This window comes from Pantoea sp. FN0305, from assembly GCF_050113845.1.
In the GTDB taxonomy this organism is placed as follows: Bacteria; Pseudomonadota; Gammaproteobacteria; order Enterobacterales; family Enterobacteriaceae; genus Mixta; species Mixta alhagi.
In genome coordinates, this window is the sequence record NZ_JBNJSN010000004.1 from 112,328 (window position 1) to 227,670 (window position 115,343).

At 50.1% G+C, this 115,343-nt stretch carries 83 protein-coding genes, 1 tRNA gene and 7 pseudogenes (2 of these 91 running past the window's edge); 65 read left to right on the forward strand and 26 right to left on the reverse strand.

Features of this window, described 5'->3' with window-relative positions; genetic code table 11:
* A protein-coding gene (locus ACQE3Y_RS09660; RefSeq protein WP_085071945.1) for a hypothetical protein crosses the window boundary here: on the forward strand, positions 1-128 show its 3' portion. It extends 52 nt beyond the left edge of the window; the window shows 128 of its 180 coding nt (coding positions 53-180); its start codon lies off the left edge, out of view; the stop codon is at positions 126-128.
* A 69-nt stretch (positions 129-197) separates the two neighbouring features.
* Here ACQE3Y_RS09660 and ACQE3Y_RS09665 read toward each other — a convergent pair whose 3' ends face one another.
* Complete coding sequence (locus ACQE3Y_RS09665; RefSeq protein WP_426981513.1) at positions 198-554, reverse strand: DUF4186 domain-containing protein; 357 nt, start codon at positions 552-554, stop codon at positions 198-200.
* A gap of 192 nt (positions 555-746) precedes the next feature.
* Between ACQE3Y_RS09665 and ACQE3Y_RS09670 the strand changes: the two genes are divergently transcribed.
* Positions 747-1,130, forward strand: coding sequence for a hypothetical protein (locus ACQE3Y_RS09670; RefSeq protein ID WP_426972852.1), 384 nt, complete (start codon positions 747-749; stop codon positions 1,128-1,130).
* Here the strand turns inward: ACQE3Y_RS09670 and ldcA are convergent.
* A complete protein-coding gene (gene ldcA / locus ACQE3Y_RS09675) occupies positions 1,127-2,083 on the reverse strand; it encodes a muramoyltetrapeptide carboxypeptidase (RefSeq protein ID WP_426972850.1) in 957 nt (318 codons plus the stop codon). The genes ACQE3Y_RS09670 and ldcA overlap by 4 nt on opposite strands.
* A gap of 188 nt (positions 2,084-2,271) precedes the next feature.
* On the opposite strand from ldcA, the gene emtA reads away from it, so the two are divergent.
* Positions 2,272-2,886, forward strand: coding sequence for a membrane-bound lytic murein transglycosylase EmtA (gene emtA / locus ACQE3Y_RS09680; protein ID WP_250652714.1), 615 nt, complete (start codon positions 2,272-2,274; stop codon positions 2,884-2,886).
* Here the strand turns inward: emtA and ACQE3Y_RS09685 are convergent.
* On the reverse strand, positions 2,871-4,019 hold the full coding sequence (locus tag ACQE3Y_RS09685) for a mechanosensitive ion channel family protein (protein WP_426972849.1): 1,149 nt from the start codon (positions 4,017-4,019) through the stop codon (positions 2,871-2,873). The genes emtA and ACQE3Y_RS09685 overlap by 16 nt on opposite strands.
* Before the next feature lie 98 nt (positions 4,020-4,117).
* Entirely contained in the window at positions 4,118-4,852 is a 735-nt protein-coding gene (locus ACQE3Y_RS09690) for a flagellar brake protein (RefSeq protein ID WP_426972847.1), read from the reverse strand.
* A gap of 221 nt (positions 4,853-5,073) precedes the next feature.
* Between ACQE3Y_RS09690 and ACQE3Y_RS09695 the strand changes: the two genes are divergently transcribed.
* Both ACQE3Y_RS09695 and ACQE3Y_RS09700 read left to right on the forward strand, forming a co-directional pair.
* The gene (locus ACQE3Y_RS09695; protein WP_250652492.1) at positions 5,074-5,271 is read left to right on the forward strand and encodes a glycine zipper domain-containing protein; all 198 of its coding nucleotides are present in this window, start codon (positions 5,074-5,076) and stop codon (positions 5,269-5,271) included.
* Positions 5,272-5,284: 13 nt separating this feature from the next.
* Complete coding sequence (locus ACQE3Y_RS09700) at positions 5,285-5,533, forward strand: GlsB/YeaQ/YmgE family stress response membrane protein (protein ID WP_085071937.1); 249 nt, start codon at positions 5,285-5,287, stop codon at positions 5,531-5,533.
* A 149-nt stretch (positions 5,534-5,682) separates the two neighbouring features.
* Here ACQE3Y_RS09700 and ACQE3Y_RS09705 read toward each other — a convergent pair whose 3' ends face one another.
* Complete coding sequence (locus ACQE3Y_RS09705; RefSeq protein WP_426981514.1) at positions 5,683-7,791, reverse strand: TonB-dependent siderophore receptor; 2,109 nt, start codon at positions 7,789-7,791, stop codon at positions 5,683-5,685.
* Between the two features lie 218 nt (positions 7,792-8,009).
* Complete coding sequence (treA, locus tag ACQE3Y_RS09710; RefSeq protein ID WP_426972844.1) at positions 8,010-9,677, reverse strand: alpha,alpha-trehalase TreA; 1,668 nt, start codon at positions 9,675-9,677, stop codon at positions 8,010-8,012.
* A 276-nt stretch (positions 9,678-9,953) separates the two neighbouring features.
* Here treA and ACQE3Y_RS09715 point away from each other — a divergent pair.
* From ACQE3Y_RS09715 to ACQE3Y_RS09725, 3 genes and pseudogenes are all read left to right on the forward strand, one after another.
* Positions 9,954-10,573 (forward strand): annotated as a pseudogene (locus ACQE3Y_RS09715) (LysE family translocator).
* Between the two features lie 63 nt (positions 10,574-10,636).
* A pseudogene (locus ACQE3Y_RS09720) lies at positions 10,637-10,726 on the forward strand (hypothetical protein); the annotation flags it as partial.
* Positions 10,727-10,949: 223 nt separating this feature from the next.
* On the forward strand, positions 10,950-12,233 hold the full coding sequence (locus ACQE3Y_RS09725; protein ID WP_426972842.1) for a globin domain-containing protein: 1,284 nt from the start codon (positions 10,950-10,952) through the stop codon (positions 12,231-12,233).
* A gap of 611 nt (positions 12,234-12,844) precedes the next feature.
* Here ACQE3Y_RS09725 and ACQE3Y_RS09730 read toward each other — a convergent pair.
* Positions 12,845-12,932, reverse strand: a tRNA-Ser gene (locus ACQE3Y_RS09730).
* Between the two features lie 232 nt (positions 12,933-13,164).
* Between ACQE3Y_RS09730 and ACQE3Y_RS09735 the strand changes: the two genes are divergently transcribed.
* The 10 genes and pseudogenes from ACQE3Y_RS09735 (at position 13,165) to ACQE3Y_RS09780 (ending at position 21,994) form a co-directional block, all read left to right on the forward strand.
* Positions 13,165-14,634 carry a peptide MFS transporter gene (locus ACQE3Y_RS09735; RefSeq protein WP_426981515.1) on the forward strand — a complete coding sequence of 490 codons (1,470 nt, stop codon included), beginning with the start codon at positions 13,165-13,167 and terminating at the stop codon, positions 14,632-14,634.
* Positions 14,635-14,740: 106 nt separating this feature from the next.
* On the forward strand, positions 14,741-15,682 hold the full coding sequence (ghrA, locus tag ACQE3Y_RS09740; RefSeq protein WP_426981516.1) for a glyoxylate/hydroxypyruvate reductase GhrA: 942 nt from the start codon (positions 14,741-14,743) through the stop codon (positions 15,680-15,682).
* A gap of 59 nt (positions 15,683-15,741) precedes the next feature.
* Positions 15,742-16,146 (forward strand): annotated as a pseudogene (locus tag ACQE3Y_RS09745) (PHP domain-containing protein); the annotation flags it as partial.
* A gap of 47 nt (positions 16,147-16,193) precedes the next feature.
* Positions 16,194-17,963: a recombinase family protein gene (locus ACQE3Y_RS09750; protein WP_426981517.1), complete on the forward strand. Its 1,770-nt coding sequence runs from the start codon at positions 16,194-16,196 to the stop codon at positions 17,961-17,963.
* Between the two features lie 502 nt (positions 17,964-18,465).
* Entirely contained in the window at positions 18,466-18,612 is a 147-nt protein-coding gene (locus ACQE3Y_RS09755) for a hypothetical protein (protein WP_370734473.1), read from the forward strand.
* A gap of 83 nt (positions 18,613-18,695) precedes the next feature.
* Positions 18,696-19,220: a hypothetical protein gene (locus tag ACQE3Y_RS09760; protein ID WP_426981518.1), complete on the forward strand. Its 525-nt coding sequence runs from the start codon at positions 18,696-18,698 to the stop codon at positions 19,218-19,220.
* 60 nt (positions 19,221-19,280) lie between these two features.
* Positions 19,281-20,669, forward strand: a complete 1,389-nt coding sequence (locus tag ACQE3Y_RS09765; protein WP_426981519.1) for a hypothetical protein — start codon at positions 19,281-19,283, stop codon at positions 20,667-20,669.
* A gap of 488 nt (positions 20,670-21,157) precedes the next feature.
* Positions 21,158-21,439, forward strand: coding sequence for a hypothetical protein (locus tag ACQE3Y_RS09770; protein ID WP_426981520.1), 282 nt, complete (start codon positions 21,158-21,160; stop codon positions 21,437-21,439).
* Entirely contained in the window at positions 21,436-21,672 is a 237-nt protein-coding gene (locus tag ACQE3Y_RS09775) for a hypothetical protein (RefSeq protein ID WP_426981521.1), read from the forward strand. The genes ACQE3Y_RS09770 and ACQE3Y_RS09775 overlap by 4 nt, the downstream gene beginning before the upstream one ends.
* 37 nt (positions 21,673-21,709) lie before the next feature.
* Positions 21,710-21,994 (forward strand): hypothetical protein, encoded by a 285-nt coding sequence (locus tag ACQE3Y_RS09780; RefSeq protein ID WP_426981522.1) that lies wholly within the window; start codon positions 21,710-21,712, stop codon positions 21,992-21,994.
* A gap of 54 nt (positions 21,995-22,048) precedes the next feature.
* Here ACQE3Y_RS09780 and ACQE3Y_RS09785 read toward each other — a convergent pair whose 3' ends face one another.
* From ACQE3Y_RS09785 to ACQE3Y_RS09800, 4 genes are all read right to left on the reverse strand, one after another.
* Positions 22,049-22,324, reverse strand: a complete 276-nt coding sequence (locus tag ACQE3Y_RS09785) for a hypothetical protein (RefSeq protein WP_426981523.1) — start codon at positions 22,322-22,324, stop codon at positions 22,049-22,051.
* 543 nt (positions 22,325-22,867) lie between these two features.
* Positions 22,868-23,416, reverse strand: coding sequence for a hypothetical protein (locus ACQE3Y_RS09790; protein WP_426981524.1), 549 nt, complete (start codon positions 23,414-23,416; stop codon positions 22,868-22,870).
* Between the two features lie 9 nt (positions 23,417-23,425).
* Positions 23,426-23,989 carry a hypothetical protein gene (locus ACQE3Y_RS09795; RefSeq protein WP_426981525.1) on the reverse strand — a complete coding sequence of 188 codons (564 nt, stop codon included), beginning with the start codon at positions 23,987-23,989 and terminating at the stop codon, positions 23,426-23,428.
* Positions 23,990-24,052: 63 nt separating this feature from the next.
* Entirely contained in the window at positions 24,053-24,391 is a 339-nt protein-coding gene (locus ACQE3Y_RS09800) for a hypothetical protein (protein WP_426981526.1), read from the reverse strand.
* A gap of 222 nt (positions 24,392-24,613) precedes the next feature.
* On the opposite strand from ACQE3Y_RS09800, the gene ACQE3Y_RS09805 reads away from it, so the two are divergent.
* Positions 24,614-25,291: an EAL domain-containing protein gene (locus ACQE3Y_RS09805; protein ID WP_426981527.1), complete on the forward strand. Its 678-nt coding sequence runs from the start codon at positions 24,614-24,616 to the stop codon at positions 25,289-25,291.
* A gap of 38 nt (positions 25,292-25,329) precedes the next feature.
* Here ACQE3Y_RS09805 and ACQE3Y_RS09810 read toward each other — a convergent pair whose 3' ends face one another.
* Positions 25,330-26,448 (reverse strand): DUF3800 domain-containing protein, encoded by a 1,119-nt coding sequence (locus ACQE3Y_RS09810; protein WP_426981528.1) that lies wholly within the window; start codon positions 26,446-26,448, stop codon positions 25,330-25,332.
* Between the two features lie 81 nt (positions 26,449-26,529).
* On the opposite strand from ACQE3Y_RS09810, the gene ACQE3Y_RS09815 reads away from it, so the two are divergent.
* From ACQE3Y_RS09815 to ACQE3Y_RS09900, 18 genes are all read left to right on the forward strand, one after another.
* Positions 26,530-27,183 carry a hypothetical protein gene (locus ACQE3Y_RS09815; protein WP_426981529.1) on the forward strand — a complete coding sequence of 218 codons (654 nt, stop codon included), beginning with the start codon at positions 26,530-26,532 and terminating at the stop codon, positions 27,181-27,183.
* Positions 27,095-29,008 (forward strand): terminase gpA endonuclease subunit, encoded by a 1,914-nt coding sequence (locus ACQE3Y_RS09820; RefSeq protein WP_426981530.1) that lies wholly within the window; start codon positions 27,095-27,097, stop codon positions 29,006-29,008. Before ACQE3Y_RS09815 ends, ACQE3Y_RS09820 begins: the two co-directional genes overlap by 89 nt.
* A 14-nt stretch (positions 29,009-29,022) precedes the next feature.
* A complete protein-coding gene (locus ACQE3Y_RS09825) occupies positions 29,023-29,511 on the forward strand; it encodes a hypothetical protein (protein ID WP_426981531.1) in 489 nt (162 codons plus the stop codon).
* Positions 29,511-31,022, forward strand: coding sequence for a phage portal protein (locus ACQE3Y_RS09830; RefSeq protein ID WP_426981532.1), 1,512 nt, complete (start codon positions 29,511-29,513; stop codon positions 31,020-31,022). The genes ACQE3Y_RS09825 and ACQE3Y_RS09830 overlap by 1 nt, the downstream gene beginning before the upstream one ends.
* Positions 30,976-32,862 (forward strand): phage major capsid protein, encoded by a 1,887-nt coding sequence (locus ACQE3Y_RS09835; RefSeq protein ID WP_426981533.1) that lies wholly within the window; start codon positions 30,976-30,978, stop codon positions 32,860-32,862. The genes ACQE3Y_RS09830 and ACQE3Y_RS09835 overlap by 47 nt, the downstream gene beginning before the upstream one ends.
* 11 nt (positions 32,863-32,873) lie before the next feature.
* Entirely contained in the window at positions 32,874-33,173 is a 300-nt protein-coding gene (locus tag ACQE3Y_RS09840; protein WP_419962703.1) for a hypothetical protein, read from the forward strand.
* 1 nt (position 33,174) lies between these two features.
* Complete coding sequence (locus tag ACQE3Y_RS09845) at positions 33,175-33,612, forward strand: hypothetical protein (RefSeq protein WP_426981534.1); 438 nt, start codon at positions 33,175-33,177, stop codon at positions 33,610-33,612.
* A 5-nt stretch (positions 33,613-33,617) separates the two neighbouring features.
* Complete coding sequence (locus ACQE3Y_RS09850) at positions 33,618-35,306, forward strand: hypothetical protein (protein ID WP_426981535.1); 1,689 nt, start codon at positions 33,618-33,620, stop codon at positions 35,304-35,306.
* Positions 35,306-38,131, forward strand: a complete 2,826-nt coding sequence (locus ACQE3Y_RS09855; protein ID WP_426981536.1) for a hypothetical protein — start codon at positions 35,306-35,308, stop codon at positions 38,129-38,131. The genes ACQE3Y_RS09850 and ACQE3Y_RS09855 overlap by 1 nt, the downstream gene beginning before the upstream one ends.
* A 53-nt stretch (positions 38,132-38,184) precedes the next feature.
* A complete protein-coding gene (locus ACQE3Y_RS09860) occupies positions 38,185-38,658 on the forward strand; it encodes a hypothetical protein (protein ID WP_426981537.1) in 474 nt (157 codons plus the stop codon).
* A gap of 46 nt (positions 38,659-38,704) precedes the next feature.
* Complete coding sequence (locus tag ACQE3Y_RS09865; RefSeq protein WP_426981538.1) at positions 38,705-38,995, forward strand: hypothetical protein; 291 nt, start codon at positions 38,705-38,707, stop codon at positions 38,993-38,995.
* A gap of 56 nt (positions 38,996-39,051) precedes the next feature.
* Entirely contained in the window at positions 39,052-39,360 is a 309-nt protein-coding gene (locus ACQE3Y_RS09870; protein WP_426981539.1) for a hypothetical protein, read from the forward strand.
* Positions 39,350-41,533, forward strand: a complete 2,184-nt coding sequence (locus ACQE3Y_RS09875; RefSeq protein WP_426981540.1) for a hypothetical protein — start codon at positions 39,350-39,352, stop codon at positions 41,531-41,533. Before ACQE3Y_RS09870 ends, ACQE3Y_RS09875 begins: the two co-directional genes overlap by 11 nt.
* 189 nt (positions 41,534-41,722) lie before the next feature.
* On the forward strand, positions 41,723-42,277 hold the full coding sequence (locus ACQE3Y_RS09880; RefSeq protein WP_426981541.1) for a hypothetical protein: 555 nt from the start codon (positions 41,723-41,725) through the stop codon (positions 42,275-42,277).
* 2 nt (positions 42,278-42,279) lie between these two features.
* Entirely contained in the window at positions 42,280-42,918 is a 639-nt protein-coding gene (locus ACQE3Y_RS09885; RefSeq protein ID WP_426981542.1) for a DUF2163 domain-containing protein, read from the forward strand.
* Positions 42,919-42,920: 2 nt separating this feature from the next.
* Positions 42,921-43,316: a DUF6950 family protein gene (locus ACQE3Y_RS09890; protein ID WP_426981543.1), complete on the forward strand. Its 396-nt coding sequence runs from the start codon at positions 42,921-42,923 to the stop codon at positions 43,314-43,316.
* A 6-nt stretch (positions 43,317-43,322) separates the two neighbouring features.
* Positions 43,323-46,850, forward strand: coding sequence for a phage tail tip fiber protein (locus ACQE3Y_RS09895; RefSeq protein WP_426981544.1), 3,528 nt, complete (start codon positions 43,323-43,325; stop codon positions 46,848-46,850).
* A 51-nt stretch (positions 46,851-46,901) separates the two neighbouring features.
* The gene (locus tag ACQE3Y_RS09900) at positions 46,902-47,174 is read left to right on the forward strand and encodes a hypothetical protein (RefSeq protein ID WP_426981545.1); all 273 of its coding nucleotides are present in this window, start codon (positions 46,902-46,904) and stop codon (positions 47,172-47,174) included.
* 24 nt (positions 47,175-47,198) lie between these two features.
* Here ACQE3Y_RS09900 and ACQE3Y_RS09905 read toward each other — a convergent pair whose 3' ends face one another.
* Positions 47,199-47,645 carry a glycoside hydrolase family protein gene (locus ACQE3Y_RS09905; RefSeq protein ID WP_426981546.1) on the reverse strand — a complete coding sequence of 149 codons (447 nt, stop codon included), beginning with the start codon at positions 47,643-47,645 and terminating at the stop codon, positions 47,199-47,201.
* Positions 47,646-47,685: 40 nt separating this feature from the next.
* On the opposite strand from ACQE3Y_RS09905, the gene ACQE3Y_RS09910 reads away from it, so the two are divergent.
* From ACQE3Y_RS09910 to ACQE3Y_RS09930, 5 genes are read left to right on the forward strand one after another with little or no spacing between them, the layout of a single operon-like run.
* Positions 47,686-48,117, forward strand: a complete 432-nt coding sequence (locus ACQE3Y_RS09910) for a hypothetical protein (RefSeq protein ID WP_426981547.1) — start codon at positions 47,686-47,688, stop codon at positions 48,115-48,117.
* On the forward strand, positions 48,117-48,725 hold the full coding sequence (locus ACQE3Y_RS09915; RefSeq protein ID WP_426981548.1) for a hypothetical protein: 609 nt from the start codon (positions 48,117-48,119) through the stop codon (positions 48,723-48,725). The genes ACQE3Y_RS09910 and ACQE3Y_RS09915 overlap by 1 nt, the downstream gene beginning before the upstream one ends.
* A 1-nt stretch (position 48,726) precedes the next feature.
* Positions 48,727-49,056 (forward strand): hypothetical protein, encoded by a 330-nt coding sequence (locus ACQE3Y_RS09920; protein WP_370733830.1) that lies wholly within the window; start codon positions 48,727-48,729, stop codon positions 49,054-49,056.
* Positions 49,053-49,343, forward strand: coding sequence for a hypothetical protein (locus ACQE3Y_RS09925; protein WP_426981549.1), 291 nt, complete (start codon positions 49,053-49,055; stop codon positions 49,341-49,343). The genes ACQE3Y_RS09920 and ACQE3Y_RS09925 overlap by 4 nt, the downstream gene beginning before the upstream one ends.
* Before the next feature lie 17 nt (positions 49,344-49,360).
* Positions 49,361-50,152: an HNH endonuclease gene (locus ACQE3Y_RS09930; RefSeq protein ID WP_426981550.1), complete on the forward strand. Its 792-nt coding sequence runs from the start codon at positions 49,361-49,363 to the stop codon at positions 50,150-50,152.
* A gap of 82 nt (positions 50,153-50,234) precedes the next feature.
* On the opposite strand, the gene ACQE3Y_RS09935 is transcribed toward ACQE3Y_RS09930, so the two are convergent.
* Positions 50,235-50,672 carry a hypothetical protein gene (locus ACQE3Y_RS09935; RefSeq protein WP_426981551.1) on the reverse strand — a complete coding sequence of 146 codons (438 nt, stop codon included), beginning with the start codon at positions 50,670-50,672 and terminating at the stop codon, positions 50,235-50,237.
* Positions 50,673-51,108: 436 nt separating this feature from the next.
* On the opposite strand from ACQE3Y_RS09935, the pseudogene ACQE3Y_RS09940 reads away from it, so the two are divergent.
* Together ACQE3Y_RS09940 and ACQE3Y_RS09945 are read left to right on the forward strand one after the other, a co-directional pair.
* Positions 51,109-51,450 (forward strand): annotated as a pseudogene (locus tag ACQE3Y_RS09940) (phosphatase); the annotation flags it as partial.
* A gap of 35 nt (positions 51,451-51,485) precedes the next feature.
* A complete protein-coding gene (locus ACQE3Y_RS09945) occupies positions 51,486-52,067 on the forward strand; it encodes a TorD/DmsD family molecular chaperone (protein WP_426981552.1) in 582 nt (193 codons plus the stop codon).
* An 82-nt stretch (positions 52,068-52,149) separates the two neighbouring features.
* On the opposite strand, the gene ACQE3Y_RS09950 is transcribed toward ACQE3Y_RS09945, so the two are convergent.
* Together ACQE3Y_RS09950 and ACQE3Y_RS09955 are read right to left on the reverse strand one after the other, a co-directional pair.
* Entirely contained in the window at positions 52,150-53,526 is a 1,377-nt protein-coding gene (locus tag ACQE3Y_RS09950; RefSeq protein ID WP_426981553.1) for a CoA transferase, read from the reverse strand.
* Positions 53,527-53,586: 60 nt separating this feature from the next.
* Positions 53,587-54,486 carry a DMT family transporter gene (locus ACQE3Y_RS09955; protein ID WP_426981554.1) on the reverse strand — a complete coding sequence of 300 codons (900 nt, stop codon included), beginning with the start codon at positions 54,484-54,486 and terminating at the stop codon, positions 53,587-53,589.
* A gap of 336 nt (positions 54,487-54,822) precedes the next feature.
* Between ACQE3Y_RS09955 and ACQE3Y_RS09960 the strand changes: the two genes are divergently transcribed.
* The 5 genes from ACQE3Y_RS09960 to ACQE3Y_RS09980 all read left to right on the forward strand — a co-directional run bounded on the left by ACQE3Y_RS09960 (position 54,823) and on the right by ACQE3Y_RS09980 (position 58,741).
* Positions 54,823-55,017 (forward strand): hypothetical protein, encoded by a 195-nt coding sequence (locus tag ACQE3Y_RS09960; RefSeq protein ID WP_426972833.1) that lies wholly within the window; start codon positions 54,823-54,825, stop codon positions 55,015-55,017.
* 120 nt (positions 55,018-55,137) lie between these two features.
* The gene (gene exaC, locus ACQE3Y_RS09965) at positions 55,138-56,658 is read left to right on the forward strand and encodes an acetaldehyde dehydrogenase ExaC (RefSeq protein WP_426981555.1); all 1,521 of its coding nucleotides are present in this window, start codon (positions 55,138-55,140) and stop codon (positions 56,656-56,658) included.
* Positions 56,659-56,778: 120 nt separating this feature from the next.
* Positions 56,779-57,339, forward strand: coding sequence for a nucleotidyltransferase family protein (locus ACQE3Y_RS09970; protein ID WP_426981556.1), 561 nt, complete (start codon positions 56,779-56,781; stop codon positions 57,337-57,339).
* Positions 57,339-58,307, forward strand: coding sequence for an XdhC family protein (locus ACQE3Y_RS09975; RefSeq protein ID WP_426981557.1), 969 nt, complete (start codon positions 57,339-57,341; stop codon positions 58,305-58,307). The genes ACQE3Y_RS09970 and ACQE3Y_RS09975 overlap by 1 nt, the downstream gene beginning before the upstream one ends.
* Positions 58,308-58,540: 233 nt before the next feature.
* Positions 58,541-58,741: a hypothetical protein gene (locus tag ACQE3Y_RS09980; protein WP_426972827.1), complete on the forward strand. Its 201-nt coding sequence runs from the start codon at positions 58,541-58,543 to the stop codon at positions 58,739-58,741.
* Positions 58,742-58,816: 75 nt separating this feature from the next.
* On the opposite strand, the gene ACQE3Y_RS09985 is transcribed toward ACQE3Y_RS09980, so the two are convergent.
* The 3 genes and pseudogenes from ACQE3Y_RS09985 to ACQE3Y_RS09995 form a co-directional block, all read right to left on the reverse strand.
* A complete protein-coding gene (locus ACQE3Y_RS09985) occupies positions 58,817-60,373 on the reverse strand; it encodes a methyl-accepting chemotaxis protein (protein WP_426981558.1) in 1,557 nt (518 codons plus the stop codon).
* Positions 60,374-60,752: 379 nt separating this feature from the next.
* Positions 60,753-60,950 (reverse strand): hypothetical protein, encoded by a 198-nt coding sequence (locus tag ACQE3Y_RS09990; RefSeq protein ID WP_426981559.1) that lies wholly within the window; start codon positions 60,948-60,950, stop codon positions 60,753-60,755.
* Positions 60,928-61,131 (reverse strand): annotated as a pseudogene (locus ACQE3Y_RS09995) (glyceraldehyde 3-phosphate dehydrogenase NAD-binding domain-containing protein); the annotation flags it as partial. The gene ACQE3Y_RS09990 and the pseudogene ACQE3Y_RS09995, both read right to left, overlap by 23 nt.
* Before the next feature lie 181 nt (positions 61,132-61,312).
* On the opposite strand from ACQE3Y_RS09995, the gene ACQE3Y_RS10000 reads away from it, so the two are divergent.
* Positions 61,313-62,434, forward strand: a complete 1,122-nt coding sequence (locus ACQE3Y_RS10000) for an aminotransferase class V-fold PLP-dependent enzyme (protein ID WP_426981560.1) — start codon at positions 61,313-61,315, stop codon at positions 62,432-62,434.
* 26 nt (positions 62,435-62,460) lie between these two features.
* On the opposite strand, the gene ACQE3Y_RS10005 is transcribed toward ACQE3Y_RS10000, so the two are convergent.
* Positions 62,461-63,129: a YecA family protein gene (locus ACQE3Y_RS10005; protein WP_250652514.1), complete on the reverse strand. Its 669-nt coding sequence runs from the start codon at positions 63,127-63,129 to the stop codon at positions 62,461-62,463.
* Between the two features lie 366 nt (positions 63,130-63,495).
* Between ACQE3Y_RS10005 and ACQE3Y_RS10010 the strand changes: the two genes are divergently transcribed.
* The 3 genes from ACQE3Y_RS10010 to ACQE3Y_RS10020 all read left to right on the forward strand — a co-directional run bounded on the left by ACQE3Y_RS10010 (position 63,496) and on the right by ACQE3Y_RS10020 (position 66,204).
* Positions 63,496-63,822 carry a four-helix bundle copper-binding protein gene (locus ACQE3Y_RS10010; protein ID WP_426981561.1) on the forward strand — a complete coding sequence of 109 codons (327 nt, stop codon included), beginning with the start codon at positions 63,496-63,498 and terminating at the stop codon, positions 63,820-63,822.
* A gap of 497 nt (positions 63,823-64,319) precedes the next feature.
* Positions 64,320-65,555: a cation:proton antiporter gene (locus ACQE3Y_RS10015; protein ID WP_426972822.1), complete on the forward strand. Its 1,236-nt coding sequence runs from the start codon at positions 64,320-64,322 to the stop codon at positions 65,553-65,555.
* A gap of 121 nt (positions 65,556-65,676) precedes the next feature.
* Entirely contained in the window at positions 65,677-66,204 is a 528-nt protein-coding gene (locus ACQE3Y_RS10020; protein WP_426972820.1) for a DUF421 domain-containing protein, read from the forward strand.
* A 112-nt stretch (positions 66,205-66,316) separates the two neighbouring features.
* On the opposite strand, the gene ACQE3Y_RS10025 is transcribed toward ACQE3Y_RS10020, so the two are convergent.
* Both ACQE3Y_RS10025 and ACQE3Y_RS10030 read right to left on the reverse strand, forming a co-directional pair.
* The gene (locus ACQE3Y_RS10025) at positions 66,317-66,562 is read right to left on the reverse strand and encodes a DUF2543 family protein (RefSeq protein WP_426981562.1); all 246 of its coding nucleotides are present in this window, start codon (positions 66,560-66,562) and stop codon (positions 66,317-66,319) included.
* Between the two features lie 258 nt (positions 66,563-66,820).
* Complete coding sequence (locus ACQE3Y_RS10030) at positions 66,821-67,303, reverse strand: cold-shock protein (protein ID WP_426972819.1); 483 nt, start codon at positions 67,301-67,303, stop codon at positions 66,821-66,823.
* Positions 67,304-68,274: 971 nt separating this feature from the next.
* On the opposite strand from ACQE3Y_RS10030, the pseudogene ACQE3Y_RS10035 reads away from it, so the two are divergent.
* Both ACQE3Y_RS10035 and yajD read left to right on the forward strand, forming a co-directional pair.
* A pseudogene (locus ACQE3Y_RS10035) lies at positions 68,275-68,712 on the forward strand (IS3 family transposase); the annotation flags it as partial.
* 242 nt (positions 68,713-68,954) lie between these two features.
* A pseudogene (gene yajD, locus ACQE3Y_RS10040) lies at positions 68,955-69,329 on the forward strand (HNH nuclease YajD).
* A gap of 126 nt (positions 69,330-69,455) precedes the next feature.
* Here yajD and ACQE3Y_RS10045 read toward each other — a convergent pair.
* From ACQE3Y_RS10045 to ACQE3Y_RS10060, 4 genes are all read right to left on the reverse strand, one after another.
* A complete protein-coding gene (locus ACQE3Y_RS10045) occupies positions 69,456-70,169 on the reverse strand; it encodes a 4'-phosphopantetheinyl transferase family protein (RefSeq protein ID WP_426981563.1) in 714 nt (237 codons plus the stop codon).
* Between the two features lie 61 nt (positions 70,170-70,230).
* Positions 70,231-71,166, reverse strand: a complete 936-nt coding sequence (locus ACQE3Y_RS10050; RefSeq protein ID WP_426981564.1) for an efflux RND transporter periplasmic adaptor subunit — start codon at positions 71,164-71,166, stop codon at positions 70,231-70,233.
* Positions 71,167-71,168: 2 nt separating this feature from the next.
* Positions 71,169-71,882 carry an ABC transporter ATP-binding protein gene (locus tag ACQE3Y_RS10055; RefSeq protein WP_426981565.1) on the reverse strand — a complete coding sequence of 238 codons (714 nt, stop codon included), beginning with the start codon at positions 71,880-71,882 and terminating at the stop codon, positions 71,169-71,171.
* An 8-nt stretch (positions 71,883-71,890) separates the two neighbouring features.
* Positions 71,891-73,018 (reverse strand): ABC transporter permease, encoded by a 1,128-nt coding sequence (locus ACQE3Y_RS10060; RefSeq protein ID WP_426981566.1) that lies wholly within the window; start codon positions 73,016-73,018, stop codon positions 71,891-71,893.
* Positions 73,019-73,634: 616 nt separating this feature from the next.
* Here ACQE3Y_RS10060 and ACQE3Y_RS10065 point away from each other — a divergent pair.
* The 10 genes from ACQE3Y_RS10065 to ACQE3Y_RS10110 all read left to right on the forward strand — a co-directional run.
* On the forward strand, positions 73,635-74,609 hold the full coding sequence (locus ACQE3Y_RS10065; RefSeq protein WP_426981567.1) for a DUF6347 domain-containing protein: 975 nt from the start codon (positions 73,635-73,637) through the stop codon (positions 74,607-74,609).
* A 133-nt stretch (positions 74,610-74,742) separates the two neighbouring features.
* Positions 74,743-81,489: an SDR family NAD(P)-dependent oxidoreductase gene (locus ACQE3Y_RS10070; RefSeq protein WP_426981568.1), complete on the forward strand. Its 6,747-nt coding sequence runs from the start codon at positions 74,743-74,745 to the stop codon at positions 81,487-81,489.
* Between the two features lie 79 nt (positions 81,490-81,568).
* Positions 81,569-85,804: a beta-ketoacyl synthase N-terminal-like domain-containing protein gene (locus ACQE3Y_RS10075; RefSeq protein WP_426981569.1), complete on the forward strand. Its 4,236-nt coding sequence runs from the start codon at positions 81,569-81,571 to the stop codon at positions 85,802-85,804.
* Positions 85,801-88,839, forward strand: coding sequence for a PfaD family polyunsaturated fatty acid/polyketide biosynthesis protein (locus ACQE3Y_RS10080; protein WP_426981570.1), 3,039 nt, complete (start codon positions 85,801-85,803; stop codon positions 88,837-88,839). The genes ACQE3Y_RS10075 and ACQE3Y_RS10080 overlap by 4 nt, the downstream gene beginning before the upstream one ends.
* Positions 88,836-89,603 (forward strand): SDR family NAD(P)-dependent oxidoreductase, encoded by a 768-nt coding sequence (locus ACQE3Y_RS10085; RefSeq protein ID WP_426981571.1) that lies wholly within the window; start codon positions 88,836-88,838, stop codon positions 89,601-89,603. The genes ACQE3Y_RS10080 and ACQE3Y_RS10085 overlap by 4 nt, the downstream gene beginning before the upstream one ends.
* Positions 89,604-89,651: 48 nt before the next feature.
* A complete protein-coding gene (locus ACQE3Y_RS10090) occupies positions 89,652-90,884 on the forward strand; it encodes a thioester reductase domain-containing protein (RefSeq protein ID WP_426981572.1) in 1,233 nt (410 codons plus the stop codon).
* A 25-nt stretch (positions 90,885-90,909) separates the two neighbouring features.
* Positions 90,910-91,689 (forward strand): amidohydrolase, encoded by a 780-nt coding sequence (locus tag ACQE3Y_RS10095; RefSeq protein WP_426981573.1) that lies wholly within the window; start codon positions 90,910-90,912, stop codon positions 91,687-91,689.
* 43 nt (positions 91,690-91,732) lie between these two features.
* The gene (locus ACQE3Y_RS10100) at positions 91,733-104,248 is read left to right on the forward strand and encodes an amino acid adenylation domain-containing protein (RefSeq protein ID WP_426981574.1); all 12,516 of its coding nucleotides are present in this window, start codon (positions 91,733-91,735) and stop codon (positions 104,246-104,248) included.
* Positions 104,248-110,775 (forward strand): amino acid adenylation domain-containing protein, encoded by a 6,528-nt coding sequence (locus ACQE3Y_RS10105; RefSeq protein ID WP_426981670.1) that lies wholly within the window; start codon positions 104,248-104,250, stop codon positions 110,773-110,775. Before ACQE3Y_RS10100 ends, ACQE3Y_RS10105 begins: the two co-directional genes overlap by 1 nt.
* Positions 110,775-115,343 carry the 5' portion of a beta-ketoacyl synthase N-terminal-like domain-containing protein gene (locus ACQE3Y_RS10110; RefSeq protein WP_426981575.1) on the forward strand. Its footprint extends 27 nt past the window's final position, so only the first 4,569 of its 4,596 coding nucleotides appear in the window; its start codon is at positions 110,775-110,777; its stop codon lies beyond the right edge, outside the window. Before ACQE3Y_RS10105 ends, ACQE3Y_RS10110 begins: the two co-directional genes overlap by 1 nt.

Sequence of the window (115,343 nt, forward strand, 5' to 3'; positions counted from 1 at the left end):
TGCCGCAGCCGCAGAAGGAGCGGGTAGAGCGCTGTATTGGCAGAATAAAAGAGACGTTGCGCGAGTATGAGGAAGAGGATGCTGGGCTGGCGTTGATGCTGGTGGCAGCGGAAATTGCCGCAGAGTAAAAAAATTGTGGCACAAATTTTGAGCGGATCTGAAAGCTGCACCATGCGGCGTTATTCCCGCCGGTGAATTCAGCGATTCATCTCTTTCACCAGCCAGGCGTGGATCACCGTAACAATATAGCGCTGCTGTTCGGCGCTTAGCGGTTGATGTGCGGCGATTCGATGCCACTTTTCCAGACAGCCACGGCAGCAGGTTGCGGTGGCATGCTGCGCAATAAACACCGGGTGCCCACGCATGGGCGTCTGCTTGCCATCGTTACGCGGCTCGGCAGCGGCAAGACGCTGGGCAATAAAATCCGCCGCATGGCGGTCAATCACCTCGGGGCCTTTTTCCAGGCAATATTGCCGCTCCTTACTGCCCAGCCGAAAGCGACGACGAAAAGTCGACGCGTCCAGGCGTTGAAACAACCGATCAAGTTCAGACATACATCGCTCCTGTTCACCGCATCGATGTTAATGGCATGACCCGCGTTGTCAAATCAACAGCTAACAGGGCGTCTGACAGCATTTTCAGTACCGGCTTGCGCCAGATCATCTCTTCCGTTCGCATTTCTGGCGATGTCAGGCTATGCATATTAAGGCAATATTTTGTGTAATTACGCTGAGGATGCATGCGTTATGAGAAAATTATTACTGGCGGCAGGATTGCTTACGCTGTTTACATCGTCTGCCCGGAGCGAAACTGAATTTCAAATCACCTGTCCGGGCAGGGCGGTGATGACCATCTCACGTGCACAGCACGGCCTGACCACGCTTATGTGGCCGCAGCGCCATTTCCAGGTCGCCTCGGGTCAGGTGCGACATACGCTGGAAAATGGTGCGAAGGTCGCCATTACTCGTTTTCGCAATGGCGATCGGTTGATCATTAATCAGAGCAGCGGCAAGGTCTGGTTTGCCTATCGCAATACCAATAAGCTGCTGCCCTGTAGCCGTAGCGTTAAACGCGAAGTAGAAGCGATCACCCTGGAGCGGTTTGACGATCGCGGTCATATTGATTCTTAACGCTCTGCTTCCGACGCTGCGTGGGCAGATAATACCGGATGACCGCTGATGCGCAGGCTGGCCTGGCCGCTCGCCACGCTCAGCGTGCCCTGCGCGCCCAGCGGCAGCGTTACCGTCGCCTGGTCATGACCAAAATCGAGCCCGTCGACGATCGGCAGACCGCTAAGCTCGCGCATGCGCTGCCACACGGTTGGAAAGCCGAAGCCGTTATCATAGTCGGAAAGTTTACAGCCGGTGAAGCTGCCAATAATAATCGCCCGCTGGCGCGCCAGGATACCGCACTGATGCAGCTGCAGCAGCATGCGCTCGGTGCGAAACGGATGCTCATTTACATCCTCGATCACCAAAATGCCGTCATCAATATCCGGCATCCACGGCGTGCCGATCAGCGTCATGATCATGGCCAGGTTGCCACCCCATAGCGTGCCGCTCAGCGTCGGCAATGTCGGCGTACTGCTTGCCCAGGTCAGGGTAAACACAGGCGACGTTAACGCCTGCCAGAAGTGGTTCCAGCTGAATTCAGACAACTCCGGCGTGCCAAAATTGCCGCACAGCATCGGCCCGCTGAAAGTGATCAACCCAGACTGCGCCAGCAGCGCCAGCTGTAGCGCGGTAAAATCGCTATGACCGCACAACGCGACCGGCTTGCCCTGTAGCTGTTGTCGCAGGCCGGCGTAATCGATCTGGTCCATTAACCGCGTCACGCCATAACCGCCGCGCACCGCCAGAACAATATCAGGCAGCAGGCTGAGCCGGGCCAGCGCGTTGATATCCTGCAGGCGTTCGGCATCGCTGCCAGCGAAGCGCTGAAAACGGCGACCGGTTACCGTCTGATTGGTTACCTGATGTCCCGCCTGTTGCAGTCGCTGGATACCCAGCGCGGCGGCAGGCTGATTATGGCAGTAACCGGACGGCGCGATCAGATGGATAGTACGAGGCGTATGCGGGTTCATTAACGGGACTCCTGTTGTTTATCGTCCTGCAGTCCAACTGCGTGATGATGACGAAAAGCGTGACTAAAGTCATCATTTGTCACACTTTATTCAGCAATTCAGATAAGCGGTAATTTTTAAAAGCGAACCGCTAAGTAAGATGGGCGCAGCAATTAGGCTTCGAGGAACCCTACAGCGTGAAAATCAGGATGCTGGTGCTATCGGCACTATTACTGGCAGGCTGTGCCAGTAAAACCACCAACCATACTGCCCAGGAGCGGCAAACGCCCTTAACCAAAGCCGCGCCAGCACACGTTTCGCAAACCTGGTCGATGTTTACGGAAAACGCCGCCAGCCATTATGGCGTTGACGAGCGCTTAATCAGCGCGATTATCAGCGTTGAATCGGGTGGCAATCCTGATGCGGTAAGCCGCTCGAATGCCGTTGGCCTGATGCAAATCAAAGCCTCGACCGCCGGACGTGAAGTCTATCGTGCACAGGGACGTCATGGACAACCTTCAACGCGCGAGCTGCGCGATCCGGCAAAAAACATTGATATCGGCACCGCCTATATCCGTCTGCTACAGCAGCGGGCATTGGCGGGCATTCGTGACCCGGAAACGCTGCGTTACGCCACGATTGTCTCTTATGCTAATGGCGCAGGTGCACTGTTGCGCACCTTTTCGCGTGACCGCGATCGGGCTATCGCCATGATTAATGAGATGTCGCCGGACGAGTTTCGACGCCATGTGCAGACCAGACATCCGGCTGCACAGGCGCCGCGTTACCTGTGGAAAGTGAATACCGTTTATCGCACCATCTGAGGCTGACGGTCAGCCTGCTGGTTATCCTCATCCTCGTTAGACGCCTTTTCCGCCATGTTGAGTTCCGGCAATGTCCCGCCGGTAAACTGAACGTGGCGGATCGGGAAGGCGAAATGCACATCCAGTTCGGCCAGACGCTCCATCAGCTGCAGGTTTATCTCCTGCTGAATATCCATATATTTGTTGTAGTCGGCATCGGTAACAAAATAGATCACTTCATAAGTCAGCTGGGAAACATCAAATGATAAGAAGTGCGCGCGGTCGAAACGGGTTTGTTCAACGCCCTCAATAATCTCTTTAACGATACCGCCAATTTTACGCGCTTTCTCTGCTGGCGTGTTATAGCTGATGCCAAAGCGAAACTGGATGCGGCGTTCCTGCATACGCTTATAGTTGTGAATGGTTTGCTGTAACAGCACCGCGTTAGCGCAAACGATCTGTTCACCGCTGAGGCTGCGAATGCGGGTCGTCTTCAGGCCGATATGCTCAATGGAGCCGGCAATATCGCCGAAAACAATAAAGTCGCCGATTTCAAACGGCTTATCCAGCCCGATAGCCAGCGAGGCGAAAACATCGCTCAGCACGGTTTGAATCGCCAGCGCGACCGCAATACCGCCTACCCCTAAGCTGGCGACCAGCGCAGTAATGTTGACGCCCATATTTGACAGGATCGCCAGCATCATAATCGCCCAGATAAATATCCGCAGCATAATGCCCAGGATCACCATGGTGACCGGGTTACGCACATGTGTAGGATCGCGCAGCATATTTCTCAGCCACAGGCGGACGCCGCAGTCCAGCCACAGCGCGAACTGCAGCATCAGGGCGATAAACCAGCCGTGAGAAATGTTGCTTTGCCAGGTGGCAGGCAGCTCGATAAATTTAATCGCAATCAGCAGGGAAAAGATAAACAGCAGCAGGCGGCTGGTGGTGCGCAACATCTCAACGGCGATGTTATAAAAGCGCGAGCGGTGATCGTTTTCAAAACGTCCAAGACGGGAGCTGATAAAGCCAATCAGCGAGCGCAGCAACCAGTAAATAATAAATGTGCCGGCAACAACGATAACCGTATTGAACCAGAACGTTTGGTTAAACAGCAGTGACAGATTCCGGTCGGAAAATAGAGTTTCCATCAGGGGAGCTTCTCCTTACGGTTGATTGAGTGGCCTGAAATCAACACTAAGCCTGGCTCAGGCGGATGTCCTTTGCCAGGCGAGAGAAGAAGCACCCTTTAACGAAAGCGCATCGCTTTTTCACGCGCAACGCGTTCAAGAGAGAAAATAATTTGCTGTAGTTGACGCTCCTGCGCGGCGCTCAGCGAGGCAAAACTAAAGCTCAGACGCGGCGTTGAAACCGTCTCATTTTTACTGCTCACGGTAGTGCGGGTGCCCACGTGCAGCAGCTGAGCATCTACCTGAAGCTCGCCATATTCGCCCATATCCAACCGCATGCTGCGCCAGAGATCTCCGCAGACAAGGTTTTCCGGCATGTCGCCTTCCACCAGTACGCCAATGCCGCCCAGGGAAATATCCTGCAAGCGGAAACGCGCCTTGCCGCCTTCAGGCCAGCTGGCATGACAGTAAAAAAGCGGGTCCAGCGGGGCGCTAATCCGAAAATATTCACGACGCTGGATCTGCAACAGTTCAGACGGCAGCGGGGTGCTGAAAGCGGGCAGGCCGCCAAAATGCGTCTCGTGCAATTGCTCCAGACTGAATTCGACTTTTGCCCCTTTCATTTCCGCAGTAATGGTCAGGCTGCGCATCTCCAGCGTGACCTGATTATCATAATCGTTACTGCCGTAATCGATTACCAGCAGCTCTTTATCAACGGACAGGATACGGCTAATAAACTGGCCGCGCGCATGGGAAACCATGATCGGCGTACCGTCACGTTCGATGTCGCGCAATACGCCTAACACCGCCAGCGTGCCACGTTTGTAATACTGCTCATTGTCAGGCTCTTTCACTTACTTTCCCGTCCCGGTCTGTTTCCAGATATTTCTGTAATACGCGTTATCTGCTGTTTATCGGCACTGCAACGTAGAAATTTATAGCAGTCGTTGCTTTTTTGGGTAAAAAAACTGCAAAAAGTTATCTCTGAAATCACATAGTTAGAAACCTGTCCTATACTTGTTGCCAGAAGTGTGATGAACAGGTCAGCCGCTCACCGATCTCAGGAGGACTGGGTATGTTTTCGAAAAAAGAAACGCGCGACAGTCTGGAATATGCGCAGGACCGTACACGCGAAGCAGGCAGTGAACTGTGTCGTGAAATGAACAACGTAACGCATCAGGCGTGTACGTATGTAAGAAGTAACCCCTGGGCAGGCGTCGGTGCCGGTGCCGTAGTGGGTCTCATTGTTGGTATGTTAATTAGCCGTAAATAAGAAGGAGTTACAGATGGGAATTCTGTCATGGATCATTTTTGGTTTAATCGCCGGTATTATCGCTAAATGGGTCATGCCGGGTAAAGATGGTGGTGGTATCATTATTACCATTATTCTGGGCATCATCGGTGCCGTAGTCGGCGGCTGGATCAGTACCTTCTTTGGCTTCGGCCGCGTTGATGGCTTCAATTTCGGCAGCTTTGTGGTCGCGGTGATCGGTGCCATCCTGGTGCTGTTTATTTATCGCAAGGTTCGTCATTAAGCTTTAAATACAAAAAGGAGGCTAACGCCTCCTTTTTTTATGTCTGCGATTCCACGTTTTTCATTGGTGTATGCTGTATCAGCGCAAAGGGCTTTCCAGCCAATTCGCCTGCGCCAGTACCCTTAGCAAGCCGACACAGCGTCGCGCCGTCAGAAATCGTAGCCGACGGTGGCGGTAACAGTCCGCTCCGCACCCCAGTAGCAGTTGCCGGTACCGTAACAGGCGGCAACATATTTACGATCGGTGAGGTTATTGGCAGCCACCTGTACCCATGCGCCTTTCAGCTGATGATTCCATACACCCAGATCCGCTTTTACCGAAGCATCAAACAGGGTAACGGAAGGTATGCGGCGGGTATTCGCATTATCCGCCCACTGTTTACCGATATAGCGTACGCCCGCGCCTGCGCTGATGCCGTAATCGAACTGATAATGGCCCCACAGCGATGCCATCTGGTTAGGCGTAATGTAAGGCGTATGCCCATCATTACCATCTACCGTTTCTTTATAACGGACATGGTTAAGCGTATAGCCTGCAATGGTACTCAGGCGAGGCGTAAGCTGATTACGCGCCTCCAGCTCAAGCCCTTGCGAATGAACTTTACCGGCGGGTTCATAATAGCCCAGGTTAACGTTACGGTTAGCCACATCGTTTTGCGTCAAATCATAGGCAGCAATACTATAAAGATCGCTGGTGCCTGGCGGCTGATACTTTAACCCGGCTTCGTACTGTTCTGATGTGGAGGGCTTCAGCAGTTGGCGCGTGTTCTGACCGCTAAATGCCGTTGGCGTAATCCCCTGGCTCCAGCTGATATAGGGCGAAAGGCCATTATCGAACGCATAGAGTAACGAGCTACGGGCGCTGATATAGTCGTCCTGGCGGCGATCCGTATCGCTGCCATTGGTAACAATACGATCATAACGACCAGACAGGTTCAGATGCCACTTATCCCATACCATTTCATCTTGCAGATAAGCGCCGGTTTGGTAATAGCGATGGATCAGCGTGTTATAATTCCGGTCAAACGCATTCAACGTGGTTGTATAGTTTTTTGCATCCAGGGATCCTATGATGCCGAGGTAAGGCAGTTCAGAAATGTTATTTTTATAACGATGATATTCCACACCCATCAGCAAGGTATGGGCAAGCGCGCCGGTAGTGAAATCTGCTTGTAGCTGATTATCAATGGCAAAGGCATCCAGCGAAGAGCGAGAGGAAGAGATACCTTGTTTAAGCGTATTAGTGTTGCCTATCCAGCCGGATTGATAAAGCTGATCGATCTCGACGTTCGAGTGGGTATAGTTGGCGTTTGAACGGAACGCCCAGGTATCGTTAAAGCGATGCGAGAAAGCGTAGCTATAAATCTGTTCACGACGTTTATATTGGTTCGGTGCGCCAGGGCCATCATTAAAACCGGAGCTGAGTTTATAACCGTTGTGTTCATATAAAGAACCATCGGCCGGTACTGAGCCGTGGAAACCACCAGACGGATCTTTCTGCAAATAGGCTTTAAGTAATAATGAGGTATCGCTATCAGGCTGCCATAACAGGGATGGCGAAATAGCGTAGCGTTCTTCGCGCGCATGATCGTATTGCGTATCGCTTTTACGCGTCATACCGGTGAGACGCCAGGCCCACTGATTATTAATGGCATTGGTATAATCAAACGCGGCACCGTTTGTTTCCTGCGTGCCGGTGCTGAGGCGGAAATGACCTTCCTGATTAAATTGCGGAAGTTTGCTGGTCATATTCACTAACCCGCCGGGAATCGTCTGACCATAGGTAGCGGAAGAGGGGCCTTTAATAATATCGACGCGTTCAATAAACCAGGGATCGATTTGCAAAATGTTGTGACTGTTACTGTCACTCATTACGCGCAAACCATCGAGGAAGGTGTTATTGACGTCAGTACCGTGGAAACCGCGCAGGGAAATAGTATCGAAGCGGCTGGCACCACCGGCAAAGTTAGTAAACGCGCCTGGCGTGTAATTTAACGCCTGATTTATATTTATCGCGCCCTGATCTTCCATCTGCTGGCGCGTTACCACCGAAACAGACTGACCGGTAGTAATCAGCGGCTGATCGGTTTTAGTCGCGCCTTTACTGGTTTTAACGGTATAGCCTGAGGTCGGCGAATCGGCAGTTTCAGCAGGTTGCGCAGTGACCGTCAGCGTCTCTTCCGCGATAGATAAGCCCGGGACGGTGAGCGCCAGTGAACAAAGCAGCGCAGAACGTTTCAGGTTAAAAGGCATTCCCATGTGATATCCCTTAAACAGAGTCGAAAAGGCCGCCCGGTAACGGAACGCGGCCAGAGGCAATGTAAGATCATGTAACTGAAAAGACTAATGAGAATTATTATCTTTATCGGTTGACGATTCAAGATGTAATTTATCTGATTATTTCCAGATAATTTGTGAGGATTCAGGGGATTAAAAGGCGAGGACTGGCAGCCCGGCGGTTGCCGGGCTGCCAAAGTTTACTGTGATTTTTTCATATCGCTCACGTTATTACAGGTGACATCTTTCGGGCAGTACATATCCATCAGCTTAAGAGTAACGCCATTGGTCCAGCCAAAGCCGTCCTGCAACGGATATTCACCGCCGCCGCCGCCGCCAAGGTTACCTTCCACCACATATTTCTCCACCAGCTTGTGCTCGCGGTCATAGGTGGCCTGAACGTTATCAAGGAAGCGCATCCCAATCTCTTTCGCCAGCGTCTGTTTGCCGTAGTGATTCAGACCTTCCACCGCGACCCACTGCAGCGGTGCCCAGCCGTTTGGGGCGTCCCACTGCTGACCATTATGCACATTGGTGGTCACCAGACCGCCCGCCTTGACCAACTGTTTTTCAACGGCGGCGGCGGTTTTTGTCGCCTGCTCGTCGCTGGCAACCTGCATATAGAGCGGGAACAGCGCGGCGGCAGTCAGCTGCGTGCGCACGCTGCTGCGTTTCCAGTCATAGTCGGCATACCAGCCGCCTTCCGCATTCCATAAATAGCGATTAATTGCCGCCTGACGTTTTTCCGCCAGTTCCGCATAGCGTTGGCTGTCGCTCTGCTTGTCCGCAACTTTACTGGCGCGTTCCAACGTTTTTTCCAGATGGAACAGCAGGGCGTTCAGATCAACCGGAACAATTTCGGTGGTGCGGATAGTGGAAAGATCTTTCGGGTCGTCAAACCAGCGCGAGCTGAAATCCCAGCCAGACGCCGCGCCGGAGCGCAGATCGCGATAGAGTTCCGCTTTATTGCGCTGTTTGGCTTTTTCCGCCGTGGCGATGTCATCCATATAAGATTCGGTGCGCGGCACATCGCGTGCGTCCCAGTAACGGTTCAGAACGGTGCCATCTTTCAGCTTCACGACGCGCTTGCTGGCATTACCGGCCGCCACGCTTTGGGCGTCCGCCATCCAGTATTGATACTCTTTTTGCAACTGCGGCAGATATTTACTGTAAGTGTTTTCACCGGCGTGCTGCGCCAGCAAATCAACCATCAGGCTAAAAAACGGCGGCTGCGAGCGGCTCAGATAGTAGCTGCGGTTGCCGTTGGGAATGTGGCCATATTTATCCAGCTCATGAGCAAAGTTATCAACCATATTCTGAACGCGGTCCCAGTGGCCGCTTTCCGCCAGACCCAGCATGGTGAAATAGCTGTCCCAGTAGTAAATTTCGCGGAAACGACCGCCCGGCACCACATAAGGTTTTGGCAACGGCAGCAGGGAATCATATTGATTTACTTTATCCGTAGTGCGCGTCAGCACCGGCCACAGGCCGTCGATATGCTCGCGCAGGCTTTGTCCCGCTGGCGGCACATAGGCTTCGCCTTTGCCCGGCAGGGTGAAATTAGCATCGACAAAGCGGCGTAAATCAAAATTGCGCTGGTTTTTTTGCATTTGCCAGTCAGCCAGAATGGACGCCGGATCAAATTTCGGCACCGCATCGGCAAAGGTTTTCTGATCCGGGAAGAACTTCGCTGACTGAACTGCATGATAAAGCGGCCCCAGGCGCACATCCGGCGGCTGCGGTGCCTGAGTCAGCAGGCGTTGATCGTCCGCCGCCTGTGCATAAAAAGATCCCGTTGCCAGCGCGCCGGTAATCAGTAAAGGCAATAACAGTGCGCCTTTCCATTGAGAAGGTACGGCCTTTTTCATCAGTATTCTCCTTGTCCAGACCCGACATGGCCTGTAAGTGTTTGACCATTCAAAAAACTTTAGACGAAATTAAAGAGTTTGCCTGGCGTGAAGTCGGGAAATGTGAGTTGGATTAGGGTTTTAACTTGTATGCCAGGGGTGAGGCGTTACGGGTCTGTTCAGCGGCTGGCTAATCAATAAGCGGTTGATTTTAGCCCTGTTAAAGGTTAAAAAATTTTTAACTATTGTATCGTGCAGGTTGATTTTTACCTGATACTCGCCTTTGTGGAGAAAGAGATGTCCGTCACGGATTCACTGCTTGCCTTTTCATTTGCCGCATTGCTGTTAACGCTGACACCCGGGCTGGACACAGCACTTATTTTGCGTACTGCAACGGTTGAGGGCAGGAAAAAAGCATTCCAGGCGGCAACTGGCATCAATACCGGCTGTTTTATCTGGGGAGCACTGGTGGCATTGGGACTGGGGCGTTGCTGGCGGCATCTGAAATAGCTTATAACTTGCTGAAATGGTGTGGCGCGGCCTGGTTATGCTGGTTAGGAATAGGACTCATATTTAAGCCGCGAAGAAAATTGGTCACCTCAGACACGACGAATCCGATTGCAACAAATTGGTTTGTAAAAGGGATGCTGGGTAATGTACTGAATCCCAAAATAGGCGTTTTTTACGTCTCATTTCTGCCGCAGTTTATACCTGCCGGACACTCCCCGGTGCTGTGGACATTCCTGCTGGTATCCATCCATATTGTTATCGGTACGCTGTGGTCAGCGGTATTGATAACGGGAACGCGTTTCGCGTCCGGAATATTAAGAAAACCACGGTTTGTCCAGTGGATGGATCGCGCTACCGGCACCCTTTTTATATTGTTTGCAGCAAAACTGGCGCTGAGTCACCGCTAGCTATTTTTTGGTGGTTTAACGCGGGAAAACGTTCTTCCCCTTACAACCTAAAAGGAGCAAAAAATGATCGTCAGAACCTGGTACGGATATGTCCCGCTCAAACATGCAGACGGTTTCGCCAGATATCTGCAAAAAACCGGCGTTGAGCATTCAACATCAGCACACCATTCACTCCGTTTCTGCCCTGTAGCATGTTCCCGGTCGCCAGCCTGTGGCGCTGACCTGCCTGCGCTATTTCTTATCCTGCTTCTTATGATACTCAATGTAGCCAGACTTCAACTTGCTCAAAGGCTCTATATTTAAAGCAGCCAGGAGAGCCTTGCGTAGGGGGCTCAGTTTTTTATCGGTAATAAATTAAAAACAAAGTGAGGTATCAATGTTAAGCGAGAGGCAAAACGAGCTGGTTAAAGCCACAGTACCGGTACTAAAAGAGAACGGAGAGGCGTTAACGGATTATTTCTATAAGCGCATGTTAAAAAATAATCCTCACCTGAAAGAAACCTTCAACATGGGACATCAACGCAGCGGCGCGCAGGCTAAAGCGCTGGCGGGAGCGGTGCTGGCTTATGCCGAAAATATTGACGATCCCTCGGTATTGATGCCGGTTGTTGAGCTGATTTGCCATAAACATGTCAGCCTGAATATACAGGCTCCCGATTATAATATTGTTGGTGAGAATCTACTGCATTCCATCAGCGAAGTGCTTAACATCCCGATGGATGATGAGCTTATCACCGCCTGGGGCGTGGCCTATCAACAGCTGGCTGACATCTTTATTGCAACTGAAAAGCAACTGTACGAAGAGCGTAAAAATACCATCGGAAGCTGGACCGGCTGGCGAAACTTTATCGTGGATAAAAAGATAAAGGAGAGCGAGGAAATTACTTCGTTTTATCTGGTTCCGCAGGATGGCGGGCCGCTACCTGCTTACAAGCCCGGCCAATATATTACCTTACGGGTAGAGGTTGCGGCGTTGGGTATTAAACAGCCTCGCCAGTACAGTTTGTCCAGCAGCCCCTCTGACCCTTATCTGCGTATCTCGGTTAAGCGCGAAGATCCCCGTACGGAAGGTCAGGATCCGGGTTACGTTTCTTCCACGCTGCATGACGCTGTTAACGAAGGCAGCGTGGTTGAGCTCAGCGCTCCGGCAGGCAACTTTTATTTGCTGAATCCGGATGCCGTTAATGTGCTGATCAGCGCGGGCGTTGGGCTGACGCCAATGATCTCTATGGTTAATCATCTGCTGGCTGAACACACCGATCCCAATGTTAATCCCGCGCTACATGAAGAAAACCAAGCCAGTAATACAGCGTATCGGACGCTGAAAAAAGATATCTATTTTATTCACGCCGCCCGTAGTTCTGAAGTGCATGCGTTGCGTAAAGAGCTGGAAAACCTGGCCAGCCAGAACGACAACCTGCATGTTTTTATTGCCTATGAGAATGTAAAAGAGAGCGAGGTGGCGGGCAAAGATTATCATATGCAGGGAAGGCTGGATTTAAAGGCACTTCCTGTTGGGTATCTGCCCAAAGAGGCGGATTACTATTTATGCGGGCCGATTCCGTTTATGCAGGAGCAGTATCGCGCTTTGATTGCGTTGGGGATCCCGCAGGATAAAATATATAGCGAGGCCTTTGGCACCGGCGGGCTGCATTTATAGCGCCTCGCTGCGTGCTTTATGCGCACAAAAAAAGCCTGAACGTTCACTCAGGCTTTATGCCAATAAAAAAGCCTGAACGTTCACTCAGGCTCTCTCATGAAATATGGCGGTGAGAGGGGGATTGACTCGCTTCGCTCGCCCTGCGGGCAGCCTGTGGCTGTCCAACCGGCTTTGCCGGTTGTCGAACCCGGCGGGGCTTCTCATCACCCCTCTCTGTGGTGCTCTATGCATACAAAAAAGCCTGAACTTTCGCTCAGGCTCTCTCATGAAATATGGCGGTGAGAGGGGGATTGACTCGCTTCGCTCGCCCTGCGGGCAGCCTGTGGCTGTCCAACCGGCTTTGCCGGTTGTCGAACCCGGCGGGGCTTCTCATCACCCCTCTCTGTGGTGCTCTATGCATACAAAAAAGCCTGAACTTTCGCTCAGGCTCTCTTATGAAATATGGCGGTGAGAGGGGGATTGACTCGCTTCGCTCGCCCTGCGGGCAGCCTGTGGCTGTCCAACCGGCTTTGCCGGTTGTCGAACCCGGCGGGGCTTCTCATCACCCCTCTCTGTGGTGCTCTATGCATACAAAAAAGCCTGAACTTTCGCTCAGGCTCTCTTATGAAATATGGCGGTGAGAGGGGGATTCGAACCCCCGATACGTTGCCGTATACACACTTTCCAGGCGTGCTCCTTCAGCCACTCGGACACCTCACCATATTGTCGTCAACAGGCACACTGCTGACCGGCGCTAATGTAGGGATTTTGCCGCGGCGCGTCAATCAACTTTCTGCGCTAAATGATGCGTTTAGTCAGTTTTAAACCACTTCGGCGCGAAAATAAGCGAAAAGCAGGGCAATGAACCCGAATAGCATAAATCATACTGCATAATCCGGGTTGGAGATGCATACTGATGCGCAATTTATGCTTAAAAATCACTGAGGTCAGCTTGAACAATCCAACCAAAGCGCAACCACAGGGGGTTCCGGCTGGAACCAGGGCGCTGTTCTTTATTCAAATTTTCGCAACGCTCGGCTTCGCCGTGCTTTACTCCACGCTGGTGCTCTATGCCACCAAACGCCTCGGCTTCAGCGAAGCGCAGGCCAATGCCACCATGGGCGTTTTCGGCGCATTCAACTACGGTTTGCACCTTTTCGGTGGCTACCTGGGCGGGCGTTTCCTCAGTAACCGTAATCTGTTCGTGCTGGGCATGGTATTACAGGTCATCGGGTGCTGGGTGCTGTCAGGTGAAAGCGCGCAGGGGCTTTACTGGGGGCTGGCGATGTTCCTTACCGGCAGCGGGCTGAATGTCACCTGTATCAATATGATGCTGACCCAGCGCTTTACGCCTGACGATCAACGCCGCGAAAGCGCGTTTTTATGGAACTACGCCGGGATGAACCTGGGGTTCTTTATCGGCTTCACCGGCGCAGGTTATTTTCAGCTTGGCGAGCATTATCAGGCGCTGTTCCTGTTTGCTACCGTGGGTAACGCGCTGGCTATTGTTATCAGCCTGCTGCGCTGGAAAATTCTGGCGGATATTGATACGCCGCTGCTGCATGCCAGCCCGCGTCAATACTGGTTGCGAATGGCAATCGGCCTGGCGGTACTGGTCGTGTTGGTGCCGGTTATTCGCATCATGCTGACGCACGCCGATTTTACCGGCTCTTTTGTTATTGCGCTGGGCGTGCTGATCTTCCTGCTGCTGTGTATTACTACGCTACGCCATCGACCGCGTCACGAGCAGCGCCGCATGTCAGCTTATCTGCTGCTGGCGTTAGGCTCGCTGGTTTTCTGGATGCTTTATCAGCTGGCGCCGATGGGGCTGATGCTGTTCGTAGAACACAACATTAACCTCAACATCTGGGGAGTGCGTATTGCACCGCAGTGGGTGCAAAACATTAACACGCTGGTGATCGTCATCGGCGGGCCACTGCTGGCCGTTGCCTTTAACCGTCTGCGTCAGCGCGGCTGGCGCATCGATATTCCGCTACAGTTTGCCTGCTCGCTGTTCTGTATCGGACTGGGCATGCTGGTTCTGCCGCTGGGCATTATGCTGGCGGGGGGCGACGGCATGGTGGCTTTCAAATGGATCTTCTTCAGCTACCTGCTGCAAAGCATCGGCGAGCTGCTGATTTCGCCAATCGGTTACGCGATGATCGGCAAACTGGCCCCGACGCGCTATCAGGGCATTATGATGGGCTGCTGGATGATGGTCACCGGTGTCGCATCGGTACTGGCGGGCTATGTTTCCGCACTGATGCCGGAAAACAGCGGCAGTAGCGCGCTGCTAACCAATCCTGGCTACAGCCATATCTTCAGCCTGCTGGGCTGGGGCGCAGCGGCGGTTGGTCTGGTGATGCTGTTGCTTATGCCGCTGCTGCGCAGATTGATTCAGTCAACCGCGCCGCAGGCGTAATCGTTTTCAGGCCCGCCCGCCGTGGCGGGCCATACTCTGCAATTTTTTCTTGCCAGCGCCTCCAATTTCCCCGAGCCTTGGGTGAAATAAAAACAAAGGAGGCTCTATGGACATCATTTTTTACCATCCCACCTTTAGCCCGGAAAAATGGCTGCAGGGTCTGCAACAGCAGCTTCCGCAAGCGCGGCTGCGGCTCTGGCAGCCGGGCGACAACGATCACGCCGACTATGCGCTGATGCGCTTCGCGCCAGTTGAAATGCTGCAGGGACGTCGCGGACTAAAGGCAATTTTTGCCATTGGCGCAGGCGTGGATGATATTCTTGGCCTGTTAAAACAGCATCCGGATATGATCGATCCGGCGGTACCGCTGTTCCGTCTGGAGGATACCGGCATGGGCCTGCAAATGCAGGAGTATGCGGTACACACCGTGCTGGGCTGGTTCCGCCGCTTCGACGACTACCGCTTACAGCAGCAGCAGGCGCTCTGGCAGCCGTTGCGTAACTACAAGCGCGAAAACTTTACCATCGGCATTATGGGCGCGGGCGTGCTGGGGCTGAGCGTGGCGGAAAGCCTGAAGCCCTGGGGTTTTCCGCTGCGCTGCTGGAGCCGCTCGCCAAAGCAGCTGACAGGAATTGAGAGCTTTCATGGCGCTGAGCAGATGGCAGACTTTCTTTCCGGCACTCAGGTATTGATTAACCTGTTGCCCAACACGCCGCAAACCCAGGAAATCATCAACCGTGCGCTGCTTGACCAGCTTAATGATGGCGCTTTTGTCATGAATCTGGCGCGCGGGGCGCATGTGGTGGAAGAAGATCTGCTGGCGGCGCTGAATGACAATAAAATCAAGGGCGCAGCGCTGGATGTTTTTGTTAATGAGCCGCTGTCGCCGGATCATCCGTTCTGGCTTCATCCGCGCGTCACGCTGACGCCGCATAATGCCGCGGTAACCCTGCAGGATGAAGCGATACGCTTTATCGCCAGCGCGATTGCGCAACTGGAAGCGGGGCAGCAGCCCGAAGGCCGTGTTGATCTGACGCGCGGTTATTAACTGTAACGATTACGATGGCAGGGCGCGGCCCTTGCCCAATCTCAAGGAGAAGGCCTTAAATGTATCCTGTTGATTTACATATGCACACTGTGGCCAGCACCCACGCATACAGTACGCTGCATGACTATATCGCTGCCGCAAAACAGAACGGCATCAAACTGTTCGCCATTACCGATCATGGCCCCGATATGGCCGATGCGCCGCACTACTGGCACTTTATCAATATGCATGTCTGGCCGCGCGTGGTGGATGGCGTGGGCATTTTGCGCGGCATCGAAGCGAATATTAAAAACACCGCCGGCGAGATCGACTGCACCGGACGCATGCTGGATGCGACGGATTTAGTGGTGGCCGGTTTTCATGAGCCGGTGTTTGCTCCGCAGGATAAAGCGACCCATACCGAAGCGATGATCGCCACTATGGCCAGCGGCAATGTGCATATTATCAGTCATCCCGGCAACCCAAATACAATTTCTACACAACACTAACTCATTGAAAAGTGTAGATAAATATGAAAAGAAAGCTTTACAGTTATCAAAGATGGTCATCAGCAGTACAGTCAGAGGGAACTACTAAAGCAAGGCAGGCAGCAGCGGCGGAAGATTATGCAAAGAAGCATGATTTAGAATTAGTTACGATTACGGACGCAGGGATTAGTGCTTTCCGATCATTGAACAGCTCGCGAAACGGAGCACTTGGAAAGTTTCTTGATGCTGTAGACCAAGGACTGATACCAAATAATGCTTATCTCTACGTTGAGGCTTTAGACCGCATTTCGCGTGATGAAATTGACGTAGCCCTAGAATTATTTTTGGGTATTCTTCGTCGGGGAATTACCCTGATTACTGGTATGGATGACAAAACTTACACCAGTGCTGGTATCAAGGGGAACCCGATTGATTTATTGACAAGTATATTGATGTTCTCAAGGGCAAATGAGGAATCACGTACTAAACAGAAACGAACTAATGGAAGTGCTCTTGCACTTATAGAACGTTTTAATAAAGGATTGCCAACGACGATTAAGGCGATTGGAAGCCATCCGTGGTGGATTGACGCAAGTACAAATAAGTATGAATCGGTTAAGCGACATCCTAAATATTGGCAAATCGCACGTGAAGCTATAGAGTTTTTCCTGGCTGGAAAAAGTGTATTTTTTGTAGTTGGCTATCTTAACGAGAAATATCCTAACCAATGGGATGGAATAAAGCGTAAAAACAAAGAGCCAAGTACTACATGGAACTATGCTAACATTCGTAAGCTAAGAACTAATCCGGCTGTATATGGCCTTCGTGAAATAAAAATTGATGGGCAGGTTAAAAAGCTTGAAGGCTATTACCCAGCCTTAATTAGTGAAGGCGAGTTTTTACGTCTAGAAAGTATACGTGAAACTACAAAATATTTAGGTTCAGTTGGTGAAAAGACGCGTAACAATATTAACTTACTTTCCGGGATGCGAATCTTTAGATGCGGTCATTGCAACAGTACTATGATGGCAATGAAGCACGGTAACAGCATCCGTTATCTTTGTGAAAAGGGGCGTTATAAAAACGATGATTGTCGTGCTTGGTCACTGCCAGGTGAGTTAGTAGAACATACTTTGATGTTAGTTGTAACGCTGTCATACATAGATATCAACCGTAACGGGATGGCTGCTAAAGAGGATTACACAGCAAAAATTGCCGATGTGCAAAGTACTATACAAGATTGTTCAGAAAGAATATCTAGGCTTACGGGGTTAATTGCGGCTGGTCTAGGTGATGTTGATGATGTGGTAAAAAGTATCCGAACACTGGATAATCAAAAGAAACATCTCGTATCAGAGTTAGACGTGCTTACTCGTAAGCAAATATTAGCACAAGATAATACCTTTGAAACGCTAATGATGGACTTCTTTAAATTTGCACAGTGGGGTGTAATCAAAACAGTTGATCATGATTATCGTAATCAATTACGCGATATAGTTAAAAGTAGTATCGGTGAAGTAAAAGCTTGGAAATATGATAGAAGATTGATGATAAGTTACCAAGTAAAAAATCAAGATGAATATTTTACCTTCAGTGCTGGAACTGAACCCTATGAATACATCTTTTACTTTGGTAGTCCAGAGAATTTAAAAGAAAGTGAAGGTATAGAATTACCAGAAGAAGTAAAAAAAAGGATATTGGAACTTAGTTCATATTATGATGCATCAATGAATAAACTGAGTATTGCAGAGAACCTGTTAAAAGAGGTCGGCTATCCAGAGCTAAATGGCAAAATGTTCTGGCCTAAAAAATAGTACATATGTAAGATCCAATGAAAGCACCTTCGGGTGCTTTTTCATTTGAAGCAATTTTTTGAGTTATGCGATAAATACTTACATAAAAACTAACTCAGAGAAGGAAACTCACAATGTTAGAATGGTTTGTATATGTATTGATAATCGCATTCTTCTTCGTGCTTATGATCACTGGATGGATTGTATATGCATACGTTCTTTTTATGGTGTACTTAGTACTGGCATTTATCGCAGAAGTAGCACTGACTTATCAAAAGTATAAAGATAGTATCAGAAGCAAAGAAGACTAAATACTTATATAAAAAAGACGAAACGCTTTGGAGTGTTGTCCTATACTCGTTGTAGATAAATGAAACGGCTGAAAAGCTTGTGGTATAATGTAGGTACAGCACGCTAAAAAGCGTTCGATATGAAATCCTCCAATATTAAGATACCCCGTCTCAATGATGGGGGCTTTTTTGCATAGATTTTATATAAAAAAGAATTCAATTCAAGGAACAACATGAAAGAAAAGAAGACTGAACAAGTTACGGTAAAACTTACCCCTACCCAAAAAGAATTTTTAGATTCATTGATAGAAGATGGTAAAGCAAAAAACCTTGCTGCAAGTGTTCAATACCTTATCAATATCGCAATGATTCTAAAGTAAGTGAAGACAACACTATAAAACATAAACACTAAATCGGTACTTCACGGATTGAAGTACTTCAACCCTCAAGGATGAGATATATAATGAAAAAAAATAACAATTTAAAAAGAAAGAACCTACACCTACAAGATTTAGCCTACCCTGTCTGGTGTTCAATACATAACAGAGCAGGAAAGGCCAAAGGGTATGAGGACGTAACGATATGCGATGATTGGTACACCTTCAGTAACTTCTATAAGTGGTATGTAGCTAACTATGTAAAAGGTTGGCATGTAGATAAAGATATACTTCTTCAAGGTAATCGAGAATATAGCCCACAAAACTGTATCATGGTTCCAAGAGTTATCAACAATCTATTCAAACGTTCTTCTTCCATGCATGGAATCAAAGGTGTATATCTTGATAAAAGAACTGATAAGTACTATGCACAGATTCGTGTAGAGGGAAATACAAAGCAATCAGGTAGTAGTTCAGATATTCATGTAGCACATCAGTATTACGTAGAACTACGTAAGGATAGACTAAAAGAACTACTTGAACGTTTTAGCGATTGTACAAACCAGTACGCCTACAACCGATTAGTACAAGCAATGCAACAATACCTATAACATAAACATAAAAAAAGGGCATACCCGTTAGTATGCCCAATAAATTTGGAGTTTTATATAATGTATAACTATTTATCAAATGGAAAAATGAAGTTCATCAGTAGCGATTGTGGAAGTGGTAAGACTCATGCAATTATCAAACAAGTGAAACAGACTGATGATAGATACATCATTGTGCAAGGCACACTACAGCTACTAAACCAGACAGCAGAAGAGTTAGGTACTATATGTAAGGTAATTTCTTCTAAGAACTACATAGAGAGCGTAGAGAAGGATATACACGCATTCTTACTCAATCCTACTCATAGAGTATTATTGATCACTGATAAAGCCTTCATGCGTGTTACAGATCTATCATTACTACGTCAATGGAAAATCTACCTTGATGACGTTGTTAACTTTCATACCTACAACGTAACTAATACGGAAAAGAAGTATGAAGTAGAACAGCAACTGTTCAAAGACTTTGAAGACCTTTCTGATAAGTACGTAACCGCTAAAGCCATAACCGATTTTGATGATGATTTAGTACTATCAATGGCTAAGTGCTTTGGCTTCATTCAGGACTATGATCACTTCGTCATGAATAGTAACTTCTTCGATAAGATCGGCAAAATAGGTAATCTTGATGTGTACTCAAACGAGAACAAGCAACTTACTATCCTTGCATGGGTGAACATAGCTAAGTACTCAAACCTTGATGTTACCTTCATGGCTAACAAGTTCGAAGACAGCCTAATCTATAAGGGAATGCCAGCCTTATTTGAAAAGGTAGAGCTATCAGGTATGCGGGAACGTAAAGTACCAGTACAGGATCGCCTAAAGGTGTACTACTTCTCAGAGGAACGTTTCAGCCGTGCATATCGCAATGCGAATCCAGAAGCTCTAACCAAAGTTGCAGCATGGATAAATGCTAACCTCAATGAGTACTTTTATACTACAAACTCTGATAGTAAGGGCATTCTCAATGGAAAGTACATTGATCCTGTTAGCCGGGGGATGAACACCTATCAGGATTACACTAAGTGCGTATGGCTTGCGAGTATGAAGCCTTCACCAGTTGAAACCAAGCAGTTAGAACTGATGTTCAATCTAACGCGTGAAGAGGTTGTACAGGCACGCGAACACGAGAACCTTTATCAGTTTATCAACCGTAGTAATTTACGTGCATATGATAGTGAACAGGTTGTTGAAGTGTACGTTTTCGATAAGGAACAGGCTCTATCTTTGAGTACTAACATTAAGCTGATAGACATTGGATTAGATAGTACTCAAGAAGTGTTTGTACCATTAAATCTTAGCGGTACTAAGAAACAAAGGCTAAAGCGGGTTACGAAATTGAAGTTTCCAACAATTGAAGATTTTGAGAAGTGGCTAGGAAAGTGTACTAATGCAGATCTAACAGAACGTGAGCGTGAACACTTTCGAAAAAAGTACAATAAACTTTGATTTTTCACCATCACAACCCCCTAAAAATGTACCCAAATTACTAAAGGATCTATAGGTAAAAAAGGTACAAAAGCGAGTAAGACAAGTACAAGAGGACGGGCTTTGCTCGTTCGATTGTACGAAGGATTGCGAGATAAGGCGGTTAGCTCGTCTAACTGCCTTCATAGAGATGTATAAAGAAGCACAAACGCTAAGGCGTTCGGCTTGAATTAATGAATTTCATGTACCTCGCAAGCGAGCTACTTAAAATTAAATAATTTTCTTGTTTGTATTAAGTACTCAATAATTGTCTTGTCGGCACTACGTGCCTTAAATATTCGTGAGTAACTACCGCACTTCGCTTTGCTCCGCTTGCTTAGGTCGTCGGCTGTTTAAGCCTCCTATAACTGGAAACATACATACTTTCAGGGAACCCGATTAGATTTAGTTCTTTTCATGATGGTGATTTTATAAATACTTCGTTAATACTGAATAAAGAAACTTTGCATATGAATCAGGAATCAAAAAATTATAAAAACGTGACTGATAAAGAGGAACATTTAGGTGAGGTATATCTTACGCAACTGGAAATGGGTGTAGATATGCGTCATATCAATGAATATATTGATGCAGGTCATCCAGATGTGAAAGTGTATATTGAAAATTTAGAAGATCACATAACCTATCTTTATCATCAACTACTTCAGTACGAACTAGATAACGATACTATCCTACATACTATTGGGCTAGATGAAGAACGTAATGAACGTGTAAGAAATGAACAGCTATGAAAGTAATAATTGATGGTTTCAGTTATGAGTACTTAAGCGGTGTAGTTACTGTAGTTGAAGATAAGCCAGTGAGTTTTATTCATACAGGAACTACTAACAATCCAGAGATGTTCTTAAGCCAGTACATTGTAGAAGATGTAGTTAACATGGATGAAGCAGATGTTTTCCAATTGATTACTATTGACCCACATCTATTAAATGTACTCGATTTAATAGCTAAAAATGGGTGGTAACGGTAAATACTCTATATCAACTCAAGAGGATTTACACATGATAAGAACAGAATTTAGCGTTTATGAAGATGGTTTCTACTTCCTGTACGTAACTGAAGAAGTACGTATTGAAACCGATGGCATTGACGGATTACTGATAGAAGACCGATACTACAACCAAAGCAGCATACTTGATCCCATGAAGTACCTTACAATAAAAAATGAACCTGATGAGTACTTTAACGAAAGCTTGATCAACCCACATATTGATACGCTGATAGAGGCCGTAAAAGTACTAATAGAAATGTATGATAATGAATTTATAATGAATGGTTTAAAATAGGGCGAACAAGCCCTAATTTATTACGATAATAATAAGTGAATTATGGATATTGAATTAGTCAAACTTGCTTCTTAGTAACTTGAGAAGGGTACTTTTAGCCCGGCTTACAAACTGATCTTCTGTTTCACTTGGCAACACATCACCAATCTTATCGTCTAGTTTAGTAATAAATTCATCACTTTGTACAAACTTCATGACATCATCAGTAAATTCTTCAGCCTTGCTACTACCAACAATTGGGGTGGTTAATTTAGTTAACTGCAATTTAGAGTTTTCTAACTTGTCAGCAGTTAAAGTTTTTTTCAGTAAAATTAATTCACTTTTATGCATTTTTCTTTTCTCCTGTTTTGTTCTTATACATCTGCCTAAATAATGCTTCAAACATTTCTAAAAAGAGGTTATAAATTCTTTCTTTAGTTTCAGGTGGTAGTGAAGAGAAAAAGTTAAAAATCGTCATGACGATTTTGATAAGTGTAGATAGCATCGCAATTCCCTCTAAGAAGTGGTGCAAGTACTATCGGCAGTGCACCAAAAAACTTTAACAATTTTGATACTTTTGAGATAATTTTAGTGGCCCTGAACCGTCTACAGCGGGTGTTCTGCAAAAACTTTCCTTGGTTCAGGGCTATCGCTTTACTTGTCAGCCATCTACCAATTCTGCATAGTATCCAATCAACGCTAAGTGGAAGAAGGCAACTTTCCACCTGTACAGCCAAGGCCGCTTGAATTCTCAAAGTGCTAAGTACTTTGACAAGTAGCAGAAAGAGCATCCTGATTCAAATGAAAGGGCGTTTAAGCAGTTAGTAACAGAAAGCTACAAGAAAGTCTAAAATGAAGAAGCCCCTAACGGGGCTTTTTTATATCTAGATAAAATCATAGTTCAAATTCAACTTGTTTCCTTAAGATTGCAGAAAATGAATCTATCGCGTCCATAACTCTCCTAGCCTCATTCAAGCATTCAGAACCTATACGATCATCTAGCGTCTCTGGGTCAGAGGGTTTTAGCTTAATTTCTAATTCTTTTTGTTCAAGTTCGTTAAGACTTTCACCTAGTTCTTCTAAAGCTTGGTTTACTTCATTATTTTTGTATAAAGCATAATCTACATAAAATTGATTAATATGCTTAGCTACCTGTTCCCTAAACTTAACAGTGCTAGAAGCGGATATTTCTGGGGTTCGAAACAAAAGATAACTACTTGGTTGTTTAAGTACTTCAAGGAATGTCAGTGTTTCTACAATAAGCTTTCTTTTTTCTTGGTAGTCTGATTCTTTCAATTTCAAAATAGTTTGATGAGTCATTTCCTTTAACTTATTTTTGTTATTACTTTTTTGTAAGTATAAGGTGATAACTGAGGTAATTATTGTAGCTGTTAAAGTACCAAAAACAGCTATATTTTTATCTAGAAATTCATAAATATTCATATATGATCCTTAATCAATAAACAGTTTACTGTAATGTTTGATTATGTTGTTATGTGAGGCACGAACAGCCCTATATTTCTCACTTATCTTTTTGTCATATATAAAGCTGTTTTTTAACCGTAGTTGTGATTCGCTAGCCCCAATACCTAGCGAATCGCTAATTGTGTATGCTAAGTCCAAGTGAGCCTTTATTATTTTCGTAAATTCAGCCTTGTTCTTAGGTTTTAAACCCCATAATTCCATACGCTCCATTTCAGTTTGAAGAGAAACCGTGTTTTTTCTATAAGTGTTTTCTCTGTCATACATCAAATGCCAACGTTTCCTGAACTGTGCAATATCACCCTGTTCTTCAGGATCAGTATTAATTATTTGCTTTACATCAGCATGTAGATAGAAAGCTTCTTGCTGCAAAATGCAGAATTTTTCAATTAGCTCATCAGCGAATTTGAATTTTCTCTCATTCAACTTAGGAGATAACCAATCTTTAGCATTGGACGCTGCGTAGATGGCGGCTCCAGCCATAGCTATGTTACAAACAGCACTGACTAAATCTGAACCATTTCCCCAATCCATCAATACTTTCCTGAAATTTTAAAATTTGGTTAGGTATGTATCACATCAATCAGTATGTTTCTATCAGAACGGCAGTTCACCTTGCATATCACTGAACTCGTCCAGATCACCGTTATGTGCATCTAACATAGCCTGACGTGCATTGAACCAGCTACCTACCGCAAAGATGTTAACTGGTTTAGCTTCTTCAAGGACAAAGTAGTATGCGGTACTTGAGACGATACCAAACCAGTACATACGAGTTCCATCATTTTTAGGCTTTGTTTCGAACAGTACACATTGTCCATTACCGACACTATCTAAGTACCCGCCAGGGTGAACCACAATGATACGTTCACCTCGTTCCCAATACACCTGTACACCTTTCCTTATACCCGGATCAAAACCGTTCTTATTGCCCATCTTTTAGCCCTCCATGTTATGAATGTACTGTAAATCTATACAGTCTTTTCCTTAGTGGCAAGTTAGCACGTCAAAATTGCCAAAATGGATTTTTCAATACTTTAGAGAGTAAAAAATGAATAATAATGATAATTTTCAATCACTTAATGATCAAAGCGGCTCTTTCAATGATATCTAAAAATGATCAATAATTGATCTCTTATTACTTTTAGAGATATCAGGATGATTACCAAAACCTTCTTTGCAGAACCTGTAATGAGTACCGATGGAAAGCTTTTAGGGGTAGAACTGCTGACTAAGTTTCATCATGCAGATATGCCTGTACTGGACAGTAAGTACTACATACTGGCAATGCCGATAGAGCAGAAGCGGCAACTATTGATACAGCAACTAACAGAGATTCAGATCGCCGCGTCCTGGTTCAGGGACTACGGATTGTTCTGTTCCTTGAACGTTGATAGGCATCAGGCAAGGTTATGTGCGTATGACCGTGAGTTAGTTGAATGGCTGGCAGGTTTATGTGATTTTATGCGGATCGAAATTTCTGAAGATTTTGAAGGGTTAGAATACGGCATCAATGAACCCTTACTGAGAAAGCTGATCGCCAATGGTAATGATCTCTTTCTCGATGATTTAGGTGCAGGGCGGGCTAACTTAGCTGCACTAACCACAGGCTGCTATCACACTGTAAAACTTGATAAGGCTTTCTATCGTCATGAAGTACAAAAGCCAACCTTCAGTACCATGATCAAGAACATTAAGCGTTATTGTGATCGCATCATCATTGGAGGCGTAGAAGAGAAGGGCGAACTTAAAATTTTAAATGATGCGGAAGTATGGGGCGTGCAAGGCTATCTGTACCGTTCAGTAATTTTTCATAAATTAGAAGTATTGCTTTAAACTAGAGATAAAACCCTCAGAAAACGAGGGTTTCAAAATCATATAAAAGTTAATGCTCTTGATATTCTATATATTTCTTGTTCGATACCATCTAAAACTGATAATGAATTGCGGCTACGAGATGTGATTTCTTCAAGTATATAACGATTGAGATGGCTTTTTGAGTTAGCAGGATCTAACAGCTCAGGCGTGGGCACAACACAACACTGCCAGTAAAATACTTCCTTTTCAAATATATTAATCCATTTTTTATGAAATCTTTCACTATGGTTTTTTTTCTTCATGAGATAATTACTCATGGCGGCTACTATATCAGCTATTTGTATTCCATATGCCTTTTTTGAATCTGCGAGTATTAAAGGCTCAGACAACATAAATGTAAATGGTAACTTTTTCCCATTAAAACTTTGATAAGCAATTTCTTCTGAACCAACCATTTCATTAAACATCTCTTGATTAGAGATTAATGGCTTCGATTCGTCACAGATGGCACGTATTTTTCCAAACTTAACGCTTACATCGCATAATAAATTATAGAGGGATGTGGTTGTTAAATCCAGCATCCATTTTTCAATGCCAGTGCCTTCTAATCCATTATATTCCTCTTGAATAATGTCAATATGAATTCTTGCAAAATCATGAATATCATTCATGAAGTCAGAATATTTTGAATCAGCTACCGGTTGCAAAAATTGATCTACTGAAATATTCTTACGCGAAAAATCTTCAAATCTGTTATGAAGTTCATTTGAATAACCATCATTAGCTATCATAGAAAAATACATCATATTAGATATGAATCTGTGAAAATTTAAATTATAAAAGATAGAGCTTTTAGCTGCGAGGACAGGTTCAAAAACATATTCAAAAAACTTCCCAGAGAGAGCATATTTTTTTTCATTGACGACAACACGCATTCTGCCTCTAAAGTGAGTGAGTATTTCATCAACAGCTTTCTGAAGCCTTTTACTGTTAACTAATGTGCTTCCTTTTAACTCACCCGCCGAAATTTTATACTTATCAATAATACGTTCAACAAAGGCTTGGCTTTCTTCTTCATCACTAACGACAGCAGCATAACTGAAAAAAGGCTGGTCTCTTGAAAGCAGGTTGTTGCCAGTAAATCCAGATTCATCGAAATAAACCGTTTTAACCATTTCGTTACCTTGAATTTGAAAAGATCTCATTGAGATAAATATAATAGCATTTTGGTTTTTAACTTCAAGCAAAAATATTATGTGGATTTAAATAACGTAAGGTACTCCGCCAAAATTACAGAATATCGCGTAGTTTCGCCGCACGATGTGTTTTTTGTGTGTGAAATTTTGAAGCCTATTCATTCAGCAGAGGAAAAGATGACATATAGCCAGCTAGCAAAAATCTATGGATACGATCCAGTAACTGTAAGCAGGGACTGGACTTCGAGAGGACTAGATATTTCCCTAAGCGACGACGAGATCTACCAGTGGGTAGCAGACAATGTACTAACACCGCTTAGAGGCCAAACAGATTTAAAAACAGAAACGCAGATAGAGCAGCTAAGGCTTGCTAAAGCGAAAGCAGACATTGAAGAAATGGAAGCAGATTTAAAAAGGAAGAACTTAGTAGAAGTAGATTATGTAACCGAAACCCTGTCAGGGTACTTCAACCAATTGAAGAATATGTTACGTAGTATACCTAATACTACCTATATCGAATTATTTTCAAGCGAGGATGCAAACCAGCTTAGAGAAAAACTAAAAGATAAAATTGATGAAGTACTTCGGGACATTGGAAGTTACGAGTATGAAGAGGAAACTGAAAATGGATTTTCAGAATCAGAGGAAACTGATCAAGATACTGAACAAAGCAGTGAAGGCGATATTACCGCCAGAGAAAATAAAACCGAGTGATTGGGTCCAGAAAAATTTAAAGTTCTGCGATGGAGAATTACAGGGATCTCCAATGCGGTTGTATGAGTTTCAAAAACAGCCGTTAGATGCAATAACTGAACAGGGTATACGTAAAGTAGTTTTAATGTCATCAGCACAATTATTAAAAACAACAATAGTTACTGGTGCATCACTTTACTTTTTACACCACGATCCAAGTAATATGGTCATTGCAGGAACAACCGCGAATACAATCAAGAAATATAAGAGTGGTAAGTTTGATCCTACTATTCAGCTAACACCAAGCCTTGCAGAACTGATTACAAGTAAAAGCGACAGAACTAAAACTAACGATGCTACTACCCAGGAAACAACTCTAGGTACTTTCAATTACTTTGTCAGCCTATCGAGTCCAAGTACCTTACGTGGGTTAACAGCCAAGCGGGTATTCTGCGACGAGATTTCAGGCGTAGATACAGAAGGTGCAGAAGGGAACCCCATCGCCCTTGTATCCCAGCGTTGTGAATCCTTCCGTGATTCACTGATCATGATGTGTAGTACTCCACTAGTACCGGATGATCCGATCTGCCAGGAGTTCGAAATGTCGGATAAGCGGTACTTTCATGTACCTTGTCCGAAGTGTGGTAGTGAACAGCGTCTGGTATGGGAAAACGTTAAATTCAAATGGAAGGTTATCGATGGTGGCCGCCGCTCTATCCCTGATGCGGATACTGCTTACCTTGAATGCCCTGATTGCAAACACCAGTTCACAGAAGCAGAGCGTGTACGTTCGGTATCACAGGGTAGATGGATTGCAACTTGTCCTGAAGTGAAGGATGTACGCGGCTACCACATATCCCGCTTGTACTCGCCAGTAACTACTATTCGTAAGTTAGTATTGGACTACGCAGAAGCTTTCAAAACCTTCGATCTGATGCGGTTCGTGAATAACTCTTTAGGTGAACCGTACTACGATAAGGAAAACGTAGAACATGATTTAGCAGTACTAGAACAGCTTCGAGACTTTAACCTAGATATAAACAACATACCTAACGATTGCGTAGGGGCGTTCTATTCTGTTGACCAGCAATTAGACCGATTAGAAGTAACATGCATAGGACTATCTGAGAAAGCATATTATGTTCTCGATCATAGAAGCTTCTACGCTGTTGATTGTAATAAATATGACTCGCCAGCTTATATAGAACTACAGAACTTTATCAATAATACGCACCTTAAAACCATAAACGGTACGCCTCTACGAACTCTACAGGTATGGGTAGACAGTTCAAACGGTGCAGCCACCAATACTATATACCGCTTCTGTTCAAAGAAAGGAAACGAGATATACAAACCAATCAAAGGTGATGGACGTACTACCATTCCTCTATACAAAGAAAGTACTTCAGGTGGTTATAAGTTTATGCTTTTGAATGTTAACGAGGGGAAGAACCGTATTCGTAAACTTCTAAATGCAGCGATTAACGAAGAAGAACATGAAGGTAAGCGTATCTACTTCAGCTATACATTACCTGATGATGCATTCTTACAATATACAAGTGAAAAGAGGGTGGTTAAAGCTGGTCAATTAGTTTGGGTAAAACGTAGTGGTTCGAAAGATGATCGTAATGAAATGCTTGATACTTTGAATTACGCATTAATATCTATTGAGTACATGTTAAATAAGCTAGGTACTAATCCCTATAAAACACTCAGGACTTATAACGCAAATCAGGCTAAAACTAAATACAAGGAAGATACACAAACCGAGGAAGAACCAGCACCACATGTACCAACCCGTAAAAGGCGTAGGCGTGTAGCTGGTAAGAATTGGTTTAATGAATAAGGAAATTAACAGAAATGGCAGTTATTCGCAAAGTAGATTTCACGACTGATATTATTCAGGGTGAAACCATTGTGTTTAATTTTTCCGAAGACTCTGTAGTAGAAGTAGTGGATAGTAAAGGTATCAAAACATCATATAACTATCCATACCAGACTATTGATACATCCTCATGGGAAGACGGTGCATATACTGCAATCATCAATGATACCAGTTTTGCTGTACGTACTTTTCAGGTTGTCAATCCTACTACAACAGCGGATAAATATAATCAATATCTAAGCATTATCAACGAAATTAACCAAGTTATAGAATCTAAAGTACAGGGCGGTGGTGTTATTGCTCAGAGTATCAATAACAAAAGCCTTACTACTGAAAGTATGGATGCACTACTAAAACTCCGGTCACATTATACGAAGCTTGCTAATCAAGAGAAAGCTCGTATGAAAGGTATTTCCCCTGGTAATCCAATCAAATCAATTACTACTTTTAACAGGGGTGTTTAATGTTCTGGCGAAAGAAAGAAACTGTACCTGATAAACCAGTACAGCAACCAAAAATCTTTGAAAAGAAACCACTAACAGATGGTGCATTGAAGCGTGAACTACGAGAAATTCGTACCATTACACAATCACCAATTGTTAGTTTCGGTTTTTCAGCAGGAAATGCAGCAGGTAATATTAATAGTATTATCAATATGTCTTTACCTGTATTAGTAGCAAAATCACGTGATCTAAGTATTAATAATGGTATCGCTAAAAAGTACTTTCAGGTTAACAGTGATGGCGTAACAGGGGCTTCAGGTCTTTATATCCGTCCTGATGTTCATCTATACGATGACAACTCAGAGAATCTAAAAGTTAATGAAGAACTAGAGCAATTATTTTATAAGTACGCGGATAATCCTGAAGCCTTCTCTATGAACGGTAAGTTGGATATGGCTGCGTTCCAGCGTCTGGTAGAACGTACTCGTTCTATCGATGGTGAAGCCTTCGTTGTGGTACATGAACTGAACGGTACAGTGAAGTTTGAACTGATCGACTCTATGCGAGTACCGGTAATCGGCAATCGTATGTTTGATGATGGTTCGTATGTATCTAACGGTATCCGGTTCGATCAGTACGGTAAACCTATTGAGTACTATGTAACGCGTCTAAACCCTACCAGCTATACCTACCAGACAGGGGATTATGATGTAGTACCTGCTTCCCGGATGTTGCACCTTATGATTCAGGACTACCCAGGGCAAGAACGAGGCATACCAGACATCATAGCCGGTACTACCTTGCTCAAGGATCTTGAAGCTTTCATCAAAGCGGCAATTGTTAGTAAGAAGCTATCCGCGTCTGCAATGGCTTTCATCACTAACCCTGATTCGGGGGATGCAGAAACCGAGTTCCTGAACAGTGATCAGCCTGAATATTACGAGAATGATAGTCTTCAGAGTGGTGCACTGGTTGAGCTACAACCCGGACAGAACGTAACCAGCGTAAACCCTAACGGGGCGACCGATGGCATTACCGAGTTCGTAGATACACAGATGCAGATGATCGCAATGTCATTAGGCATCACAGAACAGAACTTATCTGGTTCAACTGCAAACGCCAGCTTCTCAGCGGCAAAGCTAACCGATAAGTTGCAGCGTCAGACATTCAAGACACGTACTAATGCACTAACTACTTTTGTACTGAAACCTATCTATTCACGCTGGCTAAAGACAGAAGTACTTAGAAACCCTGATTTGAATGCAAGTGATTTTGATAAATTACTAAACGCTAAATATATCAGTGAATCAGTCGAATCACTCGACCCTCTAAAAGATGTACAGACCCAGGTATTAATGATCGATAACAAGATCAAAAGCCGCTCTATGGTTATTTCTGAATTCGGTTATGACCCATATCAGGTACAGAAAGAAATTGATGAAGAGGAAAAGGAAAAAATAAATAATACACAGGAAGTAATCAAGGATGAAGAACCAACTAACGAGGGAACTGAACCTACAGAAGATAAGTAATGCTATTGATGTAGAAAACCGTACCGTAGAAATTGCCTTTGCTAGTGAAACACCGGTTAAGCGTGATTTCGGTGAAGGTCTTGGTGTACTTAATGAAATTCTACGCTGTACATCAGAATCAGTAATTCTAACCAGATTACTAAATGGTGCACCACTACTAGTAGAACACGATTTTGCTAAACAAGTGGGCGTAGTACTGGACGCGAGAGTAGATAGTGATGGGGTATGTAGAGCAACAGTGAAGTTATCTACTATTCCAGATGCTGAAACTATTTTTACAATGATTAAGGAAGGTATACGTACAAAAATATCTGTCGGATATAACATCGAATCATATCACATTGAAGGTAATAACCTCATCGTAGATTCATGGAATCCCTATGAACTAAGTAGTGTATCTGTACCCGCAGATGATCAAGTAGGTGTTTCGCGTTCACTAAATACAAATGAAATTCAACTTAGTGAAGGCGAACAAATGGAACTTGAAAACCAACCAGAAAATAATGAAGAAATTACTGAAGTAGAAACTTCAAATGAAGAAGTACCAGAGGTAGAAGAACGTGCCGTAGAAAATGATGAATCTGAATCACAAGAAGGTGCAGAAGAAGAATCAGACGCTACTGATGAAGTACTAGAACGTGCAGCCAATCTTATTAACTCGTTTGAGCGTGTGCAGGAAGAACTAAATAAGGTAGTGGAAAATGAACGTAAGCGTGAAATGGAATCTACGCGTGTTCGTGAACTAAATGCTATCGCGGAACTATTCAATGTAGATAGTTCTGAAGCAATTAAATCAGGTGTATCAGTTGAACAGTTTAAACAGGAAGTTCAAACCAGATCCCTAAACAAAGAAAAAAATCTAATTAACAAGGATGTTAAAATGAAGAAAAATCTAATTGGTGAACTAATCCGTGGTATCAACGAAGATAAATTTGATGCTGTTAAAGCTGAACTTGAACGTGGTCAACGCGGCTTTAAAATGGATTTCGCCCGTGCACTAGGTGATGCAACTGATACCAGTACTGCACCAGGCACAATCAAAACCGTTTTTGCAGATTCTTATATTGCTGCACTATTAGCGAATAGCGTACTTGGTCAACTAAACCCAACCATTTATTCAGGTCTAGGTTATAAAGGTGTTCTAAGTATTCCTCGTTTATCTGGTCTAACTCCAGCAGCACCAGGTAACTTCAAATTCTATGAAGAAGGTGATGCAGTAGAAGACAGCATTGCAAGTTTTGATTCAATCAAACTTACCCCTAAGATGTTTGCAGGTTCTATCCCTGTAACTAAGCAACTAATGCTAAGTTCTGATACCGCTTCAAACTTCGTTCAAGATGCACTTATCAAGTATGCCGCTAACGGTCTTGAAATGCAGATCTTCAGTAAGCTACAGGCAGCAGCTCCAGTACAGCAATCGGCAACCGCTGGTACTCTAACTGAAGCAGATGTACAGAAAGCTATCGAAGCACTAGGTACAGCAAATGTTGATGTAAGTGCATGTGTTGCTGTAATGCATCCAAGTACTTTAGCTAAACTACGTCAGACCGCAGTTCTTGGTAACACCGCAGCCGTATCTATGGTTGAAGGTCATCGTTATGAAATGTGGCTAAATGATGAAGTACGTGTAATTGAAAGTACTTTCGTAGCCGTTGATTCAGTATTGATTGGTGATTTCCGTAATCTAATTATCGCTAACTGGACTGAAGGCCAGGAAATCGATGTAGATACCACTACTCATCGTGCTGCACAAATTACCGTTTTCCGTTCTTTCCAGTTCCTAGATACTGCGATTGCTAACGAAGAAGGCTTTGTAAATCTAAAAATTAAATCAGCGTAATGGTGAAATAAATGAGAGCATTTTTTAGTAATTCGCAAAGCGAGTCACTACTTAATGCTTTCGGTGAAAAGCTCGTTATTGTTCAGGATGGTGTATCTTCAGAGATAACCGCTATTTTCGAGCAAGACGAGCTTTTTTTTGAAGATACAAAAACTACTGTAACGTATTTTAGTGCTAAGTCAGGCATCAAACTACAAAGTACTTTTACCTTAGATGGCGAAGAGTACGTAGTAAATAGTATAGATGATGATATGAGCGGAATTTCTAATTATCACTATATAAAGAAACTTGATTTAGAAAAGGATATCTAAAATGCTTACGGCAGACTATACAATCAGAAAGTACTTAATTAATAAACTAAGTGCTTTATCTCATCTTCAATTTCCATCGAAAGCAACAGTAGATCATAAAGCTACTATCCACATTGGTGACAGTAATGTAGTAAGAACACAAGTTGGCAGAGCTAATACTATCCTTAACGGACAGTTTGTACCTGATAGTGTCAGTAATTTATGTGAATTTCGTGTTGAATTTGTAGCAGTCGGGCAAGATTTCAAAGGGGCTTCTGATCAGATTGAAAAGGTACTTGAAGCACTTTTCACACCGGGATTCTTTGATGATTTAGACAAGCTATTACCTATGCCTGTATTCAATATTAAGATTGAAGAAAGTCTTATGACTACCCAGGCCGAAGCTACAAAACCCTCATACGCACATACACAGACAATTTCATTAAGCTATGGGGAATAATTATAATGGCACAAACTTTTTTAGGTAATCTAACTTCCGTCTGGATTACTACAGACAATATTAATACTGATCCTAATGCGAGTTCTTTTGAGAAAGTGCAGAACCTTGCAGCATTCCCTAGCTTTGGTGAAAGTACATCAGTAAGTAGTACCGAAACGTATAACAGCGAGTACGTGCAGAAGACAACCGGAGATAGTTCATATGCAGATATGACGGTTGAAGTTAACTATGTACCTACAGAGCACGCAACGATAGATGCAATGGTCAATTCTCAGGCACTGGTACAGGTCAAGGTAGAGATGCTTGATGAAGGGGCTAACGATACATCGGTTAACTACGTTGTCTATAACGGTTACTTTACGTCTTACTCTGACTCTTCAGATGCTAACTCTGTTGTTACCCGTTCCTACGTATTCAGCCCTAACCAGATGGTATCAAGCGGTATTCTTGACGAGTCCATAGTAGTACTTAACCGTGGTGATTGGGGCTTAGGTTCTAACGGGGTAGAGTTCCCCAGCTATCAAGGCCGTGATGGTAATTCGTTCGTTAAAGTACCTTCTTCGAGTACCAGTACAGGTACAGACATGCTTGGGATCTCCAACCTTGATAACAACAATGGTACTCAGCTTGTAATCAGCAAGACGGGTACACCAGTTATCAACGTGCGTAACTTCTCCAGCTCCAGTACTGGTTCATGGTACAAGGTCTACAGCAGTGCAGACAAACCAACACTAAGTGAACTAGGTGCAGCAGCCGCGACAAGTTTAGCGAGTTACGTACCGATCACACGTACAATCAACAGTAAGCCGCTCAACGCGAACATCACATTGCTTGCAGCAGACATTACTGATGTGTACTCAAAGACTCAGACAGACAATAACTATGTACCGAAGGTCTTTCAGTTAAATGGTCATACTCTATCAGGTACTTCACTGAACCTTGTCGCAGCAGATATTTTAGATGTGTATTCTCAGACGCAGGTTAATACTAGTTTCGTTGCAAAGACAACTACAGTAAACGGTGTAGCATTATCAGGTAATATTACTCTAACGGCAGCACAGCTAACCGATATGGCAAGCTTAAGTTATAGTAATAATACTTTTGTTCCTAAAACATTCTTGATAAACAATAAACCGCTTTCAGGTACTAATATTCAGTTAGTAGCAGCGGATATTGCAGACGTTTACTCGCGTACTCAGGCTAACGATCTCTTTGCATTGCGTATTACTACTGTTAACGGCTATGCATTAAATTCTAACGTTACTCTGAACTTTGATGATGTTGGGGCATACTCTAAAGCACAGGTTGATGCAAAAGATAAAGCGTTACAGGCTAACATTGATACTAAAGTAACAATCACAGACGATTTACTAGTACTAAATACCGTAGCAGACACTCTAGCACTTGATATGTCAGACGGAAAGCGAGTATTCACAGCTACATTATCAGTAGCAAGTACACAGGTAAGTATTATTAACGCCAGTGGTAATAAGAAGAATAGTCAGACAGTTACGATAGCACTTACACAAGGTACAGGTGCAAATAAAATAGAGTGGCCTTCAAATGTAATTTGGTCTTATGGCCGTACTCCTGTTCTTACTTTTACTAAAGATTCGGTTGATGTTTTTCAATTCTTGTCAGTAGATGGGGGCAGTACCTGGTACGGATCTCTACTAATGGCGGATCTTCACTAATGATCAGAAAAGGAAATATTAATAATGCCCTTCAAATGATAGAAGGGCATTTGAAATTTTTAGGCCGCAATACTGGACAAACGAATGATAATAAATCTGATCATTTCGTTTTCAATCCAGATTATGTACTGGCTAACAACAGGCATTTTATAGCCGAAACAGGTTGGGAAGCTCAGCCTGACGGCGATGCAACAACCGAAGGACAATCACTAGCAATCTTAGGTGCAATCTATGCGTATCAGGCAACTAAAGAACCATATTACCTGGAACGTGCAAAAATATTTTTTGATGGTTATCACAAAGGTTTTTTCAGGGGTGTAGCTTTTCCCGATCCACCAGATGGTTCACTTCGTTGCAACTGGATATGTAACGGGAAAGCTCCTGTACTGGCACACTATCCCCTAGATCCAGAGTACCCAACTCATGGGGGCTTCAAAGGTACGCTATTCACCTGGACGAACGGACAAACACAGATACCTTCAGGTTCACCATATTACGGTAACTATCTCGATGCTGTATGGTTCGCTTTTCCAGAACGTGCAGGTTTAGGATGGAATCAGGTAAACGCTACCGTATATGCATGGTTAGCTGATGAAGACTCAATTGATTGGGACACTAAAGCACCTACCTATGATGTTGATTGGATCATAGACCGTACTGGACGCAAGGTAGACAGTAATGGTGATGTACTGGCAGAAGGTCTTACAAGCCAGATAGGTACTGTTCAGCTCAAAGATACCTCTATCAACGGTAATTACCGCTTTAACTATGTGACACGTAACCCTGTAGAGGAAGGCGGTTATCTCTTAGGACGTAATGAACGTTGGCACAATCGCCCGGTACATGTACCGATTGATAACTATGGTTCTCTGGACTTTGCAGACAATGCTTCAGATGCTGAACTCTGGTTCTGTCATGCAAGTAAACTACTTTGGGACATAACCGGAGATCGGCAGTATTGGTTAGCCTGGCAGAACTCACTACTTACCTGTATCGGATACTCTGATATAGACAAGTACGATATGTTTTTCAGAAAATCTACGCAGGTAATTACCCCTTTTACTGATGGTATCTCATATGATTACTTCTATCCCAGCGATCAAGTAGCGAGTTATTCGCGTGATAGCGATGGATATGTAGTAATAAATCAGAGTGCTTCAGCACAAACCACACTAGAGCAACAATCTATTTGGTTAAAATTCAATAACAGTAGTAATTTCTATGTTGAATATGGCGGTGTTGATACTACAGGAATTGCTTTAAGTTTAGGCGTAGCTCTAACAGCTAATAAAACAAAAACAGACGAGGGTTCTGTAAGGTATCGTTGTGGACTTCCAATCACTAATACGGATGGAAGCATTACCGCTATGAATATACCAATGAATCATTTTACCCGAATCAGTAAACCGGATGGTGGACAATACCTAACCGCAGATATGCGTATGATTTCTGATTACGGTGATAACACAGTAACTAAACTTGAATACCAAAGCGGCATTGCAGGTACTTATTATGATAACGTCATTACCAGTACTATGGATAGTGACGGTAGTTCTACAGTAGGTTTCTGGATATTCGACAGTGAAAAGCAGGATTTAATATATTTCACTTATCGTACTTACAACGATGATTTCAACATCAGGATTACAGATGATCTTGGTTGGCGTTGGTGGGCTATGTTACCTGCAAGTAATGGTGCATGGGTTACACAAACCTTCTCTGTACTGGACTTCAAACTAAGTTCCTATCAGCCAGATCATGAAGAGGGTGATGAACAGCCGGGACAACCAGTACTGACCGGACGAGAAGAGTTTACGCTACTACTCGATACTGATCCCGTAGATGGTGTGTCAGGCCGTATTGACTGGTATTGCGTAAATGATTTACCTGCATTGTATGATGATGGCGGTACTGGCGATTACTCTGTACTGGTCAGTTTAACGTTCAATGATAGTACTGGTAATGGTTATACGGCACGGTTAGGTGACTGTGTAGTTAAACAATATATGCTTGATAGTCTTGCATACACTCCAGGACTTATACCATTCAGTTCAATTACTGATCCATATGCAAATTTATACTCTGGATGGCGTGGACTTCCATACCCTGGCTATCAATTGCCTACAATCTGGTGTTTTCAAGGTACTACTATTGATGAAACCAGATTAAATAACAGCATTAGATTTTTATGTGATGCTCAGAACTGGTTTACTAATAAATTTCATCCCGCTGTACCTGGTCCATGTGCTCAGGCTTTTGTATGGAACAGACAAGACGCATTAGCATACTTACCAGATGGAAAACAACCAGATGTGTTTATTATGCAACACTGGTACGAAGAAGCCTGGTCAGGATATGAACCTCGTGCTTTCTATGCCGGATGCGATGTAGTACATGAATTATATAAACGTGGTGATTATACAATCCCACAAAATATTATCACTTATTGCCAGAACTGGATGAATTATCTGAAATGGTTCATGAAGAATAATGATGGTCATGCACCTACAAGATTCAAAGATGATGGGGAAGTACTCTATGATGGTTTTACTGGTCATATGTCTGGTTTGTGGTTAGCTGGTGCATCATTGATGGCTATTGCAGGTTATCCAGATCATGAATTACTGGATCTACTTTTTACTGAGATTCAGAACAACTATGATGTAGTTTCTGCTAATCATGTAATGAATGGTGGCTGGTCTTCAGCTATCAGAAGTGGTGATCCTACAACAGCTAAAAACAATTCTATGTACTTTGGTTTTTACACAGGTGAGCTACTCAGAGGTTTAGGACTATATACTAAGTACTACAACCTACATATATAAATAATACGGAAGGGTAAAAAGGATTTTACCCTAAAAATAAAGGAATATTAAATATGGCTTTTAATACTAACTTCGTTGGTAATAACGTAACGGTAGAAGTAGCAGACGCTCCTGCAAACGGTGGTCAGGCAACTACTTATACATTAGTTGAAGATCTTGCAGCATTCCCACAGGCAGCAGGTGCAGAGTCTACTGTAGTTAGCGTGAACGTGTTCGGTGAACAATATGCAAAAAAACTAATCGGCTCGCGTTCTGTACCAGATCTAACAATTTCTGTTAACTGGAAACCGGGTGCAACTGGTCAGGAAATGCTTGCTACCGCTGCTTCTTCTCAGAAACTAGTACAAATTAAAGTAACTTATTATCAGAACATTGCAGATAAAGAAGGTGCATCTTACTACTCTATCGTAAACGGCTATATCAGTTCAGATGTAGTTAACGGTGATTTTGATGCTGTAGTAACTCGTGATTTCGTTGTGTCTGTAACAGGTGCACCGATTGCAGTTGGTCAGGGATCTGGCAGCTAATAACGCTAACTACAACTTCTAAAAATAAATCAAGGAATATAATAATATGGATATTGCAAATCTAATGAAGGCTATTGGTGTTAAGATGACGCCTTTTGAAGTAGCACAAGGCATTACGGTTTACATCAAACTACCATCAGTAAGCAAGTACTCTGAATGTTCTGATCCCTATAAAACAATCTTTTATTGTGTCGTGGATGAAGAGGGCAAGCAAATTTTTGATTCAGCCGAACAGATTGAAAATAAAGTTGATATGACTGTACAAGTAAAATTGAATCAGGAAATTAGCCGCTTATTCGTTGAAGCTATGAATATTGAAGATGTAGAGTCAAAGTAAGAAGCGATCCTTTTCTTAAACTATCACTAAAAATGTTACTTCAAAAAGGGTGTAGTGTGGATGAACTCTGCACTATGCCCTTTAATCTTTTCGTGCACCTATATGTGTACGAAGAGATAGTAAATCCTTCTTCTGCGAAAGTAGAACAGATCCGGCATACAGAGCTACTTCAAGCTATCTGGCTTAGTACTGGAAACATCAAAAAAGAAGATATACATAAATTCAGCATTACTGAACTGGATAGTTTAAACCTCATTTCTATGAAAACAATCAAAGAACAGAGTGATGAAAGGGAGAAGAGGATCGCAGAACAACAGAAAAATAACATGCTTAACTGGATGGGGATAAAATCTAATGGCAAGTAATCAATCATTAATATTTGAAATCAGAGGTGATGAAAGCGGTTTACAGAGGTCATTGAAAAATGCAGGTAACGGACTATCAGAATTCGGTGATAAAGCTGGCGGTATCTTTGGTGATCTTGGAAGTAATATCACTACTATCACAGGTCAGCTATCAGGGTTCAGTACTGGTTTAGTTGGGGTAGCAGGTAGTGTAGGGCTAGTTGCAGCGGGTATATCAGGATTACTACTTTCAAGTAATGAGTACGTAAAATCCTTGAACGAGGTATCGCGTGCATCAGGATTGTCAGTAAAAGAACTACAGCAACTTCAAAGTACATTTCAGGGCTTAGGGTTAGATATTGAAAAGTATGGTGATATTAACCGTGATGTACTTGATCACCTGGGCGATGCTTTCGCTAATGGTGGTTCTATCGCCGACGATTTGAAAAGCGTTGGGGTAAATGTTCAGGACATGAATAAGTACCTTAATCAAAGTGACGGCGGTATTAAAGCTATTGCCCACAGTTTCTATGAAATGCAGAAAGCAGGTAAAACTACAGCAGAAACTACTTTCTTACTTGAATCTATGGGTTCAGATGCATCGAAGCTTGTAGATGTAATGAAGCAGTACAAGAACGAAACAGAACTGATGAATGCTATCTATTCTCAACACGCAATACTTACTGATGACAATGCGAAAAAATACCAGGAATTTGATAAAAAAGTTGCTTCCTTAACTACTTCTTTCTCTCTGTTTAAGGCTAATGCTCTTGCACCTACTGTAGATGAACTGAATACCATACTGAACATACTTAACGGAGATGGCTGGACTACTAACAAGTTTACCGATTGGGCTAAGCAGTTCTGGTATGGTGGTGATACTGCGATTGCTAAAGCGTTCCGTAAGCTGGATGGTGTAGGGGAAGTTGGGTACAGCATAGATGTAACCGCCAAGCTAACCAGTCAGGCACAAGATCTACTGGATTTCGTGAACAACAACACCGGTACTAAGAAAACGGTAGAAGCACCTAAAGGCGGTTGGGTTGATAAGGATCAGGAAGCAGCAAAAGCGAAAGCCGCAGCAGAAAAAGCAGAAGCCGAACGTAAGAAGGCAGAAGCCAAACGCATACAGGCAGCAAAAGTACTACAGCAAACTCTTACTGGTATCGCCGGATCTGGTGCAATGGCTCAGGTACAGCAGTTCAACCAGGCACAAAATGATATTGAAAAACGCATCAGGGATAGTGCTAAAACGTTAGGTAAAACCGAAGCTGAAACTACTGAGATGATAAAACAGCAGTACGAGAACCGTAAACGACTATTCAAAGAAATGACGGATTCTATGCTTCAGGAATCAGATCCAAAAAAACTTGCACAAAATATCGCAGCTATTGGCGGGCAGAACGTAAACGGTACACAGCTAACAGATATTCAGAATGCACAGAATACACGGCTAGGAATCGACAACACTGATCCGTTCAAGATGAAAGCAGATCAAAGTACTTTAGATAAAGTTCAGTCTGACGGACAGGCAGAACTTGCATTGAACCAGCAGTTATACGAACAAAAACTAGTATCCTTTCAGGACTATCAAAGCCGTATGGCAGCTATCAACACTGCAACTAATGATAAGATGCAACAGGCAAACATTGATGCTCAACAGAAAACACTATCGATGTATGCAACTGGTGCACAAAATCTAGGTACTATGTTATCAGGTGCATTTGGTGAAAGTAATGCAGCAGCACAGGCAGCTTTTGCAATCAGTAAAGGTATTGCTATTGCACAAAGTATTATCAATATTCAGCAGGGAATTAGTCAGGCTATGTCTTTAGGCTGGCCTATGGGTATTGCAGCAGGTCTTAAAGTAGCCGCAGAAGGTGCAAGTATTATTAGTACTATCAAAGGTACTTCGATTCAGGGGCAGGCTCATGATGGATGGGACAGCTTACCGAGTACAGGTACTTATAATCTTGAAAAAGGTGAGCGTGTTGTAGGTAAATCACTGAACCAGGATTTAACGAAGTATCTTTCTAATCAGGGTGGTAATAACTCAGGCGATATTAAAATTGAAGCACCTTTGATTATTCAAAGTTCTGGTAATATTTCTGATTCTGATTTTCAGGCTATGTGTGACAAGCACGCTGATACTATTACACAAGCAGTACGTAAATCTCAAAAGAATAATGTGTAATAAATATTTCAAAGCCCGCAGTAAGTGGGCTTATAAAAGGATAAAGTATGACTAATGAAGAATTTAAAAAATTACTGGACGAACACACTGATAAGATTATAAAGGTTTTGCATAAATCAAAAAGGAATAACGTTCAATAAATACCATGAAGCCTACAAGGAGTGGGCTTTTTAGAAAAGGAATATTCACATGTTAAATAATGCCCTAATTAGTGATTACACTTTAACAGATAACATCCCCCAATATCAGAATCAAACCTGGTCAGGGGAAATTATTACACGAATGGTAGGTACTCAATACTTCAGTCTCAGCTTTAAAGTAACTCTGAACAAAAAAGATCGTGCAGAACTCGCTAACTTCCTTGCCTTATATGGTAACGGTAAACCTTTCGATATGTCTCTAGGTTGGTGGGGTACTTACAGCGGTACACAGAATGCAGTGATTCAGGCAACGGCGGCACGTTCAGCAGGAGCTACATCAATTGCTGTAAATTCAAATACTCTGGAAGTAGGTAGTCTTGTTCAGTTCAATGGACATAAGAAGCTATACCGCGTCCTAGCCAATACAGGAACTACTATCACTATTTTCCCTGGATTAGTTAACAGTATCCAGACCAGTGAAGTTATGAAGTACAACAACCTTCAGGGATCATTCATCCTTACCCCTCAAAACTCAGCTTATCAACTTCCTAGTACTAACGTGATTGAATTCACTGTACAGGCTACAGAAAATATCAGGGGTTAATTATGGCGATACCTGATAACGTATTAAATAACCCTGAATTAGTATCGTACTGGAATCTGGTCAGGGGTGATCATAAAACAGCATTGACAGAAAAGGAACTATATCAAAGTGGCATAATGGTTAAGCTAATCGACGTATTGCCACCACAGGGAAGTAACATCTATATTACTGACGCTATAGTAGAACAGAACTATAACGGTATCGTTTATAAACCTGTACCTGATTTACTTGATGCAAGCTTTGCTAATTATGTAGAAAAGAACCAAATCAATAATAACGGTACTACCTTTAAAGTAAGTAATGTCAGTCAGGATTATCTTTCTATGGCATTGCGTGGGCTATGGAACGATGCGAAAGTTAATATCTGGATGGCTATCGTTAATCCTGCTAACGGCTCAATCCTTTATGCTTACCGTATCTTTAGTGGTTATGTTGACTACTTCAGTTCTGATTTTAATAACAGCACTCAAAGTACTACAAACGAAACTACCGTTAACCTTAATAGCCTCTGGAAGAAGTTAGATCAAACGCAACGTTTACTATCAAGTACCAGTATTCATCAAAGCTTACATAAGGGTGATAAGTTCTTTGACCTGATAGGGATACTAAATAGTTCAGAACAAAACTGGAAGGGTAAGTAACAATGAAGAATGGATTCATAACAAAATATCTAAGCAGTCTTTCAGAACAACCATTAGTTTATGGGGTGAATGACTGCCACATTATGGTATTAACAGTAATTGATATGATTTGCGGTACTACTTACCGTGATGAAATCTACGGAAAGTACAGTAACCCAACAGAAGGTAGAAAGTATGCAAAAGAAAATTGCTCTTTCCCTACGCTATTGGGCTTATGTAAAGAAAAAGGTCAGGCAGTAACTGAACCATTGGACGGGGATATTATTCTTGCTTCTGGTCACAGTACGGTGTACTGGCGTGGGAAAGTTATAACGCTATCAGAAGATAAATCGAAATATATCGTTTCATATTACTACCCACAAGAAAAACAAAAAATATACAGATTCAAAGGGGAGTAATATTTTATGGCAATTGCAGCAGTAGCTGTAGCAGTAATCGCAGGTGCATCAGCGGCAGCCGCCGCGTATGCCGCAGGACTTGCATTACTTGCTGTAGTAGCAATAGGTGTAGGTGCAGCCGCTCTATCGTATATCAGTTCATCGCAAATGATGAGCGTTGGTCAATCGGGGGTATCGTATCCGAGTACCAGCAGTACTAACGCACGGTCAACAAGCCCAAGTACCGGTATCCCGATAAGTTATGGCGGTTCTAACCGTAACGCAACAGAGGATGCCTACAATAAGTTAGGCTCTATCGTTGTATGGCAGAACGTATACAAGGGAACTTCCAATACTCTCTGTACCGTGCACTGTATCAGTATCGGGGAAGTAGGCCAGGTTCCGGGTGCACAGTCTGGCGGCGTAATCAAACAGATCTATATCGATAACAGCCCTGTACTGATAGATGGTGCATACATCACTACTGAAGGTCAGATACCTACTTCAATGATGATCGAGAAGTACCGTAAGTACCTTCAGTTAGAAGTACGCTTTGGTAAACCTTCTTACGGTGGTTCTATGACGCTAGCACGTCAGTACGGCGGTGATCGCTGGACTGATGATATGCGGGGTGATGGACTCGTACAGATTTGTAGTGTTATCAAGAAAACCAATGATTCTTTGATTGACGGTATTTTGACTAATGAGAACTATACGCTATCAGTAGAAATGAAAGGGCGGTTGATCTATGACCTAACAGATAATGTAAAAAAACCTAGTTCTAATCCACCAAGCCAGCTTTATGATTTTATCACTAATACAGAGTTTGGTTTTGGACTTGATCCAAATGATATTGATATTACAAGCTTCAGGCAAATGGCACAGTATTGTGCAAATAACCATTTCTATTCGAACGGTTCTATCCAGTACGATAAAAGCTTCAAAGAAAACATTGAAGCAATTCTATCAACATTCGGTGGTGTACTATATGAATCAAACGGTGTGCTTTACCTTACAGTAGATGCACCAGATATACCAGTTCAGCACTTCGATGAAAGTAATATTCTTGGTTTAGTGAATGTAACGACAGGTTCCAAATCTGACTACTTCAATACGATGGATAGTACTTATACTAACCCTGATAATGATTTCTCTCAGGACATTATACGCTTCCCTAGTGATGCAATCAGTAATGAATCAATTGCAGCAGATGGTTATATCATCAAGAAAGATCTAAATTACCTATGGGTGCTTGATAAAACACAGTTAGCAACTCTAAGTAATATCGAACTTCTAAAATCGAAGTACATTAGCAATACGATTACATTCAATACCTACATAACCGATATGAAGGTATTCGATGTTTTCACTATTAGTTTCAAAGAAGCTGGTTTTAGTAATAACAAGTACCGCGTAGTTTCTCGTACCGTACCAATGACAGTAGATAAATCAGGTATCGTTCAGATCACCGCGATTAGTTATGATGATGGTATCTATCAGGGTAAAGATCCTGGTAAGTTCCCACAAGATGGATTGACTAACTTACCGTCACCAACATATGTATCACCGCCAAGTAACTTACAGGCACAACGCTTAGGGGCTACTGTTTCAGGTAATGCAGTATTGCTTACATGGGATCTCAGTCAGGATACATCAGTACGTGGTTACAAAATTCGCTATAAACGCAGCGATTCCGGTACTTGGATCAACATCGGTAACGTAGGGCCGTACACAACCAGTTTTGAGATTTTAAATCTTCTGTATGGGGTTCAGTATGACTTTGCAATAGAAGCCTACAACACGTTGGGTTACACCTCAGAACTAGTAGCTATCTACAACCAGACACCGCAGGTAATCTTTGCTTTACCGAAGATCACTAGCCTAGACATGGTGAACGATGATGTAGGGCTAAACCAGACTTACGCACAGGATTTTATTTTTACATGGGATGATCAGAGCGGCTTAGCCGTGAACGGTAAGACATTCGCAGATTTTTTTAAGTACTATGAAATTCGTGTTTATGACCGCTACCGGAATTACATCAAGTCGTACTACACCACTGTAAACAACTGGACGTATACCTTTGCCATGAATACCAGTGATGGCTTAAGCCGCTATCGTGTATTGGGTATCATCGCACATGGTTACGGTACTGGTATCTACAGCGAGGAAGTACAGATCGAAGTAAGTAACCCACAGCATCCACAGGTATTAGGTATCACCTTACACAGCGGTTACGATGCAGTATACATAGACTGGACAGAATCTAACGTACCGGATTACTCAGGTATCGTTATGCAGATTGCGAAAGATGAAGGTTTCAGTTCAGACGCACACTACTTCAGTAGCTCAAACCGCTACAGTGCATCTTTCAGAGTTGAAGACGGTTCCTGGTTTGCACGTATTGCGGCTTATGATGTGTTCGGACAGGATGAACTTGTATGGTCGCCTACTATCGGCTTTAACCAGAATACGAAGGTTCCATACTCCAAGCTGAATGATGATGTAGTAGATGGTCTACTCAACAGTGATACAGCAACAGGTATCGTTGAGAAACAGATCGTAGATCAGCTTGGTTCCCGCTGGCAGGTACAGGTATCGAACAACGGTAACGTTACAGGTATCGCACTTGCAGCAGATGAGAAAGAATCTGTATTTACGGTTATGGCAGACCGTTTCAGCATCATCAGTACAGATAGTGCAAAGCAAAGTGATAAGGTCTATCCGTTTGTAGTACAGGGTGGTAAGACTTATATTAACTCAGCGGTCATCGCTGATTTAAGTGTCAATACAGCCCAGATAAACAACTTAGCAGTGTCTTCCGCCAAGATTCAAAACGCTGCAATTGATAATACCAAAATCGCTAATGCTGCAATTCGCAATGCACATATCATGAATGGTGAAATTGATTCTGCGAAGATCAGCCAACAGATACAATCCAGTAATTGGGATGGTACAAATGGTTGGATGATTAACAAGGATGGTAATGCTAACTTTGGTAACGCTACTATTCGCGGTACGATATATGCTAATAATGGTGTGCTGAACAATGTTACTATCAATGAGAACTGTAATATTTTAGGTTCGTTAAGTGCTGCAAGGATTGTAGGTGATATATGTAGGCCACAATCTACAGGACTATCTACAGTACCGTTTATCTTTGGTTCTAAGACTGTATCAGGTGGACAACAAGCATTACCGCCTGTAGCGAATCAGCATTATCTAGCGTTACGTATTCGTGGTGAAAACTTTGAGAGGATACTAGATAGTAATTTATATATTACATTGGCATCTTCTGAAAGACAGTATTTTTATGTTCGTATGGGAGGTGATGGTATCGGGCTTACTAATTTGTTTTATTATGATGCAGGTAATGGCGGATCATCAACTACATATCTTTTGAATGGTATTACTGTTCCGGTTGTAGGTCGCGGTAATTGGAATTATATCTATGTGATGTGTACAACGGATCGTAGAAGTAGTGCTTCACTACAAGTACCGACACCATTTCAATCTTTTATCTATCGATCAGGTGATCAACCTTTATATAACTAATAAATACTTTGGCACACGTTGTGCCAAGATAATAAGTATAAAAGGAATGATATGATTGCTACTATAAGTGCGATTGGTTCATTAATTGTTGCTGTACTTGTTCTGTTATGGACAGTCTACCGGGATTTTTCTTCTGATAATACAGTTTTAGAGTCACGGATTAATGGCGTTGAAACTAAGGTTGCTCTTATCGAACAATCACTAGTTGCATTGGAACAAGAACAAGACCAGATGAAAAGTACTCTAAAGAATCTAGAGAATGGGCTACATGAACTGGATCTAAAGATTGAAAGGATTCTGACAATTCTGGATACCAAAAAATAATTAAGGGGCGTAATGCCCCTTTTTTTATTTGTTTACTAATTGTTCTACCATATCGTTTAAGCGATTCGGCGTCTGTACATACCAGCGGCTGTCTTTTGCCTGTTTAATGGCTTCTTTGTAATCATGCACCTTCAACGCTGCAATCATCTTCTTAAACTTCTGAACACCTGTTAAGCCCAACTGAAAAATCATAATGATCATGAAGTCTTGCCAATCGTTAGGAAGATTTAGACCAAGCGTACTGTAATGGATTCGTGCTTTCTGAATATCATTTTCTAGAAGTGCATCAGCTTGTGCTTCAGTAATACCCTGTGAGTAATTCAGACTACTTTCCATCAAATGACCATAGCCGATAGTTTCGTATCCCAATGAATCTTTGTATGGGTAGAACTTACCATTTCTGAAGTACTTTAACTTTGCCTGATACTCTCTAGTACCTTCATACTGTTTTAATCTGTTTTTTAATTCCATTCACTAAATACCTTTATAACAATAATAAGGGTATTTAGTTATGAAAGAATGGAAGGTTTATAACTCTGATGAGTGGACGATAGATGATATTACTAGTGGTGACTATGCTGCATTTCTCTATCTAATGGTTTTCGAAACAGGTGAGTTCTATATAGGTATGAAGCATATCTATGTAAAAGTACGTGACGCTAAGAAGATAAAAGATACATCTAAGGAATCAAACTGGAAAAACTATACCAGTAGTTCAAGGTCAGTAAAGAACATGATTGAAAACGAGGTAGGGTATGAGAAGTACTTATTATGGTGTTTCCCTACAAGTAACCAGACAGCGTTAGTAGAAGCAATCTTGATTGGCCTCTTTGGTACTAGACATGATTGCGTGAACAAAGCAGTACTATGTAAATCAAGACTACCTAAAGATAACGGTGAGACTTTCAAGATAGTGCAGCAATTAATACAGGAATTACAGTAATGACATGGCGAAGAGGGCATAGCCCCGGCGATATGAAAAGGTTCATCAACAGGAACAGCCCGAAGATAGGACAGCAATTCAATAAAGAACTAAGTAAAAGTATGCGTACAGTAACGCAGCAGATGCAGGCAAAGATCAATACAGATGTAGCTGGCGGGGCGGTTCCATTCACTACTAAAAGTATGTTTTTCAACTTCAAGAAGATTAGTGAATTCGAGTCAGTTAATCAGATTATCTTAAAATCTAATCAAACATCCTATCTGAAGTACATCCTAGATCCCCAAAGTGCAGCAACTGTAGAATCTAAAATTATTCCATACAAGAACGCACCTCTGACTAAGCAAGGAAACATCACACAGCTTCGTTCCAGGTCTAAGAACAATAAATATAAAAAGGTAAAGTGCAAGAGCGGTAACACGTACTTAATCGATACTACAAAGAAATCTGCTAAGCGTAATCCAAAACTGGCACGTGAAAAGAGAGTAATTGGCTATTACGGTTCAGTAGGAAGAAGACCACTGTTTGACTACTACGATGAAACCGAAAAGAAAGTAATACAGCAATTAAGGAATTTACGCGGTAGCTTTGATTACCGATGGAGAAATTAAGATGAATAACTTAGAACAATTCCCATGTTACGATCATTCTGTACTAGAAGATTTTTCATTTCAGGCTATCAAGCCAGTAAGTGTTACCATACCATATGATAAAGCACTATCTGGAAACAAGCTTATCAAAAAGAAAGTAGATGATGAACATGGTAAATTAGTAGTGTATAGCTTCAATCATGATAATACACCTCGTGTAAACGTAGACGATGTATTAACTGTTGAGCTAAGTAAAGAGAAGACAGAAGTAAAGGTACTATATTCTTACAATCACATCTATAAAGGTCATCGCGTTTATTCCTGTGTTTGTCAGATACAGGAGGATGTATGATAAGTATTCTTATCGATTTATTTAAAACGGCTACAACGTTCTTTACTAAGAAGCAAGAAAGTAAAGATGAGTTAGTAGCTAAGAACTCAGAGCAACAAAACGAAATTACTTTAGAGGAAACGAAGAAGGGGTTTACCTGGCGGCAAGCACTAGGATACGTACTAACGTTCATTGTGTTTTATAACTACGTTGTGATTCCTATCCTGGCTCTATTCGGGATAGTACTTCCTACGATTCCGCTTGCAGATGTTTGGAGAGTTTTGATAATCTTGATTGGGGGCAACTAAAGATAAAAGGATTATGTATGAGCAACTCGATCACCAGTAGTGTTATTAAAAAGCTTTATGGATTGTCTGCTGGTAAATGCAATATTTGTAAAATATCTTTATTTGAAAATGAAGTTCATGTTGGCGAAATGGCACACGTCATTGCAAAAAAATCGGGCGGAGCCAGAGGCGATGCACTTAGAATTAATGATAACTCTTATGATAATTTAATCTTATTATGTGCAAATCATCATTCTGAAGTTGATCAGAACCCAGAACACTTTACAGTAGATTTGTTAAAAGCAATAAAAAAAGAGCATGAGGATTTCATTGCAAATTCTACAGATTTTTCATCGTTTGCTGCTAATAAAAGGGAATCAGATATTGTTTTCTTAAATGCTTATTTTTATTACACCCCCTTTTTTAGAATGTTAAGTTTTCTTAGTGACCTGCCATATCGTCATCATATCTATCTTCTAGAGTTTGAAGATCAATTTGAGAACATCTTAAAAGATTTGCCTTTTAGTTACCCCCTAAATGATGAATCACTCCAAAAAAACTTTGAAAACTTCATAAATGCAATTAAAATGCTTGACCGCATTCTTTGTGGGTATATTGAGCATAATGGTAGAACTATATGTATATTTGATAGTGCTAACAATGGCTATTATTGCAAATTCAATGGTTCTGATTTACCTTTTGATAAGGCCGATTTAATTGAGGATGAAATATATAAAGTTAAAGATGCATTATATTTTTCGTATAGAGAGCTTATTTCATATATAAGGATGTATTACCCCGAAGTTAAAATGAGTTCCCCCAATTTTTAACTTTAAGTTTGGATGTCTGAATTTTGGTTAGCCAACCTTAAGTTAGGTTAGCGAACCATTTATATGCACTAATATTCATGGCTCATTTTTTTTGCTTACGTTTTTGTTTTTCAACCCAAACTTCATAGCCCAAATAAACAAGTCCTAGGATAGTGATGAGAGAATAAATGATGGCGGAAATATAGTGTTCCGCAGAGAAACTTAGTCCCGTAGCTATAATGGCAGTAACCAGAGCTAGGACATTAAGTATATCAACTCGATTTCGGACAACTTTAAAAAAATTGCATTTTCGTTGAGAAATTTTAGTGCAAGCTAAGACTGTTAACGCAAGAGATTCAGCAGAGTATAATGGTGACAAAGTTGTCATAATATCCTGACGATAATTGTTTTCGACAAGATAGATTCCCATACATAAATTAAATGCCAGATAAAGAGCAGTTATTATAAAAATCAACAAGCCATAAGAAAATCGAATTCCGAGAATTTTCAAACTATCGTTTTTAGTGCCAGAGGTAGACATATCATTTCCTTGATTGACTATTAGAATAGGTATTAATATTTGTACATGTTTCTAATCGCAATATAACTATTCTCATAGCGAAATCAAGTGAATCTGTATGTCAAACGCAATATTAGTTTTGGATACGCAATCTGAGAGCTAAACAAGCATCTTATTATGGCTTTTCTATTGATTCGCATAGTGCAGGAAGGTGTTTAAATCTAGGTGCAGGAATAGGGCGGTTGTCATCCTATCAGTTTTAAGAGCGGCTTGAATCTAAAAAAACATAAAAAGTTGCAGAGCAAACTTGGCTTCAGTTCGAGTCGGGATGCGGCATAGATACTAGTCTGTCCCGGGATCAATGCCACGGTACAAGCGTAGTATGCAAAGTGATTAGGGTTGAATATGACAGTAAAACTCACTATTCTAAAAAACTAAAAGAGTAGAAATTGCTTTTGGGAACCCGAAGTTTCCGGTCGATATTCCGGCGATTGCCGAAGCAGCGGCGAAATATCAGGTGGCGCTGGAGATTAACAACTCTTCCTTTACCCACTCGCGCCCCGGCAGCGAGCCGAACTGTCGCGCTATCGCCGCAGCGGTAAAAGAGGCGGGCGGATGGCTGGCGTTTGGTTCCGATTCCCATACCGCTTTTACCCTGGGAAATTTTGAACATTGCCTGCGTATTGCGCGCGAGGTGGATTTTCCGGAGGAACGCGTGTTAAATGTCACGCCGCGCCGCCTGCTTGATTTTCTGGAAATGCGGGGCGGGAAGCCTCTCGACGCGTTTGCTGACTTTTAACGGCGGCGTCTTAACCTCTGAACGGACTGAAAGTAATGAATGAGTTTTCCATCATCTGCCGCGTGCTTGGCTCGCTGTTTAATCGTCAGCCGCAGGATCCGCTGCTGGTGCCGCTGTTCACGCTGATCCGTGAAGGCAAACTGCAACAGAACTGGCCGCTGGAGCAGGATGAGCTGCTGACACGTCTGCAACAGCATGCCGAACCACAGGCGCTGGCCGCCGATTACAATGCGCTGTTTGTCGGCAGCGACTGCAGCGTGCCGCCTTATGGCTCGCAGTGGCAGGATGGTCCGGCAGAGGCAGAGGTACGTGCTTTTTTACAACAGCGCGGTATGCCGCTGAGCGATGCGCCAGCCGATCACTTTGGCGCGTTACTGCTGGCGGCCTCCTGGCTGGAAGATCAGGCGCAGGAAGATGAGATTCAGGCGCAGATCGCACTGTTTGATGAGTATCTGCTGCCCTGGTGCGGCGCGTTTCTCGGCAAGGTTGAAGCGCACGCCACCAGCGGCTTTTACCGTACGCTGGCAGCATTAAGCCGCGAAGCGCTGCAGGCAATGCGTGAAGAGCTGGCAGAAGCGGAAGAGGAAGCAGAACAAGAGGGCGAAGACGAAGCGTAATTACGCATCGTTGCTGTTTTCTGGTCAGGCCCTTTACCTGCGGTTAAAACGCAGTAGGTACCGGCACGGCAAAACCAAACCGCTACCGGTCTGGCAACCAGTTGGCGGAGGCTGAACCCAGCGGGCTGCCGCTGCGTGACCAGAGCAGCGGAGTGCCGGGCAGCCACAGCGGCGGTCGCAGCCGGTAACCTATGCCCAGCGGGGTGAGTTCCAGCGTATCGCTTTCATCGTGCGGCTGCGTCGGGCCTGGGCCAATCGCTGCTGTGTTGGCTGCGTAAGGATGTGAAGTCAGCAGATGCGCAGTGCGTGCCAGAGAGAGCCGGGCCGTTATGCCGGAGCGATGCGCGACGCGTCGGCGCATGCCTTCCAGCACGGCTGCCGCCATCAGATAACCCGTTGCATGATCCAGCGCCTGGACCGGCAGGGGAGATGGCGCATCGGCAGCCTGCCAGCGCTGGCCCGCATCGGCGATGCCGCAGGCCATCTGCACCAGACTGTCGTAACCGCGTCGATTGCGCCAGGGGCCGCTCCAGCCCCAGGCGTTCAGGCTGACATCCACCAGTCCGGGCGCTAACTGTTGCCGACGTGCATTGTCGTAACCCAGTTTTTCCAGCGCATCGGCGCGATAGCCATGCACCAGCACATCTGCCTGTGCCAGCAGCTGTTCAAACTGCTGTCGCCCCTGCGCGCTTTTTAAATCGAGCCGGGCGCAGCGTTTGCCCTGCATCATCTCCTCTTCCAGCGAAGGCTCCTCCCAGTCAGGGGGATCGAGACGCAGCACCTCAGCGCCCAGCCCGGCCAGAAAACGAGTGGCCACCGGCCCGGCGATGACGCGCGTTAAATCCAGCACTTTAACGCCCCGTAACGGGCGTGCGATCGGAAGAGACCATGCGGGCGGCGCACCCTGCGTCTGCGTTTCCCAGGCGATTAGCGGCTCCTGCGCCACGCATTTCCCCTGTGGGTGCTGCTGCCATTCAGCCAAAGTGCGCATCTGTGCAGCACAGCCGCCGGCATCAATGATGGCCTGCTCAAGCGTCTGTTTTTGCCAGCCGGCAACCACTTTTGCCAGCGCCACACGGTCCGTCTGTTTTCCCAGCACGCGCTCCATCGCCTGACGGTGATGCGGCGCATTAGTATGCAAACGGATCCAGCCGTCAGCGGTGGCGTAGTCACCTGAGAAAACATCCCAGGCGGCAGGCAGCGGGCGATTTATCGGACGAAAAGTGCGCTGGAACCAGCGTGAGGCGAGACGGATATCAACCGTGACCTTTTCAGGATTGCCAACCAGGCCAGCGGCGGACTGCGCCGCCAGTGCCATGCTGGTGGCGGCAAGTTCACTGACCGGAAAAGCTGATGCAAAGGCTTCATATCCCTGCAGGATCATGGGTGGGGGCAAGGTTTCTCCCTTTAGAGCATGCCACAGCTGCTGCCAGAAAAGTGCCGCCAGGTTGCTATCCATATCCTTCTCCCTCAGTTCATTCGCTCTTTCACCTTAGCAATGGATGGACTTTTTTTCCTGTTACGGCTGATGCTTACGTCGTAGCGGCAAACGGGGGAAGCGGGCATGCATACGTAAACGACGGAGATTGATTACTGCGATAGCGGTGCCACAAATAACCAGCAGCGAGCCGATAATTTTAAACATATTCATGCTGTCGCCCAGCACCAGCACGCCCATAATCACGGCCAGCACCGGCGTCAGCAGCGAATAGGGCATCAGCAGGTTGACGTTATATTTTTTCAGCAGCGCATACCAGAGCGAATAGGCCACAACGGAAGAGGCGATAGCGCTATACAAAATGCCGAACCAGCCCCGCCATGAAGCGTGCAAGAGCGCGTCAATCTGATGCGCTTCGGTCAGCCATGAGGTTACGCCTACGATGGGGATTGCCATAAACGACAGCCAGCCGGTCATGGTTAACGGTTTGATTGGCGGCGCTTTTTTGACAATCAGGTTGCTGATAGCCCAGCCGCATGCGCTGGTCAGCAGCAGCGCCAGCACCCACCAGTTGGGGATCGTTGGGCTGCCGGTCAAGACCACCACGCCGCTAAGAGAGATAGCGATGCCAAATAATTGCATCAGCGTTAACTTCTCTTTCAGGATCACCCAGGCGAGCAACATGGCAATCGGCGTGCCCAGCTGTACCAGCACCGCGCCGGTACCGGCATCGGTGTAGCTGATACCGACAAACAGCAGGGAAAAATGCATAAAACCAAAGGTAAATGCCAGCGCCGCCAGCCAGGGCAACTGGGCACGGGTGATACGGGTAAAGGGGATCAGAACCAGCGCGACGACCACGAAGCGCATAAAGGTCATAAATAACGGCGGCAGATCCAGCAGGCCCCATTTAATGGCCACGTTATTAAATGCCCAAATGGAGACGACCATCAACACCAGAAAAAAATGACGCAGAGCCACAACACCATCCTTAATTGTCTGCAATAAATCATTAACTATCATGACAGGTATCGACACACAGACAAGCCTTAGCGCGGCGGTTTTCTTTGCCTGCTTATTATCAGCCCGCACCCAAGTCTCAGAAAAAGTTATGAGACAGCCCTCAACAGAGCTGCAATACTGTGCAACCGAAACGCTCCCGTAACAGGAAAAGAATTCGGTATGGCCTGCACGCAGCATCCTCTTGCAATTATCCAGCTTGAACGGCCCCCGCTTTTCGGTCTGGCTCTCCCATCGTCAGACGGTACTGATGCCGCCGCCCGGCGCGCGCGTGCTGGCCCGCTCCGACGGCGATGATTGCCAGATCATTCGTACGGACCGCATGCGCTATCGGTGCAGTTTCATCCCGAATTTGACGCACACATTATGCAGGCCTGTTTGCCGGAGGGCGCGGATTTTAATCCTGCCGCTCAGCCGGATACCCATCAGCCACGCCTGATTTTACAGCGTTTCTGGCAAAGCCTGCGCCAGCGTGAGCAGCTTAGCGCCTGAGGCGCTGAATCTTTCCGCCGCGCTCACACTTTTCTCCTGTGGCAACTGACAAAGCTGCTGCACTCGGCCATGTTAATAAATGGTTACTTGTTTGTTAGCTGACACCACAGGAGAATCGGTATGCGCTATGCCTGGCCCGGATATAAAGATTCGCTGATAACGCTGCAGCAGCGCTATGGCAACTACATCAACGGTGAATTTGTTGCGCCGGTTAGCGGCGACTATTTCACAAATACATCGCCGGTCGACGGCTCGGTTATCGGCGAATTTCCGCGCTCCGGCCAGCAGGATATTGAAAATGCGCTGGACGCGGCGCATGCCGCTGCCGATCGCTGGGGTAAAACCTCGGTACAGATACGCTCTCAGCTGCTGCTGAAAATTGCTGACCGTCTGGAACAGAACCTGGAGCGCCTTGCGGTACATGAGACCTGGGACAATGGCAAACCGGTGCGTGAGACCCTGGCGGCCGATCTGCCGCTGGCGGTGGATCACTTTCGCTATTTTGCCGGTTGTATTCGTGCGCAGGAGGGCACGGCGGCGGAGATTGATGAGCATACCGCCGCCTACCATATTCACGAGCCGCTGGGCGTGGTTGGACAGATTATCCCGTGGAATTTCCCGCTACTGATGGCGGCCTGGAAACTGGCACCGGCACTGGCGGCCGGTAACTGCGTGGTGCTGAAGCCTGCCGAGCAGACGCCGCTGTCGATCACGCTTTTTGCTGAGCTGGTGGGCGATCTGTTGCCGCCGGGCGTGCTGAACGTGGTACACGGTTTTGGTCGCGAGGCGGGCGAAGCGCTGGCGGGCAATCCGCGTATCGCTAAAATCGCCTTTACCGGTTCTACTGCAACCGGCACCCATATTCTGGAGCTGGCGGCGAAAAACCTGATCCCGTCCACGGTGGAACTGGGCGGTAAATCGCCTAACATCTTCTTTGAAGATATTATGCAGGCGGAGCCTTCTTTTATTGAGAAAGCGGCAGAAGGTGTGGTACTGGGCTTTCTTAATCAGGGCGAAGTGTGTACCTGTCCATCGCGCGCGCTGATTCAGGAATCGATTTACGAGCCGTTTATCGCAGCGGTGATGGCGCGGATAAAAACCATTCGACGCGGCGATCCGCTCGATACCGAGACGATGATCGGCGCGCAGGCTTCGCAGCAGCAGTTTGATAAAATTCTCTCTTATCTGGATATCGCGCAGCAAGAGGGCGCAGAGATCCTGACGGGTGGCGGCATTGAGCCAACTGAAGGGCAACTGCAAAGCGGCTACTATATACAGCCAACGCTGTTGAAAGGCAGTAATAGTATGCGGGTGTTTCAGGAGGAAATCTTCGGACCGGTTGTGGGCATTACCACCTTCAAAGATGAGGCGGAAGCCATCGCTATTGCCAACGATTCCATTTACGGTCTCGGCGCAGGCGTCTGGACGCGCGATATTAACCGCGCCTGGCGCATCGGACGCGCCATCAAAGCGGGTCGCGTCTGGACTAACTGCTATCATCTTTATCCGGCGCACGCGGCGTTCGGCGGTTATAAAAAATCGGGTATTGGTCGTGAAACCCACAAAATGATGCTCGATCATTATCAGCAGACCAAAAACCTGCTGGTGAGCTACAGCATTGAGCCGCTGGGCTTTTTCTGACTTTGCCTTCCCGCCTCAGGGGCGTTCCACGCCCCTTTTTTTATCCTTTGATGCCAATTTTTGCAGGCCTGGTTCCCGACGATCTATGCTTAGCTTTTATCGTAACGCAACGGGACGTCTATGACCGTAGGGATTTTGCTGCTGGCAGCTGGAGAAAGTACGCGCTATCGCGCCGCCTGCGGTCGTCATAAGCTGCTGGAGCCGATAGAGGGCGAACCGATGCTGGCGCGCAGCTACCGTATCGCCAGAGAAAGCGGCCTGCCGGTGGCGGTGGTGCTCAGACCAGAGCCGCTGGCGCTGCGGCGCTGTATTGGCGGCGCACGCCAGATTATCCTGCCGAGCACGGGCATCGCCAGCTCTGTCGCCGCCGGGGTAAAGGCAACGGCACACTGGCATGGCTGGCTGATCATGCTGGCGGATATGCCGTGGCTGAGTCCGGCAACGCTACAGCAGACGGCAGAGGCGCTGAAAGTGCATCAGCGGGTGCGCGCCTGCTGGCAAGGTCAGCCAGGTCATCCGGTGGGCTTTAGCCAGGAGTGTTATGCGCAGCTGGTGACGTTAAGCGGCGAAACGGCAGCGCGTGAGCTGTTAGCGCAGCATGACGTTTATCTGCTGGCGACGCAGGACAGGGGCGCGGTACGTGATGTCGATCTGCCGTCAATGCTGTCGGGAGAGGGATAATGCAGTCACTTGATCAACAGGTTATTGACCGCGCGCTGCAGTGGCATCAGCAGGGAGAGTGCGTCTGGCTCTGTACCGTATTGCACAGCTGGGGATCGGCGCCGCGCGCGCCCGGTGCGCTGCTGGTGGCAAATCAGCAGGGACAATTTTGCGGGTCGCTCTCCGGTGGCTGTATTGAAGAGGATTTTCTTGCGCGCTTACAGCAGGGAACTTTTAACGCAGCCAGCCAGATAGTGCGCTACGGTGAAGGCGGGCTGGCAACATCCACCCGGCTGCCGTGCGGCGGGGTGCTGGATGTGCTGATTGAACGGCTGCTGCCGGACGCAGCCAGCCTGAACCATCTCCGCCGTCTGCAGCAGGCGCTGGCGGGCGGCGATCGGCTGCGCAAGCAGATTGTAATAGGGCAGAGCGCACAGCTGGAAACCGAGAGCGACCGCGTGCCGCGCGCATTGTGCTATGACCATGACAGCGTATCGTTATCAGTAGGCAGCGTGCCGACGCTGCTGCTGGCAGGCTATTCAGCGGTAGCCGGTGAATGCCTGCGCCTGGCGCTGATGCTGGGCATGCAGGTTATTGTGTGTGAACATCGTGATGCCTTCTGGCAACAGCTTCAGGAGCACCATTTACCGCAGCCGCATTTGCGCTGTATCAGTCAGCACCCGGCGCGCTATCTGGAGCTGCACGGCGCAAGCGATCAAACCGCGGTGATCTGCGCCACGCACGATCCGCGTGTGGATGATCTGGCGCTGCTGGAGGCGGTAAATACGCCCGCTTTTTATCTGGGAGCCATGGGATCCGCCAGCAACAGCCAACAGCGGCTGGCGCGTCTGCGTCGGATCGGTGAGCTGGATGAAAGCGCGTTACAACGTATTCATGCCCCCATTGGCCTGCCGATCGGCAGTAAAACACCCACGGAGATCGCGTTGGCGATTATGGCCGATATCGTACGTGTCAAAAATGGGCGTTGATTATTCGCAGCTTACTGTTAGTTACTTTCTGATGTTTCAGAAACGCATAGCGATCATAATAAGAACATACGGCCAGCACGGCGCTGTTTGAGTTAACGACGTCAGCATATAAACCACGCTCTCATGAAAACGATAAGAGAAATATCGGAAAAAAAGCCGCTTACCCTGTTGATTTGGCGTAATGGTCCGATATTACTATGCTTAAAAGGATGCATTTTCACTGGAGAGAACTGATGTCAGTAAGCCGTAGCCTGTTTGACGAGCGTGATGAAACGCTGGATGCTCTTGAGGAAAGCCTGATTGCAGTGAACTTGCCGGGACGACAGCCGCTTCATCTGAGCGACAAAGAACGTTTCCCTGCGCTGATGAGCGAACATTACAGCGCGCTGCGCGATCCGCTTTATGACAGCGATGAGCGGGTGTTCTGGCGTTAACATCCCGCTGCGGATGAATATATTCCGTTAACTTTTAGGCAGGAGAAGCGGCCTCGCGCTTCTCCTGCTGTTTCGTTATAGCGCGGTGGTTTTGAAAATCGCCACACTGCGGCTGAGCTGTGACGCCTGATCCTCCAGCGCCGCCGCAGCGGAAGCGGCCTGTTCCACCAGCGTAGCGTTCTGCTGCGTGACCTCATCCATCTGTGTAACTGCCAGACCGACATGTTCAATACCGTTTGCCTGCTCACTGGAAGCCTGGGAAATCTCAGTCATGATCTCAGAAACACGCTGGATGGAAGTCACGATATCTTTCATCGTAATGCCAGCATCGGCGACCAGCGAGGTGCCTTCGGTTACACGTTCTGAAGATTGATGGATTAGCTGCTTGATCTCTTTCGCTGCGGTTGCACTGCGCTGGGCCAGTGCGCGCACCTCGCTGGCAACTACCGCAAAGCCGCGCCCCTGTTCGCCTGCACGTGCGGCTTCCACAGCGGCATTCAGCGCCAGGATGTTGGTCTGGAAGGCGATGCCTTCAATGGTGCTGATAATATCCACGATATGCTGTGAACTTTCTGCAATCGCTGACATGGTGACGACGACCTGATCTACGACTTCGCCACCGCGTAGCGCCACCTGCGACGCATCGCTGGCCAGTGTGCTGGCATGCCGGGCATTAGAGGTATTCTGCCGCACCGTAGCGGTCAGCTGCTCCATACTGGCCGATGTCTCCTCCAGCGACGCTGCCTGCTGCTCGGTGCGGCTGGAGAGATCGATATTGCCTGTCGCCACCTCTTTCGCTGCGTTATCAATTGAGGCCGACGCATTTTGAATATCAGAGACCACGCGCATCAGTTGTGCCTGCATCGATGCCAGCGCGTTAATCAGTACGCCGGTTTCATCACGCGAGTTTGCAGAAAGCGGAGTCGTCAGATCGCCGGTGGCAATTGCCTGAGCGGCATCCACTGCGCGTTGTAATGGAAGGGTGATTGCGCGCGTCAGCACATAGCCCAGCGTTATGGCAATAGTTAAGCCGAACAGTGCACCAAAAATCAGCGTCAGCGTGGTTTGCGATGTGATTGAATCCACGGCGGCCTGGCGTTGCTTAACCAGTACCTGCTCTGCTCCAGCGAATTCATTGATAATGGCGCGCATGTTATCCATCTCCGCTTTACCGGTATTGGCTTCAAACGCCTCAATAAATGCCTGCCCGGTCAAGGTACCGGCATCGGCGGCGCGACGGTTTTCCAGTAGGCGTGCGGCAAAATCGCTTTTCCAGGTCTTCTCAAATTCCAACAGACGATCCAGACGTTGCTGCTGGACAGGGTTATCCGACGTTAACTGGCGGGCCTTTTCCAGATGCTGCAGGAATACCTTTTGCCCGTCCGCATACGGCTGCAACATATCTTCTTTGCCATTAAGGGCATAACCGCGCAGGCCGGTCTCCATATTAATCAGGCTCTCAACCAGCCCTCGGCTTTCATCAATAACCTGCCAGGTATGCACGTTCCAGCTATTTGCTGTGATGATACGCGAAAAGTTTAAGTAAAAAGTCGCGCAGATAACTAACATCACTGCGACAACCGCCCCGAAAGCCAGAATAAACTTTCGCTTGATAGTTAAATTTCTAAACATGTGTTATTACCTGCGAACAGAGGTCAGTCCAGTTGAAGTGTTATTGTTGCTTAAGCATCGGCGGGGAAAGCGAAACCTTTAGCAGGTATACATAAGAAAGGTGCATGTTTTTTTTGCGGCTGTATTCGGCTGATCATCGATGCTATCGCGCCGAGAAAAAATCACAACGCAGGCTAGATGAGAGGGCAGGGTGATAAAATCAAATCCATGCACAAGCGCATTAGGGGCGTCGCTATTTTTACTGTTGACGCTGCCGATCTTGGCGAAGTAAGCAGCGTGGGAATAGTGCTGTGCTGTAGACGCAGGCGTCAGAAATGTAAAATATTCAAAAGGATTTCTGATAAATTCATGGATGAAATGCTGGCTATTCTGCAGGTCATCAAAGAGAGATTCTCTGTTCTGTTATGCGCTGATAATTAAGCGCCAGATCGACAAGGCGATTTGAAAATCCCCATTCGTTGTCATACCAGGCAAGGGTTTTGACCATATTGCCACCGATAACCAGCGTTGACAGCCCGTCAATAAGCGATGAACGCGGATCGCCCTGATGATTAACCATCGATGCTACGCTGCCCATGGCTTGCCTCCATGGCCGCCGGCAGCGTGCCCAGCAGAGAGTCATATTTCAACAGGTGAGCCAGCGTTTTGCTGTCTGTCAGATTGTTTATCGCCACAATCTGCAGCGCCGGGTTGCCCAGTGCTGCGCGTAGTACGTTGCGCCCGATCCTGCCAAATCCATTAATACCGATTCTGACCATGATAACCCCTTGTCTGTTGTCCCGGGTGGCGCGCAGAGAAGAAGAAGCGGCAACCTGTTTTGGGTGTGTTTTTCTGAGAATGATGTTAAAAAATAAATCTTTTAACAAAATATTATGAGTATGCTGGCGCGACTGCCCGGTCGCCTTGCAGCATTAAGTCTGTCTTTCACAGGAGCGTCGCGTGTCTGTTAACATCCCTCAGCATTTAATTCCCTCCGATCCGCGTTTTGGCTGTGGCCCTTCATTAATTCGCCTGGAAGATCTGGCCCGCCTGCAACAGCAAGGGCCGCATCTGTTAGGCACCAGTCATCGCAAAGAGCCGGTAAAAGCGTTATGTCGGGAAATTCAGGATAACCTGCGCAGCTATTTAAATGTTCCTCAGGACTACAGCATCGTGCTGGGGAACGGTGGCGCGACGCTATTGTTTGATATGGTTGGACTTGGGCTGGTGAAAAAGCGCATCGTTCATCATGTCTGTGGCGAGTTCTCTGATAAATGGTTTAACGCTTCCCGACGTATTCCCTGGATCGAGGCGGAAAAGCGCCAGGTAGAAAATGGGCAGGGCAATGTGATGACGCAAGGCGAAGGCGCAGACGTTGTTGCCGTTACGCTGAACGAAACCTCTACCGGCGTAATGAATACCCTTTTGCCGGACGTTGATGAGCACTGCCTGCTGGCGGTAGATGCCACCAGCGGCGCGGGACAGGTAGCCTGCGATATTTCCCGTACCGATCTCTTTTTCTTCTCTCCGCAAAAGGTTTTCGCCAGCGAAGGAGGGCTGTTTGTGGCCTTGCTGTCACCGAAAGCGAAAGCCCGTATCGCGGAGGTCGCCGCGGATCGTGAGCGCTATATTCCGGTTTTTGCCGACTGGCGGCTGGCGCTGAGTAACAGCGAGCAGGCGCAAACTTATAATACGCCAGCCGTGGTAACGCTATGGCTGTTTGCTGAGCAGGTTAAGCGGATGAATGCGCTGGGATTCGCGCAGGTAGAGCAGCAGGCAAAAGAGAAGGCCGAGTGGATCTATCAATGGGCGCAGACGCATAACAGCTTATCCTGCTATGTGGCGGATCCGCGGGCGCGTTCAACCACGGTGGCGACCATCGACGTTGCCGATTCGGTTGACGTAAGCAAGCTGACAGCCTGGCTGGAACAGCGGCAGCTGGTTTATGGTATTGATGGCTACCGGGCGCTGGGCCGTAACCAGCTACGCATTGCGCTATTTCATAATATTTCGCTGGATGATTTGAAAAAGCTTACGGCGTTAATCGATTATCTGATCGACTGCGGGGGATTTGCCGCATAAAAAATGCGCCCGCAGGCGCATCATGCTTAGTGCAGGCAGCACTGCTTATATTTTTTACCACTGCCGCAGAAACAGGGATCGTTGCGGCCTGGCTTTTGCTCGGTGACGATTGGCTGCTGCGGCGCAGGCACCGCTTCCGGCTGGGCGATCCAGTAATCGTGCAGCGCCAGCGCAGCAGGGCGAATGGCGGCAAATCGTGCTTCCATCTCTTCCGGGGAAAGGTTTTCCAGCTGCGGGAAATTTTCCTCTTTACCGTGCAGGGCGATGGCTTCCAGCGCAGGTTGTAAATCTTCCGGCAGCGTTGACCAGTCGCTCAGCGCCACGCCGCGCATATAGCCAAAGCACCACTCTTCCACCACGGTGAAATCCTGGCCTTCGGTTTCACGTACGCCAAACAATGGATCGAACTGCTCGGGAAAATCCGCAAGACGATCGGCAATATCGTTCATATGCTGGAAGCAGAGCTCCATAAAGCGGTTCATTTCACGCTCGTTGCTCCATTTCGGAATGCGCTTCTCACCGCCCCAGAGCGCTACCAGCCATTGGGCTGGCTCAATGGTTTTCGGACCGGAAAGCACGGCGGTCAGCAGGCCATCCAGCTCGGCAACATCCACGATTGACTCCTCGCTGCCATATTTATCCAGCATTTCGTCAAGCCATTGCAGCTCTTTCTCGGTCAATGGGCCTTCTTTCATACTGTTGCCTCCTGGGCGCTTAGATTTAAAACCGCAGCAGTGTACACGCTTATCCGCTCAGCTTAGCTATAAATATGACAACTGGCCTGGCGAGGCGGCGAGGGAATCAGGCGTCGGGTTTATTTTTGCCATTATTTTACGACGGCACTAACCAGCATCTATGCCTGCTTTTTGCAACAAGAACGTTGAAAGTGATTTTGCGATCTGTTTCGGAAACCCCGGCAACTCGTGAGTGGCTTTTCCTTTATCCGACCCGTTCGTATTCTGATAAATTTTACTGAAATTAACAGGCTACTTTGCAGCACTGGCTATTATGATCCAGGATTATTACTTACCAGACAACAATCAGGGTAAGGGAGAAAATATATGTCAGAAAAATACCGCAGCTGTATTGAAGCCTGTTATATCTGCGCCGCAACGTGTGATTACTGTGCCACGTCATGTTTGAAGGAGGCGGATGTCGATATGATGCGTGAATGTATCCGCTCGGACATGCAGTGTGCCGCCATCTGTCGTCTGGCCGCGCAGTTTATGACGCTTGAAAGTGAATTCTCTGCTGAACTCTGCAACCTCTGCGCTGATATCTGTCAGAAATGCGGCGATGAATGCGCGAAACATGAGCACAACCATTGTAAAAAGTGTGCCGAAGCCTGTCACCGGTGTGCCGAAGAATGCAGAAAAATGGCCGCCTGATAATGCGGAGGCCAGAGAGCTGACTGGATACGCCTTTCTGATATTCAACGTAAAGCGTTTCTTTTGGGCAGAAGACACCCCGGCTCTGTGAGATACGCCAGACATTTGCGCCAACTGAGCAAGGTTGCTTACGCATAAAATCTGACTGATCTCTTTTCACTGTCCCGACAACAATCCTGTTCCGCACCGGAAAGAGAGACTGGTTTTATAAAGGTCGTTGAAATCCTGTATTTCAGGCCAGCTGCCATCTAAAAAATACTCCTTCTAATGGAGCGGCTTCTTGCTCTTCCGATGCTGCCGAACGGCAGGAGCGTGCTGATTTCGGTGCTCTTTTTTTAACTCAGGGACGGGCATATAACAGCGGTGGGTTTGACTCCACCCCGGTGGGCTTTACAGGCAGCGCTGCGATTTATACCCCTGGCCGCCATGTCGTGGCAAAACAGGGGCGGGCTGCTGCTTTGTTCATGAACGGGCTATCTGGCTGAAGAGGGACTCAAATGCTGAACATTGCAGCCATCTTTTTGTGTATTACTGCTCTACTGGCGTATCTCAACCGGCGTTATGTTGGGCTGCCGTCGGCTATCGGCGTTATGGCCATTGCGCTGGTCATTTCCCTGTTTAATATGCTCGCCGACACGTTGGGAATCCCTGTTTTACGGACGCTTGAGCAATCTCTGGTTGAATCCGTAGATTTTTCCGAGCTGCTGATGCAGGGGATGCTGTCACTGTTACTGTTTGCCGGCGCTTTACATGTGGATCTGCATAAGCTGCGTGCCTACCGGTGGCAGGTGGCTTCACTTGCCATTATCGGCACGGCATTCTCAACCGTCATCATTGGCGTGTGTTTATGGGGAATTCTTACGCTCACCAGCCTGCAACTGCCTTTCGCTTATTGCCTGATTTTTGGGGCATTAATTTCACCTACTGACCCGATTGCCGTGATTGGTATTTTGCGTTCTGCCGGGGCACCCAAAAATGTTGAGCTCGTTATGTCAGGCGAATCGCTCTTTAACGATGGGGTCAGCGTGGTTTTGTTTTCACTGATTCTCTCCATGATTACCAGCGCTGAAGCCCCCGGCATTACGGAAGCTATGACTCTTCTTATCAGGGAGGCGGGGGGTGGGGCCCTGTTGGGAGGGGGTGTTGGTTACATTATTTATTTAATGCTCAAAAGCATCGACAGCTATCAGGAGGAAGTGCTGCTTACCCTGGCTGCGGTACTGGGCGGCTATGCGCTGGCTACGTACCTCGAAGTATCAGGGCCGCTGGCTATGGTAGTCATGGGGCTTATCATTGGGAATCAGGGCCGCTCAAACGCAATGTCAGAAGAGACGGAACGCCATATTGATATGTTCTGGGAGCTTATTGACGAGATACTCAATGCCGTGCTGTTTGTGCTGATTGGTCTGGAGGTGATATTGATTCATTTTACCCATAAGCTTCTGGGCGTGGCATGCATAGTTATTCTTCTGACGCTTTTTACCCGGCTACTGACTGTGGGCCTACCTATCGGCCTGTTTAACCGTATTTTCAGGTTGCCGAAGGGGGCATGGGCGGTGCTGACCTGGGGTGGGTTACGTGGCGGTATCTCAGTGGCATTAGCGCTTTCCCTGCCGACAGGGGAGCATCGCGACACCGTCGTGTCGCTTACCTATCTTGTCGTAGTATTTTCAATACTTGTTCAGGGTATGTCCGTTGGGAAGCTTGCCCGTCGCATTATACGACCAGATTAAGTTTTATAATGGCAATGCTGCATCACCTGAAAAAATGAGTTGCAGTTAACCCTATATGGCTAAGCGCCCGTACCCACAGACCCGGGAATTTCCTTTAATTAATGTAACTACCGGAGAAATAATGGAAGGGATATTTTTCAGTAGCGGCTCTGCGCTTGTTCGCACGCTGATTATTGGCATTCTTGCTTACGTTAACCTCATCATATTGCTGCGCCTGTCAGGTCGGCGTACGCTGTCTAAAATGAACGCGTTCGATCTGGTGGTTACGGTGGCACTGGGGTCAACGTACGCTACGGTCTTGCTTAACCGCAACGTGTCTCTTGCCCAGGGGACGCTCGCGTTTGCCCTGCTGATTGTGTTGCAGTATGGAGTCACCTGGTCCAGCGTCAGAGCTGGTTGGTTCCGCAAGCTGGTAACCGGTGAGCCAGCCTTATTATTCTATCAGGGCCATTTTCTTACCCAGGCGATGCGGTCGTCCCGTGTAACAAAAGACGAAGTCCGTTCAGCTATCCGGGCAGGGGGCTTTGCTGCCCTGGAAGACATCGAAGCGGTGGTGCTGGAAACAGACGGGAGCTTTAGTATCGTCAGGTCTGGGGCGGAAGGCCGTTCCGCGCTTTCTGACGTCACCATACAGAACTCCGATGACTGAATTTTCAACCAGCGCCGTTTAGCACGAAGTGGCAAGGCTGAGGGAGCGTTCGATCTGCAAAAACGGACACCACACTCACGTTGTATCCGTTTCAAAATACCCTCAGCGGGAACTACTCATTGCCCCATTGATTCAGGAATGTGGCTATCTCATCAATACGCGCTTCATCGATACCGGCTTCATCAGCGATCTCTTTCTGCGCATCCTCACTGATCTCTTCGTTATTCATTAAGCGCGTAATCAGCAGTTGAAAATAGTGCGCCAGAGGATCGCGTTCTGCGTCGCTCACCGCCCTGGTCGTTTCCGTCGAATACTCATCCACGATGTCATAAAATTTAAGCGGTATTTCTTTGTTCATAAAAGATCCTCAGGGACTGTGTTTGGTGTCAGTTGCTGTTTGCATCGTCTGGCCTGAATAATATCATTCTTGTTGGGTTTTTTGGTCATCCAGTTGGGGCAGGGCGTTAAGGCGATCGGTTTTATGCCGGGAGCGGGCTGATGGCTGGCAAAGGTGATAAAAGAGTTGGCTATCACGGCGCACACAGGCCGATAGCCAGTGTTGAAATTCTGCTTAAGCATGGCGCAAAATTTCAACACCGGGTCAGTACGCGTTATTTCAAACCTTGAGCAGCTTCACTGTGGCATCTATGTCTATTTCATCTTCCGAGAAGATTAACGTGGTTCCCTGAAAGGTAGTGATTGCCAGTTTTTTCAGTGAACGCATCTCACCAGGCTGCGCCGCTGATTTCGGCCTGATGCTTCTCATCAGTACGCCCACAGACAGTACGGGGCTTTCTTTATCGATGCGGGTATCGGCAGGCACTTCTTCGCTGTAAACCAGGTAGGATTTGATTGAGGTAAGCTTAACGCGCTCGCCTGCAATATAGAGATATTTACTTTCCGGTAAGACTTTTACCGCATATGCTGACAAGCCCTTGCTGTTGGTGGTGGGCTCGAAAGTTACCGCCGCATCTTTCTTTATCAGTTCAGGGTTGGCGACCTTGATCACATGAAAATAACGATTCTCGCCGTTTTCATCTTTGATAAATCCAAAACCTTTATCCTGAAACCACGTTGTGATTGTTCCGTTCATCGCCATTACCGCCTGATTAATCGTTTATCTACTGACTTTTTGCAGCGCGCAGTGTAAAGCACATTGCCTGCGCAGACCATGTCTTTGGTTTAACTCTGGATGATAAATTTCAGGTATGCGAGGGGATAGCCTGGTAAAAGAGTCAGCGACACAGAGTGGATCCCGCACACAAACGTAGCGGAGCGGGAGTGGAGCAGGATGAGAGGTCGTTGCTTCCAGTGGATTATCCACAACAGAAAACAGGCGGCCGGGGTCCTTAGCCAGACAATGGTCGCTGATAAAAAAATCCACGCATCTGCGTGGATTTTTTTACCTGTGATTGCCGGGAAAACGCGTTGAGATCCCCGACAACAACTGAAGCGCTTAGGCGTTAAACTGTTATTAACCCATCATATTATTGATTTTTAATATTTTAATTAATGAATCCTATTTTTTGTACTCATCATTGTACTCACTTTTGAGTTCGCTAGGTTTTCAATGCGATGATCGTAGGTTCGACTGCTCTTATGAGTATTATAAAACAATCGTTTAATTAAATCCTGTTCATAAATTCTTCCCTCTTTCCTTCTCGCGTACTTATTCAGCACGATATAGCCCTAAGGATAATTACCTTAATGAAAGCGTTAGTTTTTGACCGTTGGCTGAAATTCGATTGTTGCATATAGTGGTGTAACGGCATAAATACTGGACAAGATGATGAAAAAAGAAGGAAAAATACTAGCACTAAGGAAATGGTTCAATCCTGATAACTATGACGATTTGAATGATCTGACTGGATTTGCCCCTATATATCCAGACATCAAATGTTTGTTGGTTTTAATACGGCATCCGAAGATGAACTCGAAACGGTCAATGAGGAAGAAGAGCAACAGATTTTTTCGGGTAATCCTCTTCTTACTTTTTCGCTAAGGGCCTGGGAAGCCTCTGCATCAGAACACAACTTAGAAAGCGATCAGCATATCAAGCATTTTCCTGTTGGCTGGCTTTATCTGGCCGTGGTTATCGACCTGTGGTCGCGGTCAGTCATTGGCTGGTCGATGTCCTCGCGGATGACAGCACAGCTTGCCTGCGGTGCATTACAGATGGCGTTGTGGCGGCGTAAACGTCCGGAAAATGTCATCGTGCATACAGACAGAGGGGGTCAGTACTGTTCAGCGGATTACCAGAGCTAACTGAAACGCCATAATCTGCAGGCCAGTATGAGTGCCAGAGGCTGTTGTTACGACAATGCCTGTGCGGAAAGCTTCTTCCACACGCTGAAGGTTGAATGTATCCACGGAGAGGACTTTGCCGGCCGGGAAATAATGCGGACCATGGTGTTTAATTATATCGAGTGTGATTACAATCGGTGGCGACGTCACAGTGCCTGTGGCGGCCTCAGCCCGGAACAATTTGAAAACGAAAACCTCGCTTAGGGCTGTGTCCACATTACGCGGGTAGGATCAGATCCTCTTCCGAATTCAGATTTAGAACTGCTCCTGGTTTTACATACTGCGTTGCCGCAGCAGGGGGGATGGCCGATCCATCTAGGTCCGCATAAATAGGTGATCACAGACGGCATATAAAGCGCATTTATGTAGCTTGCAGTCCCCCGTTAAGCAAGTTAGCCTGCTGCTTCATACGTAAAATTATCTCTCTGTTACAGGTAATATCAGCAATGGCGTTGATCCCAAAAAATTATTCGCGGCTTGAAAGCGGCTACAGCGAAAAAGCACTAAAAATCTATCCGTGAGTATGTGGCCGCTGCGCGCGCGAATTTGTCTATTCAAATCTGCGCGAATTAACCGTCCATCATATCGATCATGACCACACCAACAATCCAGAAGATGGCAGTAACTGGGAACTATTTTGACTCTATTGCCATGATCACGAACATTCGAAATACACCGAAGCCGATCAGTACGGTACAACCGTTACCGCCGGAGAGGACGCGCAGAAAGATATTGCTGCAGCAACCCATAATCCCTTCGCGGATTTAAAGACGATGCTCAATAAAAGAAATAATATTGCAGAAGCCTGTTTCTGGCATTAATCAGCCTGACGCGGGCGCACAGCCGCCTGAATTGCCCGCCTTGTAAATGTAGCCTGGCGTGGGCGCACAACTGCCTGTCAGCGATAAGCGTTACCCTGAAATAGTTAACATGCGATATTCAGCCATTCAAACAATCAGCGTAATCACACTATCTGCAGCGATGAAATAGTCGCCATGGATGCGATAGCCTGCGTGCAGGCCGGGTGCCAGCGGACTGGTCAGTTCCAGCGTAAAGCGATTTTGCTGTGGGTCAAGCCCACATAGCTTTGCGGCTTCAAAGCCAAAAATATGCTGCGCCTGTGGATAGAGTGCTTTGAACAAACTCTCTTTGGCGGAAAAAGCGATAAGCAGCGCGGTCTCATAGGGAAGAGATCGCGTATCTAATAGATTGCGTTCGCTGGCGGTGGTAAAGGTAGTGGCAATCTCCCGCATCACCTCCGGCCGAAGCGTTTCAATATCCACGCCCAGGCGTATGTTGGCACGGTACGGTGCCAAAATCGCAATCGCCCATTTCTCCGTATGGGAAATACTGCCCCACCACCCAGCGGGCCAGACGGGCGCCCGATCGGCACCCATCGTGACGGCGCTCTCGCATCCCGCGTTCTGTAACAGCTGACGGGCGGCATAACGGCCAGCAAGATAGTCTGCCCGGCGTTTTGCCACAGCAGATCGCAATCCATCCGGGAAGGCTATCGACAGTTGCGTAAAGAGCGCATCGCGGTAACCGGGGCTGTCAAAAGCGACTAAACAGACGCTCACCTCCGGGTGACGCGTCACCACGCCCAGGCTTTGCTGGTATATAAATGTGGATGGCGTAATGTGCTTTGCAAAAGTGAACATAGTTGTTATGCGTGAATACCGCGTTGTGGTTAATTTTTACAGCCTGAATAGATCTGCCCGGCTATCCCTGACGTGCGGTTTGACTCGGCTCATCTGTCTGAGAAGGGCTGCCCTCCGGCAAAATACGCACCAGCACCCGCTGTCCAATGCGGCTTATCGGCGCATCCAGGGTAAGTACACATTCTACGATCCGCGTATCCTGATTGACGCTGGGATCGTCAGTTCTTTGGCGTGCGCCAAACACATCACCCAGGCGTAAAACCCGTGCCTTAAAAACACGATTGTCATTATTTTCCAATGTCACTTCAGCCTGCTGGCCGGGTTTGACCACATTCACGAAAACATCTTCCAGTTCGGCGCGCACGATGCGTGGCGTATTCGGCGCGAGCACAAAAAGCCGGGTTACGTTGAGCGTAGATGCGCCTTCGCCTGGCTTGGCCTCACGTTTTACAATGCGTCCATCGATCGGGGCAGTCACTAAATATTTCTGGACCTCAAGTTTAGCGGCTTTGGTCTCGGCGTTAGCCGTATCCAGCGTGGCCCGCTTTAGTGCCAGTTCTCGTTGTTGTAACACCACCTGATCGGCCGCGTTATCCCGCGTCTGTACTGAAATGATATGATTATTGAGCTTAGCGACGCGATTATATTCACGTGTTGCAATCAGCAATTTCTGCTGTGCCCACTCAAGGTCACGCTCTGCCTCACGCTGCTGGTTCACTTTCACTTCGAGAGCATCCCGTGCTTCGTTATCCTCAATACGTGCTAACAGCTGTCCTTTTTTTACCTCTGAGCCTTCTTCCACCAGAATCTCTTTAATGATGCCGGGACGCGGTGCATCAATACTTATCAGGCCGCCCTCAATGCTGATATACCCTTTTGCCACGGCAACCCAGGGAGAGGCGGGAGCCGCCTGAGTCGTGGGCAGGTTTTTTTCATCACAGCCACTTAACGTAACAAGGGATATTGCCAGGACGCAGAGACGAAGAGCGTTTTTCATGGTCAACACGATCTCTCAGGAAAGGAGCGGATATCATCGGTGATACAGCCATCTTCAATGGTGATCACGCGGTCGGCATGGTCGATCAGGCGATTATCGTGAGATACCGCAACAACGGTGGAGTCTTTTTCGTGCGCAATATGATGCAGCAGGTCAATCACGGTTTGTCCGTTGTGTTTATCCAGGGCGCTGGTGGGCTCATCCGCAAACAGCAACGGTGGATCTTTCACCAATGCCCTTGCGATAGCTACACGCTGCTTTTCCCCACCAGAAAGTTCAGAGGGGTGCATGGTTTTACGGTGGCTTAATCCAACCGTATCCAGGGCTTCACTGGCGCGTCGGATAGCCTCCTTTTTCGGGATTTTGCTGCCATACACAAGCGGCAAAACGACGTTGTTTAGCGCATTCATCGCAGCAAAAAGGTTAAAACCCTGGAACACAAAACCACAGTTCATCAGGCGGAAACGCTCCAGCTCATGGCGCGATAGTGCGGTCAGTTGGGTATCGTTTACCTGCACTTCTCCGCTTTCAGGGCGCAGCAGACCGGAGAGAATCGCCAGCAGCGTGCTCTTGCCCGAACCGGAAGGGCCAATAATCAAGGTCATTTCGCCATTAAAAATAGTGAGGTTAATATTTTTAATCACCGGTTGGACGATCTTCCCGGTGGTAAAACTATGCGATACGTGCTCCGTCAGGATTGTGGCCGTTCTGTTCATCGTCGTTCTCAGCGAAGTAATGTAAAAGGTTCAGCGCGATTCAGCGCCCGCAGCGCGGAAAGCCCCGAGAGCAGGGTAATCACCATCACCAGCAACATAATGAAGCAGGCGACCTCCAGAGGAATGGTAAAGGTGACGTAAAGCGCCTCGGCGCTAAAGGCGATTATCACGCTAACCGCTGAAGCAATAAGTAAACCGGCCACGCCAATCCAGAACGATTGTTCCAGCACCACAGCGCGTAACGATCGTGATGGCACGCCCAGCGCACGTAAAGTGGCATACTCGCGTAGTGCGGAAACAATGGCAGCCATGAGTGTCTGGCTGGTGATAACGATGCCAACAATAAAACCCAGCACGGAAGAGAACATAAATCCGCCACCGGCACCCGATTCGAATAACCAGTAGGCGACCGATTGCTCGGAAAATTCTTGGGCCGTCCACACCTGATACTGGCGGAAAGAGCCTTTTGGCTGCAGACGATCGCGCACCGCTTCAGCCTGCTGCGGATCTTTGATTTTCACTAAAAAATAATCCACATCATTGCTGAGCAGGTTGTTGTCCACTGAGCGCGCGGTATACAACGACGAGATGACATTGGCGCCTCCCATTGAGCGCATGCCCCTCACGGTAGCGGCGACATGAATGCGCTTGCCTTGTAACTCGGTATAATCGCCAACCTTGACGCCCAGCTTATCCAGATCGCTTTCATCCACCAGCACATTTCCCGGTACCAGTAAAAGCTGTTTTAGCGTCGGCGTAAGCAGATGCGAAAAAGTCATGGAGTTTGGATTAGGACTGATGCCGATTAAGGTGGCGGAAATCCTTCCTCCAGGCGGCCTTTTCCAGTCTGCCAGTGTCCAGGTATAGCGTTCAACATCCACCACGTCGGGGTCCATACGCAGCTGGTTTTCTACTTTTTCCGGGATAGGACGCGGCTGATCAACGCTCTGTGTACCAGGAAATCCCACCCATAAATCGGCCGAAGAGCGATCGATATAAATACTGATCGCACTAAACATGCCAAGCAATAATCCCAGCTGAATAAGCACCAGTAAACCGGCGAAAGCCACGGCGAGTACGGCAGGTAAAAATCGTCGCCATTCGTAAATTAATATAGCGCGCGCTAACGAGAACATCGGGCGGTATTTCCTTACCTGATAAGATCCTGGCAATGCCTCAGGCTAAGGCAGGCGCCGGGATCGTAAGAATTTATTGTCGATTAATTAGAAAGCTAATTAAGTCAATGTTTACTATTGCATGCTAATTAATCATCAGCAGTTTTTGCTACAAAGGTTGCATATTAAAACCTTACGTTTTCAGTAAGTCATTAATAAAAAACAGGACGCAACAACTATCGCACCGACAAATTATCAATGTAAAGTTTTTTTTATGAATTTTTCATGATCGTTAGACATAAGTCAGGAATGGACGAAAAGTCTCTTTCCATTATGATGACTTTACTCGCAAAAAATGTACTTTAGAGTTAATGACTATCACATGATGATTTGGTGAGATTAAATTCTTAAATAACGCAACTTAAGAACTTATATACTAAATCAAATTGTAGTGATCTCTGTAACTCGTTAATTTTAGTGATATGTTTCATAAGCGCATCTGAAGGGTTTAGCAAAGGTTTGTCAGTTGAATGTAAGTTTTATGCATGTTAGCGTTAAGGGACAGTCAGGTTAGAGTTAAATGATACTTTCATAATTATTCATCTTCTGTTTTTTACCGACAGATTGAGGCATTAATATGGACTTTATCTCAACGCGAAAAAGCGCTTTTGGGGCGGTGGGCATTAATATCGCCTTACGAAGTGCAATAGACACAATAATTATCGGTGGTCTTTTTTTTTACGTTAATCCCAACCGAGAAAATGCCACTTTAATCCTATTTTTTATCCTTTTTCCGCTCGCCGCGATCATTTCTACTTCCGGTGAAGTGATTTATGATCGACTCAAATTAGATATTGCGGAAAACAGACCCTGTATTCATCGAGACAATGCGTTTTCTCTCCGTTTCGGCGAGAGGATCTGGTTGCGTCTTGCTGTTTTGGCGTTATTTTCAATGCTGATTGCAGGTCCACTGCTTTATATTTTTTTCCTGGTTTTCATTTCCGCACAGAAAGCAGGGACAATATCGATACTGACTGGCGTATGGCTGGTGATTATGCTGGCAACTTATTTTACTGTTAGTCGCGTGGGAAATCAGATCAGTGACTGGTATCGCCTTCGAATAACCCAGCCGCAACAGGAAACCGCTAAAAATAACAGCGATCGTTTTATGGTTTTTAACTATTTCCTGCCCTGGGCCGGAATAACTATGGCCATTGCGGGATTATTATCATGGGCATATTTTTCCCCTCAGAGAACGGATATTGACGTTGAGACCGTAGCATTCAGCTGTGGAGGAACAGCGTATATTATTGCGCTGTGGGTTGCGCACGTTACGCAAAAACAGGCGAAAATCGATATTAAAGCCAGCTTGCTACGCTTTGAAGACGATGAAGTACTGGATGAAGGAACCATGTATTTTTTAATTCACGCATGGAGCGGATGCGTTATCGTCGCCATCTTTATTATCAGCCGTTTTTTCTCCTGGGCATCTTTTACTCCACTGCAGGTGACTCTGATTGATGCGCTGGTAGCGGGACTCAGCGCCATTGCTGGCGCTTTGTCGGGGTTGCTGCGGGCAAGGACGCACCAACGTAAGCAGGAGGAAAAGTGACACGCTCAGGCTGAAGCATTTATTGCAATAAAACGTCTCACCTTATTTTTTGAAAACCACTGAGATTGCGCTGTGCTCGGATAAAAACCATGGGCGCACAGGGGACTCTATTCATTTGAAGGGCGAGGAGTATATGGCAGAGATATATCTAACACAGGGCCAGAAAGAACAAGGTGATATCGCCATTGTTGGTATGGCCAGTCATTTCCCCGATGCAAATAACCTGCATGAGTTCTGGGAGAATATAACCAGTAAACGGAATTCTTTAACCGATATTACTACTATGTCTGCGGCAGAATATTGGCGGAAAGAGGATTTTTATGATCCAAACGTCGCAGCGAAAGATAAAACTTATGGACACAGAGCCGGTTTTGTTCCTGCGATTGATTTTGATCCGATCGCATTCAAAATCCCACCGGCAATTATGGATTCTATTAGTACTGCACAATTGTTTTCACTCTATACGGCGAAACAGGTAATGCAGGACGCGGGGCTGCTTGATAAACAAGAGTCTCAGGTTGAACGGGATCGCATAGGCGTTATTTTAGGCGGCGGCGGCAACGGCAATACCTCGTTCTCGCTGGCCGCGCGCCAGCAAACCCCATACTTACGTGAAATCATGTTGAAGTCAGGGCTATCGGCAGACATTGCTGATGATGTTCTGGCGCGAGCCAATGAACTTTATCTTGAATGGAATGAAGACAGTTTCCCCGGCTTTTTGGGCAACGTCGCCTGTGGGCGCATCGCCAGTTATTTTGATATTGGCGGAACGTCATACATGGTTGATGCCGCCTGCGCCAGTAGCCTGGCAGCCATTAAAGCAGCAATAGGCGAACTTAACTCAGGCAGCTGTGACGCGGTGCTTACCGGCGGCGTCAACCTTGAAAACTCGGCGTTTTCATTTCTCTGTTTCAGCAAAACCCCGGCGCTGTCAAAAAGCAATTGCTCACGGCCATTCGATCGTGATTCTGATGGCATCATGCTCGGGGATGGCGTGGGGCTACTGATGCTGAAACGGCTCGAAGATGCTGAACTGGCCGGTGACCGCATTTATGCGGTGATCAAATCCCTTGAAGCCTCCAGCGATGGTCGGGCAAAAAGCATTTTTGCACCGCGTTACGAAGGGCAGATTAAAGCGCTGAAACGCACCTATGCGCGCGCCGGCATTCGTCCCGGTGAGATCCAACTGATTGAAGCACATGGCACCGGCACCGCCTCCGGCGACAGCACTGAACTTAAAAGCCTGCGTACCGTCTTTGATGAGCAACGCCTGTCAGCACATTCGATTGCCATCGGTAGCATTAAATCGCAAATTGGCCATACGCGTTGTGCTGCGGGCGCAGCCTCCATGATTAAAATGGCGCTGGCGCTGCATCAGAAAGTGCTACCGCCCTCGATTAATGTTCAGCAACCCATGGAGGCGCTGTGCGCCGCAGACAGTCCGTTTTACCTTAACAGTGAGGCGCGTCCCTGGCTGCGGCCGCTGGATGGCGCGCCGCGCCGTGCCGCGCTAAGTGCGTTTGGTTTTGGCGGCACTAATTTCCATGCCATCCTCGAAGAGTACGAGAGTGAGCCACATGGCGCTTATCGCCTCAATGAGTCAACCTTCACCCTGCTATTCACGGGCGATAACCCCGACCAGCTGCTGGCGTATTGTGAACAATCACTGGCGCGCTTTACCGCCGAATCAGCACCGCGCGCGCTGAAACATCACCTCGCGACACAGGACATTACTGCCTTACAGCCATCTCATGCCCGTTTACTGCTGGTGGCGACGTCAGCCGCCCATGCCAGGCAGCTATTAATCACGGCAGTGGAACAGTTACGTACTAAAAGTGACAAGGGATGGGAACATCCGCTGGGGATCTATTTTCAGCCTGAGGGCAAAACGCTGAGCGGCAAAGTGGCCGCGCTTTTTCCCGGGCAGGGATCGCAGTACGTCAATATGGCGCGCGATATCGCTAATGATTATCCGGAGATGCGCCACGCCCTGGAGACGCTGGATAGCTGCTCTGTGGACATGCGGGGAGGGGGCCTGGCGCAATTTATTTTCCCACCGCCCGCGTTTTCCGATGCTGAGCGCGATGAACAACGTGAGCGATTAACGGATACCGCTAATGCTCAGCCAGCAATTGGCGCAGTCAGCGCCGGTTATTACGCCATTCTTAAAGCCAGTGGTTTTGTGCCCGATTTTGTTGCCGGCCACAGCTATGGTGAAGTCACCGCGTTATGGGCGGCGGGCGTGCTGAGCGATGAGGATTTTTACCGCGTTTCCCTGGCGCGCGGCAGCGCAGCGGCCTCGGCCGTCGCGCAAAATCAAGGGGACGGCGGGGCGATGCTGGCGGCGTCACTCACGGTTGAAGCCTGTCAAACCCTGCTTTCACGTTATCCGGATGTAGTGTTAGCAAATGATAACTCGCCCAATCAGGTGGTGTTAGGCGGTGCCAGCGCGCACATTCAGGCGCTTTACCATGAACTGAAAGCCAGCGATGTTCAGTGTCGCATCCTGCCGGTATCGGCAGCCTTCCACACGCCTTTTCTTCAGGCAGCCTGTGCGCCATTCCTTGAGCGCCTGGCAGAGGTACGTTTCGCCGCGCCACATACTATCGCTTACTCCAGCGCATCTGCCGCGCTCTGGCCCGATGATACCGCCACCTGGGCAGAAATCTTAGCGCAGCAGCTAATTAAACCGGTGCGCTTTCGCGAAACGATTGAAGCGTTATATCAACGTGGCGCACGGTTATTCGTTGAAATCGGGCCGAAAGGGGTATTAGGCAAGCTGGTCGCTGACATCCTGCAAGGCCGTGAACACACCCTTATTTCGCTGAATACCAGCGATACGGGGGAAGAGCGCCTGCAACTAGCACGTGCGCAGGCCAGGCTGTTGGCGCAAGGCATCCCACTGAATTCCCTTGATCGTCATCTGCGTGCTGCACCCGTGCCGGAAGATCTGAGCGGACGCTTAACCTGCCGTCTGAGCGGCGGTTTTTACCTCTCTGAGAAAAACCAGCGCAGACGCCAGCACGCCTTGCGTGAAGGGGATACCAGGGTTGTTGATGATTTTATTCGTGCGAAGCAGGTCGCCACGCCAGTGGCGTCTGCACCCGTGACATCGCTGCCTGTAGCAGCCCCACCGCAGCTTCAATCCATCACATCCGGTAAATCGGAAGTTATTCACAAGCGAGATCAATTTATGGAACAGGTTAATCAGCGAGTTGAACACAGTGACGATTCCCCGTTGCATGGGGTTCTACAGGCGCAGCAGGTGATGAGTCAGTTACATCAGCAATTTCAGGCGAATCAACAGGAATATATTCAGCTGCTGAACTCTTTGCTAACCAAGCAGTATTCGCTGTTGGAAAACTTCCGCGATCATCAAAATTTGTCTGTTATCCTGGCCAGTCTCGGTCAGAGCGTACAGCTGTTAGATAAGAATCTTGAACTGTACCACGCTAATCATGAGCGCTACTTTGCCACACAGCAAAGTCTGTTCCAGCCGGGTCAGTCTGGTGCACCCGCTGTGCAGGGAAGGCAGCCGCAAGCGATGCCAGCGCACGTTACGCCTCAACCGGCAGCGACACCTGCTCCTCTGGCTTCCACTGCCGCAGCTTTACCGATTAGCGCCCCGGCCAGCTTCTCTGCCTCAGTGCCTTCCATGCCGGAAATGCCGACGTTCGCCACGCCTGCCGTGCCGGAGATAGCGGTCGCGGCGCAACAACAACCCGCAGTGGCACCCGCAATAACCGATACCAACGCCGGGCTTGATGCTGAAAAGGAAGCGCAAATTGCCCAATTTGCGCGCATAACTGAGGCTGAAATTACCGCAAGGCTGGTCGCTATTGTGAGCGATCGCACCGGCTACCCACAGGATATGATCGACGTGAACATGGATCTGGAAGCCGATCTGGGTATCGACTCCATTAAACGTCTGGAGATCTTTGGTGCCATGTTCGACGCGTTCTCAGCTGATGCGGGCATTTATCACGACGCGTCCAAAAATAAAGATCTGGAAACCTTCGACATTGAAGCGTTAAGCAACATCCACAAAATGTCGGCGTTCTTTAAGCAAATGATTGATGAAATCATCCTCGATATTCGCCGTAAGCATGGTGGTGAGGCGAGTGAAACAGCCGCTGATGTGGCCAACGCAAAAGCCTTCTTTAATGAAGACAACCAGCGCGACCATGAAGAGACGCTGAGCAGCGAAGCACTGCGCGCGTCGGAAGACATCGGCGGCAATGCCAAACTACGCACGTTGGGCTTTGTTACCTCAACCGCTGAGGTGGCAGAGGCCGATCAGGCAAAAAAGTCTTTAACTGAATCGCAGCAGTCAGCGGTACCTGCGGTTCAGGCTAAAGCAGTATCCGTTATGCCCAGGCCGCAGACACAGCGTTTTAGCGTAATTCAACAAACCTTACCCTTGCCCGATGGCGATCGACACACCTTTGCCGCTAAGCGCCACTGGCTCATTGTTGATGAAGGGAAAACCATCAGTGATGAGGTGATGAAACAACTCACGGCACAGGGACAGACAGTTTCGCTACTGGCTTTGTATCCTGCGACGGCAAAACAGAAGAAACAGGCGAAAAACGCATCACTTTATCACCTTGCGCAGTATGACGAGACCGCACTGGATAGCGCCGTTACGAAAATCGAGCAGGCACATGGCGCGATTGATGGCTTGATTTGGCTACAGGCCGCGCCTGAAAAAGCGAAACATGTCGCCGATGTCTTCAGCGAAAAGGGCTATCGTTCCCTTGAGACCACCTTCCTGCTGGCGAAGCGGCTACAGGAAAGCCTGACGCGTGGCGAAGAGCCATCCGGTTGGTTCTTTGTGATCTCCCGTGGTGACGGTCACCTCTCTCTGGCGCAAACCGGCGAGCTGAACGGGATTCTGTATGCAGCGGTAAGCGGGCTGACCAAATCGTTAAACGCTGAGTGGAAAACCACCTTTTGCCGCACGCTGGATATCGATGCCCGGTTGAAGGGCGGCGAGGCGGCGAGCGTCCTGCTGCAAGAACTCCAGGATGTAAACCGCGAACTGGCCGAAGTTGGGCGCAATGCGCAAGGCGAGCGTATGACGCTGGCGCTGAGTGACGCGCCCACCGCGCACGAACAAACGCCGCTGGCGCTCACCGCGCATGATGTGCTGGTGGTGACCGGCGGAGCGCGTGGCATTACCGCTCAATGTGTGATTACCCTGGCGCAGCGTACGCAGGCGCAGTTTATCTTGCTGGGACGCACCGATATGGATGCACCTTTGCCCGACTGGGCAGAGGGGACCACCACGCTGAACGAGCGTAAGGCCAAAGCGATTGCCAGGCTACAGGCCGAGGGCCAACAGCCGACGCCGGTTAAAATCGACGCCATGTTAAGCGGTTTGTTACACCGCGAAGAAATTACTGCCACACTGAGGAAAATTGCCGAGGCGGGCGGCAAAGCGATCTATCGCCACTGTGATATCACCGATGCCAGTCAGGTTGCAGCGGTGCTGGAAGAGGCGCAGCGCGAGTTGGGGACGGCCACCGGCATTATCCATGGCGCAGGCAATCTGGCTGACAAGCGCATTGAGAAGAAAACGCTGGCCGATTTACGTTCCGTTTTTGACGTCAAAGTCAGGGGGCTGGAAAACCTCTGCCGTGTGCTGGATATCACGGCGTTAAAACACCTGATGTTGTTCTCTTCCGTTTCCGGCTTCTTTGGCAATGCCGGTCAGGCCGATTACGCCATGGCTAATGAGGCGCTGAATAAATTTGCCTGGCTGCCGTTGCAGGCAGCAAACGGGCTTACCGTGCGCGCGATCAACTGGGGCCCCTGGGATGGCGGTATGGTTAATGAGACGCTGAAGCGCGCCTATGAACAGCACCAGATGGTGGTGATCCCGCCGGAAACCGGCACGACATTCTTTGTCCACGAATTTACGGACCTCGCGCATCCGCAGGTCATTATTGGCGGAAACCATTATCGTGCCGCGCGGCGTGCCACGCTGCCCGCTGAACCGTTCAACGTTTCACGTCAGCTACAACTGCGGAACAATCCCTTTTTGCAGCATCATGTGATTAATCACCATCCCGTTCTGCCCGCGACGGCGGCTATCGCCTGGATGGCGCGCGCCTGTGAAGAACGTTTTCCAGGCTATCGGTTACAGTCGGTCAGCCACTTTACCGTGCTGAAAGGTGTGGTTTTCGATGGCAGCGAGGCGCAGCAGTATAACCTGTCGCTGACGCCCCATACGGGCGGCGCGGCGGATAACGGCAGCCTGATACTGGATATCACCATCAGCAGCCAGTCAGGCGCCAACGCTATGAAACATTACCAGGCCACGCTGCTGCTGACGATGCAGGAAAGCGCGATGCAGTTTGCGGAACTCTATTGCGATCTTGATGTGGCAATTCCTTTCCCGGCGCCATTGTATGGCGACATGACACAGGGCGCGCAGCTGTTTCACGGCGAGGATTTCCGCGGTATTCAGCAACTGGTTCATATCGATGAACGCAGCCTGGTGGCCAAATGTTGTCTGCCCGCGCTGGATGATCGCCAACAGGGGCAATTTCCTGCACGCTCCTTCAACCTGTTTATCAACGACGTTGGGTTGCAGTTGCCGCTGCTGTGGCTGATGCAGGCTTCAGACAAGGCCGGACTCCCGGTAGCGATAGCCAGCATCGAGCAATTTGCGCCGCTTGATTTCAACCAAACCTTCTATGCCTCGATGCACATAGTCAATCAAACGGCGACGGTGCTGCTGGTGGATATCATGCTGCATGACGAACGGGGCAATATTTACAGCCGGTTCGAACAGGTGAAATTCACTATCTCCTCCACGTTACGTGCTTTATTCAGCAGCACTGCTGAAACGCAGGAGAAAAAAGAGCGCATTTAACCGAAGCAGGCAACCACTGACAACGTTATGCGGGCGCATTACGCGCCCGATACAGACTCATGTTCTGGAGTGGCGAGTAATGGAAAATATTGCGATCGTGGGATTGGGCTGCCTGTTTCCGGGAGCGGATACCACAGAGAAATACTGGGAAAACTTAGTTCACGGCCGGGATCACGCTTCTCCTCTCTCCGCAGCGGAAACCACGGTAGATCCCGCCGTTTATTATCATCCGGTAAAAGGAACGGCGGACAAAATCGGCTATAGCCGTAACGGGCACATCCGCGATTTTCATTTCGATGCGTCGGGTTATGCGTTGCCTGCCGATGAGCTGGAAACGCTGGATAACTTATTTAAATGGACGCTCTATGCCGCCGACCAGGCACTGAAACAGAGCGGCTACCACCAACAGCACGCGGTATTGGCAAAAACCGGCCTGCTGATTGGCAACATCGGCATGCCAACTCACAGCGGCAAGCAGCTGATGAGTGGTTTCTATCATCAAATGTTAACGCCCTGGCTGCGTCAGCTGCTGGGACGTGAAGATTTTCAGTTTGACCGGGCGTGGCCAGAAAAAAAACTGTCCGAACTCAACCTTATTACCGGCGGACATAATGCCACCGTTGCGGCTCAGGCGTTAGGGCTGGCAGGGCCAACGTTCGCGCTGGATGCCGCCTGTTCCTCAGCGCTCTATGCCATCAAAATGGCCAGCGATTACCTTGCCAGTGGTAAAGCTGACATGATGCTGGCAGGCGCGGTATGCCACGCCGATCATATTTACATCGATCATGGCTTTAATATCCTGCAGGCGTTTCCCGATAAAGGGCAATCAATCCCTTTCGATCGTACTTCGGAAGGGCTGAAAGCGGGCGAGGGCGCGGGCATTATCGCCATTAAGCGTTATGCGGACGCCATTCGTGATAACGACAAAATCTACGGCGTGATTGAAGCGATTGGGCTCTCTAATGATGCCGGCAGCCGCCATATGCTGGTACCTGATAGCAAAGGGCAGCAGCTGGCGCTGGCGCGCGCCTATGGCAACAGCACGCCTGATATTGATTACCTTGAGTGTCACGCCACCGGTACGCCGGTAGGGGATCAGGTAGAACTGGCGGCGGTAGAGCGCTTTTTTGCGCCATCGCCGACCCGACCGCTGCTGGGCGCTAATAAAGGCAATAACGGCCATATGTTGACGGCATCGGGCATGGGCAGTTTATTTAAAGTTATTTTGTCCATGCAGCATGGCTTGATCCCACCGACGCCGGGCGTACAGCAGTTGGTAAGCACCCCTGACGGCCAGCTTAGCCTGGATGATGTGGTCACCACTGCGCGTCCCTGGCCCCAGCGTGCGCGCCAGAAACGGGCAGGAATTAACGCCTTTGGTTTTGGCGGCGTTAATGCGCACCTTATCTTAAGTGAAGATCATTCCGCTTTGCGCAGCATGGCTGCGCCCACGGCATCACCATTAAAACCAGTGCCGCTGGCGCTGACAGGAATAGGCGTACATGCTGCGGATACTGAAGATGTCGCGAGTCTTGATCGCACTTTCCGTGAGGCCAGACAGCATCAGCGCCCTCTGCCAGCCACGCGCTGGTTGGGCGCAGAACAACAACCGGCGCTGCTGGCGGCGCGAGGGGTAAATCAGATCCTACAGGGCGCCTGGATTGAAAGCTTTGCATTCGATTGCAAACGCTTCAGGCTGCCGCCGAATGTCGTGGGGCCGCATCTGCTTTCCCACCTGTTTTTACTGCCAGTAGCGGAACGGGCCTTTGTTGATGCGGGCTACCGGCTGGACGGCGCGCAGCGCAACCTTGCGGTGATCGTGGCGGGCGGCGTTGACTACAGTTGCCTGCGCTATCAGGCGCGCAATGAAATTAGCTGGCAGCTTGAGCAGAGTTTACGCAGTCAGGGGATTGACCTATCGCAGGATGACCTACAGGCGTTACAGACGGTGGTTAAAGACAGCCTGTTTCCTGCGCCTTACCCGGAAGGGATTACTGGCGGCATCGGTAATGTGGTCGCCAGCCGCCTGGCGGCGCATTTGCACCTTAACGGCCCCGCGTTCTCGCTTTACAGCGAAGAAAACGCCGCTTTCAAGGCGCTGGAGCTGGCGCAATTCCTGTTGGCACGTCAGGAGGTAGACGGCGTGTTAATCGCCAGCTGTAGCTTTGGCGGCGCACTGGAAAATGTGCTTTGGGATCATCAGTCGGTACAGGCTAATCAGGCTCCGGGCGATGGCGGCAGCGTGATTGTCGTCCGGCGTGAAGAAGATGCGCTTGCCGAGGCAACCCCGGTTTATGCGGTAATGGAGGGGTTAGCGGTCGGACATCAACTCAGTCCGACGCTGGCGTGGAACGTTAGTCGCCAGGCGATCGCCAGCAGCGCTAAACGTGCGCTGCAAGAGGCGGGATGCCGGGCGGAAGAGGTTGACTACGTTGAACTCTATTCAGGCGCACGGCCCGACGAAATGGAAAGTGAGCTGGCAGGACTGGCCGCAGTCTATGATGCTGCGGCGCGCAAAACCCCCGTGACCGTGGGTACGTTAAAAGCCAACTACGGTCATCTTTCCGCCGCGAACGGACTGCTGGGCATCATTAAATGCGCTTTACAGCTTTCACAACACTATTTACCGGCGTTACCTGATTTTGGGCAGAAAGCCTCGCTGGATGAGCGCACCAAAGGTCGCTTTACGCTGCCGCAACACACTCAGCCCTGGCGCCAGCCAGCCAATGCGCCGCGCCGTGCCGCGGTTAATCATATTGGCATCGATCATGCCGTCAGCCATCTGATTCTGCGCGAACCGCTGAGCGGGCCGCGTGCGCAGCCAGCTGCGGCCAGTCGGTCGGCCGACGGTCTCACCGTGACGGTATATACCGGGCGGGAAAAACCGCTGCGTGATTTCATTATCAATGAGCAGACTATTGCGCGTTTTTCAGCCGTTGGCGCTGCGCGCAGACCCGTTGCCAGCGACAGAGCGTTGCGCCAGTTAACGCGTCATGCGCAGACGCATCTTTCCTATCTCAATACGCAACATCACTATTATCGCCTGATTCGTCAGCTGCTAAGCGGGCAGCCACCGGTTGCCGCGCCGCTGTTTGACGAGCAGCAGATTATTGAGCTGACCGATGGCCAGGTCAGCAACGTGTTGGGGGCTGATTATCGCGAAGTGGATAACTATCCCATTCGTACGCGGATGCCGTCGCCGCCTTACCTGTTTGTCTCACGGATTACGGCGTTAAGTGCGCAAAAGGATCGGCTGGAGCCGTGCTTTATCGAGTGGGAATATGATATCGCGCCGGATGCCTGGTTCCTGGTGGACGGCAAAACGCCACCGTTTGTGGCGCTGGAGTCGTCGCACGCCATGATTGTCGCCTTCACCGTTATCGGCTGCGATCGTCTGTTCAAAGGGCAGCTTTGCTACCGCGCGGTGGACAGCGAGACCACGGTCTACAGCGAGATGCCGCGTGCCGGAGAACGGCTGCGCGGACGGGTGAACATGACCTCTTTTGTCCGCGCTGGCGACGTGGTGCTGATCGCCTATGAATACTTCTGCTATGTCGGCGATCGGCTGGTGTTTAAGCTGGTAGCGAATTCCGGCTTCTTTGGTCAGCGAGAAATCGCCAGCGCCCGACAGCTGGACACCCGTCGCTATTTTGCGGGTGCCCTACAGGCCGCGCCTTTTACCCCGCTATTACATTGTGAACGCCAAACCTTTGACGATGATGCGCTGAATGCCCTGAGCCGGGGCGATGTGGCCGCCTGCTTTGGGCCACAATATGTGGGCCATCAGGCTGGCACATGGTGCGCGCCCGCTTCACGCATGCTCAGCCGGGTGATCTCAATTGACGCCCGTGCAGGCGCATGGGGGCTGGGCCAGGCGATTGGCGAGGTCGATATCGATCCTGAGCATTGGGTTTTTCGCGCCCATTTTAAAAACGATCCGGTCATGCCTGGCACCTTGCTGGTTGAAGGTTGCGAACAGCTAGTGAAATTCTTTCTTTACTACCTCGGCTTAAATGCGCGTCCCGATCTGGTTGCGCATATGCTAACTAACCATTCGTATAGCGCAAAATTCCGTGGGGAAGTGAAGTGCGAACGCGACGTGTTGCGCTATCGCCTGACCTGCAAATCCATTGATACGCACTGGCAGGCTGACGGAGAAACGCCGGATGCCATCGCGCTGGTGTTTATCGTGGAAATCATTTATCGCGGCAACGTTATCGGTGTGTGCGACAACCTCGGCGCAGCGTATAGCCATCGCCTTTCTCCGGACGCGCGCGCCTCGTCGGCGCTGCAGGTACAGGAACTTTCATCATGAGTCCGCGTTTATCCGTCAATTATTCGGGCGGTAAACGCCCGTTCGACCAGCTGCCGTTGGTAGCAGGCTCCGCTTCACTTTACGATCTGGGTAAAGCACTGCAGGTGGTGCAACAGGGCGATGAGGCGTTCTTGTCTGCGGCTGGCGAGGCGCTGCCGTCCGCCGAGGCAAAACTGATCGGTATTTTGCCTGCGGTGACCGAAGCCGATTTAGGGGATCATCATTTCTGTCACGAGTATGGCGTGCGCATGGCCTACTACGTGGGCGCGATGGCGAACGGCATTCATTCCGAGGCCATGACCATCGCACTGGGACAGCAAAAGATCCTGGGGTTCTTTGGCGCAGGCGGGCTCGATATTGCCCGCATCACTCAGGCGATAAGGACCCTGCGCCAGCATCTGCCCGACGGGCCTTTTGGCATCAATCTGTTGCATAACCCTGCCAACCCAGCCTGGGAAATGGCCTGCGTGCAGCTCTGCCTTGACCATCAGGTCACGGTGGTAGAGGCCTCCGCCTATATCAATCTTAGCCCGGCGTTGGTGCGTTACCGCGCCTGCGGCCTGACGCGTGAGCAGGACGGCACCATTCAGCGTCGTCATCGCATCATCGCCAAGGTTTCCCGCCCGGAAGTGGCGCAAAATTTTTTACGGCCCGCGCCAGAAAACCTGCTGAAAAAATTATTAGCGGAAAACCTGATTAGCGCAGAGCAGGCGGAGCTGGCGCGTCAGCTGCCGATGGCTGACGACATCACCGTCGAAGGTGATTCGGGCGGTCATACCGACCAGGGCACGCTGGCCTGTATTTTCCGCTCGATTGTGCAACTGCGCGACAACATCGAACGTGAGTCGGGCCATCGTTACCGGGTTCGTATTGGCGCGGCGGGTGGCCTCGGCACCCCGCATGCCGTGCGTGCCGCCTTCGCGCTTGGCGCCGCGTACGTGGTAACCGGTTCAGTCAATCAGGCCTGCGTAGAGGCTGGCACCTCTGCGGCGGTTAAACAATTGCTGGCCCGCGCCAGAATAGGCGATGTCGCTACCGCGCCTTCTGCGGACATGTTTGAACTGGGTGCCAAAGTTCAGGTACTGAAGCAGGGCAGCATGTATCCGTTACGGGCGCAGAAGCTGTATGCGCTGTACAAACAGTATGACGCGCTGGAAGCGTTGCCTGCCGCTGAAATCGAACTGCTGGAAAAACAGATTTTCCGCCAACCGCTGGCGGATATCTGGCAGCAGACCGTGGCCTATTTTCAACAACATGGCCGGGCGGAAGTGATAGAGAAAGCGTTGCAGCAGCCGAAAAAACAGATGGCGCTGCTGTTCCAGTGGTATCTCGGTCAGTCATCGCGCTGGGCCATCACCGGCGAAGCCGGACGCGAAGTGGATTATCAAATCTGGTGCGGATCGGCCATGGGCGCGATGAATGAATGGCTACAGGATACGCCACGGGAAGATCCTGCCCAGCGTCACGTGGCCGAACTGGCGCATCTGCTGATGAGCGGTGCCGCCTGGCTGACACGCACTGCGCTGCTGGAACTGATGCATATCTCCCTCCCGCATCAGCTCGGTCGTTATTCCCCTTTTAACCTGACAGTCGCCAGTGAGCAGCCCCTGTTAACTCATCCAGCCGGGCAGTCACTGCCTTTACCTTCACGCAAACCAACGGAGAACACACCGATTATGGACGCCCCAACCAAGCTGTCGTTGGAAGAGTCAAAAAATTTCTATAAAAAATGCTGGGATTTGCTGCCCGGCGGTACCCATTACAATTTCGGCGATCCTGAGCGACCGCTGGTCATCCCGTTTAATCGCGGACGCAATTCCCGCGTCTGGGATTTAGACGGCAATGAGCATCTCGATCTGTTCTGTAAGTTTGGTGCGCTTTTCGTCGGGCACCATAACGAAGCTTACAACGCCGCTCTGATGGATTACATGGGCAAAGTCACCTCGGTCGATACCTGCGACCTGGAGGTTGAGGTGTGCGAAACGCTGGTTAAACACATTCCCTGTGCGGAGATGGTGCGTTTCTGTCTGAGCGGAACGGAGGCGGTGCAGAATGCCCTGCGTCTGGCGCGTGGTTTTACCGGTAAAAACCGGTTTATCCGTTTCCACGGACACTATCATGGCAATGCCGACAACATCATGGGATGGCGTAAAAAACAGGATTTGAGCTATCCGGTGCCGGAACAGTTTAAAGGCGATCTGCTGGATACCTGGGGCAGGGCAACGGGCGCGATTGCTGACCAGTCATTTATGCTGCCGTGGAACGACATTGATGTGCTGGCTGCCACCATCGAGCGCTATCACGACGATATTGCCGCGGTGCTTATGGAGCCCATCTGTATCAATGGCGGCGGTATTTTCCCGCGTGAAGGCTACCTGGAACAGGCAAAAGCGCTGTGTGAGAAATACAATATCGTGCTGATTTTTGATGAAATTATCACCGGCGTGCGCCTGGGGCTGGGTGGCGCGCAACAGCTGCTGGGCGTGACGCCGCACCTGGCGACATTCGGTAAAGCGCTGGGCGGCGGCTCGATGCCGATTTCCGCCATCGCGGGCCGCCGCGACATCATGAATCTCTATACGCGCGGCAAAGTGATCCATGCCGGTACTTTTAACGGTTACCCGTTAGGCCTCGCCGCCATCAAAGCGACCTTCTCGCTGATTGAACAGGACCCCGGCTGTTATGAGCGCATGGCCGGTTTCACCCGACAGATTTCCAACATCTTTGTTAAGGCTGCCGAGGCGGTGGAACTGCCGCTGGTGGTACAGGGTATGCCAACCGCGCTGGTTTATCACTCGCAAAACGCGCCGGTGGATCGCTCTGAAGGCTACAGCGATAAGGTGAAATTCTGCGACATCATCATCCGTGAGATTTCCAAACGCTACGGCATTCAGTTCTCTCCGCTCTCGCGTGTTTACGCCAACATGCTGATGTCGCAAGACGATGTGACGTTTTTCGAAGATCGCATTTTTGACGCCATGGCGAATGCACGAAAAATCATCGACATCACTTTTAAAGAGGGCGCTGACGCATGAGCCAGCAGGTCGCCGTCGTGACGGGCGCAGCAGGTGGCTTTGGCTCAGCCATCGCCAGGGTGCTGCTGGATATTGGTTATCAGGTTGCCGCCACCGATCTCAATGCTGAACGGCTGGCACAGTTAGCTGAGCGGCTGGGCCAGCCGGCGGGTCTGCATACCTTTGTTATGGATGTCACGCAGGAAGCCTCCATTAGCGAAGCGGCGCGGCAAATTGAGCAGCGGCTCGGCGCGACGCTGACCGTGCTGGTCAACAATGCTGGTGTGATTGAACGCAGCTTTTGCCTGTCCGAACGCGGCCTGAGCGGGGCCGCGCGGGTGCTGAATGTCAACCTGCTGGGCACCTTCAACTGCACCGCCGTGTTCTCGCGTTATATGGCGCGCCTGAAGTATGGGCGCATCATCAATATCGCTTCAGTGGCGGGTATCTGGGGAGCGGCTGGCGGTTCGGCCTATGCCGCGTCCAAGGCGGGTGTGATTTCCGCTACCGAATCCTGGGGACGGGAACTGGGACCGCTCAATATCAGCGTGACCGCCGTCGCGCCTGGTATCTGCAAAACCGAGATGCTTTCCCAGTTTGTTGATCCGCACATGATCGGTTCTCCCGGTGAGGAGAAGATCGTGCGTTCCATCGTGCCTGTTGGACGCTGGGGCACGCCGGATGATGTGGCGGAGGTGGTCGGCTTTCTGGCCAGTTGTAAAACCAACTACCTCAATACCACGGTGATCCCGCTGGATGGTGGTATGCGCGTGGGCACCCTGTAGCGGAGCGAAGGGGGCTGCCTTAGTTAATCGTGTTATCTAGGAATGAATATGGTTAATGCTACTCAACAGGTAAAAAATATTTTGCTTACCGGCGCAACCGGGGTTTTGGGCAGCCGGATCCTGCTTGAAATTCTGTTGCAAAGCGATGCCTGCGTTTACTGCCTGGTGCGTGCTGCCGATCCGCAGCAGGCGATGGCAAGGCTGGAGCAACTGCTTTACACCTACGATCCGCAGCAGCAGTGCCGTGAACAGCTATGGCGAGTCATTCCGCTGCTGGGTGACATCACGCAGCCGCAGCTGGGGCTGGAGGCCTCGGTTTATCAGGAACTGGCAACCGGTATTGAGCGCGTTATTCACTGTGCGGCTAACGTCAGCCTGGTCGCTTCATACGGCAAAATCGCGCCGGTCAACGTGGGCGGCACCAGGAACCTGATTGCACTGTGTCTGGAGGACGATGTGCCGCTGCTCTATACCTCAAGCTTTAGTATTGTCGGCGACAAGCTCTATCAGGAAGGGTTCACCCTACAGGAAACCGACCTTGATGTTGGGCAATCGTTTAAAGATATGGACTATGAGCGTTCCAAGTTTGAAGCCGAGCAGGCCGTGCATCAGGCAGGCAAGCAGGGGTTGCGCTGGGTGATCACCCGGCCAGGCAATATTTGGGGTGACAGTGTCACGGGACGCTATCCTCTGGTTGAAACGCGGGTAAAAGGCATCTACTACGAGATGATCAAAGCGCTGGTAGAAACGGGCCTGACCTTCAGCTCGCGCGAGGACTTCGATATTACGCCGGTGGACTATGTCGCCCGCGCTTCGCTGCATGCGATCCTTGAGATTGATACATTTCATGGCGCCACGCTGAATCTGACCAATCCTGCACCGGTCACCTATGACGACATCGTCGAATTTCTGCGGCTGTATGGCTACCGCATCAACACCTTAATCAATAGCGATTATTTCGAAGCGCTGACAGAGAACCGCATCTGGCTACAGGGCAAACCTTATCGTTCAACCTTTACCGATCTGCTGGCGCTGTTTTACTGCGGCAGTGAAATCAGTGAAAAAGCGCGCTATGGCACGCAGCTGACGCGTCAGTTATTGGCCGATGCGGGCATCGTTTGCGCGCCCTGCGATCGTGAACTGCTGTTCCGCTATTTCAGTTACCTCACCGAGAGTGGCTTTGTGGTGGCGCCAGAAAGCCAGGGCGCGGCGGCAGAGGTGCGCGAAATCGTGCGTCAGGGCGGTTTCCTTGAGCAACTTTACGATGCTGATTTGAACTGAATATCACACAGACAGGAGAACAGGCATGAGTTATCAGGATCTGCGCGTCACCCTGGTTCAGAGCGACATTGTTTGGGAGAACGCGGAGCAGAATCGCCGCCGCATGGCAGAGCATATCGCCCGCGCCGAAGCCAGCGATGTGATTATTTTACCGGAGATGTTTACCACCGGCTTTTCCATGGTGCCGCAGGGCATTGCGGAAACCATGCAAGGGCCAAGCGTCAGCTGGATGCAGGAGCGGGCCGCGCAGGCTGGCTGCGCGCTGGTCGGCAGCATGATCATTACCGAAGCAGGACGCTTTTATAACCGGCTGCTGTGGGTCAGGCCGGATGGCACCATCGCGCACTACGACAAAAAACATCTTTTCTCTTTTGCCAGTGAAGATCAGGAATATACCGCGGGAAATGCGCAGTTGGTGGTTGAGCATCGCGGCTGGCGCATTGCGCCGTTCATTTGCTATGACCTGCGTTTTCCACTCTGGTCGCGCAACATCGATATGCGCTATGACGCTGCGCTCTACATTGCCAGCTGGCCCGAAAAACGTGTTGCGCACTGGCAGGCGCTGTTAACCGCGCGGGCGATTGAAAACCAAAGCTATGTCATTGGGGTTAACCGGGTCGGTGAGGATGGCAACCAGCTGCGCTACAACGGCCACTCCATGCTGATCGATCCGCTCGGTGAAGTGTTAATCGATGAGGCAGAAGTGGAAAGCGTACGCAGCGCCACGCTGTCACGCCAGCATCTGTTGGATATTCGCGAGCGGATGCCTTTTCTCCAGGATGCCGATGCCTTTTCGCTGATCTGATCCCGTTAACCCTTATCCACATATCGCAAAGGAAGGATGGCAAATGTCTGTTTCCGCTCTGTTTCAGCAGTCGGCATATCATCATGCGCATCGCATCGCCCTTGTTCAGGGCGACACGCGCGTGACCTATCAACAGTTAGCGCAGCGCGTCACCACATTGAGCGAGACGCTGCGTCAGCAGCAGGGAAGCGCGTTTACGCTGGTGTTGCTGGATGAGGGCGCGGCGCTGGTAACGGCCGCGCTGGCGATTATGCAGGCGGGACAGATATTCGTACCCTTATCACCCACGTTACCCCCACAGCGCCTCCATGCGTTACTGGAGCAGTTTCCTGAGGCGCAACTGATTACCAATGCCCAGGGCCAGGCGCGGGTGCGCCACCTTACTGGCTCGCTCGCCACCCTTATCGTGGATGAAACTGGCCTGCCGGAAAAACCAGCGGGTCAGGGTGCCGCCGTACGCGAGGCAGATAGCAGTCAGCCGCTGGCGTATGTCTATTTCACTTCCGGCTCTACCGGTACGCCAAAGGCGGTGCTGGGGCGCGCAGACAGCCTGCATCACTTTATCACCTGGGAAAGTCAGGAATTAGGCATCACGCCGGACGATCGGGTCAGTATGCTGACCTCACAGATGTTCGATCCCTTTCTGCGAGATATGCTGCTGCCGCTGGTAAACGGCGCAACCCTGTGTATCCCGCCGTCCCGTGAGCTGATCTATGCGCCAGCGGACCTGTTGCGCTGGATGCAGACGCAGCGCATTACCGTCACGCATCAAATTCCTTCACTGTTACAGGTGCTGCTGGACTATCCTGAAGCGGCCGAGCGTATGCGCAGCTTGCGCTATATCCTGCTGGCCGGCGAAATGCTGAAAGGCTCGCTGGTAGCGCGCTTTTACCAACATGGCCCGGCCAATACGCAGCTGATTAACCTGTATGGCCCTACAGAAACCACGTTAGCGAAACTGTTTCATCGGGTTACGCCTGAAGATGCCGCGTGCGCCAGAGTGCCGGTGGGGCATGCTTTGCCGGACGTAGCGATCAGGCTGGTCGATGCGGCAGGCGATGCGGTCGCGGCGGGTGAAAGCGGCGAAGTGATTATCGCCACCCCCTGGATGAGCGCCGGTTACAAGGATCATGCCTCAGCGGCGTTTTTCACTGATGCCCAGGGCACGCTTCTGTACCGCACCGGCGATACGGGCCGGTTCCTGGCGTCAGGCGAGCTGGAGCTGCTGGGACGCAATGATGCGCAGCTCAAGATCAACGGTCAGCGGATCGAAACGGCAGAGATCGAAATGCTGCTTGAGCACCACCTGGCGGTACAGCAGGCCGCCGTGGTCGCTTACGCTGAATCGCAGCAGCTCGTGGCGTTTGTTACCCTGAAAAGCGAACCTGAAGAGATCGCCGCGCTGTTGCGCGATTGTCTGGCGATGTCGCTGCCCGCTGCGCTACTGCCCACCGATTATGTGGTGTTGGATCTGTTTCCCCGTTTGCCGAACGGCAAGCTTGACCGTAGCGCGCTGCAAAAACCGGCTTTACGCAGCTGTGTTCAACGCGCGGAACAGCAGTGTCCCAGAGAGGGAGACGAACAGGCGCTGGCGGCTATCTGGCAGCGGCTGCTGCCGGTTAATGACGTCGCGCGCGATGACAGCTTTTTTGCCCTGGGCGGCCATTCGCTGTCAGCGATGCGCATGATCGCCTGCGTACGTAATGAACTGGGGCGGGAGCTGGATTTCGCCGACCTGTTAGCAGAGCCGACGCTTGCCGCCTGCGCGCAGGCGTTGCATCAGCGCTCACCGCAGGACGATCCAGCGTTGGCAAATGTCACGCTCAGCGACGCGCAACAGGGAATATGGTTAGTCCAGCAGCAATCACCCGCATCGTCAGTCTGGCATCTGGCTTATCGGGCGGAGTGGCAGGGACAGCTTGACCTTGCCCTGTTGCAGCAGGCGCTGAATCAGGCACTGGCCCGCCATGATGCGCTGCGCTGCGCGTTTCACGCTGATAAGAAGGGCGTTATCGCTGAAATAATCAGCCAGGCAGCGCTGACCGTCGGCTGGCAGGATTTTAGTTTACAGGGCGAAAACGCGCGCGAGGCGGCAGAAAACTGGCTGTCTCAGTTCAGTCAGCAGCCTTTCGATCTTACGCAGGCGCCGCTGCTGCGCGTCAACTGCGCACGGATCGGCGTTAGTCACACCCTGATAAGCGTGGTTTGCCATCATATTATTGCTGACGCTGAATCCATTGCGCTGTTATGGCAAGCGCTGCTGGCTGATTATGGTCGCCTGCTGGCGGGTAAATGCTTGCCGCCAGTCTCCGCCGTTCCCTGCCAGCGGGTTCATGCGCAGCGCCAGCAGCAACGCCTGGCGCACGGGCGCAGTGAGCTTCTGCGTAACGGATGGCGGCAACAGCTGGCAGGCCCGCTGCCGTTGATGCAGCTGCCCTACGATTTTCCGGTGCCTGCGATGCGTAACTATCGTGGCGAGCAGCGGCGCTTTACCTTATCGCGCGCAACTTCAGATGCGCTGATGGCCTGTGCCGCCCGACATGGCGTCACGCCCTATGTGGCGTTACTCACCCTCTATACCGCTTTTCTGGCGCGCTACAGCCGCCAGCGCGATCTGATTATCGGCACGCCAGTCAGCACCCGCTATCTGCTGGATAGCGAGCAGGCGTTTGGGCTGCTCTTCAATGTGGTGGCGCTGCGCCAGCAGGTAGATTTACACCACTCTTTCAATACGCTGGTGAAGCAGGTGGCGGACAATTTTATTGCCGCTATGGCGCAGCAGGATTTGCCTTTTTCCCAGGTGTTGGATGCCCTTGAGGAGGCGCGCCATCCTGGTATTTCGCCGGTTTTCCAGACGCTTTTTGTCTGGCAGCAACAATCCGCCCCGGCAACGCGCCTTGGTCATAGCGATATTTCACCTTTGCGGAACGCCGATCGCGGCGGCGCCGTTTATGAGTTGACGCTGGAGATGTGGCCCGACGAACAGGGGATTACGGGCTGTTTTGAATATGCCACCGATCGTTTCCTGCCTGACACCATTGCGCGTATGGCCGCTAACTTCACGCTGTTTCTTCACCATTGTCTGACCGAGAGCGATAAAGCATTGGGCTGCCTGCCGCTGCTGGCTGAAGCTGAACGTCAGCAGATCTGGCAGTGGAATCAGACCAGCCAGCCGTTCAGTGATGACATCGGTATCCATCAAATGTTTGAGCGTCAGGTGATGCATACCCCCGATGCCCCCGCAGTGGAATTTTTGCATGAAACCCTGACCTATCGCGAACTGGATGCGCGCGCCAACCAGCTTGCTCACTGGCTGCTGGCGCAGGGCGTGGGGCCGGAAGTTGCGGTGGGGCTATGCATTGAGCGCTCGTTATCGCTGGCGATCGGTTTTCTCGCCATTCTGAAGGCGGGCGGGGTATATGTGCCGATTGATCCTGACTATCCGCAAGCGCGCAGCGACTATGTAATTGCCGATGCCGGTTTGCGCCTGATGCTGACCCAGGAAAAGTTCGCCGGACGTTTCGCCAGCGTGCGGCACAGCATGAAGCTTTTTACCGTTGAAACAGTAGCGCCACAGTTAGCGGGCTGCTCAAATCGGCCGCCTGCGCACCAGGCCAGCGCCGACAACACTGCTTATATCATCTATACCTCCGGCTCCACGGGGCAACCCAAAGGGGTACCGATACGTCATCGCGGCGTATGCAACCTGGCGGAAACAGAAGTGGCATTGCTGGATATGTCACCGCCAGCGCGGGTGCTGCAATTCGCTTCCTTTAGTTTTGATACCTCGGTCTGGGAAATTGTGATGACACTCTGTTCCGGCTGCACGCTGGTGATGGCACCGGCGCTCGCCTTGCTGCCGGGGCCAGATCTGCTGGAACAGCTGGAACAGCGCCGCATCAGTCACGTTACCTTGCCCGCCTCAGCGCTGGCGGCGTTACCCTATGCCGCGCTGCCCGATCTGCGCGTATTAATCGTCGCGGGCGAGGCCTGCGGCGTGGATTTGCTGCATAAATGGGGCAAAAACCGCCGTTTCATCAACTCTTATGGCCCAACGGAAACCACCGTCAGCGCAACCAATGCCGAGCTTACCCTGAATGACAGCCGGGTGCATATTGGCCGTCCGGTACATAACACCCAGGTATGGATCCTTGATGAGTTTCAGCAGCCGCTGCCCGTGGGCGTGGTGGGCGAGCTGTATATCGGCGGCATTGGCGTTTCAACGGGCTATCTTAATCAGCCTGCGCTGACCGCCGAGCGCTTTATCGCCGACCCTTTTAGCCTGTCGCCTGCGGCAAGGCTTTATCGCACCGGCGATCTCGGCTGTTATCGTCCTGACGGTAACATCGATTACCTGGGACGCCTCGATCATCAGGTAAAAATTCGCGGTTATCGCGTTGAATTGGCTGAAATTGAAAGCGCTTTGCGCCGCCATCCTGCCGTAGCGGATGCGGTAACGATGGTGCGCGAGGATTATCTTGCGGGCAGCGCCGTGGTGGCTTACCTGTTGCCAAAAGCGGGGCAGCAGCCTGAACGCTCAGCGCTGCATAGCTGGCTGGCAGCGATGTTACCTGAATTTATGTGCCCATCCTGCTATGTCATGATGCGCGAATTCCCCCGCCTGCCCAATAACAAAATTGACCGTAAGCGGTTTCCGCAGCCGCAGCCAGAGAGCGAAGGCCGCTCATCAGGTGAGCCTCCGCAGGGCGCAACGGAACAGGCGATAGCGGATGTCTGGTGCCAGATACTGGGGATCGCGACGATCGATCGTGATGCATCTTTCTTCAGCCTTGGTGGCCATTCTCTGCTGGCGGCGCGGGCGGTAGCGCTGCTGGCTGAGCAGCACTCTCTTCACCTGCGCGTCAGCGACATTTTTACCTGCCGTACCCCGCGTCAGCTGGCACGCATCGCTCAAAAGACCCAGGCTGACAGCGAGCTGCTTCAGCAACCCGCGCGGCAAGAAGCGCCATTAAGCTTTGCGCAACAGCGAATGTGGTTCCTTGAGCAGCTTCATCCGGAAAGCACCCGTTACCTTATCGGCGAGATCAAGCATTTTATGGAACCGATCACGCCACAGCGTTTAACGGCAACACTGGAGGGCCTGTTTCGTGCTTTCCCGCAGCTTAACGTCCGGTTACGTGCCGATGGCGCGGTGCCGCGTCAGTATCAGAGTCATGCGCCGGTAGCCCTGACTGTTGAGTGCGTTGAAAGCGAGGCGTGGCAGGATACTTTGCAGCAGCGTGCCCGCGTGCTGATGGCTCAGCCGCTGACCTTACTGGATGCGCCACTTTATCGGTTCTGCTTTATCTACTCGCCGCAGGGCAAGTGCGCGTTAATTAGCTGTATCCACCATATTTTGGTTGATGAACATACGCTGGCGCTGATCCATCAGCATCTGACGCAGCTCATCCGCGACCCGCAGAGTGCCTGGCCGCGCGCCGCCATTAATTATTTGCAATATGCTCACTGGGAACGCAGCGCGCAGCGGCAGGCGAGCCTTAGCTGGTGGCGCGAACGGTTCACGACCACGCCGCCGACTATCGCTTTGCCGCAGCGCGCCCAACCCGATCAGCATGACTGGCAGGCGGCATACCAGCAGGTGTCGCTGCCAGACGCGCTGAAGGACAAACTGCGACAGCTGGCGCGGCAGCAGGACACCACGCTGTTTACCCTGATGCTGGCGGCCTTTCAGCTGTTGCTACAGCGCTACAGCGGCGAAAACGATCTGACTATCGGCCTGCCGGTGTCGTTGCGCGACAGCGAGTTACTGCAAAAGCTGCCGGGATTACTGCTTAATACGCTGGCATTTCGTCAGAACGTTGACACTACGCACACCTTCCCGCTGTTTCTGGCCGCCACTGAAAACGCGTTGCGGCAAACGCTGGCGCATAAAGAGACGCCTTTTGAACAGGTGGTGAATGCGGTATTGCCTGGCGCGCGGCGCACAGGCTCGCCGCTGTTTAACATCATGTTTGTGCATCAGGCTGCGCCGGGCGCGCCTCAGCAAGCAGACGAGGCGGTAATCAATAATCAGCCGCTCTCTGTGCCGCAGGCCAAATTTGATCTGACGCTGTTTGTGCAGGAGTCAGCGACGCAGCTGACGCTGAATATCGAATATCGTCCGGCACTGTACCACCACCGGACAATAGGGGCGTTTGCGGCTGCTTATGAGCAACTGTTAGCCAACGTTTGCAAACAGCCGCTGCGCCCGGTTTGCCAGCTGGATATTCTGTCCGAAGAAACCCGTCATTATTTGCTGGATAGTCTCGCGCATGGGCCAAAGCGCGCCGCTGCGCCATTGCTCCAGACCTGCTTTGAACAGCAGGCAGCATTAACGCCGCAGGCCGTTGCACTGGCGTGGGAAGGCGGTCAGATCAGTTATCAGCAGCTGAATCAACAGGCTAATCAACTGGCATACCGCCTCAAGGGGTTGAACATCGGCGCGGGGGAACGGGTGGCGGTGCTGTTGCCGCGTTCCCCTGCGCTGATCTGCGCCATTCTGGCAACGGTGAAAAGCGGCGCTGCCTGGCTGGCCATTGATATTGCCTATCCGCCCGAGCGCATTCATTACATGCTAAACGATGCCTGTGTTGCCAAAGTGATAACCAGCGTTGAGCAGGCGCAGCGTCTGGCGTTACCGCAGCAGCAAACTCTGCTATTGCCGCCGGTAATTACGCCGCTGGAGAACGCCGATTTGGTTAACCCCGAACCGGCGGCAAGCGCAGAAGATGCCGCTTATTTGCTGTATACCTCAGGCACCACCGGAAAACCAAAAGGCGTGGTTATTCCTCATCGTGCGCTGGCGAACTATTTGCAGCACGCCCGGGAGCATTACGATTGCCCGCAGGGCCAGGGAAATACGCTGCACGCTTCCATCTCTTTTGACGCCACCTTAACCAGTCTTTTCTTGCCGCTGCTCAGCGGAAAGCGGCTTTTTATCCTGCCTGAGAAGGAGGATGTGCCCGCGTTGCTGGCGACGTGGGAACAGCTAACCGATCTCACTATGGCCAAGGTTACGCCAGCGCATCTTGAATTACTCAGCCAGCAACTTTCCCCGGCCTGCGCCGGTCATGCGGCAACGCTGGTGGTAGGCGGTGAAAGCCTGTCCGGTTCGGCGCTGCGTTTCTGGCGTGAACATGCGCCGCAGGTCAAAGTGATCAACGAATATGGGCCAACCGAAACCACGGTGGGCTGTAGTCTGTATGTACTGGAGGCGGGCACGAGTCCGGCGGCAGGCGCGATCCCGATTGGGCGCCCGATCGCCAATATGCGCATTTACCTGCTGGATGAAAATCAACAACTGACCCCGCCGGGCGCAGCAGGAGAGATCTATATCGGCGGCGCAGGCGTGGCGTTAGGTTATTTTAACCGTCCGGATCTCACTGCCAGCCGCTTCGTTGACGATCCGTTTGCAGCGAAGGCGGGCGAAAAGCTCTATCGCACCGGGGATCTGGCCCGCTGGTTACCGGACGGCAACCTCGGTTATCTGGGCCGACGGGATAATCAGATCAAGCTGCGTGGTCACCGTATTGAACTGGAAGAGGTGGAAGCGCAGCTGCTGGCCTGCGAAGGGGTGATGCTGGCAGCGGCAGGTATTCGCGAGGTGAATGCGCGCCCGCATTTGACGGCCTATATTACGCTCGCCAGCGAGGCACGCCTGGAGAGCGTACGTCAGCAGTTAGCACATCACCTGCCGGAAATCATGCGTCCTACGCAATGGTTGATATTGCCGAACATTCCATTAACCGGTAACGGCAAGGTGGATCGCGCCTGGCTGGCGCAGCAGCCGCTGCAAAATGAAAACTCATCGCCTTTCCGGGCGGCTGAAAGCGAGATTGAGCAACAACTGACCCGCATCTGGCAAACTGTGTTGGGAGGCGATACGCCAGGCGTGGATGATGACTTTTTTGCGCTGGGCGGCGATTCCATCCTCAGCCTGCAAATGGTATTTCTCGCACGCGAAGCGGGATTACGCCTCCAGGCGCGCATGCTGTTTGATTATCCTACCATCGCCACGCTGGCCAGCGTCGTTGAACCTTTATTGCCTGCTAATCAACGCGCGCGCCCGCTAATGCAAGGCTATAACCTGCTGCCTGCCCAGCGCTGGTTCTTCTCGCTGGGCGGCGAGAAAGCGCATCATTACAACCAGTCATATCTCTGGCGACTGGCGGAGAACGTGAATTTAGCGCATCTGGAACAGGCGACAGGCTGGATTGTGCAGCAGCATGAAGGATTACGTGCGCGCTTCAGCGCGCCTGATGCGCCAGCAACCGTAGCAGCAGACGATGCGCTGTCGCTGAGTGAAATATCGCTCAGCGCTCCTGACAACGGCGAAGCCGAAGTTATCGCCTGGGCCGGAACGCGGCAGGCGCAGTTGGATCTTTCGCTGGGGCCGCTTTTTACCGCTGACGTGATCCACGCCGCCAGCGGCAGCTACCTGTTGCTAAGCGCTCACCATCTATTAGTGGATGGGGTTTCCTGGCGTATTATCACCAACGATCTGAGTCGTGCTTATCTGGCGCTGGTGCAGGGGCAAAGCATCGCTGCCCAACCGGCGACGGCTTCGCTGGCGGAATGGAGCGACTGGTTACAGCAAACCTTTGATCCTTCCGGTTCCGCACCGGAGCGGCAGTTCTGGCTGGCGCAACGGGAGGCGAGGACCACACTGCCGGTCGATGCCGGTACGCATGCGACGCCTGGCCGCAGCGGCGAAGCGCGTAAGGTTTATATCACGCTCGACCGGGCAGCGACGCAGGTGCTGGTGCGACAAACCGGTCAGGCTTATCACACGCATGTTGGTGACCTGTTACTGGCTGCGCTGGCGAAAACCCTTAGCCAGTGGTCGGGCAGCCATCAGCTGCGCATCGACCTTGAAGGACATGGACGCGACGACGCGCCGGATGCGCCGGATGTCAGCCGTACCGTCGGCTGGTTTACCGCCATTTATCCGCTGGCGTTGCAGCTTAACCAGCAGGCGGAATGGGGCGATCTGCTGCAAGAGGTCAAAGAGGCGCAGCGCAACGTGCCACGCGGCGGCGTGGGTTATGGCGTGTTGTTCGATCCTGCCGGGCAGGCCGCAGAGGTCTGCTTCAATTACCTGGGGCAGTTCGATAATGATTTCCATCAGCCGCCGCTCAGTGGCGTCGCTGACTTACTGATGACATATCGCTCGGCACCGGAAAATCGTCGTGGCTGGGCGCTTGAGGTAGATAGCTATATCGATGAAGGCGAGTTGATTATCGCCTGGAGCTATAATTCCGCCTGCTGGCACCGTGAAACCATCGCCGCGCAGGCAGAGGCGATGAAAACCCATCTGTGCGCACTGATTGATCATTGTACAGCACAGGCGCGTACGCACTGGACGCCTTCCGACTTCCCGCTGGCAGGCCTGGATCGGCATGTACTGCAACAATTACAGCAGCGCCACCAGCAGATCGCCGATATCTATCCGCTGACGCCGACGCAGGAGGGGATGCTGTATCACTCGCTGGCTGCGGCTGACGCCGGACTTTACCATGAGCAAATTTGCTTCTCTTTGCCAGCCGACGTTGACGTGACCCGCCTGAAGCACGCCTGGCAGCAGGTGGTTGCTGGCTGCCCGGCGTTGCGTACCACCTTTGAGCTGAATGCGGAAGCCGGGCCGTTGCAAATCGTGCATCAGCAGATGCCGCTTAGCTGGCAATTTATCGACTGTCGCGCCCGGCAAGAGCAGCGACTGGCAACGCTCTGGCAAGATGACCGGCAGCAGGGGTTTGATCTGCGTCAGGGGCCGCTGTTCCGTATCACCCTATTCACCGCTGCGCAGGGCGATATGCGCATGTTGTTCAGCCATCATCACGCGATTCTGGATGGCTGGTCAGTAACGCTGCTGCTGGCGCAGGTGGCTGCTGCTTATCATCAGCCAAACGCGCCGTTGCCTGCGGCACCTTCCTTCCGGCGCTATATCGCCTGGCAGCGCCGCAGCCGTGACAACAGCTTGCATCACTGGCAGACGCAGCTGAGCGGGATGAGTGCGGCAACCCCGTTGCCCGCCGTGCGGCCGGGCGGTGTAGCGTCCCGGCAGCGGCAGCGGCAGGATTTTCAGCTGGATGCCGCCACATCCGCCCGGCTGATCGCGTTAGGGCGTCGCCATCGTCTTACCATCAGCACGTTGGTGCAGGGCGCCTGGGCGCTGTTATTGCAGCGCTACGCGGGCGTTACAGAGAGTCTCTCTGGCGTCACGCTGTCAGGCCGTCATGTTGAGCTGGTCGGGATTGAACGCATGATTGGCTTGCTTATCGGCAGTGTACCCTTGCGCGTTACTAGCCGACCAGAGCAGCCGGTACTCGACTGGTTGCAGGCTATTCAGCGCCAGCAGCTGGATAATGAGCGTTTCAGTGATATCTCTCTGGCGGATCTCAAACAGGCGTGCGGGTTGACGGCGTGGCCAACGCTGTTTGATACGCTGGTGGTATTTGAAAACTACCCCCAACAGGACAACAACGGTTTGTTCTCGTTTGTCAGCGCTCAGGAGAGTACCAACTATGCGCTAACGCTGGTGGCCGCCTGCGAAGCCACGCTGCACGGCACGCTGGTTTACGACGATGGGCTTTATTCGCCCCGGATCGCCAGCCAGTTAACCCGCCATTTCCTGCATATCCTGCGGCAATGGGTGAATGCAGAGCAACTGACGCTGGCGCAGGTTACTTTACTGGATCAGAGCGAACAGGCGACGCTACTCAACGCATTGCGCGGGCCTGAACACCCTTTACCTGCCGAAGGGGTGTACCGGCTGTTTGAACAGCGCGCCAGCGCCATGGGCGATCGTATCGCTGTTATTGACGGCGATCGACGCCTGACGTTCGCCATGCTGCGGCAGAAGGCAGAGCAGCTTAGCGCCCGTTTACATCAGCGTGGTTTAGGTCGAGGCGATCGCGTGGCGCTGTTTTTGCCACGCAGCGCGAACTATCTGGCCGCGATGCTGGCCGCCAGCCGCACAGGGATATGCTATGTCCCGGTTGATATCGCCAGCCCCGAGGAGCGCATCCGCTATCTGCTGTCTGACAGCCAGTGCCATCTGGTCATCACCCAGCAGGAATGCATTGGTCAATTACCCGCTGACCAACCGCTATTCTGCGTGGATGAAACCGCCGCGACATTACCGCTACCGCCGGTGGTGGATGCCGCTGACCAGCTGGCTTATATCCTCTATACCTCGGGATCCACAGGCAAACCCAAAGGCGTGATGATTGAGCAGCGCAGCCTGGTCAATTACCTCACCGATGCGTGCCAGCGCTATCAGGTTGTCGCTGGAATGCAGAGCCTGTTTCACTCTTCCGTTAGTTTCGACGCCACGCTGACCAGTATCTGGCTGCCGTTGCTGACAGGCGGCACCCTTGTGGCGATTCCCGGCGACGGCGATCTCACCGCCATGGCGCGCCACCTGATGACCGCTTCTGCCCCGCAGCTACTGAAAATCACGCCGGTTCATCTCGCGCTGCTCCAGGAGAGCCTGGATCAGGCTGCGAAAAGCCGTGTCAGCGCGCTGGTAGTCGGCGGAGAGGCGTTGAACTGCGAAACGGTGCAGCGCTGGCTACAGGACGCGCCTGAAACCCGCATCTATAACGAATATGGCCCGACCGAAACCGTGGTGGGCTGCTGTGTGCATCAGGCCGATATCGACCGCGATCGTCAGGGGGCGATGGCGATCGGTTTGCCGCTTGGCAACACGCAGCTGCTGGTGCTCAACGACGATCAAACCTTCACGCCGCCGGGCGCGGAAGGCGAGCTCTATATCGCAGGCGCTGGCGTGGCACGCGGATACTGGCATCGTCCGGCACTGACCGCAGAAAAATTCCTGACGCTGACAGTAGCCGGAGAAACCCTGCGCGCTTATCGCACCGGCGATCGGGTCAGCCAGTTGCCAAATGGCGAGCTGCGCTATCACGGACGCTGCGACCGACAGCTAAAAGTGCGCGGTTACCGTATTGAACCCGGCGAGATCGAAGCACAGCTGATGCGTTACCCTGGCGTACAACAATGCGCGGTTGCTCTGTTGCCGGGACAAACCGCAGAGGATGCGCAGCTGGCCGCCTGGATTGCCTTTCAGCCGCCAGGCGCAGAATGCGAGACGCTACGCGCATTTCTCGCGCAACAGCTGCCGGGTTACATGATACCAGGCCTCATCACGCTGCTGCCTGCGCTACCGTTGACCGCAAACGGCAAAGTGGATTATCAGGCATTGCCGCGCCCCGCGCAGCCGCCGCAAGAGCATGACCTGACTGCTGCGCAACCCGCAACCCCGCTGGAAAGCACAATCCAGGCAGTCTGGCGCGAGGTGTTACAGCGAAACGCCGTGGCCTGTGATCAAAACTTCTTTGCGCTGGGCGGGCACTCGCTGCACGCGCTGCGGGTCGCGGCCCGCCTTGAACATCAACTCAACATCCGCGTTTCTTTAACCGACCTTCTTAACCATCAAACTGTCCAGCAGTTGGCTGCGGTATTGGCTAAACGGACAACGCCCTTATCGGAACCGCGGGCCATCGCCCGTGTATCGCGCCGCCAGGAGACGCCATTGTGATGAACAACCCAGAGCTTAATAAACCGCAACTTATCGGGGGCAACATGCAGGAAACGCATTTCCAGTTCAGGGCATCGTTGGCGCAGAAGCGCTTGTGGCTGCATGAACAGCTTGGTCATGACGCAGCCATTTATCACATCAATACCCTGTTAGAGCTGGAAGGTGAACTGGATGAGAACGCGTTGCAACAGGGCATCAACGATCTGGTCGCGCGCCATGAATCTTTCCGTACGGATTTTATCTGGCAGGAGGAAACGCTGTTTCAACGTTGCCATGAAAGCATGACGCTGCTGCTGGAGAAGGTTGAGCACACGGATGATGAGGCAGCTTTATATACGCAGTTAAACACGGCCAGCACGCGGCCTTTCGATTTGCGTCAGGCGCCGCTGGCTCGTTTCGTGCTGTTCCGCTGTGGGCCGCGTCGTCATCTGCTGCTTATCGTGCTGCATCATATTATTTCTGATGGCTGGTCAGCTGGCATCATCAGCCGTGAGCTGGCGGCCTGCTACAACGCGCGACGTCAGGGACATGCAGCCGCGCTTCCTGAGCTTGACATTCAATACATTGACTATTCTGAATGGCAACATGAGCAGCAGAACGGCGAAGAGGCGGCCCGCGAACTGGCCTGGTGGCAGGAGAAACTGCATGGCGTTGAACCCATCGAACTGCCTTACGATCGTCCACGGCCAAACCGGCTTAGCCTGCGCGGGAAAACGCGCTTTTTCACCGTGCCGGAGACGCTGGCAAAAACGTTGAGCGACCGTGCCCGTGCCCGCAACAGTACGCTTTATTCGCTGTTGCTCAGCGCTTTTACGTTGATCCTACATCGTTACAGCGGGCAATCTGACCTGGCCATCGGTTCGCCGGTGGCTGGTCGCGGTCGGCTTGAGCTGGAAGGGATTGTCGGCTTCTTCGTTAATACCCTGGTTTACCGTATTCAGCTTGAGCCAGAAGCGCGCTTCGCCGATCTGCAACAACAGGTATTCCGCACGGTGGTGGAGGCACTGGAACACCAAAACGTAAGTTTTGATCGGCTGGTAGAGAGGATTAATCCCACGCGCGATCTCAGCTATTCACCGCTATTTCAGGTGATGTTCTCGTTTGATGAAAACCAACAGCCGGGCTGGGATTTTGCCGGTTTGACGGTGAGCTCGCGGCCTGCGGCAGGGGAGCAGGCGAAATTTGACCTGACGCTGTCAATGGAAAAACAGGGCGAACAGCTACAGGGCGCGTTTGAATACAGCAGCGATCTGTTTGACGCCGTCACCATCGCCCAGCTGGAGGCTGATTTTTTGTTTCTGCTGGAAAAAGTGGCTGAGGATGATACGCAGCCGCTCACCGCTTATCCCTGCATCACCGCCAGCGTGCAGCAGAGCGCGCCGCGCTGTGTTCATGCTGTGGATCAGACGCTGCATCAACGGTTCGAACAACAGGTTGAGCGTTATCCGCATGCCATTGCCGTCAGCACTGGCGCGGGCGCGAAGCTCACCTATACGCAACTCAATCATGAGGCGAACCGGTTAGCGCACTATTTGCTGCTGGGACAGGAAAGTCAGCCCGCGCTTCGCAATGAACTGGTCGGCATCTGTATGGATCGCGATGAGGCGCTGCCTGCGGTGATCCTGGCGGTGTTAAAAGCAGGTATGGCCTATTTACCGATCGACAGCGCGCTTAGCGCAGATCGCGTGCGTTTCTATATTGAAGATGCCGGGATCAAACAGGTGATCGGCACCGCCGCGTATCAGACGCTGTTTGACAGCTGTGAGGTTGATTACCTGTGCATCGACTGCGAAGGCACCTTTATCCATACCATGCCGGAAAGCAACCCCAGCCTGCCGGTAAGCCCGGAGGCACTGGCCTACGTTATCTACACATCAGGATCGACCGGCACGCCGAAAGGGGTTGAGATCCCACACGCTAATGTCATGCGGCTATTTACCGCCAGTGAACGCCATTTTAGCTTTGGCCCGCAGGATGTCTGGACGCTGTTTCACTCCAGCGCGTTTGACTTTTCCGTATGGGAAATCTGGGGCGCGCTGCTGTATGGCGCACGACTGAGCGTTGTCCCTTACTGGGTTAGCCGTTCCCCGGAGCAATTCCGTCAATGGGTGAGCGATGAAAACGTCACCGTGCTGAATCAGACGCCTTCGGCCTTTGCGCAGTTTATCGCTGCCGATGCCAGCCACAGCGATGCCACGCCGCTGCAATTACGTTATGTGATCATGGGCGGCGAGGCGCTGGAGCCTGCCACGCTGCTCGGCTGGCTGGCGAAATATGGCGATGCCTCGCCGCAGATTATCAATATGTATGGCATTACTGAAACCACCGTGCATGTCACCTGGCGACGCATAACCCTGGCCGATGCGTTGCAGGGCGGAAAAAGCCCGATCGGTGTGCCGTTAGACGATCTGGAAATCTGGCTGCTGGATGCGCATCAGCGTCCGGTTCCGCCCGGCGTGGTGGGTGAAATGTACATTGGCGGCGCCGGGGTGGCGCGGGGTTATCACAATCGCGCCGCGCTGACGCAGGAGCGCTTTATTGCTAAAGGCCGCTTGTTCGGCGCAGATGCTGAAGATGGCACCCGGCTTTATCGTAGCGGCGATCTGGCGCGTCGCCGCCGTGACGGCGCGCTGGAGTATCTTGGACGCGCGGATCATCAGGTTAAAATTCGCGGGTTCCGCATTGAACCCGGCGAGATCGAGGCCGCGCTACAGCGGCTGGAGGGCGTTGACCAGGCGGTAGTTAAGGCCAGCACCGATAGCCGCGATCGGCAGACGCGGCTGGTCGCCTGGATCGCCACGCGCGAGAAGAACCTGAATATCGACACATTACGCCTCGGACTGCGTGATACGCTGCCGGATTATATGCTGCCAGCCGCGTTTGTGTTTATGGAGGCGTTACCGCTGACCGCCAACGGTAAACTGGATCGGCGCGCATTACCGGAGCCGCAGGCGGTGCGCCCCCAGCTGGCGAGCCATTACCAGGCACCGCGCAGCGAAACGGAAGCGGCGCTGATGGCGTTATGGCGCGATGTGTTAAAGGTTGATGAGATCGGTATTCATGATAACTTTTTCGCGTTGGGCGGCGATTCATTGCGTGGCGTTCAGCTGGCCGGGCGCGCACGTGAGCAGGGGCTGCCGCTGACGCTGGTGAACCTGTTCCAGCATCAGACCGTGGCAGAACTGGCGACGTTGCTTGATACGCAGGCGGGTAGCGATGCCAGCCAGCCCGGATCGACGGCGCCGTTCAGTCAAATCAGTGCGCAGGATCGGGCGCGGCTACCGCCAGAGGCGATCGATGCCTATCCGTTGAGCCGGATGCAGGCGGGCATGTTTTATCATATGAACCTTGCGCCGGACGCCAATGTTTATCACTGCACCGGCACCTCGCACTTACGCATAAACGCGCCATTTAATGAAGCAGCTTTCCGACAGGCGGTGGCACAGACGGTGGCGGCGCATGATGTCCTGCGCACCGGTTTTGATTTTGAGCGCTATAGCCAGCCTTTGCAGCTGGTCTGGCCGCAGGCGGCGTTGCCGATCGTGGTCGAAGATCTCCGTCATCTGGACCATCAGGCTCAGGAAGATTGTATTAAAGCCCTGCTGGAGCAGGAGCGTCATACGCCGTTTGATCTTCAGCGTCCCACCTTGCTGCGCTTCTTTATTCAGCTGCGTTCAGCGACCAGCTTCCAGTTTACGATGACGGAATGTCATCCGGTGTTTGATGGCTGGAGCTATCACACCATGATTGTCGAAGTTTTCAATCGTTATGCGGCGCTGACCGGCGTCAGCCCGTGGCAGCCAGAGAAAAAGCCCCGCCAGGCGTACCGGGACTTTATCGTGCAGGAGCAGGCGGCGATTAACGATGAGGCGCAGCGGCGTTACTGGCAACAAACGCTGGCTGACTGCACCATTCTGCGGCTGCCGCATCAGGCGCAGGCGGCGAAGCAGGGCGAGCCGCCACGCCTGAAATCACTTTCGTTTACGCTTGATAACGCCATTTATCAGGGAATGCGTCAGCTTATGCAACAGCTGGGCGTACCGTTAAAAAGCATCCTGCTGGCTGCCCATGTCAAAGTGCTGAGCGTGTTTAGCGGCGAACGGGACGTCCTGACGGGTATCCCAACCAATGGTCGCCCAGAGACGGAGGGCGGTGACGCGCTGTATGGCTTATATCTGAACATCCTGCCTTTCCGTCAGGTGCTGACCGGGCAGAGCTGGATGGAGATGATCCGACAAACCTTTGAGAACGAATGTGCCGCCATACCGCATCGTTGCTATCCGCTGGCCGAGATTCAGCGTCATTTTGGTCCGCAGCCGCTGCTGGATGAAGTGCTGTTCAATTATATGGATTTCCATATTTACGATCGCATGAGCCCGGCGCTGGGGTTAAGCGTAGTGGATAAGCTCAATGTGCAGGAGGTGCATGAAGGCACGCACTTTACCCTGAATGCACATTTCCAACATAAAACCCTCTCTTCCGCGCTGGTCAATAATCAGGTAAGCGTTCAGCTGGATTACAACGCCAGGCTTTTAACGCAGCAGCAGATTGAGCAGATAGCGGCCTGTTACCAGCGCGTGCTCAGCGCCATGGTCGCCGCACCGCAGACATCGTACTGCGCCACCGATTTTGTTCCCCTGGAGCAAAAAATCGAGCTGGCGGAATTTAGCCAGGGGCCGCAAGGCTACAGCGGCGCAGAAACTCTGGCGACGCTGTTTGCCCGTCAGGTGGCGGCAAATCCTGACGCCTGTGCGATTGAGTGGCAAACGCATGCGCTGACCTATCGTGAGCTGGATCAACAATCGGATCGGCTGGCGCTGATGCTGGCGGAAAAAGGCATTGCGCACGGTAGTCGGGTGGCGTTGCTGCTGGGCCGCTGTACCGAGTTTGTGCTGGCGGTGTTGGCGCTGAGCAAGCTTGAGGCGGTCTATGTGCCGCTTAATCCTGAGGATCCGCAGGCGCGCCAGGCAGAGCAGATAACCGATGCGGGCTGCGTGCTGCTGTTAACGCACCAACGGCAAGACGCGTTTGATTTACCGCAGATGGCGCTGACGGCTATTGACCTGCGCCAGGGGAGTTTGCCAGAGACGCCTTTCACCAGCGATAGCAGCAATGCGCTTCCCCTGTATGTGATGTACACCTCTGGATCAACCGGGAAAGCCAAAGGGGTGCTTATCCCACAGCAGGGCGTTATCCGCCTGGTCAAACAGGTCAGCTACCTCGACTTTACGCAATATCGACGTTTTCTGATGCTGGCGTCGGTCAGCTTTGATGCCTCGACGCTGGAAATCTGGGGGCCGCTATTAAACGGCGGCACCATCATTATCTACCCGCAGGGCGCGGTGGCTCTGCCTGAGCTGGAAACCCTGTTAATCGAGCGGCAGGTGGAAAGCCTGTTTCTGACCACCTCGCTGTTTAATCTGCTGGTGGATGAGTGCCCGCAGGCGCTGCGTCAGGTACGTCAGGCGATCACCGGCGGCGAGGCGATGTCGTTACGCCATGCTGCCCGCATTAGTCAACGCTATCCGCAGCTGGTGCTGATTAATGGTTATGGCCCGACGGAAAACACCACCTTTACCACCAGCTGGCGTTACCGGCCGATTGCCAGCGATATCGCTCCCATAGGCCGACCAAATGAGGGCAACCTCTGCTGGATCCTGGATGCTTTTTCTCAGCCTGTGCCGGTGGGGACGCCGGGCGAGCTTTATATCGGCGGGCCGGGACTGGCGCTGGAATATCTCAATCAACCAGAGCTGTATCAGCAACGCTTTATCAGAAACCCGTTCGATGCGGAACGCTCGGCGCAGCTTTACCGTACCGGCGATCGCGCCCGTTTCCTGCCGGATGGCACTATCGAATATTTAGGGCGTTTGGACGACCAGTGCAAAATCCGCGGCTTCCGCATTGAAACGGGGGAGATCGAAGCCGCGCTCTGCCGCTATCCCGCCATCGAGCGGGCGGCGGTAAAAATCGTTGAGAGCGCGAAGGGAAAACGCATCATCGCCTGGCTGGCGATGCAGGCGGGATGTCCGTTTGATGCATCCGCCCTACGGACCTGGCTTCTGCAGCGCCTGCCGCGCTATATGATCCCGGTGCGTTTTCAGGTGCTGGAGGCGTGGCCGCTAACGGTCAACGGCAAGTTAGATATGGCGTGCCTGAGCGTGGACGACGATTTATCGCTTGCCGCCAGCGCGTCACCGGCGCTGTTAAGCGATCCCACTGCTCAGGCGATACAACAGATCTGGGCAACGGTACTGGGCGTGGTCGCGCCCAGTCAGCAGGAAAATTTCTTTGATCTCGGCGGCGACTCGCTGCTGCTGGCACGCGTCCATCTGCGGCTAAGCGCCATAGGCTACAGCCAGCTGAGCATGCTCGATCTGCTCAACTATCCAACCATTCAGCAGCTGGCGGATTATATCAACGGCAGGCAAGCGCAGCCGGAGGTCAGCCTTAATACGCTTCAGCATCAGGTTGATACAGGTCGTCGTCGGCTCGCAGGTTTGCAACAGAGAAGGAGCGGTAAATAATGCGTAATGCGGAGTCATTTAACGAGGCTGTCTCATCTTCTCTGCACGGCTTTGAGATCGCCATTATCGGTATGGCGGGGAGGTTTCCCGGCGCAGAGGATATTGACACTTTTTGGCGCAATATCGCCGCAGGCGCTGAGGCGATACGTGAACTGAGCGATGCCGAACTGGATGCGGCCGGGACGCCGCTTTCAGAACGTCAGCAGCCCGATTTTATCCGGCGGGCCGCGGTGCTGGATGATGGCGAAGCTTTCGATGCCAGCTTTTTCGGCTATTCGCCACGGGAAGCGCAAACCATCGATCCGCAGCAGCGGCTGTTTTTAGAAAGCGCGTGGCTGGCGCTGGAGCATGCCGGATATGCGCCGGGGAAATATCCCGGCCAGATCGGCGTTTTCGCCAGCGCGTCCAACAGCAGCTATGTCATGAGCTATTTACTGCGCCATCCCGAAATTCAGCGCCACGTCGCGTTAGGCGCGTTGCTGACGGACAACAATAACGACCTGCTATCCACGCGTGTGGCTTATAAACTCAATTTGCATGGCCCGGCGATGACGATTGGCTCCGCCTGCTCCAGTTCGCTGCTGGCCACGCACAGCGCCTGTCAGTCGTTGCTGGCGGGCGAGTGTGATATGGCCATCAGCGGCGGGGTTCACGTGGGCTTTCCGTTGAAAAGCGGCTACCGCTATGAGAACAGCGGCATTTTATCGCATGACGGTCGCTGCCGCAGCTTTGACGCAGCAGCCAGCGGTACCGTTGCCGGTGATGGCTGCGGTGCCGTGGTGCTGAAACGGCTACAGGATGCCATGAATGATGGCGACAGAATCTATGCCGTGATCAAAGGCTCGGCGGTTAACAACGATGGTTCCAGCAAGCCGGGCTTTACCGCGCCCTCGGTTAGCGGTCAGACAGAAGTGCTGCGGCGCGCGCTGGTTACGGCAGAAGTCGCGCCGGAAAGCGTCAGTTACATTGAGGCGCACGGCACGGCGACCCGGCTTGGCGATCCGATTGAATTCAAAGCGTTGATGAATGCGTATGGTAAAAAGCAGGGGCCAAAGCATCGCTGTGCCGTGGCGTCGGTTAAGGCCAATCTCGGCCACCTTGATTCGGCGGCGGGTATCACCGGCGTCATTAAAGTCGCGCAGATGTTACAACATCGCTATCTGCCGCCTGCCGTGAACTTTTCCCGCCTTAATCCTGAAATCGACCTGAGCGATTCGGCGTTTTACGTGCCACAGCAAGGGGCTGCCTGGTCAGGCGATCAGCCACGTCGGGCGGGTATCAGCGCTTTCGGCATTGGCGGCACCAATGTTCACATGTTGCTGGAAGAGTCAAACTTTGTTGCGCCTTCCGGGCCTGCGCGCGCGCGGCAACTGCTCTGTTTTTCAGCTAAATCGGCGGCGGCGCTGCGTGACGGTATGACGCGCATGCAGCAATGGTTCGCCTCTGCCGCGCAAACCGATTCGGCTGACGAAGCACTGGCGGATATCGCCTGGACATTGCAGGTGGGGCGCGAGGAGATGCCTTATCGCTGTACGTTGGTTTGTCACGATCGCCAACAGGCGCTGGCGGGCATTACGCACAGGCTGGCGCAGCCGGATAGCGGCAAAGCATTAAGTAACCCGCAGACGATTTTTATGTTTAGCGGCCAGGGGTCGCAGTATGCAGGCATGATGCACGATCACTACCAGAACGAGCCGATCTTTCGTCAGCACGTTGACGCGTGCGCCTTGCTGCTGGAACCGCTGTTAGGATGCGATATTCGGCCGATTATGTTTGATAAGGCCGAGCGCGACGGGCTGTCACCGCTTTATCAAACCCGCTTTACGCAACCGGCGCTATTTGTCGTGGAATATGCCTTAAGCCAGCTGCTGAACTCATGGGACGTTGCGCCGGCCGCCTGTATCGGTCACAGCATTGGCGAATATGTGGCGGCCTGTATAGCGGGCGTATTTTCCTTGCCAGATGCGCTGCGCATTGTGGTTCGTCGTGCTGCGCTGATGAATGCGATGCCGCCAGGTAGCATGCTGGCCGTTGGTCTGAGCGCAGCAGAGCTGGCGCACTGGTTGCCGGAAGGGGTTTCCCTTGCCAGCGAGAACGCCCCGGAATTTTGTGTCGCGTCGGGCCACAGTGAGGCGATTTCTGCCCTGCAAGCCTTGCTGGATGCTGGGGGGATTGAAGCGAAGCCGCTGCATACCTCGCACGCTTTTCATAGCGCGATGATGGACGGGTGTCTGGCCGATTTTGCCAGGGCATTTGACGATATCACTCTCTCTGCGCCTGCGCTGCCGTTTATCTCCTGTGTTACCGGCGAGTGGATTCGTCCGGAACAGGCAACGTCTGTTGATTACTGGGTCAGTCAGCTGCGCCAGCCTGTTGCTTTCAGCCAGGGCATCAGGCGACTGCTCGACGAACCGCAAAACCTGCTGCTGGAAGTCGGACCGGGAAGCGCGTTAACGGGTCTGGCGCGTTTACAGTTGGCAGGGCGAGAGGGGCATAGCCGGGTTTTACCCGGCGGAGCAGGCATTAAACAGCAAGGTGATGACCTGCAAATAGTGTTAGCCGCTATCGGCGAACTGTGGCGTCAGGGTGTGCCGATAGCGTGGTCGCAGCTTTATCAACAACAGCAACGCCGCCGCGTGCCGCTTCCGGGCTATGCCTTTCAGCGACAGCACTATTCGCTTGGCTCCCTGGTCAGCAGCGTGCACGCTTCACCTCCAGGCGGGCGCCTTTTGATGTCTGAATGGTGTTATCAGCCACGCTGGAAGCAGCTACCGACCTTGCCGTCAACGCTTTCCTCCTGGCGCGGGCGCACGGTCTTGATCTTTATGGATCGACAGGGCTGCGGTAAACGTCTGGCGCAAATGCTGGAAAATCAGGGCGCGCACGTTTGGCGCGTCAGCAAAGCAAGGCGCTATCGCCTGTTGTCGGCGGGGCACATCGCGTTGAATGCGCAACGCGCCGGGGATTATCAACAGTTAGCAAATAGCCTTGCGCAACAATCGCAGCAGCCTGATGCGATTATTCATTGCTGGAGCGTTACACGCTCGCGTGCATTGTCGGACAAAAACGCCACGGCACATTATGAGTCGTTGTTGCATATCGCTCGCCATTTTCATTGTCGGCCAGATGCGGAATTCCTCGATCTGTTTGTCTTGTCTAATCACCTGCATACGTTAGCAGGCGACGAACGCAATGTGCCGGGCAAAGCGCTGATGATAGGGCCATGCCGGGTGATCCCGAAAGAGTTCAGCGATATTCGCTGTAAAAGTATCGATTATGTTCCGCCCGCCCGCTATCTGCGGCTGGCAACGGCCAGGGCCTTTGCCACGCTGTTAGCGGAAATGCAGTTTAACGATGAGGCAACCCTGATTGCCTTACGCGGTACGCAGCGCTATACGCCGGTAGAAGAGCTCACCCGTATTCAGCAGCAGACGGAACCTTACCGTTTTCGTCACGGTGGAAATTATGTGATTACCGGCGGATTTGGCGGGATAGGTTCCACCATCGCCAAAAATCTTGCCCAGGCGTGCCAGGCGCGAATGCTGTTTATCGCCAGGGGAGAATTGCCGCCTGAGAGCGAATGGGACAGTTGGCTGGCGCAACATGATGTCAGCAATCAAAAATCACGCCGCATTCTTTTTCTGCGGGAGCTCCAGCAGACGGGCGCGGAGGTTACGGTAATCGGCGCCAGCCTTGCCAACGAACGTGAGGTTAGTCGAGGCATTGCAGCTTTCACGAAGCGCTACGGTACGTTGCATGGCGTGTTTCATTGCGCGGGCATTGCTGATGGCGGCCTGATTCAAAACCGCACGCTGGAAGATTCGCAACGGGTGTTTCAGGCCAAAGTGCAGGGAACCCGCGTCCTGGAAACCTGCCTGCGTCAGCATCGGCTTGATTTCTTCGCCGTTTGCTCTTCGCTGGCATCCTTTATCGGGCCGGTGGGCCAGGTCGCTTACTGCTCGGCGAATGCCTGGCAGGATGCCTGGGTGCTTAACGCGCATCAGCGTCAGGATAATGGAACACGTTATCTGGCGATTGGTTGGGACGCGTGGCGAGAAGTGGGCATGGCGGTAGAAAGTTTACAGCAATGGCATGGCGACAGCGGGGAAAACACCTTACGCCACGCAATTACGCCGCAGGAGGGGTGGACGCTGTTGACACAGCTGTTGGCATCAACCGGCGGACACTATCTGGTTTCAACGCGCGGGCTGCCGTTGATTGATAGCGATACCGCAACCGAGACAGGGCAGCAGGACAATGCTGTCTCAGCCCAGTCTGGCTCGCTGTTTCCGCGTCCGCCGCTCAGTAACGCTTATCAGCCGCCCCGTAATGAAATCGAGCGCCAGATTGCCGCTATCTGGCAGGAAAAAATGGGAATCGGGCCGCTTGGCATCCACGATGACTTTTTTGAACTTAACGGTCATTCCCTGATGGCGGTACAAATTATCGCGCTAATCCGTCAGCGGCTAAAGGTTGCGCTACCGGTCGGACTTACCTATGACTATCCCACCATTGCTGCGCTCTCTGAGCAGGTCGCGCTGCGTTTAGCGCAACATCAACCGGAGCAT

Excerpts from the sequence above, each read along its gene's own strand:
- ACQE3Y_RS10090 (WP_426981572.1), top strand. The coding sequence starts at position 89,652 with ATGGTTAATGCTACTCAACAGGTAAAAAATATTTTGCTTACCGGCGCA.
- emtA (WP_250652714.1), top strand. The coding sequence starts at position 2,272 with ATGCTGGTGCTATCGGCACTATTACTGGCAGGCTGTGCCAGTAAAACC.
- ACQE3Y_RS09920 (WP_370733830.1), top strand. The coding sequence starts at position 48,727 with ATGAATAACTTAGAACAATTCCCATGTTACGATCATTCTGTACTAGAA.
- ACQE3Y_RS09785 (WP_426981523.1), bottom strand. The coding sequence starts at position 22,324 with ATGCATAAAAGTGAATTAATTTTACTGAAAAAAACTTTAACTGCTGAC.
- ACQE3Y_RS09935 (WP_426981551.1), bottom strand. The coding sequence starts at position 50,672 with ATGTCTACCTCTGGCACTAAAAACGATAGTTTGAAAATTCTCGGAATT.
- ghrA (WP_426981516.1), top strand. The coding sequence starts at position 14,741 with ATGGACATCATTTTTTACCATCCCACCTTTAGCCCGGAAAAATGGCTG.
- ACQE3Y_RS09970 (WP_426981556.1), top strand. The coding sequence starts at position 56,779 with ATGACCGTAGGGATTTTGCTGCTGGCAGCTGGAGAAAGTACGCGCTAT.
- ACQE3Y_RS09695 (WP_250652492.1), top strand. The coding sequence starts at position 5,074 with ATGTTTTCGAAAAAAGAAACGCGCGACAGTCTGGAATATGCGCAGGAC.
- ACQE3Y_RS09790 (WP_426981524.1), bottom strand. The coding sequence starts at position 23,416 with ATGAATATTTATGAATTTCTAGATAAAAATATAGCTGTTTTTGGTACT.
- ACQE3Y_RS09795 (WP_426981525.1), bottom strand. The coding sequence starts at position 23,989 with ATGGATTGGGGAAATGGTTCAGATTTAGTCAGTGCTGTTTGTAACATA.
- ACQE3Y_RS09830 (WP_426981532.1), top strand. The coding sequence starts at position 29,511 with ATGTTCTGGCGAAAGAAAGAAACTGTACCTGATAAACCAGTACAGCAA.
- ACQE3Y_RS09850 (WP_426981535.1), top strand. The coding sequence starts at position 33,618 with ATGGCACAAACTTTTTTAGGTAATCTAACTTCCGTCTGGATTACTACA.
- ACQE3Y_RS09900 (WP_426981545.1), top strand. The coding sequence starts at position 46,902 with ATGATTGCTACTATAAGTGCGATTGGTTCATTAATTGTTGCTGTACTT.
- ACQE3Y_RS10030 (WP_426972819.1), bottom strand. The coding sequence starts at position 67,303 with ATGGCGATGAACGGAACAATCACAACGTGGTTTCAGGATAAAGGTTTT.
- ACQE3Y_RS10075 (WP_426981569.1), top strand. The coding sequence starts at position 81,569 with ATGGAAAATATTGCGATCGTGGGATTGGGCTGCCTGTTTCCGGGAGCG.
- ACQE3Y_RS09885 (WP_426981542.1), top strand. The coding sequence starts at position 42,280 with ATGGCGATACCTGATAACGTATTAAATAACCCTGAATTAGTATCGTAC.
- ACQE3Y_RS09910 (WP_426981547.1), top strand. The coding sequence starts at position 47,686 with ATGAAAGAATGGAAGGTTTATAACTCTGATGAGTGGACGATAGATGAT.
- ACQE3Y_RS10020 (WP_426972820.1), top strand. The coding sequence starts at position 65,677 with ATGGAAGGGATATTTTTCAGTAGCGGCTCTGCGCTTGTTCGCACGCTG.
- ACQE3Y_RS09670 (WP_426972852.1), top strand. The coding sequence starts at position 747 with ATGAGAAAATTATTACTGGCGGCAGGATTGCTTACGCTGTTTACATCG.
- ACQE3Y_RS10095 (WP_426981573.1), top strand. The coding sequence starts at position 90,910 with ATGAGTTATCAGGATCTGCGCGTCACCCTGGTTCAGAGCGACATTGTT.
- ACQE3Y_RS10025 (WP_426981562.1), bottom strand. The coding sequence starts at position 66,562 with ATGAACAAAGAAATACCGCTTAAATTTTATGACATCGTGGATGAGTAT.
- ACQE3Y_RS09750 (WP_426981517.1), top strand. The coding sequence starts at position 16,194 with ATGAAAAGAAAGCTTTACAGTTATCAAAGATGGTCATCAGCAGTACAG.
- ACQE3Y_RS09865 (WP_426981538.1), top strand. The coding sequence starts at position 38,705 with ATGGATATTGCAAATCTAATGAAGGCTATTGGTGTTAAGATGACGCCT.
- treA (WP_426972844.1), bottom strand. The coding sequence starts at position 9,677 with ATGAAAAAGGCCGTACCTTCTCAATGGAAAGGCGCACTGTTATTGCCT.
- ACQE3Y_RS10065 (WP_426981567.1), top strand. The coding sequence starts at position 73,635 with ATGGACTTTATCTCAACGCGAAAAAGCGCTTTTGGGGCGGTGGGCATT.
- ACQE3Y_RS10010 (WP_426981561.1), top strand. The coding sequence starts at position 63,496 with ATGTCAGAAAAATACCGCAGCTGTATTGAAGCCTGTTATATCTGCGCC.
- ACQE3Y_RS09950 (WP_426981553.1), bottom strand. The coding sequence starts at position 53,526 with ATGGATAGCAACCTGGCGGCACTTTTCTGGCAGCAGCTGTGGCATGCT.
- ACQE3Y_RS09755 (WP_370734473.1), top strand. The coding sequence starts at position 18,466 with ATGAAAGAAAAGAAGACTGAACAAGTTACGGTAAAACTTACCCCTACC.
- ACQE3Y_RS09810 (WP_426981528.1), bottom strand. The coding sequence starts at position 26,448 with ATGGTTAAAACGGTTTATTTCGATGAATCTGGATTTACTGGCAACAAC.
- ACQE3Y_RS10055 (WP_426981565.1), bottom strand. The coding sequence starts at position 71,882 with ATGAACAGAACGGCCACAATCCTGACGGAGCACGTATCGCATAGTTTT.
- ACQE3Y_RS09805 (WP_426981527.1), top strand. The coding sequence starts at position 24,614 with ATGATTACCAAAACCTTCTTTGCAGAACCTGTAATGAGTACCGATGGA.
- ACQE3Y_RS09880 (WP_426981541.1), top strand. The coding sequence starts at position 41,723 with ATGTTAAATAATGCCCTAATTAGTGATTACACTTTAACAGATAACATC.
- ACQE3Y_RS09825 (WP_426981531.1), top strand. The coding sequence starts at position 29,023 with ATGGCAGTTATTCGCAAAGTAGATTTCACGACTGATATTATTCAGGGT.
- ACQE3Y_RS09895 (WP_426981544.1), top strand. The coding sequence starts at position 43,323 with ATGGCAATTGCAGCAGTAGCTGTAGCAGTAATCGCAGGTGCATCAGCG.
- ACQE3Y_RS10005 (WP_250652514.1), bottom strand. The coding sequence starts at position 63,129 with ATGAAAGAAGGCCCATTGACCGAGAAAGAGCTGCAATGGCTTGACGAA.
- ldcA (WP_426972850.1), bottom strand. The coding sequence starts at position 2,083 with ATGAACCCGCATACGCCTCGTACTATCCATCTGATCGCGCCGTCCGGT.
- ACQE3Y_RS09905 (WP_426981546.1), bottom strand. The coding sequence starts at position 47,645 with ATGGAATTAAAAAACAGATTAAAACAGTATGAAGGTACTAGAGAGTAT.
- ACQE3Y_RS10070 (WP_426981568.1), top strand. The coding sequence starts at position 74,743 with ATGGCAGAGATATATCTAACACAGGGCCAGAAAGAACAAGGTGATATC.
- ACQE3Y_RS09840 (WP_419962703.1), top strand. The coding sequence starts at position 32,874 with ATGAGAGCATTTTTTAGTAATTCGCAAAGCGAGTCACTACTTAATGCT.
- ACQE3Y_RS09800 (WP_426981526.1), bottom strand. The coding sequence starts at position 24,391 with ATGGGCAATAAGAACGGTTTTGATCCGGGTATAAGGAAAGGTGTACAG.
- ACQE3Y_RS10015 (WP_426972822.1), top strand. The coding sequence starts at position 64,320 with ATGCTGAACATTGCAGCCATCTTTTTGTGTATTACTGCTCTACTGGCG.
- ACQE3Y_RS09945 (WP_426981552.1), top strand. The coding sequence starts at position 51,486 with ATGAATGAGTTTTCCATCATCTGCCGCGTGCTTGGCTCGCTGTTTAAT.
- ACQE3Y_RS09890 (WP_426981543.1), top strand. The coding sequence starts at position 42,921 with ATGAAGAATGGATTCATAACAAAATATCTAAGCAGTCTTTCAGAACAA.
- ACQE3Y_RS10080 (WP_426981570.1), top strand. The coding sequence starts at position 85,801 with ATGAGTCCGCGTTTATCCGTCAATTATTCGGGCGGTAAACGCCCGTTC.
- ACQE3Y_RS10050 (WP_426981564.1), bottom strand. The coding sequence starts at position 71,166 with ATGAAAAACGCTCTTCGTCTCTGCGTCCTGGCAATATCCCTTGTTACG.
- ACQE3Y_RS09915 (WP_426981548.1), top strand. The coding sequence starts at position 48,117 with ATGACATGGCGAAGAGGGCATAGCCCCGGCGATATGAAAAGGTTCATC.
- ACQE3Y_RS09855 (WP_426981536.1), top strand. The coding sequence starts at position 35,306 with ATGATCAGAAAAGGAAATATTAATAATGCCCTTCAAATGATAGAAGGG.
- ACQE3Y_RS09835 (WP_426981533.1), top strand. The coding sequence starts at position 30,976 with ATGAAGAACCAACTAACGAGGGAACTGAACCTACAGAAGATAAGTAAT.
- ACQE3Y_RS09985 (WP_426981558.1), bottom strand. The coding sequence starts at position 60,373 with ATGTTTAGAAATTTAACTATCAAGCGAAAGTTTATTCTGGCTTTCGGG.
- ACQE3Y_RS10100 (WP_426981574.1), top strand. The coding sequence starts at position 91,733 with ATGTCTGTTTCCGCTCTGTTTCAGCAGTCGGCATATCATCATGCGCAT.
- ACQE3Y_RS09990 (WP_426981559.1), bottom strand. The coding sequence starts at position 60,950 with ATGGGCAGCGTAGCATCGATGGTTAATCATCAGGGCGATCCGCGTTCA.
- ACQE3Y_RS09845 (WP_426981534.1), top strand. The coding sequence starts at position 33,175 with ATGCTTACGGCAGACTATACAATCAGAAAGTACTTAATTAATAAACTA.
- ACQE3Y_RS09780 (WP_426981522.1), top strand. The coding sequence starts at position 21,710 with ATGATAAGAACAGAATTTAGCGTTTATGAAGATGGTTTCTACTTCCTG.
- exaC (WP_426981555.1), top strand. The coding sequence starts at position 55,138 with ATGCGCTATGCCTGGCCCGGATATAAAGATTCGCTGATAACGCTGCAG.
- ACQE3Y_RS09930 (WP_426981550.1), top strand. The coding sequence starts at position 49,361 with ATGAGCAACTCGATCACCAGTAGTGTTATTAAAAAGCTTTATGGATTG.
- ACQE3Y_RS09775 (WP_426981521.1), top strand. The coding sequence starts at position 21,436 with ATGAAAGTAATAATTGATGGTTTCAGTTATGAGTACTTAAGCGGTGTA.
- ACQE3Y_RS10105 (WP_426981670.1), top strand. The coding sequence starts at position 104,248 with ATGAACAACCCAGAGCTTAATAAACCGCAACTTATCGGGGGCAACATG.
- ACQE3Y_RS09725 (WP_426972842.1), top strand. The coding sequence starts at position 10,950 with ATGTTAAGCGAGAGGCAAAACGAGCTGGTTAAAGCCACAGTACCGGTA.
- ACQE3Y_RS09760 (WP_426981518.1), top strand. The coding sequence starts at position 18,696 with ATGAAAAAAAATAACAATTTAAAAAGAAAGAACCTACACCTACAAGAT.
- ACQE3Y_RS09820 (WP_426981530.1), top strand. The coding sequence starts at position 27,095 with ATGGATTTTCAGAATCAGAGGAAACTGATCAAGATACTGAACAAAGCA.
- ACQE3Y_RS10045 (WP_426981563.1), bottom strand. The coding sequence starts at position 70,169 with ATGTTCACTTTTGCAAAGCACATTACGCCATCCACATTTATATACCAG.
- ACQE3Y_RS09705 (WP_426981514.1), bottom strand. The coding sequence starts at position 7,791 with ATGGGAATGCCTTTTAACCTGAAACGTTCTGCGCTGCTTTGTTCACTG.
- ACQE3Y_RS09765 (WP_426981519.1), top strand. The coding sequence starts at position 19,281 with ATGTATAACTATTTATCAAATGGAAAAATGAAGTTCATCAGTAGCGAT.
- ACQE3Y_RS09980 (WP_426972827.1), top strand. The coding sequence starts at position 58,541 with ATGTCAGTAAGCCGTAGCCTGTTTGACGAGCGTGATGAAACGCTGGAT.
- ACQE3Y_RS09685 (WP_426972849.1), bottom strand. The coding sequence starts at position 4,019 with ATGGAAACTCTATTTTCCGACCGGAATCTGTCACTGCTGTTTAACCAA.
- ACQE3Y_RS10060 (WP_426981566.1), bottom strand. The coding sequence starts at position 73,018 with ATGTTCTCGTTAGCGCGCGCTATATTAATTTACGAATGGCGACGATTT.
- ACQE3Y_RS09875 (WP_426981540.1), top strand. The coding sequence starts at position 39,350 with ATGGCAAGTAATCAATCATTAATATTTGAAATCAGAGGTGATGAAAGC.
- ACQE3Y_RS09860 (WP_426981537.1), top strand. The coding sequence starts at position 38,185 with ATGGCTTTTAATACTAACTTCGTTGGTAATAACGTAACGGTAGAAGTA.
- ACQE3Y_RS09770 (WP_426981520.1), top strand. The coding sequence starts at position 21,158 with ATGAATCAGGAATCAAAAAATTATAAAAACGTGACTGATAAAGAGGAA.
- ACQE3Y_RS09975 (WP_426981557.1), top strand. The coding sequence starts at position 57,339 with ATGCAGTCACTTGATCAACAGGTTATTGACCGCGCGCTGCAGTGGCAT.
- ACQE3Y_RS10085 (WP_426981571.1), top strand. The coding sequence starts at position 88,836 with ATGAGCCAGCAGGTCGCCGTCGTGACGGGCGCAGCAGGTGGCTTTGGC.
- ACQE3Y_RS09665 (WP_426981513.1), bottom strand. The coding sequence starts at position 554 with ATGTCTGAACTTGATCGGTTGTTTCAACGCCTGGACGCGTCGACTTTT.
- ACQE3Y_RS09925 (WP_426981549.1), top strand. The coding sequence starts at position 49,053 with ATGATAAGTATTCTTATCGATTTATTTAAAACGGCTACAACGTTCTTT.
- ACQE3Y_RS09700 (WP_085071937.1), top strand. The coding sequence starts at position 5,285 with ATGGGAATTCTGTCATGGATCATTTTTGGTTTAATCGCCGGTATTATC.